The 110,953-nt window shown below is 67.5% G+C and carries 114 protein-coding genes, 1 tRNA gene and 1 pseudogene (2 of these 116 only partly in view); 56 read left to right on the forward strand and 60 right to left on the reverse strand.

Features of this window, described 5'->3' with window-relative positions; genetic code table 11:
• The 4 genes from VJ162_RS06930 to VJ162_RS06945 all read right to left on the reverse strand — a co-directional run.
• Positions 1-821 carry the 5' portion of a glycosyltransferase family 4 protein gene (locus VJ162_RS06930; RefSeq protein ID WP_324663289.1) on the reverse strand. 250 nt of this gene lie to the left of the window's left edge, so 821 of the gene's 1,071 nt are visible here — the first part of the coding sequence; it begins with the start codon at positions 819-821; its stop codon lies off the left edge, out of view.
• A 79-nt stretch (positions 822-900) separates the two neighbouring features.
• On the reverse strand, positions 901-1,278 hold the full coding sequence (locus VJ162_RS06935; RefSeq protein WP_324663291.1) for a 6-pyruvoyl trahydropterin synthase family protein: 378 nt from the start codon (positions 1,276-1,278) through the stop codon (positions 901-903).
• Between the two features lie 49 nt (positions 1,279-1,327).
• Positions 1,328-2,311, reverse strand: a complete 984-nt coding sequence (locus VJ162_RS06940) for an MDR/zinc-dependent alcohol dehydrogenase-like family protein (RefSeq protein ID WP_324663292.1) — start codon at positions 2,309-2,311, stop codon at positions 1,328-1,330.
• Positions 2,312-2,504: 193 nt separating this feature from the next.
• The gene (locus VJ162_RS06945) at positions 2,505-3,374 is read right to left on the reverse strand and encodes an alkaline phosphatase family protein (protein WP_407066841.1); all 870 of its coding nucleotides are present in this window, start codon (positions 3,372-3,374) and stop codon (positions 2,505-2,507) included.
• An 88-nt stretch (positions 3,375-3,462) separates the two neighbouring features.
• On the opposite strand from VJ162_RS06945, the gene VJ162_RS06950 reads away from it, so the two are divergent.
• The 3 genes from VJ162_RS06950 to VJ162_RS06960 all read left to right on the forward strand — a co-directional run bounded on the left by VJ162_RS06950 (position 3,463) and on the right by VJ162_RS06960 (position 6,782).
• Positions 3,463-5,442 carry an aldo/keto reductase gene (locus VJ162_RS06950; protein ID WP_324663295.1) on the forward strand — a complete coding sequence of 660 codons (1,980 nt, stop codon included), beginning with the start codon at positions 3,463-3,465 and terminating at the stop codon, positions 5,440-5,442.
• A gap of 41 nt (positions 5,443-5,483) precedes the next feature.
• Positions 5,484-5,867 (forward strand): DUF7475 family protein, encoded by a 384-nt coding sequence (locus VJ162_RS06955; protein ID WP_324663296.1) that lies wholly within the window; start codon positions 5,484-5,486, stop codon positions 5,865-5,867.
• Positions 5,868-6,014: 147 nt separating this feature from the next.
• A complete protein-coding gene (locus VJ162_RS06960) occupies positions 6,015-6,782 on the forward strand; it encodes a CDP-alcohol phosphatidyltransferase family protein (protein ID WP_324663297.1) in 768 nt (255 codons plus the stop codon).
• A gap of 91 nt (positions 6,783-6,873) precedes the next feature.
• Here the strand turns inward: VJ162_RS06960 and VJ162_RS06965 are convergent, their stop codons facing one another.
• Positions 6,874-7,155, reverse strand: a complete 282-nt coding sequence (locus VJ162_RS06965; RefSeq protein WP_324663298.1) for a type II toxin-antitoxin system RelE family toxin — start codon at positions 7,153-7,155, stop codon at positions 6,874-6,876.
• The gene (locus VJ162_RS06970; RefSeq protein WP_324663300.1) at positions 7,148-7,435 is read right to left on the reverse strand and encodes a ribbon-helix-helix domain-containing protein; all 288 of its coding nucleotides are present in this window, start codon (positions 7,433-7,435) and stop codon (positions 7,148-7,150) included. Before VJ162_RS06970 ends, VJ162_RS06965 begins: the two co-directional genes overlap by 8 nt.
• A 130-nt stretch (positions 7,436-7,565) precedes the next feature.
• On the opposite strand from VJ162_RS06970, the gene VJ162_RS06975 reads away from it, so the two are divergent.
• The 14 genes from VJ162_RS06975 to VJ162_RS07040 all read left to right on the forward strand — a co-directional run bounded on the left by VJ162_RS06975 (position 7,566) and on the right by VJ162_RS07040 (position 21,630).
• Positions 7,566-8,033 (forward strand): metal-dependent hydrolase, encoded by a 468-nt coding sequence (locus tag VJ162_RS06975; RefSeq protein WP_324663301.1) that lies wholly within the window; start codon positions 7,566-7,568, stop codon positions 8,031-8,033.
• Positions 8,034-8,270: 237 nt separating this feature from the next.
• Positions 8,271-10,490, forward strand: a complete 2,220-nt coding sequence (locus tag VJ162_RS06980) for a type II/IV secretion system ATPase subunit (RefSeq protein ID WP_324663303.1) — start codon at positions 8,271-8,273, stop codon at positions 10,488-10,490.
• On the forward strand, positions 10,480-12,369 hold the full coding sequence (locus VJ162_RS06985; protein ID WP_324663305.1) for a type II secretion system F family protein: 1,890 nt from the start codon (positions 10,480-10,482) through the stop codon (positions 12,367-12,369). Before VJ162_RS06980 ends, VJ162_RS06985 begins: the two co-directional genes overlap by 11 nt.
• Positions 12,366-13,079, forward strand: coding sequence for a DUF7289 family protein (locus tag VJ162_RS06990; protein WP_324663307.1), 714 nt, complete (start codon positions 12,366-12,368; stop codon positions 13,077-13,079). The genes VJ162_RS06985 and VJ162_RS06990 overlap by 4 nt, the downstream gene beginning before the upstream one ends.
• Positions 13,072-13,518 carry a DUF7266 family protein gene (locus tag VJ162_RS06995; RefSeq protein ID WP_324663308.1) on the forward strand — a complete coding sequence of 149 codons (447 nt, stop codon included), beginning with the start codon at positions 13,072-13,074 and terminating at the stop codon, positions 13,516-13,518. The genes VJ162_RS06990 and VJ162_RS06995 overlap by 8 nt, the downstream gene beginning before the upstream one ends.
• Positions 13,515-14,195: a DUF7263 family protein gene (locus VJ162_RS07000; RefSeq protein ID WP_324663310.1), complete on the forward strand. Its 681-nt coding sequence runs from the start codon at positions 13,515-13,517 to the stop codon at positions 14,193-14,195. Before VJ162_RS06995 ends, VJ162_RS07000 begins: the two co-directional genes overlap by 4 nt.
• Positions 14,188-14,592, forward strand: coding sequence for a DUF7262 family protein (locus VJ162_RS07005; RefSeq protein ID WP_324663311.1), 405 nt, complete (start codon positions 14,188-14,190; stop codon positions 14,590-14,592). The genes VJ162_RS07000 and VJ162_RS07005 overlap by 8 nt, the downstream gene beginning before the upstream one ends.
• Positions 14,589-15,137 (forward strand): DUF7261 family protein, encoded by a 549-nt coding sequence (locus VJ162_RS07010; RefSeq protein WP_324663312.1) that lies wholly within the window; start codon positions 14,589-14,591, stop codon positions 15,135-15,137. The genes VJ162_RS07005 and VJ162_RS07010 overlap by 4 nt, the downstream gene beginning before the upstream one ends.
• Before the next feature lie 207 nt (positions 15,138-15,344).
• The gene (locus VJ162_RS07015; RefSeq protein WP_324663313.1) at positions 15,345-16,448 is read left to right on the forward strand and encodes an inositol monophosphatase family protein; all 1,104 of its coding nucleotides are present in this window, start codon (positions 15,345-15,347) and stop codon (positions 16,446-16,448) included.
• A gap of 435 nt (positions 16,449-16,883) precedes the next feature.
• Entirely contained in the window at positions 16,884-17,939 is a 1,056-nt protein-coding gene (locus VJ162_RS07020; protein ID WP_407066842.1) for an extracellular solute-binding protein, read from the forward strand.
• Positions 17,940-17,942: 3 nt separating this feature from the next.
• Positions 17,943-18,866, forward strand: a complete 924-nt coding sequence (locus tag VJ162_RS07025) for an ABC transporter permease (RefSeq protein ID WP_324663316.1) — start codon at positions 17,943-17,945, stop codon at positions 18,864-18,866.
• A complete protein-coding gene (locus VJ162_RS07030; RefSeq protein WP_324663317.1) occupies positions 18,866-19,699 on the forward strand; it encodes an ABC transporter permease in 834 nt (277 codons plus the stop codon). Before VJ162_RS07025 ends, VJ162_RS07030 begins: the two co-directional genes overlap by 1 nt.
• A 3-nt stretch (positions 19,700-19,702) precedes the next feature.
• Positions 19,703-20,719: an ABC transporter ATP-binding protein gene (locus VJ162_RS07035; RefSeq protein WP_324663318.1), complete on the forward strand. Its 1,017-nt coding sequence runs from the start codon at positions 19,703-19,705 to the stop codon at positions 20,717-20,719.
• Positions 20,716-21,630, forward strand: coding sequence for a metallophosphoesterase family protein (locus VJ162_RS07040; protein WP_324663319.1), 915 nt, complete (start codon positions 20,716-20,718; stop codon positions 21,628-21,630). Before VJ162_RS07035 ends, VJ162_RS07040 begins: the two co-directional genes overlap by 4 nt.
• A 69-nt stretch (positions 21,631-21,699) precedes the next feature.
• Here VJ162_RS07040 and VJ162_RS07045 read toward each other — a convergent pair whose 3' ends face one another.
• Genes VJ162_RS07045 through VJ162_RS07060 form a run of 4 tightly spaced genes read right to left on the reverse strand, consistent with a single transcriptional unit; the run spans position 21,700 to position 24,204 of the window.
• Entirely contained in the window at positions 21,700-22,497 is a 798-nt protein-coding gene (locus VJ162_RS07045) for an HpcH/HpaI aldolase family protein (protein ID WP_324663320.1), read from the reverse strand.
• Positions 22,498-22,554: 57 nt separating this feature from the next.
• Positions 22,555-22,944, reverse strand: coding sequence for a secondary thiamine-phosphate synthase enzyme YjbQ (locus VJ162_RS07050; protein ID WP_324663321.1), 390 nt, complete (start codon positions 22,942-22,944; stop codon positions 22,555-22,557).
• 43 nt (positions 22,945-22,987) lie between these two features.
• Positions 22,988-24,001 carry a hypothetical protein gene (locus tag VJ162_RS07055; protein WP_324663322.1) on the reverse strand — a complete coding sequence of 338 codons (1,014 nt, stop codon included), beginning with the start codon at positions 23,999-24,001 and terminating at the stop codon, positions 22,988-22,990.
• Positions 23,998-24,204, reverse strand: a complete 207-nt coding sequence (locus VJ162_RS07060; RefSeq protein WP_324663323.1) for a hypothetical protein — start codon at positions 24,202-24,204, stop codon at positions 23,998-24,000. Before VJ162_RS07060 ends, VJ162_RS07055 begins: the two co-directional genes overlap by 4 nt.
• 404 nt (positions 24,205-24,608) lie before the next feature.
• Here VJ162_RS07060 and VJ162_RS07065 point away from each other — a divergent pair, with 404 nt between their 5' ends.
• The 4 genes from VJ162_RS07065 to VJ162_RS07080 all read left to right on the forward strand — a co-directional run bounded on the left by VJ162_RS07065 (position 24,609) and on the right by VJ162_RS07080 (position 29,018).
• A complete protein-coding gene (locus tag VJ162_RS07065) occupies positions 24,609-25,424 on the forward strand; it encodes a helix-turn-helix transcriptional regulator (protein WP_324663324.1) in 816 nt (271 codons plus the stop codon).
• A gap of 312 nt (positions 25,425-25,736) precedes the next feature.
• Positions 25,737-25,970 (forward strand): helix-turn-helix domain-containing protein, encoded by a 234-nt coding sequence (locus tag VJ162_RS07070; protein ID WP_262175395.1) that lies wholly within the window; start codon positions 25,737-25,739, stop codon positions 25,968-25,970.
• 40 nt (positions 25,971-26,010) lie between these two features.
• The gene (locus VJ162_RS07075; RefSeq protein WP_324663325.1) at positions 26,011-27,414 is read left to right on the forward strand and encodes an arylsulfotransferase family protein; all 1,404 of its coding nucleotides are present in this window, start codon (positions 26,011-26,013) and stop codon (positions 27,412-27,414) included.
• Positions 27,411-29,018 (forward strand): hypothetical protein, encoded by a 1,608-nt coding sequence (locus tag VJ162_RS07080; RefSeq protein WP_324663326.1) that lies wholly within the window; start codon positions 27,411-27,413, stop codon positions 29,016-29,018. The genes VJ162_RS07075 and VJ162_RS07080 overlap by 4 nt, the downstream gene beginning before the upstream one ends.
• A 40-nt stretch (positions 29,019-29,058) precedes the next feature.
• Here VJ162_RS07080 and VJ162_RS07085 read toward each other — a convergent pair whose 3' ends face one another.
• From VJ162_RS07085 to VJ162_RS07110, 6 genes are all read right to left on the reverse strand, one after another.
• Positions 29,059-29,889 (reverse strand): phosphatase PAP2 family protein, encoded by an 831-nt coding sequence (locus tag VJ162_RS07085; RefSeq protein ID WP_324663327.1) that lies wholly within the window; start codon positions 29,887-29,889, stop codon positions 29,059-29,061.
• Positions 29,890-29,891: 2 nt separating this feature from the next.
• Entirely contained in the window at positions 29,892-31,595 is a 1,704-nt protein-coding gene (locus tag VJ162_RS07090; RefSeq protein ID WP_324663328.1) for an ABC transporter substrate-binding protein, read from the reverse strand.
• Between the two features lie 131 nt (positions 31,596-31,726).
• Entirely contained in the window at positions 31,727-32,905 is a 1,179-nt protein-coding gene (locus VJ162_RS07095) for a hypothetical protein (protein ID WP_324663329.1), read from the reverse strand.
• A gap of 32 nt (positions 32,906-32,937) precedes the next feature.
• Positions 32,938-33,483, reverse strand: a complete 546-nt coding sequence (locus VJ162_RS07100) for a hypothetical protein (RefSeq protein ID WP_324663330.1) — start codon at positions 33,481-33,483, stop codon at positions 32,938-32,940.
• Positions 33,480-34,244 (reverse strand): nucleotide-binding protein, encoded by a 765-nt coding sequence (locus VJ162_RS07105; protein WP_324663332.1) that lies wholly within the window; start codon positions 34,242-34,244, stop codon positions 33,480-33,482. The genes VJ162_RS07100 and VJ162_RS07105 overlap by 4 nt, the downstream gene beginning before the upstream one ends.
• A gap of 60 nt (positions 34,245-34,304) precedes the next feature.
• Complete coding sequence (locus VJ162_RS07110; RefSeq protein ID WP_324663334.1) at positions 34,305-35,780, reverse strand: cobyric acid synthase; 1,476 nt, start codon at positions 35,778-35,780, stop codon at positions 34,305-34,307.
• 75 nt (positions 35,781-35,855) lie between these two features.
• Here VJ162_RS07110 and VJ162_RS18480 point away from each other — a divergent pair.
• A pseudogene (locus tag VJ162_RS18480) lies at positions 35,856-36,153 on the forward strand (hypothetical protein).
• Here the strand turns inward: VJ162_RS18480 and VJ162_RS07125 are convergent.
• The 7 genes from VJ162_RS07125 to VJ162_RS07155 form a co-directional block, all read right to left on the reverse strand.
• On the reverse strand, positions 36,150-36,800 hold the full coding sequence (locus VJ162_RS07125) for a cob(I)yrinic acid a,c-diamide adenosyltransferase (RefSeq protein WP_324663338.1): 651 nt from the start codon (positions 36,798-36,800) through the stop codon (positions 36,150-36,152). The pseudogene VJ162_RS18480 and the gene VJ162_RS07125 overlap by 4 nt on opposite strands.
• A 9-nt stretch (positions 36,801-36,809) precedes the next feature.
• The gene (locus VJ162_RS07130) at positions 36,810-37,505 is read right to left on the reverse strand and encodes an adenosylcobinamide amidohydrolase (RefSeq protein WP_324663339.1); all 696 of its coding nucleotides are present in this window, start codon (positions 37,503-37,505) and stop codon (positions 36,810-36,812) included.
• On the reverse strand, positions 37,498-38,544 hold the full coding sequence (cobD, locus tag VJ162_RS07135) for a threonine-phosphate decarboxylase CobD (RefSeq protein ID WP_324663340.1): 1,047 nt from the start codon (positions 38,542-38,544) through the stop codon (positions 37,498-37,500). Before cobD ends, VJ162_RS07130 begins: the two co-directional genes overlap by 8 nt.
• A gap of 307 nt (positions 38,545-38,851) precedes the next feature.
• A complete protein-coding gene (locus VJ162_RS07140) occupies positions 38,852-39,391 on the reverse strand; it encodes an NTP transferase domain-containing protein (RefSeq protein WP_324663703.1) in 540 nt (179 codons plus the stop codon).
• Complete coding sequence (gene cobS / locus VJ162_RS07145; protein ID WP_324663341.1) at positions 39,391-40,161, reverse strand: adenosylcobinamide-GDP ribazoletransferase; 771 nt, start codon at positions 40,159-40,161, stop codon at positions 39,391-39,393. Before cobS ends, VJ162_RS07140 begins: the two co-directional genes overlap by 1 nt.
• The gene (locus VJ162_RS07150) at positions 40,152-41,090 is read right to left on the reverse strand and encodes a CobD/CbiB family cobalamin biosynthesis protein (RefSeq protein WP_324663342.1); all 939 of its coding nucleotides are present in this window, start codon (positions 41,088-41,090) and stop codon (positions 40,152-40,154) included. The genes cobS and VJ162_RS07150 overlap by 10 nt, the downstream gene beginning before the upstream one ends.
• Complete coding sequence (locus VJ162_RS07155; RefSeq protein WP_324663343.1) at positions 41,087-41,713, reverse strand: HAD family hydrolase; 627 nt, start codon at positions 41,711-41,713, stop codon at positions 41,087-41,089. The genes VJ162_RS07150 and VJ162_RS07155 overlap by 4 nt, the downstream gene beginning before the upstream one ends.
• Before the next feature lie 874 nt (positions 41,714-42,587).
• Between VJ162_RS07155 and VJ162_RS07160 the strand changes: the two genes are divergently transcribed.
• Positions 42,588-43,766, forward strand: a complete 1,179-nt coding sequence (locus tag VJ162_RS07160) for a carboxylate--amine ligase (protein WP_324663344.1) — start codon at positions 42,588-42,590, stop codon at positions 43,764-43,766.
• Positions 43,767-43,928: 162 nt separating this feature from the next.
• Here the strand turns inward: VJ162_RS07160 and VJ162_RS07165 are convergent.
• A tRNA-Tyr gene (locus tag VJ162_RS07165) sits at positions 43,929-44,002 on the reverse strand.
• A 123-nt stretch (positions 44,003-44,125) separates the two neighbouring features.
• Here VJ162_RS07165 and VJ162_RS07170 point away from each other — a divergent pair.
• From VJ162_RS07170 to ftsZ, 4 genes are all read left to right on the forward strand, one after another.
• A complete protein-coding gene (locus VJ162_RS07170) occupies positions 44,126-44,341 on the forward strand; it encodes a hypothetical protein (RefSeq protein ID WP_324663346.1) in 216 nt (71 codons plus the stop codon).
• A 72-nt stretch (positions 44,342-44,413) separates the two neighbouring features.
• Entirely contained in the window at positions 44,414-45,055 is a 642-nt protein-coding gene (locus VJ162_RS07175; protein WP_324663347.1) for a double zinc ribbon domain-containing protein, read from the forward strand.
• A 213-nt stretch (positions 45,056-45,268) separates the two neighbouring features.
• Positions 45,269-45,454 carry a ribbon-helix-helix domain-containing protein gene (locus VJ162_RS07180; protein ID WP_324663348.1) on the forward strand — a complete coding sequence of 62 codons (186 nt, stop codon included), beginning with the start codon at positions 45,269-45,271 and terminating at the stop codon, positions 45,452-45,454.
• 2 nt (positions 45,455-45,456) lie between these two features.
• Complete coding sequence (gene ftsZ / locus VJ162_RS07185; protein ID WP_324663349.1) at positions 45,457-46,674, forward strand: cell division protein FtsZ; 1,218 nt, start codon at positions 45,457-45,459, stop codon at positions 46,672-46,674.
• A 90-nt stretch (positions 46,675-46,764) separates the two neighbouring features.
• Here the strand turns inward: ftsZ and ncsA are convergent, their stop codons facing one another.
• The 4 genes from ncsA to VJ162_RS07205 form a co-directional block, all read right to left on the reverse strand.
• Complete coding sequence (gene ncsA, locus VJ162_RS07190) at positions 46,765-47,757, reverse strand: tRNA 2-thiolation protein NcsA (protein ID WP_324663350.1); 993 nt, start codon at positions 47,755-47,757, stop codon at positions 46,765-46,767.
• A gap of 45 nt (positions 47,758-47,802) precedes the next feature.
• Entirely contained in the window at positions 47,803-48,402 is a 600-nt protein-coding gene (locus VJ162_RS07195; protein ID WP_324663352.1) for a DUF7344 domain-containing protein, read from the reverse strand.
• Between the two features lie 64 nt (positions 48,403-48,466).
• Positions 48,467-50,281 (reverse strand): bacterio-opsin activator domain-containing protein, encoded by a 1,815-nt coding sequence (locus VJ162_RS07200; protein WP_324663353.1) that lies wholly within the window; start codon positions 50,279-50,281, stop codon positions 48,467-48,469.
• 60 nt (positions 50,282-50,341) lie between these two features.
• Complete coding sequence (locus VJ162_RS07205) at positions 50,342-51,139, reverse strand: alpha/beta hydrolase (RefSeq protein WP_324663354.1); 798 nt, start codon at positions 51,137-51,139, stop codon at positions 50,342-50,344.
• A 67-nt stretch (positions 51,140-51,206) separates the two neighbouring features.
• On the opposite strand from VJ162_RS07205, the gene VJ162_RS07210 reads away from it, so the two are divergent.
• Positions 51,207-51,857: a DUF7095 family protein gene (locus VJ162_RS07210; RefSeq protein WP_407066843.1), complete on the forward strand. Its 651-nt coding sequence runs from the start codon at positions 51,207-51,209 to the stop codon at positions 51,855-51,857.
• A 368-nt stretch (positions 51,858-52,225) separates the two neighbouring features.
• Complete coding sequence (locus VJ162_RS07215; RefSeq protein ID WP_324663356.1) at positions 52,226-52,981, forward strand: hypothetical protein; 756 nt, start codon at positions 52,226-52,228, stop codon at positions 52,979-52,981.
• Between the two features lie 27 nt (positions 52,982-53,008).
• Here the strand turns inward: VJ162_RS07215 and VJ162_RS07220 are convergent, their stop codons facing one another.
• The 5 genes from VJ162_RS07220 to VJ162_RS07240 form a co-directional block, all read right to left on the reverse strand.
• Positions 53,009-53,752 (reverse strand): class I SAM-dependent methyltransferase, encoded by a 744-nt coding sequence (locus VJ162_RS07220; RefSeq protein WP_324663704.1) that lies wholly within the window; start codon positions 53,750-53,752, stop codon positions 53,009-53,011.
• A gap of 90 nt (positions 53,753-53,842) precedes the next feature.
• Positions 53,843-54,676, reverse strand: coding sequence for a deoxyribonuclease IV (locus VJ162_RS07225; RefSeq protein ID WP_324663357.1), 834 nt, complete (start codon positions 54,674-54,676; stop codon positions 53,843-53,845).
• A 48-nt stretch (positions 54,677-54,724) separates the two neighbouring features.
• The gene (locus VJ162_RS07230; protein ID WP_324663358.1) at positions 54,725-54,997 is read right to left on the reverse strand and encodes a hypothetical protein; all 273 of its coding nucleotides are present in this window, start codon (positions 54,995-54,997) and stop codon (positions 54,725-54,727) included.
• A 67-nt stretch (positions 54,998-55,064) separates the two neighbouring features.
• A complete protein-coding gene (locus VJ162_RS07235) occupies positions 55,065-55,859 on the reverse strand; it encodes a lipoate--protein ligase family protein (protein ID WP_324663359.1) in 795 nt (264 codons plus the stop codon).
• Between the two features lie 55 nt (positions 55,860-55,914).
• Positions 55,915-56,586: a helix-turn-helix domain-containing protein gene (locus tag VJ162_RS07240; protein WP_324663360.1), complete on the reverse strand. Its 672-nt coding sequence runs from the start codon at positions 56,584-56,586 to the stop codon at positions 55,915-55,917.
• 82 nt (positions 56,587-56,668) lie between these two features.
• Here VJ162_RS07240 and VJ162_RS07245 point away from each other — a divergent pair, with 82 nt between their 5' ends.
• Complete coding sequence (locus VJ162_RS07245; protein WP_324663362.1) at positions 56,669-58,309, forward strand: NADH-quinone oxidoreductase subunit D; 1,641 nt, start codon at positions 56,669-56,671, stop codon at positions 58,307-58,309.
• A 3-nt stretch (positions 58,310-58,312) separates the two neighbouring features.
• Here VJ162_RS07245 and VJ162_RS07250 read toward each other — a convergent pair whose 3' ends face one another.
• Genes VJ162_RS07250 through VJ162_RS07265 form a run of 4 tightly spaced genes read right to left on the reverse strand, consistent with a single transcriptional unit; the run spans position 58,313 to position 62,253 of the window.
• Positions 58,313-58,843, reverse strand: a complete 531-nt coding sequence (locus tag VJ162_RS07250) for a hypothetical protein (RefSeq protein WP_324663364.1) — start codon at positions 58,841-58,843, stop codon at positions 58,313-58,315.
• Positions 58,843-60,531: a b(o/a)3-type cytochrome-c oxidase subunit 1 gene (locus VJ162_RS07255; RefSeq protein ID WP_324663365.1), complete on the reverse strand. Its 1,689-nt coding sequence runs from the start codon at positions 60,529-60,531 to the stop codon at positions 58,843-58,845. Before VJ162_RS07255 ends, VJ162_RS07250 begins: the two co-directional genes overlap by 1 nt.
• Positions 60,531-61,064, reverse strand: a complete 534-nt coding sequence (locus VJ162_RS07260; protein WP_324663367.1) for a cytochrome c oxidase subunit II — start codon at positions 61,062-61,064, stop codon at positions 60,531-60,533. The genes VJ162_RS07255 and VJ162_RS07260 overlap by 1 nt, the downstream gene beginning before the upstream one ends.
• Positions 61,065-61,068: 4 nt before the next feature.
• Entirely contained in the window at positions 61,069-62,253 is a 1,185-nt protein-coding gene (locus tag VJ162_RS07265) for a halocyanin domain-containing protein (protein WP_324663368.1), read from the reverse strand.
• 157 nt (positions 62,254-62,410) lie between these two features.
• Between VJ162_RS07265 and VJ162_RS07270 the strand changes: the two genes are divergently transcribed.
• The 11 genes from VJ162_RS07270 (at position 62,411) to VJ162_RS07320 (ending at position 75,851) form a co-directional block, all read left to right on the forward strand.
• A complete protein-coding gene (locus VJ162_RS07270) occupies positions 62,411-62,587 on the forward strand; it encodes a hypothetical protein (protein WP_324663370.1) in 177 nt (58 codons plus the stop codon).
• Position 62,588: 1 nt separating this feature from the next.
• A complete protein-coding gene (locus VJ162_RS07275) occupies positions 62,589-63,362 on the forward strand; it encodes a sulfite exporter TauE/SafE family protein (RefSeq protein ID WP_324663371.1) in 774 nt (257 codons plus the stop codon).
• Positions 63,359-65,740 carry a heavy metal translocating P-type ATPase gene (locus tag VJ162_RS07280; RefSeq protein WP_324663372.1) on the forward strand — a complete coding sequence of 794 codons (2,382 nt, stop codon included), beginning with the start codon at positions 63,359-63,361 and terminating at the stop codon, positions 65,738-65,740. Before VJ162_RS07275 ends, VJ162_RS07280 begins: the two co-directional genes overlap by 4 nt.
• 272 nt (positions 65,741-66,012) lie before the next feature.
• Positions 66,013-66,537, forward strand: coding sequence for a peptide-methionine (S)-S-oxide reductase MsrA (msrA, locus tag VJ162_RS07285; RefSeq protein WP_324663373.1), 525 nt, complete (start codon positions 66,013-66,015; stop codon positions 66,535-66,537).
• Positions 66,534-66,947 carry an acyl-CoA thioesterase gene (locus tag VJ162_RS07290; protein ID WP_324663375.1) on the forward strand — a complete coding sequence of 138 codons (414 nt, stop codon included), beginning with the start codon at positions 66,534-66,536 and terminating at the stop codon, positions 66,945-66,947. The genes msrA and VJ162_RS07290 overlap by 4 nt, the downstream gene beginning before the upstream one ends.
• A gap of 154 nt (positions 66,948-67,101) precedes the next feature.
• Complete coding sequence (locus VJ162_RS07295) at positions 67,102-67,566, forward strand: Lrp/AsnC family transcriptional regulator (RefSeq protein ID WP_324663376.1); 465 nt, start codon at positions 67,102-67,104, stop codon at positions 67,564-67,566.
• 253 nt (positions 67,567-67,819) lie between these two features.
• A complete protein-coding gene (locus VJ162_RS07300) occupies positions 67,820-69,298 on the forward strand; it encodes a proton-conducting transporter transmembrane domain-containing protein (protein ID WP_324663377.1) in 1,479 nt (492 codons plus the stop codon).
• Entirely contained in the window at positions 69,288-71,648 is a 2,361-nt protein-coding gene (locus VJ162_RS07305; RefSeq protein WP_324663378.1) for a DUF2309 domain-containing protein, read from the forward strand. The genes VJ162_RS07300 and VJ162_RS07305 overlap by 11 nt, the downstream gene beginning before the upstream one ends.
• A 152-nt stretch (positions 71,649-71,800) precedes the next feature.
• Positions 71,801-72,709 (forward strand): serine/threonine-protein kinase RIO2, encoded by a 909-nt coding sequence (locus tag VJ162_RS07310; protein ID WP_324663379.1) that lies wholly within the window; start codon positions 71,801-71,803, stop codon positions 72,707-72,709.
• A gap of 501 nt (positions 72,710-73,210) precedes the next feature.
• Positions 73,211-75,256: a histidine kinase N-terminal 7TM domain-containing protein gene (locus VJ162_RS07315; protein WP_324663380.1), complete on the forward strand. Its 2,046-nt coding sequence runs from the start codon at positions 73,211-73,213 to the stop codon at positions 75,254-75,256.
• Between the two features lie 166 nt (positions 75,257-75,422).
• Positions 75,423-75,851, forward strand: a complete 429-nt coding sequence (locus tag VJ162_RS07320; RefSeq protein WP_324663381.1) for a cupredoxin domain-containing protein — start codon at positions 75,423-75,425, stop codon at positions 75,849-75,851.
• Here VJ162_RS07320 and VJ162_RS07325 read toward each other — a convergent pair.
• From VJ162_RS07325 to VJ162_RS07335, 3 genes are all read right to left on the reverse strand, one after another.
• Positions 75,848-76,762: an NAD-dependent epimerase/dehydratase family protein gene (locus tag VJ162_RS07325; RefSeq protein ID WP_324663382.1), complete on the reverse strand. Its 915-nt coding sequence runs from the start codon at positions 76,760-76,762 to the stop codon at positions 75,848-75,850. The genes VJ162_RS07320 and VJ162_RS07325 overlap by 4 nt on opposite strands.
• A gap of 87 nt (positions 76,763-76,849) precedes the next feature.
• Positions 76,850-77,842: a transcription initiation factor IIB gene (locus tag VJ162_RS07330; protein ID WP_324663383.1), complete on the reverse strand. Its 993-nt coding sequence runs from the start codon at positions 77,840-77,842 to the stop codon at positions 76,850-76,852.
• 105 nt (positions 77,843-77,947) lie between these two features.
• Positions 77,948-78,733 carry a helix-turn-helix domain-containing protein gene (locus VJ162_RS07335; RefSeq protein WP_324663385.1) on the reverse strand — a complete coding sequence of 262 codons (786 nt, stop codon included), beginning with the start codon at positions 78,731-78,733 and terminating at the stop codon, positions 77,948-77,950.
• 92 nt (positions 78,734-78,825) lie between these two features.
• On the opposite strand from VJ162_RS07335, the gene VJ162_RS07340 reads away from it, so the two are divergent.
• Positions 78,826-79,167 carry a hypothetical protein gene (locus VJ162_RS07340; protein ID WP_324663386.1) on the forward strand — a complete coding sequence of 114 codons (342 nt, stop codon included), beginning with the start codon at positions 78,826-78,828 and terminating at the stop codon, positions 79,165-79,167.
• 82 nt (positions 79,168-79,249) lie between these two features.
• Here the strand turns inward: VJ162_RS07340 and VJ162_RS07345 are convergent, their stop codons facing one another.
• Positions 79,250-80,206, reverse strand: a complete 957-nt coding sequence (locus tag VJ162_RS07345; RefSeq protein ID WP_324663387.1) for a C-terminal binding protein — start codon at positions 80,204-80,206, stop codon at positions 79,250-79,252.
• 250 nt (positions 80,207-80,456) lie between these two features.
• Between VJ162_RS07345 and VJ162_RS07350 the strand changes: the two genes are divergently transcribed.
• Positions 80,457-81,047, forward strand: coding sequence for a 50S ribosomal protein L15e (locus VJ162_RS07350; protein WP_324663388.1), 591 nt, complete (start codon positions 80,457-80,459; stop codon positions 81,045-81,047).
• Between the two features lie 185 nt (positions 81,048-81,232).
• Complete coding sequence (locus VJ162_RS07355) at positions 81,233-81,364, forward strand: hypothetical protein (protein WP_324663389.1); 132 nt, start codon at positions 81,233-81,235, stop codon at positions 81,362-81,364.
• Between the two features lie 172 nt (positions 81,365-81,536).
• Here the strand turns inward: VJ162_RS07355 and VJ162_RS07360 are convergent, their stop codons facing one another.
• From VJ162_RS07360 to VJ162_RS07375, 4 genes are all read right to left on the reverse strand, one after another.
• Positions 81,537-82,559 carry a Brp/Blh family beta-carotene 15,15'-dioxygenase gene (locus VJ162_RS07360; protein WP_407066839.1) on the reverse strand — a complete coding sequence of 341 codons (1,023 nt, stop codon included), beginning with the start codon at positions 82,557-82,559 and terminating at the stop codon, positions 81,537-81,539.
• Positions 82,556-83,332, reverse strand: a complete 777-nt coding sequence (locus VJ162_RS07365; protein ID WP_324663390.1) for a lycopene cyclase domain-containing protein — start codon at positions 83,330-83,332, stop codon at positions 82,556-82,558. Before VJ162_RS07365 ends, VJ162_RS07360 begins: the two co-directional genes overlap by 4 nt.
• 16 nt (positions 83,333-83,348) lie before the next feature.
• Positions 83,349-84,320, reverse strand: coding sequence for a phytoene/squalene synthase family protein (locus tag VJ162_RS07370; protein ID WP_324663391.1), 972 nt, complete (start codon positions 84,318-84,320; stop codon positions 83,349-83,351).
• Between the two features lie 237 nt (positions 84,321-84,557).
• Entirely contained in the window at positions 84,558-86,129 is a 1,572-nt protein-coding gene (locus VJ162_RS07375; protein ID WP_324663392.1) for a bacterio-opsin activator domain-containing protein, read from the reverse strand.
• A 129-nt stretch (positions 86,130-86,258) separates the two neighbouring features.
• Here VJ162_RS07375 and VJ162_RS07380 point away from each other — a divergent pair, with 129 nt between their 5' ends.
• On the forward strand, positions 86,259-86,531 hold the full coding sequence (locus tag VJ162_RS07380) for a DUF7562 family protein (protein ID WP_324663393.1): 273 nt from the start codon (positions 86,259-86,261) through the stop codon (positions 86,529-86,531).
• Between the two features lie 306 nt (positions 86,532-86,837).
• Here VJ162_RS07380 and VJ162_RS07385 read toward each other — a convergent pair whose 3' ends face one another.
• Entirely contained in the window at positions 86,838-87,266 is a 429-nt protein-coding gene (locus VJ162_RS07385; RefSeq protein ID WP_324663395.1) for a low molecular weight phosphatase family protein, read from the reverse strand.
• 77 nt (positions 87,267-87,343) lie between these two features.
• Positions 87,344-87,733, reverse strand: a complete 390-nt coding sequence (locus VJ162_RS07390; protein WP_324663396.1) for an ArsR/SmtB family transcription factor — start codon at positions 87,731-87,733, stop codon at positions 87,344-87,346.
• Between the two features lie 376 nt (positions 87,734-88,109).
• Between VJ162_RS07390 and arsD the strand changes: the two genes are divergently transcribed.
• The 9 genes from arsD to VJ162_RS07435 all read left to right on the forward strand — a co-directional run bounded on the left by arsD (position 88,110) and on the right by VJ162_RS07435 (position 97,922).
• Positions 88,110-88,436, forward strand: a complete 327-nt coding sequence (gene arsD / locus VJ162_RS07395; RefSeq protein ID WP_324663398.1) for an arsenite efflux transporter metallochaperone ArsD — start codon at positions 88,110-88,112, stop codon at positions 88,434-88,436.
• 3 nt (positions 88,437-88,439) lie between these two features.
• Complete coding sequence (gene arsA / locus VJ162_RS07400; RefSeq protein ID WP_324663400.1) at positions 88,440-90,365, forward strand: arsenical pump-driving ATPase; 1,926 nt, start codon at positions 88,440-88,442, stop codon at positions 90,363-90,365.
• Positions 90,362-90,730 (forward strand): halo-CC-star protein HcsL, encoded by a 369-nt coding sequence (gene hcsL, locus VJ162_RS07405; protein ID WP_324663401.1) that lies wholly within the window; start codon positions 90,362-90,364, stop codon positions 90,728-90,730. Before arsA ends, hcsL begins: the two co-directional genes overlap by 4 nt.
• Positions 90,721-90,909 (forward strand): halo-CC-star protein HcsS, encoded by a 189-nt coding sequence (hcsS, locus tag VJ162_RS07410; RefSeq protein WP_324663402.1) that lies wholly within the window; start codon positions 90,721-90,723, stop codon positions 90,907-90,909. The genes hcsL and hcsS overlap by 10 nt, the downstream gene beginning before the upstream one ends.
• A gap of 150 nt (positions 90,910-91,059) precedes the next feature.
• Positions 91,060-92,139: a substrate-binding domain-containing protein gene (locus VJ162_RS07415; protein ID WP_324663403.1), complete on the forward strand. Its 1,080-nt coding sequence runs from the start codon at positions 91,060-91,062 to the stop codon at positions 92,137-92,139.
• A gap of 51 nt (positions 92,140-92,190) precedes the next feature.
• Positions 92,191-93,312, forward strand: a complete 1,122-nt coding sequence (gene pstC / locus VJ162_RS07420; protein WP_324663404.1) for a phosphate ABC transporter permease subunit PstC — start codon at positions 92,191-92,193, stop codon at positions 93,310-93,312.
• Positions 93,309-95,957 (forward strand): phosphate ABC transporter permease PstA, encoded by a 2,649-nt coding sequence (gene pstA, locus VJ162_RS07425; RefSeq protein ID WP_324663405.1) that lies wholly within the window; start codon positions 93,309-93,311, stop codon positions 95,955-95,957. The genes pstC and pstA overlap by 4 nt, the downstream gene beginning before the upstream one ends.
• Positions 95,950-96,882 carry a phosphate ABC transporter ATP-binding protein PstB gene (gene pstB, locus VJ162_RS07430; RefSeq protein ID WP_324663406.1) on the forward strand — a complete coding sequence of 311 codons (933 nt, stop codon included), beginning with the start codon at positions 95,950-95,952 and terminating at the stop codon, positions 96,880-96,882. The genes pstA and pstB overlap by 8 nt, the downstream gene beginning before the upstream one ends.
• 2 nt (positions 96,883-96,884) lie before the next feature.
• The gene (locus VJ162_RS07435; protein WP_324663407.1) at positions 96,885-97,922 is read left to right on the forward strand and encodes a phosphate uptake regulator PhoU; all 1,038 of its coding nucleotides are present in this window, start codon (positions 96,885-96,887) and stop codon (positions 97,920-97,922) included.
• Between the two features lie 2 nt (positions 97,923-97,924).
• On the opposite strand, the gene hypF is transcribed toward VJ162_RS07435, so the two are convergent.
• From hypF to VJ162_RS07495, 12 genes are all read right to left on the reverse strand, one after another.
• Entirely contained in the window at positions 97,925-100,213 is a 2,289-nt protein-coding gene (gene hypF / locus VJ162_RS07440) for a carbamoyltransferase HypF (RefSeq protein ID WP_324663408.1), read from the reverse strand.
• A 2-nt stretch (positions 100,214-100,215) separates the two neighbouring features.
• Positions 100,216-101,022, reverse strand: a complete 807-nt coding sequence (gene hypB / locus VJ162_RS07445) for a hydrogenase nickel incorporation protein HypB (RefSeq protein WP_324663409.1) — start codon at positions 101,020-101,022, stop codon at positions 100,216-100,218.
• Positions 101,019-101,417, reverse strand: a complete 399-nt coding sequence (locus VJ162_RS07450; RefSeq protein WP_324663410.1) for a hydrogenase maturation nickel metallochaperone HypA/HybF — start codon at positions 101,415-101,417, stop codon at positions 101,019-101,021. Before VJ162_RS07450 ends, hypB begins: the two co-directional genes overlap by 4 nt.
• 2 nt (positions 101,418-101,419) lie before the next feature.
• Positions 101,420-102,451 (reverse strand): hydrogenase expression/formation protein HypE, encoded by a 1,032-nt coding sequence (hypE, locus tag VJ162_RS07455; protein WP_324663412.1) that lies wholly within the window; start codon positions 102,449-102,451, stop codon positions 101,420-101,422.
• Entirely contained in the window at positions 102,448-103,563 is a 1,116-nt protein-coding gene (gene hypD, locus VJ162_RS07460; RefSeq protein WP_324663414.1) for a hydrogenase formation protein HypD, read from the reverse strand. Before hypD ends, hypE begins: the two co-directional genes overlap by 4 nt.
• Positions 103,553-103,873, reverse strand: a complete 321-nt coding sequence (locus VJ162_RS07465) for a HypC/HybG/HupF family hydrogenase formation chaperone (protein ID WP_324663415.1) — start codon at positions 103,871-103,873, stop codon at positions 103,553-103,555. The genes hypD and VJ162_RS07465 overlap by 11 nt, the downstream gene beginning before the upstream one ends.
• Positions 103,873-104,046, reverse strand: a complete 174-nt coding sequence (locus VJ162_RS07470) for a hypothetical protein (protein WP_324663416.1) — start codon at positions 104,044-104,046, stop codon at positions 103,873-103,875. Before VJ162_RS07470 ends, VJ162_RS07465 begins: the two co-directional genes overlap by 1 nt.
• Positions 104,043-104,519 carry a hydrogenase maturation protease gene (locus VJ162_RS07475; protein ID WP_324663417.1) on the reverse strand — a complete coding sequence of 159 codons (477 nt, stop codon included), beginning with the start codon at positions 104,517-104,519 and terminating at the stop codon, positions 104,043-104,045. Before VJ162_RS07475 ends, VJ162_RS07470 begins: the two co-directional genes overlap by 4 nt.
• Entirely contained in the window at positions 104,503-105,336 is an 834-nt protein-coding gene (locus tag VJ162_RS07480) for a cytochrome b/b6 domain-containing protein (RefSeq protein ID WP_324663419.1), read from the reverse strand. Before VJ162_RS07480 ends, VJ162_RS07475 begins: the two co-directional genes overlap by 17 nt.
• Positions 105,333-106,898 carry a nickel-dependent hydrogenase large subunit gene (locus tag VJ162_RS07485; protein WP_324663420.1) on the reverse strand — a complete coding sequence of 522 codons (1,566 nt, stop codon included), beginning with the start codon at positions 106,896-106,898 and terminating at the stop codon, positions 105,333-105,335. The genes VJ162_RS07480 and VJ162_RS07485 overlap by 4 nt, the downstream gene beginning before the upstream one ends.
• Positions 106,899-106,901: 3 nt before the next feature.
• A complete protein-coding gene (locus VJ162_RS07490) occupies positions 106,902-108,143 on the reverse strand; it encodes a hydrogenase small subunit (protein WP_324663421.1) in 1,242 nt (413 codons plus the stop codon).
• A 199-nt stretch (positions 108,144-108,342) separates the two neighbouring features.
• A complete protein-coding gene (locus tag VJ162_RS07495; RefSeq protein WP_324663422.1) occupies positions 108,343-108,915 on the reverse strand; it encodes a hypothetical protein in 573 nt (190 codons plus the stop codon).
• A gap of 90 nt (positions 108,916-109,005) precedes the next feature.
• Between VJ162_RS07495 and VJ162_RS07500 the strand changes: the two genes are divergently transcribed.
• On the forward strand, positions 109,006-110,322 hold the full coding sequence (locus VJ162_RS07500) for a ribonuclease R family protein (RefSeq protein ID WP_324663423.1): 1,317 nt from the start codon (positions 109,006-109,008) through the stop codon (positions 110,320-110,322).
• A gap of 3 nt (positions 110,323-110,325) precedes the next feature.
• On the opposite strand, the gene VJ162_RS07505 is transcribed toward VJ162_RS07500, so the two are convergent.
• Entirely contained in the window at positions 110,326-110,670 is a 345-nt protein-coding gene (locus tag VJ162_RS07505; protein ID WP_324663424.1) for a winged helix-turn-helix transcriptional regulator, read from the reverse strand.
• 81 nt (positions 110,671-110,751) lie between these two features.
• Here VJ162_RS07505 and VJ162_RS07510 point away from each other — a divergent pair, with 81 nt between their 5' ends.
• On the forward strand, positions 110,752-110,953 hold the 5' portion of the coding sequence (locus VJ162_RS07510) for an ABC transporter ATP-binding protein (RefSeq protein WP_324663425.1). 536 nt of this gene lie beyond the right edge of the window; the window shows 202 of its 738 coding nt (coding positions 1-202); the start codon lies at positions 110,752-110,754; its stop codon lies off the right edge, out of view.

The raw sequence follows: 110,953 nt of genomic DNA on the forward strand, positions 1-110,953 counted from the left end.
AGCGCGGCCAGCCCGAAACTCATCCCCTCCAGATAGACGATACCGAACCCCTCGTACCGGGACGGAACCGCGATGGCGTGGCCGTCTTCGAGGGTCGAAGCCAGCGCGTCGTCGGACAGGCGGCCGACAAAGGCCACGCGGTCGTCGAGCCCCGCTTCGTGCACCCGCGACCGGACCGACTGGGCGTACCGCTCGTCGACCGGCCGGCCCACGACCGTGAGTTCGGCCTCGGCGTCGGCGGCCGCGAGCCCGTCGACGAGCGTGTCCAGCCCTTTTCTGCGCTCGATGTTGCCGACGAAGACCAGCCGGAGCGGCCCCGCATGCGCCCGCGAGTCGATTCGCGTCGGGTCGATATCGGGGTCGAAGCGGTCGCCGGCCGGCGGCGCCACGACGGTCGACGCGGCGTCGGCGCCGAGGTCGGTCACAGCGGACCGGGTGGCCGTGCTGTTGCAGACGACGCCGTCGACGGTGTCGAGGTACCGACGTTCGACAGCCCCGTAGACCGGGCTGAGTGGCCGCGGTTCGCTCGCCCGCAGGTGGTGGACGACGCTGACGACCGGATAGGAGAGGTGGCGGTTCGTCCGGACGAGCGACGGGTGGGCCAGTTCGTCCTGAAGCATCACGTCCACGTCCACGTCGAGCCGCCGGCGGAGGGCGCGCGAACCGTTGTCGAGCAGCCCCCGGCCGTAGTCACGCCAGGGGAGTTCGACCACCTCGACGGTGTCCCCGGCCCGGCGCAGCCCAGCCACGAGCTGTCGGTCGTAGCGAAACCCACCGGAGCGGTCCGTGAGGCTCCCGTACAGCGTCAGCCCGACTCTCATACGGTTTTGGGTGGCGATTTGTCGGTACCCACCGACCCGGGAGGCGGTGCTGTCCGGACCCCATCTACACGACGCCGTATCATACGACAGCGTCGTAGCTCGCGGCGGCCTCGTCGTCCTCCCAGACGGTCACCGCGAGTTCGGTGACGGTGTCGTCGGTGACGGCCTCGGTCACGCGTTCGAAGATGACGCGGGCGAACCGCTCGACGCTCGGGTTGTGCGCCTCGAACTCCGGAAGGTCGTTGAGCATCGCGTCGCGATAGCGCGCCTCGATAGCCGACAGCGCCGCCTCCGCATCGTCGATGTCGACGAGGTAGTCGTACTCGTTGAGCTCCGGCCCGCGAAAGCACAGTTCCACCTCGTAGTGGTGTGAGTGTGGCTCCCCCTCGGGGCCGGGGTCCGGGACGGTGAGGTAGTGCTGTGCGACGAAGTCGGTCAGCACTGTGGTCGAATACATGGGCGGAGTGACGGGCGCTTACCACCTAAATCCGGAGGATGTGGCGGCTTCAGTCGTACGTAAGCGTCACCTGGACGGCGTCGTCGGGCCGTTCGTCGAGCAGTCGGTACGCCTCCGTGGCTCGGGAAACGTCGAACGTGTGGGTGTGCAGCGCCGAGAGGTCGGTCTCGGCCAGCCAGGCACGCACCGCGTCGAGGCGACGGTCCTTGTCCCAGCGGTCGGCGTGGTCGGGGTCGATGCGGCTCACCTGACTGGAACGGATGCGGATGTGGCTCCGGTGGTAGGCGTCGCCAAGGCCGAGGCTGACGTCTTTCGTCCCGTACCACGAGCCGACCAGAACCTGGCCCGCATAGCCCGTCACGTCGATGGCGTCATCGAGCGCCGTCGGGTTGCCCGACAGTTCGACGGCCATGTCGACCTCGTCCACCTCGTCGAGGTCGTCCGGGGCGAGCGCGCGGTCGGCACCGAGCGACCGCGAGAGGTCCCGCCGGGTGCCACAGGGGTCGACAGCGACGAGACACGACAGCGGGAACTCGGCGAGCAGGGCGGTCGTCAACAGTCCGACCGGCCCCTGACCGAACACCGCGACGCGGGCGCCAAAGCGCGGGCGGCCGTCCATCACGAAGTTCGCGGCCGCCTCGGCGTTGGGGATGAACACCGCCTGCTCGGGCGGGAGCGTCGTCGGGACGAGCGTCTCCGGGTCGGCGAGAAAGTGACTCTCGTGGGGGTTAAACGCGAAGACGCGCCGGTCGAGCCACGCGTCGTCGACGCCCGCCCCCACGTCGGTGACGCGGCCGACGGCGGCGTAGCCGTACTGCAGCGGGTACGAGAAGGTTCCTTCGAGGGCATCTATCGTCTCGTCGGTCGGTAGCTCCGACGAGACGTCGCCTCGGTACACCAGCAGCTCTGTCCCGGGGCTGATACCCGACCGCTCGGTCCGGACGCGGACCTGTCCGGGGCCGGGGTCGGAGATAGGTTGCTCACGGACCGCCACCGATTCGTCGCCGGTGAAGTATAGCGCCTGGCCGGTCATGTCTCTGTTCGGGGTTGCCGTGGTAGCTGGACCCCGATGCCCGCTGGCAGGGGGCCGACACGGTGACCGTCTTGTCGCCGCTGGGAACGCACGTCCCAGATGCGGGGCTAGTCGAACAAAAAGGTACGCTCGGTATGCCGGGACAGCGGCCGCGGCGAGCGCATCGGTCGGGCAGCCACACCGACGAGGACCGTCACAGATACCCCAGCGCGTCGAGCCGGTCGCGGTCGGAGTCGGCGCCGTACACCCGCGAGACGGGCAGTGTCTCGGGCGGTTCGAGCGACGGCGTCCGACTCATGCGGTCGACACCGGTCGTCTCGGCCCATGGAACGGCCAGCAGCGCCGAGACGGGCGTCTGCATCGGGTGGCCGTACAGCCCCCACTCGCCGAAGAGATTGCCGTGGTCGGCCGTGACGGCGACGCGACCGTCGACGTTGTCACACAGGACGGCAACCTCGTCGAGGACGTACCGGAGGTTCGCCTCGTAGGCCGTCCAGACGCGCGCTGTCGTCAGTTCCCCCTGTCGCAACGACACCCACGGGTTCGCGGTGTTGCTGTGACTGCCGGTGCGGGCGATGCCGTCGTCGCCGTCTATCGGGTCGGGGACGAACGGGTGGTGGGGTTGCATGTAGTGGACGACCAGCCGCTCGGGGTCGCGCTGGCGGCCCGCGGCGATGGCGCGGTCGGTGACCGCCGCCGCCGGCACGGTCCCCAGATCGTCGTCCCAGGCGTACTTCCAGACCTCGTCCAGCGCGGCGAAGGCCTCGGCGTCCAGATACCGGTCGGTCCAGGTGTTGCCGGTGACCATCACCGTCCGTCGGGTCTCCGGGCGGTCGGGAAAGGTGTTTTCGAGCCACTCGGAGGAGGAGCTTCCGACCGAGAGGACGGTCTCGACGGCGTCGAGGAAGTCGGTCTCGGGGGCGACCGACCGGAGCAGGTCGGCCCGGCAGGCGTCGAGCACCACGAGTACGTCCCATTCGCGGTCGAAGACGTTCGTGCCGTAGTCGAGTCGCCGGCCGACCGCCTGGAGCAGACGCAAGTAGGCCGTCCCGAGCCGGCCCATCCCCGGTTCTCTCACAGTCGCCGTTGGGTACACACCGGAAAAGTTCCATCGGCGAGGGAGCTATGTACGTTCCGCCCCCTGTTCCCGTGTGCACTGTCTGTTCGTCGGCGCCGGCGCGATAGCGGCGGAGTACGCGGCCGGGCTCGCGGGGAGTCCGCTTTCGCTTGCGGGCGTCTGTGACCTCAACGGGGCTCGGGCCGCGACACTCGCCGAGGCCCACGACTGCCCCGCTTTTACCGACCTCGATGCCGCGTTGGCCGCCAGCGAGGCGCCCCTGGTCGTGAATCTGACGAGTCACGCCGCCCACGCACCGGTGACCCGCACAGCGCTGGAGGCGGGTCGGCACGTCTACTCCCAGAAGCCGCTGGCCCTTTCGTCCGACACCGCCGGCGAGTTGCTCGCGCTGGCCAGCGAGCGGGACCTCGCACTGGGCTGTGCGCCAGGCACGCCGCAGGCCCCCACCCAGCGCCGGGCGGCCCGGCTGCTCGCCGACGGACGGCTCGGCCCCGTTCGGCTCGGCTACGCCCACGCCCACGTCGGCCGGGTCACCGACTGGCACGACCGCCCCGACTCCTTTCTCGATATCGGACCGCTGTACGACGGCGGCGTCTACCCACTGGCACTGCTGGTCGCCTGGTTCGGCCCGGTCGAACGGGTCCGCGTCGCCGACGCGCTCGACCCCTGGCCGGACCGGGAGCCACAGCGACCGTCGGTGCCGAGCCACGTCGAGGCGACACTGTCCTTTGCCGCCGGGCCGGTCGTCCGGCTGACCGCGAGCTTCTACGCGCCCCACCGCAGCCGGGAGTTCTACGGGCTGGAACTCCACGGTGACGACGGCTCGCTCTATCTCGAAGGGACCGGCGCGATGAACGACAGCCCCGACGCGCTCCGGTTCGGTCGGGTCGGCCGGGAGTACACCGATGTCCCCGCACAGACACCGACCCGTCCCTACAGATACGTCGACGCCGTCGAAGCGCTGGCAGCGAGCGTCAGGGCAGGCAGCCCCTCGCGGGCGACCGGGAAACGGGGCGCCCACGTCGTCGCCGTCTGCAACGCCGTCGAGCAGGCCGCCGAGACGGGCGGGCCAGTCAGCGTCGACGACTTCGGAGCGACGAGCGACCCGGTGTCGGCACCGGTCGTTCGGCCGGCGTCGGGAGACACACGGGCGGTGACGGCCGGCCCGAAATCACTGCGTCTGCCGCCTATCGGCTTTGGCTGTTCGCGCTACCGCGACGGCGAGTACGTCGACCGGGAGGGCTCTATCGCGGCGGCGCTGGACGCGGGCTATCGCCTGCTCGACAGCGCCGAGCTGTACGGGAACGAACACCGCATCGGCGACCTGCTGGCCGCCCCGGGGACCGCCGACCGGGAGGGGCTGTTCGTCCTCGGGAAACCCTGGCGCACGAACCACCGGCGAGCGCACATGCTGGCGGCGGCGCGGGGAAGCCTGGCGGAGCTGGGGCTCGACGCCTTCGATTGCTACGCCCTGCACTGGCCCGACACGTGGGCCCACCGCGGACCGCTAGAGCGACTGGCGGAGAAACCCGTCGACCGCCAGGAGGCCCTGACCTTCCCCGAGGGCGACGGCGGCGATATCGAGACGGCCGACATCCCCCTGGAAGAGGCGTGGGCGAACCTCGAAAGGGTTCACGACCGGGGACTGACCCGCACGCTCGGGGCCTGCAACGTCTCGCGGGCGCAACTGGCGACGATTCTGGAGACTGGAACGGTACGCCCGGCGCTCGTACAGGTCGAGCGCCACCCGTACCTGCCACAGTCGGACCTCGTCGCCTTCTGTCACGACCGGGGTATCCGGGTCGTCGCCCACTCGCCGCTGTCGGCGCCCGGACTGCTAGAGGAGCCGGTACTGGCCGATATCGCCGACACACACGACATCTCGCCGGCCGGGGTCGTCCTCGCGTGGAACGCGACACGGGGAGTGGTTCCCATCCCGTCGAGCACGACGAGCGACCACGTCATTTCGAACCTCGCCGCCGCCGGCGAGCGGCTCTCGGCCGAGGAGCTCGCCCGCGTCGACGCGCTCCGGGACCCGAACTTCGAGCGGTGAGTCGGCCCCAGTATTATAGTCGAGAGGGTCCACGATAACGTATGGCAACGGCCGACTCCCGGGGACTGTCCGTCGATGTAACGTCTTTGACCGGGCGACACTGGCTCGGCATCGTCGCCGCCGTCGTGTCGGCCGCGGTCCACCTCCTGTTGGGCGTCCGGATGCTCCCGTCGGCGATGGGTATCAGCTTCGTCCTCGCCGGCCTTGGCTTTCTGGGCGGCGTCGCTCTCGTCCTGCTTGACTACCGGCGACGGGCAGTGTACGCCGTCGGCATCCCCTTTACGCTCGTCCAGATACTGCTGTGGTACTACCTCAACTTCGTCTCGCTCGGGAAGTCCTTCCCGGCCGACGTGGGGACGCTGGGCGCCGTCGACAAGCTCGCACAGGTGGTGCTGGTGGGCGTCCTGATCGCGCTGTTGCGGTGACAGTGCGGGTGAAACCAACTGGTTTGGGCGTCCGATTAAGCGATGGCGGCCACAAGATGCGTTCGAATGCAGACATGAACGCGACGACCGGCGGTCGGCAGACGCCGGCGGCCACAAAACTACGGCGGGACGAGCCGGGAGGCCTCGATGGCCGGCCGACGGGGTGACCGGTCGACAGTTGTCGGCCTCCGGATCGGCCTTCCGGTGGTGGGCGCGCTCTGTCTGGCCGCCGCAGTCGGCATCGCGTTCCCGTCCGACGAGATGACCCGCTGGAGGGTCACCCCGGCGGCCGTCGCGGGGCTGTCCTGGGCCGGGCAGTTCTGGTTCGCCGGCCGCGGTCTCGACCTGAACCGGATAGTGGGCTCGCCCTACCGGCACATGTTCGGGCTCGCGAACGCCCTCACGCTGCTCCGGGGCGGGCTCTACGCCGTCGTCGCCGGCTTCGTCGTCGTCCCCGCATCGACGACGCTCGCCTGGGTGCCGGCAGCGTGTTACGGCGTCGGCGTCGCCCTAGACAAACTCGACGGCGTCGTCGCCCGCTCGGTCGGCGAGGAGACCGACCTCGGCGAGCGCCTGGACATGGCCGTCGACACCTTCGGGTTCGTCGTGGCCCCCCTCGTTGCGGTCCTGTGGAACCAACTCCCCGTCTGGTACCTCGCCCTCTCGGCCGCCCGGTACGTCTATCTGGCCGGTATCCGCTACCGACGACACCGCGGCCGGCCGATATACGACAGCCCCGACAGCGACCTCGGGAAGTACCTCGCCGGCGTCCAGATGACGTTCATCACCGTCGCACTCGTTCCAGCCGTGCCGAGCGGCCTCGTCTTCGCCGTCGCGCCCGCCGTCCTCGCTCCGTCGCTCGCGGTGTTTGTGCGGGACTTTCTGTACGTGAGCGGGCGGTTGCCACGCGCGTAGTTCCCGGACAGGAGTGATATCAGTCGTTGTGAGTGCAGTTTTGTATTCATCAACGGGGGAGAGATGGCTACTCGGTAAGCCTGCGAACTGTTCAGTCGTCATCACTCCGATAGGCATCACCACCGTGTTTGCGAATCCGGAAAACGTAGAGAATCTTGTCGGTGCGGTCGATACGGCACCCGAGTCGAAACGGGCCAACACGGAGTTTCTCGTGTGGTGCACCTTGGAGCGGCTCGAGATGGTCGGGTGGGTCACGCCACTCGTCAGTAACGATCTCGTCTAGTTTGCTGACGATACGGTCACGTGCATACTCATCCAATCCGTCGAAATCTCGCCGTGCTGTCTCGGTGAGTTGCCAGTCCCATTCACTCATCGCTGTCGCGTGTTGTCTCGTCAAGCCCGTATTCAGCCTTCACCTCATCGCTACTGTGAGTGCGACCTTCACGAATTTCTACCTCACCTGCGAGTATTGCTTTCAGGTCTGCACGGTTGAATTCAGGGTGCTTGAGCGCGTCTCGGAGTACGGCTCGGATGTATTCACTCCGACTGTTGAATCCGTGGTCTTCCCACGTCGCATCGACATCTTCCAAGAACGTTTCTGTTATCCGGATATTGACCGTCGTTTTCTCAGGTGGGGACTCTGCTTCTGTCATGCTTTGTGTTGAATCTGTGTATACAAAATCATTACGTTGGCCGATGTGTTCCCTGTTCTGACCACTACGACTGTGCGTAGATTCGCTGTATTCACAACAGCTGATATACCACGGCCCCGTAACGAACGCCATGCTCTTCCCGACCCACCTGCTCGCGGCGGCGGTGGGAGGCAGGGTATCGCGGCTGTCGCCGCTGTGGCTGGTGGTCGGGACGGCGCTCCCGGACGTGGTCGACAAGCCCCTGGCGATGGTCGGGCTGGTTGACCTCTACCACTCCGTCGGCCACTCGGCGCTTCTGGCCGTCGTCGCGATACCGGTCGCGCTGGCCGGGCGAGCGGGGCTCGCGCTGGCGGTCGGCTGGGCCCTGCATCTCCTCCTCGATGCCGTCCACGTCGTCCTCAACGGGCGGCCGGCCGACGCCGTCTTTCTCGTCTGGCCGCTTGCCGTCCCGACCGAGCCCCTCGCGCTCCCTCCGAGGTCGTTCATCGCCTACTACCTCGGGTCGCCGTCGTTCTATCTCGAAGCGGCGTTCTGGCTCGCCGTGGCCGGGGCCGTCCTCGTCGGGCGGCAAAGCGGGAAGTCACCACGCCGCGAGTGAGGCCGGTAACGCTGTCGTGCCACACGGCAGCTATAGCGCCACAGTGACTGGGGGCGCCATCACCCGATGGACCACCGCTTGGCCGACCTGCCCGATGCGCTGGTGCAACTCGACGCCACCGCGATGGAGCGTACCGTCGCGTCTCTTCGGCACGCCGCTGAGCGCCCGTCGGCAGCCCCTTTATTCTCGGTCTTCTAAGTGAAAATTTAAATACGGAAAGTGAGCCAAACACAGTACATGAGTGGGCAAGCGACTGGGGACCGGCGGCCGACCGTTCCCGCACCAGTCCCGCCGGACGACCCCGACGCGTGGTACGCACCCGACGTGCGCGAACAGAGCGAGGTGTACCCGGGCGTCGTCGTGACCGTCCGCCAGGCCGACGGGTTCCGGTACGAGGTCCGCGAGCCGGTGCTCTCGCCGAGCGACCGGGACGCGCTCGCGACCGTCGAGTCTCACTTCGACAGCGCCAACATCGAGCGACCCCGCACTCGCGAGGGCGCCGTCGAACGGATGGCCGGCGGGTTCGACCCGAAACACCGGCGGGTCATCGACCGGCTCGTCGACTGCTCGCCCGCGGCCCGCCGCCGCGTCGCCTACCACGCGCTGTGCTCGCTGGCCTGTCTGGGCGAGCTGACCCCCTACGCGCTGGACGACCGCATCGACGTCGCCGACGTGACCGAGGACAGCGTCGTCGTCCACACCGAGGACTACGCCCCGGCAGCCACGGAGCTCGAAGACCCGGAGTACATCGAGCGCTTTGCCAGCGAGCGCGTCGAGCGCCACACCGTCACCTTCCAGGGGTTCGAGATACCGGTCATCGTCTACCGCGAGCACCTGCTGGGCAGTGACCCGTTCACGACGAAGTACGCCGTCCGCGAACCGGACCTGCTTCCCGGCGACGAGGAGCTCATCGCGGCCTGCAAGGAACGGGTGTGGGAGACCAGCGTCGAGGGGGTCGTCGATGACCGCGTCGCCTTCGTCCGGGAGCGGGCCGCATCGCTGCTCGCCCGCCAGCTCACGGTCCGCAACACCACCGAGTGGGTCGACGCGGCGGCCTATCGGGTCCGGTCCGCGCTCGCGGAGCTCGACCTCGCCGTGCCGCCGCTCGACCAGCGCTTCGCCGACGACCGGCTCGATGACCTGCTGTACTACGTGCTCCGGGACCTCGTCGGCTACGGCAAGCTCACCGTCCCGATTCGTGACCACACGCTCGAAGACATCGAGGCCAACCGCGTCGGCGAGCGCGTGAAGGTGTTGCCGCGAGCGGACCTGGGCCACGACGGACGGGTCCCGACGAACCTCTCCTTCGAGGACGAATCCGCCTTCGTCAACGTCGTCACCCAGCTGGCCGCCGACGACGGGACCGAGCTCAACGCCTCCAATCCCAGCGCGAAGGTCAACATCGACCCCGAGGGCGAGGGCGTCCACGACGCCGAGGAGACCATCCGCTGTGCGGTCGCCCTGCCCACCATCAGCGAGGACGGCCCGCATATCTCCATCCGCAAGCAGTCGGCCGACGCCATGACGCCCGTCGACCTCGTGCAACAGGAGTCGATACCGACGGAGCTGGTCGCGCTACTCTGGCTGCTGTACGAGTCCCACGGCGTCGTCCTCTTCTCGGGCCCGACCGGGGCCGGCAAGACGACGCTCATGAACGCCCATATGCCGTTCATCCCGTATCGGGACCGCCCCATCAGCATCGACGAGGGGTCCCGGGAGGTACAGATTCCACACGAAACGGGCGTCTCGCTCACCACGCGGGACCACGAGCGCGACCATCGGCGGGTGACGATGGCCGACCTCATGACCCAATGTAACTACCTCAACCCCGACGTCGAGGTCATCGCCGAGATAAACACGCAGGCCTCCTTCGAGACCTTCGCCGAGACGCTGAACACGGGCCACGGGGTGCTCGGAACGACCCACGCCGGGGACATCGAGACGCTCGTCAACCGGATCATCGAGAAGGGGGTCCCGACCTATCTGCTGACCGAAATCGACATCGTCGTCTTCCCGCGCCACGTCGGCGGGGAGCGCTACGTCGGCGAGGCCGTCGAGTTCCTCGACGAGCCGATCGACAGTGACCGCTGTGGCACCATCGAGAAAGACGGGGAGACGATTCACTACAACACGCTCTGCCGGCGCCGTCCCGACGGGTCGTTCGAGCTCGGGTACGACCACCCGCAGCTGGGCGACAACCGTCGTCGCGTCGGGACCGGGATGTTCGACCGCCTGTCGACGCTCCGGGACGAGCCGGTCGGGACTGTCGAGGAGACGTTCCACCGCCGCCACCGGTACGTCAAGTATCTCGTCAGAGAGGGGCTCACGGACTTCGAGGAGCTGTTCGGCGTCCTGGCCGACCTAGAGACCAACGAGGCCGCGACGGTCGAGCGGCTCCGCCGCCGGGCCGGCGAGCCGGACCCGGTGCATCTGGAGGTGGAGACGGATGACGACTGAGCGGCGGAGCCTCGGGCTGATCGACCGCGGGCTCTATGCCCTCTTTGCCCACCACACGGACGACGAGCGCCACACCACGACCAGGGAGCGCTACCGGGCGGCCCACCCGGACACCGGGTTCGGACTGTATCTCGCGCGGGTGTACGGGCTGGCGTGGCTCGTGTTTGTCGTCGCGAACCTGGCGACCGGTGCGCTGGCGCTGTCGCTGCCCGCGAGTACGTTCGACCGCCTCGTCACGGTGGTGAGCCAGAGCGTGCCGGTCCTCAACCGGCTGGCGTTACCCCCCGTCTCACGGCCGCTCGTCGCGCTCGCGGTGGCGCTCGGGGCTGGCATCGGCTCGCGCTGGCTCGTCCTCTCGCTTGGCAACCGCTACCTCGCGTGGGTCGCCCGGGCCCGCGCGGCCGACATCGCCACGACGCTGCCCGGCGCCGTCAGATACCTCCGCGTGCTCGCGTCGGGGACCCACGACCGAACCGAGATGCTTCGGGCCGTCGCTCAGCAGGAGGCCTACGGGGAGACGGCCGTTGAGTTTCGCCGGGTGCTCAACCGGGGGACCCTGACCGGGAGCCTCGACGTTGGCCTCGAACAGATAGCCAGTGAGACCCCCTCCAGGGACCTGCTGGCGCCGTTCCTGCTGAAGTTTCGCGAGCACGCAAACCAGAGCGCCGACGCGCTTGAAGGGTACCTGGAGATGGAGGGGCGGCTACTCTCACACGAACAGAGCCGCCGCCACGAGCGGGCGACGGGCTATCTGGAACTGCTGGCGGAGCTGTTCGTCGTCTTGCTGGTGGTCCCGGCGCTTGTCGTCCTCATCATCACGGTGATGAGCGTGCTCGCGCCGCGGCTCTCGGCGCCCGTCGCGACACCGCTTGGTTCGGTCGCTGTTCGCTCGGTCGTCGTCTACGGCAGCGCCGCGTTCGTGCTGGCGACCGGGGTCGTCGCCGCCGTCGTCGTCACGAGCCTGCGGCCGCGGAACACCGCCGCACCGAGTTACGGACTGCCCGGGAGCGTCGTCGGCGTCCTCCGGACGACCACGTCGAACCCCGCCAGTGCGCTGGCGATGTGTCTGCCGGTGGGGGTGGCACTCGCCGTCGGGCTCTGGTGGCTGGGCTACCGACCCGTCAACGTCGTCTTGCTGTCGTATGCCGGTGTCAGTCTGCCGGTCGGGCTCGTGGCCCTGAGACGGGCACGCCGCGACGACGCGAAAGACCGGGAGATCCAGGACTTCGTCCACGCCGTCGCCGGTCACGTCGCACTCGGGCGCCCGTTCCCCGAAGCCGTTCACCGGGTCGCCGAGGAGGTACAGCTTGGCGCGCTGGCGGAAGACGTCGAGGCCCTGGCGTTCACTCTCTCGCTCGCCGACAGCCCCAGCGACGCCGCCGACGACCGGCGGGCGGCAGCCCTAGACCAGTTCGTCGACCGCGTCGGGACGCCAATGGCCGAACAGACCATCGGGCTGGTCGTCGGGGCGCTCGACGCCGGAAGTGATGCGGAAGACGTGTTCGAAACGCTACAGACGGAGATAGGCCGGCTCTATCACCAGCGGAAATCGCTCCGGTCGGCCCTGCTCGTCTACGTCGCCGTCGGCTGGACCACCGCCCTGCTGGTGGTCGGCATCACCGTCGCGATGAACGTCTACGTGCTCTCGGAGTTCGCCCAGCTCTCGACGGTGGCAAGCAGCCAGACCGTCGCGTTCGACCCGACAGCCATCGACCCGTCCAGAGAGCGGTATCGGTTTTACGTCGTGACGCAGGCGACGATGCTTGCCTCGGGGTGGTTCGCCGGCACCGCGAGCCGGGGGTTCTACGAAGCGTTGCTACACTCGGGCTCGCTGGTGTTTGCCGCCTACGCCATCTACGCGGGGGTGGGGCTGCTGTGAGGGGACAGTCACACGTCGTCGGTATCGTCCTCCTGCTGGGTATCACCACCGTCGCGCTGGGCGGGCTGACGACGGTGGTCGGCGGCATAATTGATGGCCAGACGGCGACGGCCGACGAGCGCCGGGTCGCGACCGCCCTCGACAGGGAGTTTCGCCCCGTCGAGCGGACCGGGCCAAACCGCGTAGACGTGCGGTTCAGCGAGGGCCGACTGACCACGGTGGACCGGGAGCTTCGGGTGTTGAACGCCAGCGGCGTCCAGCGGGAAGTCGACATCGGCGGGCTCGTCTACACGTCGGGGGCGAACCGCGTCAGTTTCGTCAGCGGTGCCGTCGTTCGGGGGAAACCCGGCAAGGCGTGGCTGGTTCGGGGGCCGCCGGTGACGGTAACTCGGGACAACGACACCGTACTCGTCGGCGCGGTCACACTGGGGGAGCGCGGCGTGGCGGTCGGTGGGAGCGGGGGTGTCACCGCCCGGCTGCGGACTAACGTCACCCACGACCGGACGGCACTCCCGCGGGCCGACTACCGTGTCGCCATCGAGACGGCGACGCCCGACGCGCTCGCCAGGCACCTGCGCGAGCGGGACCTGACGACAGCTAGGCGAGACATCGACGGCGACGGCGTGCCAAGCGTCGTCGCGAGCGTCGAGGGAACACAGGAGCTACAGCTGGTCGTCCACCGGACGAACACGGAGGTGGCCGGTGGATAACCGCGGACTCAGTACGGTCGTCGAGAAGCTGCTCGCGCTCTCTGTCGTGGTGTTGTACACCACGCTGTTGACGACGGTGCTGTACGGTGGCTCGATCCCGGACTATCAGGGGGAAGTGGGGGCACAGCTGGGCGAACGCACGCTTGCCGAGGCGACCGCCGAAATCGAGCGGACGATTCCGCCAGACGGGCAGAGAGTGACTGCCAGCCGCCGGGTCGATATCCCGGCGACCATCGACGGGGCCGGCTATCGCATCCGGGCCAACGGTACCCACCTGCTGCTTTCTCATCCCGACGAGGCGGTCGGCGGCCGGGCGCGACCGGTACTGCCCGACCGGGTCAGCAACGTCACGGGAGCGTGGGAGAGCGGCGCCGATACGGTGGTCACCGTCGAGGGGTCGCGGGGGAACGTGACTGTCAGACTGGAGGGGCGTGGATGATACGCGTTCCCGCGGTCCGAGCCCAGACGACGCTGCCCGCCGTCGCCGTGGCGCTGGTGGTGCTGACGCTGGTGACCGCGCTCGCGCTCGGGCTGGCCGATTCGGCTATCGCGAGCGCCGACCGGACACCCGAAGAGCGCAGAGTCGCCGCGGCCACGGCCGAGCGGCTCGTCGCCGCGGACGGTCCCGTCGCCGACCGGGCGAACGTCCTGAACGGGACGCGAGTCGACGGCTTCGACGCGGCGACACTCCGCGAGACGGCGCCGGCGACTGCGGGCTATGCCGTCACGGTCCGACTCGGCGACGAAACCGTGGCGACGACCGGCGACGCGGGGCGGGGCACGACGGTTCGCCGGCTCGTCCTCGTCGAGCGAACGGAGACGCGGAGCGTCGACCCCGAGCGCAGGCGGGTCACGCTACCACGCCGGGCCACGAGCGCGACAGTGCGGTTCTCGCCGGACAACGGGACGGCGGTCCGGACGGTGCGGGTCAACGGGCAGGTCCGCCTGCACAACGACACCGGACTCCGGGGCAGCTTCGAGGTTGACCTGACGCCGTACCGAACCACGCGCATCGAGTTCCAGACACCCGGCCGGATTACGGCCGGCTCCGTACAGATAGCCTACGAGACGCCGCGGACGACGAAGACGACGCTCTCGGTGATGGTCGATGCCTAGAGCGCAACTCCCGCTGTCGCTCGTCGAGGTGGCGCTGGGTGCGACGCTGATTCTGGGCGTCACGCTGGGCTTTGCGCTGGCGACGCCGGCCCCGGACACGCGGGGCCCGCAGCTGTCGGCCTACGCGGAGGACACGGCGACGATCCTCCAGACCGACCCGGCCAGACACAACGGGACGACCCGGCTGGGGGAGGTCGTCAGCAGCGAGCGGGCGTTCGACCGCGAGCGCGGGGAGCTGGAGCGACGCGTCGAGCGCATCCTCCCGGCGAACGTGCTGTTCAACGTCCGGACGCCCCACGGTTCGGTCGGGACGCCGGTGCCGCGCCGGACGACGACGGGGACGGCAACGGTGCCGACGAGCGCGGGGTCGGTCCGAATCGAGGTGTGGTACGCATGAGAGACGTCGTAGCACCGGTCTCCGGAGGCGAACGCGGCCAGCTGGTCCTCGTCGCCGCGGTGCTGGTCGCCGTCGCGCTCGCGCCGGTGGTGCTCGCCTATCTCCAGCTCGGCTACCATGACGACGTCCGGGCGGCGGGCGCCGTCGACGACCCGACGGGAGACACCGTCCGCGTCCTCGACCGCGCCGTCACGCGGGAGAGCGACTCCGTGCCCCGAACGTACGCGTGGGCCGAGCGGAGTGGGGCGGTGACGGCGCTTCGGGACGGCCTCGAACCGGTGCGCTCGCGGCTCCGGACAGCCGAGATGGCCCGTGGCACCGTCACAGAGATACGCTACAACGCGACGGCGGCCCGGGCCTGGCAGTCGGCGAACTGCCCGGAGGGGCCGGGCCGTGAGTTCGGGGTCTGTCGCACGGACCGAGGCGTCGTCGTCCAAGAGCGCGTCGGCCGAACGCACGTACTGGCGGTCGGGTTCGACGTGACCACGACGAGCGAGGAGCGTCAGACGGCGGTGACGGTGGTGGTCGAGACCGTCGGCGGGTGAGTCGGTCGTACCCACGACCGGGAACCGACGCACAAGCCGCCATCACGGATCGAGGGTGTGGTTCCCCATGAGACAAAGTGCCGGTTTCACGGGATGAAGTAGGGAAGGTGCTGTATACACCTACCCACAAATAGAGGTTATATGATATGAAGCCAATAAAATATGTCTAAGTACCTTCATGTCATTTATAGTAGTATTTGAGGTCGCATGTCACGGCATGACAATACCGATGTTGAGGACGGTACTGTGATAGAGCAGGCACGGCGTCAGTTTCTCAAGTTGACCGGGGCGGGAATCGCACTCGGTACGGTTGGTACCACTAACGTTCTGGGACAAGTAGGCGATGGAGATGACGCATCGGACGTTAATATCGAAGACCTCGAAGGGCAACTGCCGATAAATGACAGGTACCTGACTATCGCCGTTCTGGCGACGGCGAAAGCGGCACAGCTCCATCAGAACTACTTCGGCGAGCTCGGTGATGCCCAAGAGAAGGACCCACAGAACCTGCTTACGGAGGTCGATACGATCGCCGAAGAGCTGATAATCGAGACGATACAGGAGGAACTCGGCGATGACTTCGAAGAGGAGAACCACGCGATTTACGGCGAAGAAACGGGTGGCGACCTCGAAGGGGATTTCGAGTACCTCTGGATTGTCGACCCACTCGATGGGACGACAAATTACGTCAAAGGGATTCCCCACTTCGCCGTCAACCTCGCCGTCGCAACCCTCGAGGACGGTGAACTCGACCAACTCCATGCCGGCGTGACATACTACTCGCTCCGGGACGAGGTGTGGATCGCTGCCCAGGGCGAGGGGGCCTATAAGTTTGAGAGCGACGGCTACGACCTCGTCGCCGAAGATTCGGAACCGACGGAGCTCTCGGTGACCGACACCGAAGATATCGGAGAGTCGTTCAATAGCGTCGGTATCTATCTCAAAGAGACCGCAGATGACTTCTCGTACCTCGGGCTCTTCCGATACCTGTTCTCGTTCTCCCAGGGGACGCGGTTGCTCGGGGCAGCCGCGCCGGACATCGCCTTTGTCGCTGATGGCACGTTCGATACGGCGTCGATGAAAGACCTCAAGCCAGTCGACGTCGCCCCCGGTGTCCTGTTGGTCCGCGAGGCGGGCGGGAGGGTGACGGATTTCGAGCAGAGTGAAGACATAAACGACGTGCTCGAAGGGAGTATCGTCGCCACGAACGACAGTCTGCACGGTGAGTTCTTTGCACTCCTAGAGGATTCCGGGGAGGACTGGCTCACAGCCCCCATTGATACACTGGAATCCGGTTCCGACGACAGTTGATGTGACCCGTCTCGGGGCTCGGCCCCGAGACATTCGATCCACGGGGCTTGGAGAGGTCACTGGAGCAGAGTCAAACTGCGTTCGGCCACGTTGGTGTCAGACTGCGGGATACGGACCCATACGTTCGACGGTCACTTACGGCGAGCCGACCGGGGTTCGACATGACCACGACGAGCGAGCGGGGCGAGACGACGGTGGTGGGCACAGAGGAGAGAACCGCGCGATTCGGACTTCCGGGGGCAGCTATGACGCGGATATATACACTACAGAGACATATATGACAGTCTGACTTAGGATATAGAAGTAATATAACAGCTTATACTTTTCAGATGACGCCTTGTGCGTGTCATGGAAGACAAGCGTATCTCCCGGCGAAACGCGCTGACAGGGTCGGCCGCCGCCGTCGCCACAGCGCTGGCGGGCTGTTCAAGTATCATGGGCGGGGACGGGCAGAGCGATGGGGAGACCTACGAAGTCGGGTACGGCGAGTCACAGACGACGGTCAACTCCGCGAACTTCCCGACCGACGAGAAGCTGTACGTTTACGCCGTTCAGTCGGGCTGGATGAACTGGCCATCGGTGATGCAGGCGTTCAAAGAGCAGTACGGCGTCGAACTGAACGACGACGACCGCTCCTCCGGGGAGGCCCTGCAGGACGCTCGCTCGAACGCACAGAACCCGACGCATTCCGCGTTCAACGGCGGGTACAGCTACGCGATTCAGGCGATGCGGGACGGGCTCACCCAGGCGTACAAGCCGGCCAACTGGGACAAGGTTCCCGAAAACGCCAAGACCGACAACGGCCACTGTACCGGGACCCGGAAGGTGACGACAGCGCTGACCTACCGGAAAGACATCTACGACGAGCGCGGCCTCGACGAGCCGGAGACGTGGGAGGACCTGCTTCACCCCGATATCATGCAGGACCTCGCGCTACAGACGCCACAGGCGGCCGTCGGCCTCGCGGCGGCGCTGTCTATCAACAACGCTCGGGGCGGGAGTCTCGACGACGTCCAGCCGGTTATCGACTACTACAACCGGATCCAGGAGGGCGGCGCCGAATACACAGACAACTTCCTCGCGCAGTTCACGCGAGGGGAGTACTCGTCGTTCATCCGGTACGACTACTCCGGGCTCGACCTGAAGTACAACAACGACGACGTGGCCGAGGAGAACGTCGGCGTGGCGCTTCTCAGCGGCGAGAACGGGAACAAGGGCGCGTTCAACGCCCTCTATGGCTACGCGATGCTCGCGAACGCGCCGAACCCCGAGGCTGTCAAACTGTTCATGGATTACGTGCTCTCGATAGAGGGCCAGCAGCACTTCCTCGACGCCTACGCTCGGCCGATTCGCGCATCGGAGATGGAGATGCCCGACGAGTTCCCCGACCAGAGCACGTACGACCGCACGGAGTTTACCGTCGACCAGACCGAGCTGAACGACAAGCAGGAGGGCATCATCCAGGACATCACCCGCGGTGCCGGTCTCTGAGCGATGGCAGTCGAGACTGAGACGACCGACCGCAAGCCCTGGGGGCGTGTCTGGTCGGGGGCCCAGTCACTCGTACGACCCACGACCGAGCGACAGCGAGAGCGCCGGCGTATCGTCGCGCTCTGTCTGCCCTTTCTCGTGTTGCTGTTCGTGTCAGGACTCGTCCCGCTGGTTGAGATGCTTCGGATGAGCGTCTCCGAGATGCGACTCGCGACGGAGGGGTTTACTCTCGAACACTACGAGATGCTGGTCACCGACCCGTACTATCGGACGATCGCGTTCAACACCCTCTGGTTCGCCGTGGCGACGACGGTGGCCTCGATTGCCGTTGCGATTCCGGTCGCTCACGCGTTAGAGAAGTACGAGCTACCCGGGAAATCGGTGCTACTGACTGTCCTCTCGTTCCCGAACAGCCTGCCCGGTATCGTCGCGGCGTTTATGATCATCGTGTTGCTTGGGAACACGGGCATCATCACCAACCTCTTTGCGGTACTGTCGGGACGGTCGGCGATTGACCTGGCAACGGCGACGAGCGTTATCGGTCTGTTCTTCGCGTACCTTTATTCTATGATTCCGCGCGCGTTACTCCTGTTGCGCGGGACCTACGCCGAGGTGAACACCGACGCCGAGGAGGCCGCTCGGAGCCTCGGTGCAACGCCGTTCGAGACGTTCCGGTACGTGACCTTCCAGCAGATCAAACCCGGTGTCGTCGGGGCGTTCATCCTCGTGTTCCGGACGGCGCTGGCCATCTTCGGGACGATTCTGATTCTGAAGAGCCTCCTCGTCTGGACGCTCCAGATAGACCGTGAGATAGCACAGGGGTTCAACATCGCGGGCGCGTCGGCGATGGCGACGGTCTGGTTCGTCTGTGTGTTTGGCTTTACCCTGCTCTCGCTGCGCTATACGAGCGCCGAGGTGAGCATCTGATGGCGGGCCGATTCGCCAGCGGGAGTCTGTCCGCTCGGTTCGGTCGCCCCGTCGTGGTGCTCGTGCTCGGACTGACCCTGCTGTTTCTCACGTTGCCGGTCGTACTCACGTTCGTCAGTTCGTTCGCGACCCAGTGGGTCGGGCCGCTCCCGAGCGGACCGCCGACGCTCACCCACTGGCGGGACGTGATCGTTGGCACCGGTGTCGGGGCGGACGTGTCCGTGGGCTCCTCGCTGGCCTACAGCGCGGGGCTCGCACTGGCTGGGGTGGTCATCAATCTGGTCGTGGGTGTGCCTATCGCCTACGCCGTCGCCCGATACGACTTCGTCGGCCGGGACTGGGTGAACGTCTTCGCGATCCTCCCGTTAGCGCCGGGGATCATTCTCGGCATCGCGTTCCTTCGCTCGTATCCGAGCATCTCGTCGTCCGGCATCGCGCTCGTCATCGGCTACTCGCTGCTGAAAGCGCCGTACATGGTCATGGCCGTACAGTCGAGTTTCCAGTCGATGGACCTCCAGCAGTTAGAGGAGAGCGCACGCGCACTCGGTGCGTCCTGGCCGCGGACGTTCCTTACTGTCATCGTCCCGAACGCGAAAGCCGGTATCGTCGCCGGCTCCATAATTTCGTGGACGCTCGCCGCGGCGGAGTTCAACTTCTCCTATATCGTCTACTCGCGTGGAACACCACCGCTCTCTATTTTCCTGTTCAACAACATCACCAACGCCTCGTTCCTGAACGCGTCCGCGGCGGTCTCGGTGTTTTTCCTGTTGATCGCCCTCGTGACTATCTCGCTCCAGATAGTCGGGAACCGCGGCATGATCCGGAGGACCTGATCAATGACAACTGTCTCACTGCAACACCTCACGAAACGCTACGACGAAACGCTCGCCGTCGACGACGTCTCGTTGACGATAGACGACGGTGAACGGATGGGCGTCGTCGGTCCGTCCGGCTGTGGGAAGACGACGCTACTCCGGCTCATCGCTGGCTTCGAAACTGCGACCGAGGGGACGATACAGTACGACGGCGACGACGTCACACACGTCCCACCGGAGGACCGGAACGTCGGCCTCGTCTTCCAGTCCTACGCCCTGTTCAACAACATGAGCGTCCTGCAAAACGTCACCTTCGGGCCGAAGATGCACGGGGTCGGCGAGGCAGAGCGCCGGGACCGCGCCCGCGAGCTCCTCGAGATGCTCGATATCGGAGAGCTGGCTGACCGCGACCCGCAGACGCTCTCGGGCGGCCAACAGCAGCGTGTCGGGCTGGCGCGGGCACTCGCCATCGAGCCGCGTCTCCTCCTGCTCGACGAGCCGATGACCGGTCTGGACGCGAAACTGAAACAGACCCTCCGGACCGAACTCGGCGCGTTGTTGGACGACCTCGGCGTGACGACGCTGTATGTCACACACGACCAGGAACAGGCGATGGAGATGTGTGACCGACTCGTCGTGATGAACGACGGCGACGTCGAACAGATCGGCACGCCGACAGCGGTGTACGAACGGCCCGCAAACGAGTTCGTCGCGGACTTCGTCGGGACCTCGAACCGGATTCCCGCGACGGTCCGGGACGGGACGCTCGATCTCGGCCACGCACGCCTCGACGCGCCGGATGGGACGCCGGACGGCAACGTCACAGTGGTCGCCCGCCCCGAAGCGTTCGCGCTCGATGGGGGACCGGTCGAGGCGACGATAGAGAACCGCTTCTACGTCGGCGAACACGTCCGGGCGATAGCCCGAACGCCGGACGGACAGGAGCTGACGCTTCGGTTCGACCCCGGGCAGGCTCCCGAAAAGAGCCAAGTGTCCCTTTCCGTCGACCGCGACCGCCTCCACGTCCTCTCCCAGTGACCGACCACACCACCGCCGGACCGCTGCTCGCTCAGCTGGCCCGCCCACGGACGGAGACACGCCACCGCCTCGCCGTCATCGCTGACCCCCACGTGACTGACGGTACCGGGACGTGGAAGGTCGCCCACCGGAGCGAGGCGCGATTCGAACGTGCCCTCAAACACGCCAACAGCTGTGATATGGCCGTCCTCCTCGGCGACCTCACCGGGGACGGTCGGGCTGACAGTTTCGAGACTGTCGAGAGCGGCCTCTCAGAGCTGGACGTGCCGTGGATCGCCGTTCCGGGGAACCACGACGTTCCGAAGGCGTTCGACGGCCACGAGGGACGACCGGTATCGGCCTTCGAAGAACGCTATACGCCCGGACTCCCGTTCACCTGGGACGTCGGCCGGGTGACCCTCGTCGGCATCGATACGGCGACAGACGAGACCGAAGCGCTCCGAGAGACGTGGGGCGGTCGGGTGGGCCCAGTCACCCGCCGGTGGCTCAGCGACACGCTTCCGGGGCTCGAACATCCTGTCGTCGTGATGCATCACAACCTCGGCTCGCTGCCGGAGAACCCCGGCGGGAAATGGGCGAACTTCCCGGTCGACGACGCGAGAGAGACGAGAGAGATACTGGCCACAAACGACGTGGCGCTCGTCCTGAGTGGCCACCATCACGTGCCCGCCGTCCTCGACCACCGGGGCCCAGAGGAGGTGGTCGCGCCGGCGGTTTGCTCATACCCGCAGGCGATGCTGGATATCCGGATCGGGCCAAGTGGAACCGACGTTCGACTCGTCCCACTGGCCAATGCGACAGAGACTGCTGAGGCTCGTCGACACGCCCAGCGGGGCAAGCCACTGGCAGTTGGGCTCCTGGACTCGATCGACCGTCGGCTCGGCGATCTGCCGCTCGAAACAGCCCGATGAGCGGTGCCCGGGACGACTGCGCCCAGCCACCGACGGGGTGGGTAACAGGCACTCGTCAAACGCCTGCGCTCACGTCGAGCGCTCGCCCTCGAAGGCGTCGAGCCAGCCGCCGATAGCCTGCTGGAGCGCCCCGGTCGTGCTGCCGAGGTGGAGAATCTGGTAGCCCTCGGCCGCCTTCTCGTTGACGTCGTCCATCCCGAAGCCGAGGCCGCCGACGGGGACGCCCGCGTCGACAGCGGCCGAACGGACCGTCTCGACGGCCTCTTCGACCGCCGGGTGGTCGAGTTCGCCCGGGTGGCCAAGCGACACCGACAGGTCGAACGGACCGATGAAGACAAACCCCAGTTCGGGGACATCGAGAATCTCGTCGATGGCCGCGACGGCGTCGCCGGTCTCTATCGTCGCGCCGACGAGCGTCTGTTCGTCCTCCCGCTCGACGTAGTCCTCCGCGAGCCCCCAGCGCCTGGCCCGCGGGGCGGCGAGGCCGCGGTCGCCCGGCCCGCCGTCGTACCGGAATCGCGCCGAGCGGACCGCCCGTCGGACCTCCGCGGCGCCCTCGACGCGCGGGAGAAAGACGTTTCTGGCACCCAGGTCCAGCGCCTTCCGGACGAGCGTCGGGTCCGTGTCCGGGAGCCGGACGAGCGGGTCGATGCCCGTCCGTTCGGCCGCAAGCAGCAGGTGTTCGAGACTGGTCGCGTGCCAGGGGTCCGGCCCGCCGTGTTCGAGGTCCAGCCACACGAAATCAAGCCCGAGTTCGCCACAGAACTCCATGACCGTCGGACTGTACGTGCTGTCGAGAAGTCCCAGGGCCACGTCGCCCTCGTGCAGCGTGGCTGGGAGCTCGTTAGTCGGCCGTGAAGGTGCCATAGCACAAATGTCACGCGTTTAATAAATAAGTGTAGGGGAGGGGAGCGGACGCAGTAGCTACGACGTGCAGGTTACCGTCACCGAACGCGTCCGCGGACCGTCGCAGTCGACTAGCAACACAGACTGCCAGGTCCCGAGCGCCAGCGTACCGTCCCTGACCGGCACCGAGACGCTCTCATCGAGCAGCAGGGCTCTGAGATGGGAGTCGGCGTTGCCGTCGAGTGCGTCGTGGGCGTAGCCGTCCTCGTCTGGGACGATAGCCCCGAGGAACGTCTCGATGTCGCCGAGCAGCCGTTGTTCGGCCTCGTTGACGACGACGCCGGCGGTCGTGTGCTGTACGAAGACGGTACAGAGCCCCCGTTCGAGATCGGCCGGGACCGCCGCCTCGACCTCGGCGGTGATGTCGACGATGTCGCGGCGGTCGGTCGTCTCCACTTGGATAGGCATACGCGTGCGTTCGGGCGACGGGGATAAGACTCCCCCCGGTGGGCTATCGCTGTGACTCCCTGAGAATCAGCGGACCGATGGCCAGCGTCCGTTTCGCGACCGTCAGGATGCGGAGCAGATAGGCGACAAAGAGCAGGAAGGGAGTGAGCGTAAACGCGAAGGCGGCCCCGACGAGCCAGGTGAGGTTGTCGACGCCGAGCGTGTGACCGGTGACGGTCGTCGCGTCGACGGAGACCATCATGACGCCGGCGACGACCAGAGCGGGAACGGCGGTGTAAAGCGTCAGCTGCGAGAACGTGATGAGCTCCCACTGGAAGTACAGCGTCTTGATGTGTTCGCGTGCGGGACCGAACATCGCGAGGACCGTCTTCAGCTCCTGGAGACGCTCCCGGTCGGTCCCGTCCAAGGCGTCGGCGTGTGCGTTGCTGATGCGGTCGACCTGGTAGAGCTTCCAGCTGTAGTTGAAGTTCAGCGCGGCAGACAGCACGTCGAACGTCCCGAAGGACGCCCCCTCCAGCTGGGCGGACACTTCCATGGCGTTCCTGATGACGCTCTCGGTGAACTCCTCGGCCTCCGTGCGGAGCTGTTCGTCGCCGTTATCGAGGAGCCCCTCGCGGAGCCGGCGGGTTCGCTCTGCCGTCAGGTCGACGATACTGCGGAGAAACGCCGAGGGGTCGGCAGGGGTCGTGCCGCCGAGGAGCTCGTCGGTGTACTCCCGGAAATCGAGGGTGTCGCTCATCCGCCGGCGCTGGTCCCCGAGCGGGCCGTCCTCCTGGGAGATGACGAGCTGGCCGATGGAGACGACGAGCGTCGAGCCGGTGACGATAGCGGTAATCATCGCGGAAAACAGCGTATCTATCACGTCACCGGACCGGATCACTGTGGCGAAGGCCGGGGGGAGTACTGTCACGGCCACCGAGAAGGCGACGAAGACGACGACGACGAGGACGGCAGTGAAGACGAGTCGGTTGAGTTCGAGCAACACACGGAGCCGAAGCCCGGGTGCGTCCGCCCGCCCGCGCATCGTGTTTGCCGTCCCGATGTCGTCGTCGCTCATGCCGACGGCGTCCCGGACCGTGGCCGCTTGAGCACGAGGTACTTCGTCCCGCCACCCTCGTAGCTGATAGTCCCGACGAACTCCCACCCCGCCGCCCCGAGTTCGTTGAGCCGGGCTTTCGGGTCCACGGCTTCCTTTTTCGTCGCGTCTCGGTCGGGCCGAAGCGTCTCGTACTCCCACTCGGTGGGGGGCGTTCCTGTCATACGTTCAATGATACTCGCCTACAGTAAAAGGGCTGTGTCGTCGGCCGTTCCGGCGCGACACAGTGTCGATAGCGAGCGATAGAGGGCGGCGGGGACGACGACGTAGCCCCACCACGAGCCGCCTCCGCGAGGACGACAGCGTGGAAAGCGCCACCACGGCGAGAACGCCAGCCGGAGCCGGCACCCCGGTCGCGCGCAGGCGGAATCGCACTCGAGCCGTCCGGACCGAGACCGATCAGTATTACCGCGCTGTCTCACGGTAAGCACCCGCTTGCGCCGGTAGCAGACGGCTACCCACCGGGAGCCGGTTAGGCACGGCTGGGGGAAGACTCCACGGTGTGTGACAGTCATACACACAACCGAGACACTAACAACTCTGGCTCCCGAATGGGGGGGCAACAGCGATGCAACAGGACCAGGCGGTGTACGGGGACATCCAGTTTCTCACCGGCTCACCACACCGCCGGGCCGTCCTCTCTGCGCTCTGTGATGAGCCGGCCCGCCCCCACGAACTCTGTTCGGACATCGACGTCACGCGGACGACGATTCAGCGCATCCTCGCCGGCTTTCGCGAGCGCCAGTGGGTCGTCAAACACGACGGGGACTACCGGCCGACAGTGATCGGGCGGCGGGTCTGCAAGCAGTACAGCACGCTCCACGAGGAGGTCACGCGGGCCCGTCGCTTTGGCCCCCTGGCGGCGCATCTGGGACCGAACGCCGACGACCTGCCGGTGGCGGCACTGGAGACTGGCCGACTCACGGTCAGCCAGGAGGGGAGCCCGCTGGCCGCTCTCAGCCGGTTCACCGAGTGGCTGGGTGCGGTCGAAGGGGACATGCGTGCCGTCTCGCCCGTCGTTGCCCGGCCGTTCAACGATATCGGCGCCGAACTGCTGAGCGGGGACACGCGAATCGAGTTCGTCATCGACTCGACGGTGCTGGAGCAGTCGAAAGCCAACTACGAGGCGGACCTGGAGCTTGGCGCGGACCACGACCAGATGACGATACACGTCCACGAGGACCCTCTCTCTCTCGGGGTCGCCGTCGACGACGAGCGCTGCTGTGTGGTCGCCTACGACGACGGCAACAACCTCAAGGCGATACTCGAAGCCGGCCGAGGGGAGCTCTACGACTGGGCGACGGAGGTGTTCGAGCGCCACCGCGAGCGCTCGATACCGCTTGACAGGCTGTACGACGCGGAAAACACAGTTGGGGACCGCTAGACGGGCAGCGCGCCGGCGCGCTGCCGGTGGAGGGCCGAAGCGACCGGCATCGGAATCAGGGTTGTCTCCCCAGTGGGACACTCCGGTGGTAGCAGCCTATACTTACCCGCCGACAGATGTTACAGGGGCTGTAACATTCCAGGGCCGTCTTCGACAGTATATCCCATGATATCAGGGATTATTACCGCACTGCTGTGGCTTCGAGACGGCCTGACGGGGACACGCGTTGTCTCACTGAATGGTCGTATGTAACCGGACATTACCCGAGACCGCCGGACGAAAACTAAGTACCCGGCTCCCCTCAGGTCCGGTATGTCACCGCCCGGGCGGGAAGTCCAGTACACGGAATCGGACGTCATCGAGGTGTTCAGGGACCGGGGCGACTACGCCGAGCCGCTGACCGCCAAGGAGATCGCGGACCGGCTGGGGTGTTCCCGGCGGACGGCGCTGAACAAGCTCCACGACCTCGAAGCGGAGACGGACATCACCAGCAAGAAAGTGGGCGGGCGCTCGCGGGTGTGGTGGATTCCGGTCCGGACCGACTGACGATGGCCGGACGACGGGGGCGCCCGGCGCCGCGACCGCCATGAGTTCCGGAACGCGGTTTTCGGGACGCCGACTCAGAGTCGCGTTTGCGCTTGTGTCGCTGCTGTGTGTGGCGGCCCTCGTCGGCGGCTACGCGACCGCCGAGGCCGACGCGTCACTGGCCGGCAGCGACTCGGCCGGCGAGGCGGGGTCGGACAACGACACGAACGAGCGTGTCGTTCCGCCACGGGACAACGTCACCGTCGTCGCGACCGACTCGACGGCGTTTATCACCGACGAGGGCGACGGTCCGCGAAAGCGGGCGGAGCTGGTCGCCTTCGCCCCGAACGGGAGCGTCTACTACCGCAACGAGAGCCACACGCGCTACTGGGACGTAGACCCGGTCGCAGGGACGGCGGCGACCGTCGAATACGTCTACGCCGACCATCTCGCGCCCGAGGACTGTCACTCCGGGAGCGTCTGTACCCGCAACGGCATCGAGCGAGTGAACCTGACCACCGGCAACGTGACCCACGTCTACGCGCGCATCACGCCGGGGAAACACTCGACGCGGTGGCACGACGCCGACCGTATCGGCGAGGACCGCCTTCTCGTGGCCGACATCGCCCGGGACCGCGCGTTCGTCGTCAACACCACTACCGAGCAGATCACGTGGTCCTGGGACGCCCAGACCGACTTCGAGACGGAAAGCGGCGGGCCCTACCCGGAGGACTGGACCCACATCAACGACGTCGAGTCCGTCGAACTCGACGGCCGGGAGACGGTGATGGTGAGCGTGCGCAACCACGACCAGGTGGTCTTCATCGACACCGAGACCGGGCTGCGGGAAAACTGGACCTTGGGCAGCGACGGCGACCACGACACGCTGTACGAACAGCACAACCCCGATTTCATCCCCGAAGAGCGGGGCGGGCCGGCCGTCCTCGTCGCCGACTCGGAGAACGGCCGCGTCGTCGAGTACCAGCGAGCGAACGGCTCCTGGGAGCAGTCCTGGGAGTGGCGCGACCAGCGGTTGACGTGGGTCCGGGACGCCGACCGGCTCCCCAACGGCCACACGCTCGTCACCGACTCGAACGGCGACCGCGTGCTGGAACTCGACGCGAACGGCAGCGTCGTCTGGTCGAGTACCGTCGGCTTCCCCTACGAGTCCGAGCGCCTGGGTACCGGCGACGAGAGCGCGGGCGGGGAGAGTGCGGCGGCGCTGGGGCTCCCGGGCCGGACGCCGTCGGCGGAGAACCGCTCGGCAGTGAGCGACGCGGCGGCGCTGCTGCCAAAGCCGGTCGTTAACGGCATCGCCTACCTGCTGCCGGGGTGGGTCGGCCCGGTCGAAGCGCTGGCCGCAGCGGGGCTGGTCGTCGTCCTCCCGGTCTGGGCCGTCGTCGAGTGGCGTCGGCGCGCCTTCGAAGTGCATTTGCGGTGGCCGGTCCAGATACGCAATAGATGAGCGGCTCGCACGTCGACGGCGGAGTTCGAGCTGGCGTTCGGGCGCGGCTACCGGCGTCGCCCGTCGACAGCGACGACGCCCGGTGGCTCGGCTGGCCACTGGCCGTCGGGCTGGCCGTCGTGGCCATCTATCTCGCGACGAACGACTACCCGGCATACGGCGCCGGACTGTACGTGGAGACGGCCGACGCCGTCCGGGCGAACGGGTACGCGCTGGCGGCGACGGTGCCACACTACGGCCCGGAGGGGGTCCCCTTCGCGTACCCCCCGCTCGTGTTCTACGCCCTCGCCGTGTTGCGGGACCTCGGCGCCGGGGCGTTCGCGACGGCGCTGTATCTCCCGCCGCTGGTGACCGTCGCGGCGCTCGTGCCGACGTATCTGCTCGGCCGCGACATCGTGGGCGACCGCCGGGCCGGCACCGCCGCGGCACTGTTGGTCGTCCTGAACCCACAGGTCCTGGAGTGGCACATCAGCGCCGGTGGCCTCGTCCGTGCCCCCGCCTTCGTCTTCGCGCTGTGGGGGAGCTACGCGGCGCTTCGCATCTTCCGCGACGGGGCCCGCGAGTGGGTCCTCCCGGGGCTGCTCTCGGTGGCGCTGGTCGCACACACGCACCCGACCTACACCATCTTCACCGTGGCCACCTACCTCGTCTTCTGGGCCGGCTACGACCGCTCGCCGGGCGGGCTGGTCCGGGGCGCAGTCGTCGGGCTCGGCGCGCTCGCGCTGGCGGTGCCGTGGCTGGCGACCGTGGTGGGCCACCACGGCGTCTCGGTCTTTTCGGGCGCCGCGGGCACGCACGGCGGGCTGTTCGGGGTGGTCTACCGACTGCGCGAGTGGGGCCCGACCGGGGCCGTCGTCCCGATGGCGGCCGCCGTCGGGCTGCTGGGGACGCGACACCGGGTGCTCGGTGCCTGGACCGCCGCCGTCTGGCTCCTCTTTGCCCAGCCCCGCTTTGCCTACGCGGTCGGGGCCATCGCGGTAGTCGCCGCGGTGGTCGAACTCGCCGAACGGGGGCACGCAGACGGCGTCGCGGCGCTCGCCTCGCGGGCGTTCGGGGACGCCGCGTCGGCGACACGGAGTCGGCCCGACATCGCGGTTACCCCGGTAGTGGTCGCCGCGCTCGTCGTCCTCTCGCTGGTCGGCCTGGGGAGTCTCGGCGCCGAGTTCGCGGGGTCGGACGGGACGACCCCCGAGTTCGTCGACGACGCGGACGTCGACGCGATGGCGTGGGCCGGCGAGGAGACCGACCCCGACGCGACGTTCGTCGTCTTCGGCGACGCCGCCGAGTGGTTCCCAGTCTACACCGACCGGACCATCCTCCTCTCCCCCTGGGGCGCCGAGTGGCGGGGGCCCGACACCTACGGAACGCATCTCGACGCCTTCGTCAACGGGTCGAACTGCGAGACCCACAGCTGTGTCGAGACAGAGATGACGGCGGTCGACGCCGACCCCGACTACGTCTACCTGCCCAGAGGCGAGTACACGGTCCGGGGCGACTACGAGCGCGCTAGCGACACGCTAGCGGCGTCGTTCGCCGAAAGCCCACAGTACGAGCGGGCCTTCCAGAACGACGGCGTGGTCGTGTTCCGCCGGGTCGAGCAGTAGGGGCTTTCTGACTGTTCGCAGCGACAGCTGAAACGAATAATCAGCGCCAGCGACCGTACAGCGACCGGCAGCGGCCGACGAGCGACGCGACACGGTCCGACGAGACCAGCCACACGCTGCACGCCGCGAGCACGGCCCCCGCGACCACGTCGGTCGCCCAGTGGATACCCAGTACCATCGTCGAGAGGACGATGCTCACCGCGAGGACGATGGCGACCGGCGTCCACTTGGGGAAGATTGCGTGGTCCCGTATCGCAAGCAGGGCAACGGTCACCGAAAGCGACGTGTGCAGGGACGGGAAGACGTTCGTGTTGGCGTTTACCTCGCTTGTCAGCAGCTGGAACCGCGGGAGCGTATCGAACAGGAGCGGCTCGACCAGCGCCGGCATGTAGTTGCGCGGCCCGTAGGCGATAAAGAGCAGGTAACAGCACATCCCGACGGTGTAGTTGATGGCGTAGGCGAAGGCGGTGTGTCGGAGGTGCCGTCGCTCGGCGGCGAGCATCGCCGCAAGCAGCGGGAAGACCAGCAGGAACGCGTAGCCGTAGACGTAGACGTAACCGAAATACAGCGTCAGCCAGCCGGGCGCCAGCGACTGTATCGTCGCGACGGCAGTCCCTTCCAGCGAGTAGATGAACCGGGTGATGTTAGTCCCGATAATCCAGGAGACGTCGACGCCGACGTTGCGGACGAGGCTGTTTATCACCAACACGGCCACGAGAAAGCCGATGGGTTTGACAGCCATGCGAACCCGGTCTGGCAGGTCAGTAGCGGCGGCTCGGAGCCGGTCCGGACCGACGACGACCGACAGCGAGACCGTAAGCATGAGCGAAAGCACCGTGACAACCTCCAGGAAAACGGCGACGACACCCATTGTCAGGACTGGAGCAGGCGGCCCTGTTCATTGTATCGGTAGCCCGCGGCGCGAAACGCCTTGTGGGCCCGCTCCGTGTCGACGGTCCCCTCGGTGCCGAGGAAGTCGACGACCGGGTCCGACGGGTCCCAGGCGAGGTCAGAGGGCAGCCACGAGGTGCCCGCCAGCGGGCTGACCGCCGGGTCGACGTAGCCGTCGAACACCGACTCCGACAGCGCCTCCCGGTCGACCAGCCGGGCCATCGTGTTCCGGAACCGCGGGTTCGTCAGCGGCGACCGGCGGGTGTTGACCCCGACGAAGTAAAACGCCCCGCTGCGGTCGATGTTCACCGAGACGTCGTCGTCGCGGCCGATTCTGGACGTGAGGTTCGGCCCCACGCCCAGCGCGGTCACGTCGGCCTCACCCTCGGCGACGAGGTTGACAGCGGAGGAATCGGAGCCGACAAAGCGGAGTTCGAACTCCTCGAATGCCAGACCGTCCGAGAGCGCGCTCGGGAGCCCCGTCTCCTCGGCCGTCTCCAGGAAGTGGTCGTCGAAGCGTTCGAGCACCAGGGTCTGTCCCTGTGACACCGACGTGAACTCGAGGGGGCCGCTCCCGACCGGCGGGACGTTCGAACTCACGAGCGCGTCGGTGGTCGTCACGCCGACGTTGACGCCGCTTACGGTCGCCCTGTCGGTGCGGTCGCGCCAGACGTGCCGGGGCAACACCGGGACAGTGAGGACCCGCCGGGCGGTCTGTCGGCTGCAGTCGGCAAACTGTAACCGAAGCGTTACGTCGTCGACGGCGGTCGCGCTCTCGACGAGCGACGAGCGACCCCGGTAGCGAAACGTCGGGACCGTCTCGGAGAGCGACTCCAGTGAGGTGTCCCGCAACAGCCGATAGGTGAAGGCGGCGTCGGACGCGGTCAGCCGCTGGCCGTCGTGCCAGGTGAGGTCCTCGCGCAGCGTCACCTCGAGTTCGAGCGGGTCCTCGCCGGTCCACTCCCAGTTCGTCGCGGCCCACGGGTAGAGTGTGCCTCGGTAGCGGTAGGCCAGCGAGTCATACAGCAGGTCCGTGATGTCCGAGGGGCCGCGGTAGCTCGCCATGAGCGGGTTGAGGTTCGCCATCGGCCGGTCGTCGGGCGTGGTCGCGCGGAGGCGGGTCGCGGACTCCGCCGTGCGGTTTAGCCCAAGCAGATTCACCGGCGACGGGTCGAACACACCGTTCCACCCGGTGAACCGGTCGGTGCGTGCGGCCCGGATAACGTTCGGAAAGCCCAAGACAAGGAAGGGACACACCTGTACGAGCCGTCGCTGGATGCGCGTGACCGTCTCGGTCCGCTGGGTGCCGGTCTCCCGGCGCTGTCGCTCCAGCAGGTCGTCCATCAGGAGGTTCGTGTAGCCAAAGGGGTTCTGCAGCCCGGACTCGACCGAGTACGTGGAGTGCAACAGCGAGTAGAACGCGTCCGGGTCGTCGAACGTTCCCGGGAACTGGCCGACAAACAGGTCGAACTCGTGGTTGACGAGCGCCTGCCGGTAGAGCTCCTCGGCGGTGATAGGCTGGATACTGGCCTGGATGCCGGCGGCTTCGAGCCAGGCCGACAGCTGGCGGGCGATGGCGATAGCGTACGGGTCCTGGTCGACCGGCAGCGTCTTTATCGAGAGCGAGACGGTCGTCGGTTGGCTCCGGCCGACAAGGGCTCGTACCCGGCTGAGGCAGCCACTCATCGCGGCGAGTCCCCCGGTGAGACCTGCCAGAGCGGACCGACGGGTGATCCCAACATCACCACCGGCACAGGAAGCCATTACTGTAGCTGTTCACCTCATGATATAACAGCCCTGTGTTTGCGGACGGGTGGTCACAGAAACCCAAAGAGCGGCGCGAACAGTCCCCAGAGCCACACAGCGACACCGGCGAGTGTGAACACCGAGCGTCGGTCGCCCCCGCCCACCGCCAGCGCCCCGAGGGCGGCCGTCATGAGCAGTCGGTGCTGCAGTATCCGGTCCGGGGGGACAAGCCCCAGCATGGCGAACTCCAGTGCAAAGCCAAGCGCGAGCCCGATGGCAGCCGCCGAGGCCGCAAGCCACCCGGGCAGGTCGGCGGCGTACCAGGCCACAGCGACCGGGAGTCCGACGGCGAGACACGGGTACAACAGTACCACGAACAGCTTCGGCGTGACCAGCGGGACGGCGTCTTCGAGCCCGATACCGAGGGCGCGAACCGCCAGCGGAATCCCGGCCGCCAGCCCGAACACGACCAGCGCCTGGTCGCGGGTGCCGGGCTGGGAGAGGAGCTCGTCGATACCCGCCCAGTCCTTCCGGGTCGTGATGCCGACGAGCGCGGGGAGCAACGTGCTCACGACGACGACGATGCCGCGGTCGAGCCCCCTGGCGTTTCGCTCGTGGCGACGCTCAACTGCCTCGACGTCGCTGTCCTGGAGCTCCGTCTCAAGCATGTCGGCGGTCCCCCGGATGTCGGTGACGGTGTGACGCAGGCGAAACCAGTCCCAGTACTCCGAGTGGGCCTGTAGCGCGGTCCAGGAAGAGTCGTCCGAGGGCGCAAAGGCCCGGACGTGGTGGCGCGAGCCGAGATACGTCCCGACGTGGAGCTGGTATGCCTGTTCGAGCCACTGGCCCTCGCCGGCCCCGGTCTCGACGTAGGTGTATCGGACCGAGCCGTGGGCGTGTTGCCAGCTCGACACCGAGTTCGTCTGGGCGAGGTTTATCTGTGCGCCCAGGGGCTGTCTGGTCGGTTTCGTCCGGTCCCAGCCGTCCTCGACGTTCTCGCCCAGAATCGCCCGTGCGGTCTCCGGGTCCTCGGTGATGATGGCGTTGATGACGAGCGTCCGGTCCTCGAAGCTCGCAGAGCGACTGGTGTAGGGCCACAGCTGGTCACCGGACGCGTCGACCTCGATGATAGTCTGTGAGCCGTCGGCCTGCTGGCCCCGGTCCTGTGCGTGGCCGACAGCCGGTGCCGAGAGCGCCAGGACGGTCGCGAGCGCGAGCGCAGCGAGCAAAGCGGCGAGGGAACGCCCCATTGGTTAGCAGCTACTACAGGGCACGGCGTTAATTACGTATCGCTCAACCCCCACTCGGTCGCGCGCTGTCTCGCTTCCTCCCTAGCTTGTTCCCGGATGGCGGCTATCTTCTCCTCGTCTTCGAGGAACGCCTCGACCGCACTGTGGTCGCCCGCCCCGTCGCTCCCCTGGGCCGTCGACCGCTGGGGCGGCGCGCCACGGCGGGTGCTGTCGGCCAGCGCGGGGTCGCCGGCCAGCCGCTCGGCGGGCATCCCCGGCGGCACGCGGAGCTCCTCGACCTCGTGGACCGACGCGAGGTCGGCCGCGTCGAGTTCGAAGACCGACACGTGGTACGGCCCGGGAACCGCGAGGTCGGCCAGCGCCGGCGGACCGCCCCGTCCGGTCCCGGTGTGGTAAGCGACCACCGGCACGCCGTCGGCGAACGTGACGACGCCCCGGCCGTCGGCGTCAAGCAACAGCGAGTCCTGTGGCTCGAACACCGCGTAGCCGGTCACCTCGCGGTCTAGCACCTCCGCCAGCGGCTCGCGAGGGTCCGTCACCACGCGTGACTTCCGGAGCCGGCCCCGCGGGAGCCTCATGGTGGCTCCGGGATGACCGCGCTGCGGAACCGGTCGGCGACTTCGCCCGACTCGCCGTCCCGGACAGCGAGCGAATCGGCGGCCCGTCGGTAGGCCGCCGCGGCCTCGCAGTCGGGGGCGTGGGCCAGCAGCGGCCGTCCGGCCCGGCGGGCCTCGCGTGCGCGTTCGCTTTCCGGGACGGCCCCGAGCGTCGGCCCCTCGAAGTAGCGCTCGGTCTTCTCGGCGACGCGCTCGATACCGTCCTCCCGGACCTTGTTGAAGAGGAGCCCCGCAACGGCTGTGTCGTAGGAGGTCGCGTACTCCTGTACCTTCAGGCCGTCCGAGATGGCGGGGATGGTCGGCTGGAGGACGACAACCGCACGGTCGGCCATCACTACGGGGAGTACGGCGGCCCGGCTGTCGAGCGCCGGGGGGGAGTCGAGCAGGATGACATCCGTGTCGGCGGCCAGCCGCGCGACGACGTCTCGCAGCCGCGCCGGGTCGGCGTCCCGGAAGCCGTCAAGGCTCGTGCCACACGGGACCACCGTCATCCCAAACCGCTCGTACGTCGCCGCCTCGACCGCCGCCGAGTCCGCGAGTACGTCGTGCAGCGTCGTCTCCGCGTCCGAGAGCCCGGCGTGAAAGAGCAGGTTCGCCATCCCGGTGTCGGCGTCGACCACGGTGACGTCGTAGCGCTCGGCCAGGGCCATCCCCAGCGCGACCGTGCTGGTGGTCTTGCCCGTCCCACCCTTGCCGCTGGCGACGGCGAACACTTCGACCATTACCGGTAGTGGCCCGCCGATACCATATAAAGTTCCGGGCTACAGGCGCGAAAACAACGGCTACCAGTCGACCGGAAGCGGCTCCGAATCGACGTGTTCGCGGACCAGCGCGGCGGCCCGGTCGTACGGGTCCGCCCGGTCGCCGCTGTCCACCGGTAGCCGCTCGACGGCGGCCGCCTCGAACGTATTTCTCACGAAGGCATCTACGGCTGTCCGGTTCGTAAAGAGGTCGTGGAGGTAGGTGCCGAGCACGCGACCGGTCGCCGCGCCGGCGGCGTCGAAGGGCCGTGCGACGTCGCCGGTCGGCTCCGACTCGCCCATGTGTATCTCGTATCCCGAAACCGTTCCGCTGGCGCCCGAGAGCGGCCCGACGCCGTCGAGCCGTCGGCGGACGTGGTCGACGGTCTTCTCGGCCGAGAAGACCGTCCGGACCGGGAGCAGCCCCAGCCCCTCGACCCGCTCTCGCTCGTCTGTGCCTTCGAGAGACGCGTTCGTTATCTCCTCGCCGAGCATCTGATACCCGCCACAGAGCCCGACTACGGGCCCGTCGAACGCGCGGAGCCGCTCGCCGAAGCCGGTCTCGCGCAGCGCTAGCAGGTCGTCGACGGTGTTCTTGCTGCCCGGCAGTACCACGGCGTCGGCATCGGCCAGCGAAGCCGAGGGCGGGACGTAGGCGACCCTGACCCCGGGTTCGGCGGCGAGGGGCTGGAGGTCGGTGAAATTCGAGATACGCGGGAGCCGCGGGACCGCGACGGTGACGCTGCGCTCGTCCGGCACACCGTCGTCCCCGCCGCGAACGGCCCGCTCGCCGACCGGCGGGAGCGCGACGCTGTCCTCCTCGGGGAGCCCCGGGTCGTCGTAGGGGAGCACACCCAGCACCGGAACGCCCGTTCGCTCCTCGAACGCGTCGAGACCGGGGTCGAGCAGCGACTGGTCGCCGCGGAACTTCGTGACGACGCAACCGACGATTCGCTCGCGGATGTCCTCGGGCACGAGTTCCAGCGTCCCGACGAGCGAGGCGAAGACGCCGCCCCGTTCGATGTCCGCGACGAGGAGGATATCGGCGTCGGCAAAGCGGGCGGTCTCGACGTTCGCCAGGTCGCGGTGGTGGAGGTTTATCTCGGCGATAGACCCGGCGCCCTCGGCGACGACGATGTCGTGGTCGGCGGCGAGTCGCTCGTGAGCGGCTTCGGCGGCTCCCAGCGCGTCGTCCCAGTGTTCCTCGTAGTAGCTCCCGGCAGCGTAGTTGCCGACGGCTGTCCCGTTGACGACCAGCTGTGACTCGCCGCCGCCCCGGGGCTTGAGCAGGACGGGGTTGTGGTCGGTCGATGGCCCGACCCGGGCCGCGCGGGCCTGGACGTACTGGGATACCCCGATTTCGCCGCCGGGGGTCGCCCGGGCGTTGTTGCTCATGTTCTGGGCCTTAAACGGCGCGACCGACACGCCGCGGTCGGCGAGGAGTCGGCAGATTCCGGCCGCTACTGTGCTCTTTCCCACGTGTGAAGCAGTCCCGGCGACCAGTATCGTTGCCGCCATCTATCCTCACTGGGAGCGCCGTCGATATGAGTGATTCGACGGCGGCTTTTTGCCGGCGGGCCGTCTGGCCGGCGTATGGACGAGGAACCGCTCCGTGACCTGCACGACCATCTGGCGGCGACCGGCGAGCGGCCAGTCGAACGCACAGCCAGCCGGTGGCTCGGCGAGGCCGAGGCCATCGCCGACGACATCGCCGACGGGAGCATGGACGCGTCGACGCGACGGGAGCATGGACGCGTCGACGCGACGGGAGCGGCTGAGGAAAGTCAAGCACCTGCTGGGGAACGTCGAGTCGACCGGCGACGAGGCCGCCGACGAACACGTCGCGGCCGCGACGGCGATTGTCGCGGAGCTGCTACCCGACGAGAGCTAGTACTCGGTGCCCTTCCGCGCCGGGTGGCCGGCGTCGAGAGGGTGTTTGACCTTCCCGACCTCGGTGACGAGGTCGGCGTGCTCGAAGACGTAGTCGGGGGCGTCGTGCCCGCCGGTGAGGACGAGTTCCACGTCGTCGGGTTTCGCCTCGATGAGTTCGACCACGTCCTCGGGGTCGACCAGCCCGCGGTTCGCGGCGTACAGTATCTCGTCGACGACGAGCATGTTGACGCCAGCCTCGGGCGGCCCGTCGGCGTCGAGCGGGTCGGCCAGACCCGCCTCGGCGCTTGCGGCCAGTATCTCGTGGGCCCGTTCGAGTGCCCCCTTCGCGCGGGCCGTGTGTTCGTCGTCGTCGCTGCCGTCCATGAAGCCGTGCCAGCCGTAGTGGCCGGCGTTCTCGTAGGAAAAGCCCGGCAGCGCGGCGATGGCGTTGTACTCGCCGCGGACGTCCTCGACCGTCCCGGTACCGCCTTTCATGAACTGCAGGAGGTGGACGCGGTAGCCGTGACCGACCGCGCGGGTCGCCATGCCCAGCGCCGCCGTCGTCTTCCCCTTCCCGTCGCCCCACCAGACCTGTACGAGACCGAACTCCTCGGGCGCGCTCGGCTCGATTGGCTCCGCGGTCGGGCCGGCAGTGTTGTCGCTCATGGGGAGAGATTAGGGAGCACGAACATCGCTCTGGCGGTCGGTGACGACGCCGTACTCCGCGTCGGCCGGCGCGGGCGGCCCGTCGTCGTATCGCGAGCGGAGACTGGCCACGACGGCGTCGCGAACGCAGGCCCGCGCGGCTACCCCCACCTCGGTCGCGCTGCCCGCGAACTCGGCCCGCTCGGCGCTGGGGTTGGTGCCGACGACGACGGCGTCCGAGGTGGTGCCCGGCGCGTCGGCGACCGAACACAGCGTCGCCGCCTTCGCCTCGACGGCGGTCGCGAGCAGGGTCGCGAGCGCGCCGTCGGAGAGCGCCCGGTCGACGCCGACGAGGAGGTTGACCGTGCCGGGTCGCCAGCCGGAATCGGCGTCCGTCTCGTCTGCGCTTGCCGCCTCGTCGCCCACCGGCAACACCGCCGGGTTCGAGAGCCCGGCCGTCGAAAGCACCGTCACCGGCCCGCTCGTGGCGACCCGGGCGTGGACCATCTCGACGCCGGTAAGCAGCGTCGGGCCGACCGGAAAGCCGGCGGCGGCGAGTCGCTCCTCGCGATAGGCGTCGAGGTCGATCCGGTCGAAGCCGGTCGGGACGGTGACGTTGTAGGCCGCCTCCGCCTCGACGTAGCCGCCGTCCCACGCCGTCGAGAGCCAGCGGGCCCCCGCCTGTCGGAGCTGGGCGACGCCGTCCCGGCGGGTCGTCTCAAACATCCAGCGCCGCAAGCAGCCGGTCGTTTTCGTCCGGCAACCGGACGGCCACGCGGACGTGGCTATCGAGGCGGCGGAAGGTTCTGGCGTCCCGCAGCGCGATGCCCCGCCCACGAGCCGTCGCGAGCAGGTCCTCAACTCCGGCCGCGCCGGCGTCGAACGAGAGGAAGGGGGCGTCCGACGGGAGCACGTCGAATCGGGTTTCGAGTCGGTCACGCATGCGCTCGCGCTCGCTTGCGACCCGCTCGCGGGTCTCGGCGACGAACTGTCCGGCCCCGTAGCAGTGCGTGCCGACGGCGGCCGCCGCCGCGCTCATCGACCAGGCCCGCCGGGCGGTCGCGAGGCGGTCGAGCGCGTCGCCGGTCCCGACGGCGTATCCCATCCGGACTCCCGGCAGGCCGAACAGCTTCGTGAGCGAGCGGGCGACGACGACGCCCGGACGGCCCGCGAGCGACGGCTGGTCGGTAAAGCCGAGGAACGCCTCGTCGACGAGCAGCGTCGTCCCGGCCTCGCGGCAGCGGGCGGCAAATTCGCGGAGCGCGTCGCCGTCGTAGCACTCCCCCGTGGGGTTGTTGGGGTTGCAGACGACAGCCATCGCGTGGTCGGTGGGGTCGGCCGCCAGTATCTCGTCGTGGTCGACAAACGTCGGGTCGCCGCCCTGCAGGTGGACCTCGCGTGCGTACTCGCCGAAGCTCGGCACCGGGACGAGCACCGACTCGCCCGGTCGGACGGTCGTCTGAATCGCCAGCCGGATGGCTTCGAGCCCGCCCGCGGTTGGGACGACCTGTCCCGGGTCGCAGCCGACGAACTCGGCCGCGGCCGCACGAAAGTCGGGATAGCCGTCGTTCGGATAGGAGCGTGCCGCGTCGAATGCCTTCTTGAACACTTCCCGCGTGCCCGGCGGAACCAGCGGGTTCGTGTTCGCGCTGAAATCCAGCAAGTCGGGGTCGTCGCTACTGCCGTGGGGGACGCGCCCGTCCGCCCCGATGTGGGGGTCCGTCCCGCCGGCGGCACGCAGCGCCGCGACGCTGTCGGGGTCCATAGCAGCGACGAGGGGTGGCGGCGTGGAGAAGCTTTCGTGCGACACGGCAAGCTGAAACCCGGATACGAACAGCCAGAAAGCCTCACCCATGCCGGCTGGTCAACTGGCTACGGGTGGGACTGAAAGGGGCGTTGTCGGCGCTTCGCGCCGACTGCTCGGGAGACCTCCGGTCTCCCGGCGGCCTGCTACACGAAGGCGGGCGACGTAAGCACCACAGCCGAAGGCGAGGAGCGCAACGAGTCCCCCGAGTGTAGCAGGCCGGGGCTTTCTGGCTCTCAAACCTGCAACCACGGACGGAGGTGTAACATTACAAAAACTCCGCAGCTACCCGAGCGTCGGCGAGCGTGTTCACGTTGACCGCCACCCGGAAATCGTCGGTGAGCCACACGTCCTCGCCCGTCTCGCCGACGACGTTCACGCCGGTCGGCGCGACCTCGCGGCCCTCGCGCTCGAACGTGGTGTCGTCGCTGACGCCCAGCGCGCGCTTGCGGGCGGCCGGGACGAGCACCGACAGCGAGCCGCCGTCGTGGGCGTCGAGCGCGCGGTCGAGTACCGCGCCGTCGAGCAGCGGGAGGTCGGCGGCGACGGTGAGAACCGGCGTCGACACTCGCCCGTCGGCCAGCGCCGCGTCGAGGTCCGCGACGTACCCCTCGCCGGGCGTCTCGATACAGGGGCCGTCGAGGTGAGCCCGCGTCTCGGGCGCGGCGGGCGAGGTGACCGCGTAGGCGGTGTCGATACTGCTCCTGGCGAGTGCGTCGAGGACGCGGTCGACCATCGGGACCCCGCCGACACGGAACAGGGGTTTCTCCGCGTCGGTGTCGAGGCGCGTCCCGCGGCCGCCACACATCACCAGAGCGTCCACACCGACCCTCCCAGGAGGTGCCACGCGGCGACCGCGCCGTGTAGCGCTGCGACGCGGGCGAGTTCGTTCGTCGCGCCGAAGACGTCGCCACCGACGCCCCCGATCGCCCGCCGTGCCCACCGGCGGACCAGTAGCGCCAGGGCGAGGGCGGCGGCGAGGGCGACGGCGGTGACCGGGACGACGACGGCAGCTATCGGGAGGACCGCGGCGAGCGCGACCAGCAAATCGGCGGGACCGTTCCCGTCGAGTATCGTCGAACCGAAGCCCTCGTGGCTCGGCTCGCCCAGACAGGCCAGCGTCGCCATCGCGGCTTTCGCGCCGACCTCGCTCGCGACCACGGCGGCGACGGCGACGAGGAGCGGTAAGGTCGTCGCCGCCAGCAGGCCGAGCGCGAGCACAGCGAGGACAGTCCCGAGTGCCAGCACCGCACCGACGCCGACGGTCGTGTCCCGCATCACCTCGCGGCGCTCTGCCGGGGTGCCATGGACCGCCGCGGCGTCGCCCAGGTCTGCCAGCCCGTCGGCGTGGTTGACGCCGGTAACGATGACCACCGCGGCGAGAGCGGCGGCGGCGACGACGGGCCCGGGCAGGCGGCCGACCGCCAGAAACGGCAGCGCCACGAGCGCGCCGACGACATAGCCCGCGAGCGGGAACGCCGCCGGGGTCGCGGTAAAGGCCGCCCAGGCGTCCTCGTCGTGGCCGACGGGGAGCCGCGAAAGGAAACCGAGGGCGCCACGGAGCGCACTCAGAACCACAGTGTCACCTCCCCGAACGCGGCCAGGGCCAGGCCGGCGAGCGCGTAGCTGAGGACGCCCGCGACGGCCACGGCGCGGAGTCCGCGATGGGCGTCGGTCGCGTCCGGCAGGCCGGCCTCGGGATTGAGGACGTAGACGCCGGGTTTCTCCAGACGAACGGCCAACCCGGCGGCGGCGACGCCCATCGGCCATCCGGAGTTCGGCGAGGGGACACTGTCGAGCCACTCTCGCGTACGCGCGAGCGAACGTGGGTCCGCAAGCGCGAGCGCGAGCGCGAGCGCGCTTAGACGGGCCGGGAGCCACATCACGGCGTCGTCGAGGACGGCGGCGGGAGTGCCGACCCGCTTGTCGGGATAGCCAAGCATCGAGTCCATGGTGTTGACGGCCTTGACCCACGCCGCCGCCGCGGCCGCGAGGGGAAGCGGGTCGCGCCCGACGAGGGCGGCGACCGCCGCGGCGAGGACAAAGGCCGACAGCGGCGCGACCAGCCCGTCGGCCAAGTTCTCGGCGGCGCTCTCGACGGCCGCGCTGCGGAGCTGGCCGGGCGAGAGCGCGCTCGCGTCCCGCCCGGCGAGGGCGAGCAGCCCGTCGCGGGCCGCGTCGGGGTCGCTCTCGGAGTCGGCGACGACAGACCCGGCCGCGGCGAGCAGCCGCCGGAGGCTGGTCGAGAGGAACAGGACCAGCCCCGAAAGGGCGGCCCCGACGAGTGCCGACTGAGCCCCCGCGAGGGTGACGGCGGCCGCGGCGGCGCCCGCCACGGCGAGCGGGAGCGCGAGCGCGCCGAGCGCGCCCACGGCGAGCGGTCGGGCCCACTCGCGGTCAAGCGGCGCGACCAGCCGGCCAAACCAGGCGACGGGGTGGAACCGAGTCGGGGGTTCGCCGACGAGCGCTTCGAGGGCCCCCGCGACGAGGACCGGGACCGGCGTCACAGCCGACCCTCCCGGAGCTGCGCCGCGACAGTCGGGAGTGACGTGTCCGCGAGCAGGACCGACCGCGCGCCCGCCCGGTCCGCGCCGCCGTCGGTACGGGCGTCGTCGCCGACGTGGACCAGCGCCGAGAGGGGCGTATCGAGCGCGTCGGCCGTCGTCTCGAAGATTCGTGGGTGGGGCTTGCGCCAGCCCGCGCCCACGCTCGTCACGACAGCGTCGAGCGCGTCGCCGGCGAGGTCGGTACGAGCGAGCGTCCGCTCAACTAGACCCGGGACGCTGCAGTTCGAGCAGACCGCGACCGGGGCGCGGTCGGCCGCCGCGGCGAGCGCGTCCCGAGCGCCGTCGCGTCGGGCCACCGGCCCGTCGAAGGCGGCCAGGACGGCCTCGCGAGCGGTCGCTGCTGTGATCTCGACGCCGCGGCTGGCCAGGGCGAGCCGGACGTGTTCGTCCAGCGGTGCCTCCCGCCCGCGGTCGTACTCGCGGTGGGACGAGCGGTAGGCGGCCTCCCAGTCGTCGGGGACGCCGACCCCGCGCTCGGCGAGGCTGTCGGCCACGGCGTGCCAGGGCTCGTCGGGCCGGTCGGCCGCGACGAGCGTCCCGAACAGGTCGAACGAAACTGCCACGTCCGTGTGGTTACTGCAATCGCACTTGAACTGTGTGGTCACACCGGGGCGTCAGACGCCCGTCACCCATATACAGCAATTATTACATATCCTACCGGAAAAACTGTTAGCTTTCGTATATAGGTGGCGTCGTATACAGTTAGATTTCGTATGTTAATCGCTGTACTCCACCGGCCCAGTATAGACAGCAAGTCGAATCGTCTCCGCTTTTCGATACCGTAAATTCGGACGGAATAATGCTTCGTATACGTATAGGTCTGAGATCCGTGCCACGAGGCTGTCCAGACACTCCCCCGCCGGGTGGTGTGGAAAAATGGGCGAAGCCCGATAGCGAGGTGGACGTGCCAGTGTGGACGCCGACGGCTACTCGACCCATTCCGCACGGCGGATATCGTATCCGCCACAGTCCGGACAGGTGTGGTGCTGGAGGTCGAACGACGCCTCACATTTTAGACAGATGTACGGACATCCCGTGGGTTCCCCGAGGTGGGAAACGCTGCGTGCTTTGTCGAAGACTCCCATCGGCGACCACATGCGGTAGTCGGGCCATACGACCAAAAAGAGGGCAGATAGTTTATGCCAGTTTCAGCCGTCGCCGTCTTGCGGTTTGCTCGGGTGGCGCTCACAATCGTTCGGCCGACCGTCACTGCCGACAGACGGGCCGCCCGAGCCGTGGTCCCGCCGCGAGTGAGCGGCTGTCCCACACCCCACCGGCGGTACGTCAGATATGAGAGCTATTCGGGGCCGGATAACGCGCGGGCGCGACCAGATGGCCGAAGCCGAGCCAACCGCCGATCCGCGTAACACCGTACTACCGTCGATACGCTGTCCATACTGATACGATTAGTCGAGAGACGCTCCCGGAAGGGGGAACATGACCGCCGCGCTCATTCCGACTGGGTACGAAACGCAGGGCTACACGTGCGTTCGGTCCCTGTCACGCCACGGTATCGACACTATCATCGCGTCGGAGAAACCGAAGGTCCCGGCGGGCAAATCCCGGTACTGCACCGAAGCGCTCTCGGTCAGTGACCCGCGGCGGGACCTGCTCGCGTACCGGGACGACCTGCTCGAAATCGCTCGTCGGCCGGCGGTAACAACCGTGGTTCCGATCCGGCCGGACGGGGCCTATCTCCTCTCGCGTTATCGGGAGCAGTTCGGGGACGTGACTGACCTTTTCGTACCTCAGTTCGAACAGTTCCACACGGTTGCCGACAGACTACGACTCGTCGAGGCGGCCGAGAACGCGGGCGTCCCGGTCCCGACGACGGCCATGCTCGGCGACGTCGAGGAGTGGTCCGGCGAACAGATAGTCAAGTCGCGGTACAACGTTCTCGCCGAGGGCGTCCTCGCGGGCAGGGCTCCCGGGGATATGGCGGTCGAGAAGTCCCTGACACATCTCGCCGCCGGCGAGGCCCCCGACCCCGAGGCGCTGACGGCGACGATGGGCCACGAACCCATCGTCCAGGAGTATATCCCGTCGACGGCGGAGTACATGATCGGGGCCCTGTACGACCACGGCGAGCCGCTGGCGATGTTCCAGCACCGCCAGATTCGGGGCGACACGTACGCCGGCGGCGGCGGGGTCTACCGCGAGTCCGTCGCGATTCCCGAACTGGCAACGGTCGCGCGGGCGCTGCTCGACGAGCTCGACTGGCACGGACTGGCCTGCATCGAGTACATGCGCCACGAGGAGACGGGGGAGTTCTACCTCACCGAGATCAATCCCCGGATGTGGCAGTCGCTCCCGTCGACTGTCCGGGCCGGCGCCGACTTCCCGCTGTACTACTGGCTCGCCGCGGGCGGCCGGCAAGAGGAGATAGACTGCGACTACGAACTCGGCGTCGGGACGCATTCGCTCCACGGGGAGCTCCGGCACCTCCTGAGTATCGTCCGGTCCGACTCGTCGGTCGTGGCGAAACCACCCGTCACACGGCGGGCGCGGGAGATACTCGTCTCCTGCCTGCGCGAGCCCAACTTCGATTACCTCGCGCTCGACGACCCCGGGCCGTTCGTCCAGGGCCTCAGGAACGAACTGTCGAGACTCCGATGACGACAGCCCGGTCAGAGGGCACGCGTGACCGCTGAGTCCAAACTCCAGAGAGACACATCGCTCGAAGACGAGGCGCGAATCGAGTTGAACACTGTGAGACGGTCGCTCACGAGGCGGGGACAAGTCGATCTGCAATCAACTACGATTCGGCTGAAAACCAAGTCCGCCCTCCCCGATTTGAACGGGGGACAAGTCGATCTACAGTCGACTGCTCTACCAGTCTGAGCTAAGGGCGGTCTGCAGTCGAAAATACCCCGCCGTCCGGACTTAAGGGTTGTTATTCGCAGAAGGTTCGCGGTCCCGTGACATATGTGCGTTCGCACACAATATGTAAATCGGAGGTGAGCGTAGGGTGGGGTGTGCTTGGAGACTGTGACTACTGTGGTGACCCGCTCACCAGCGAGCTCCAGTCGGTGACCTGTGACCACTGCGGGGAAGGGTTCCACGTCGAGTGCGCCCGCGACGCGGGCGAGTTCTCGGTCACGGTCGAGTCGAAGCTTCTCAGCTCGAACAGCTACCGGATCGACTGCCCGTTCTGTGACCTCTCCTGGAGCGCCGGCTACGACCCGCGCTGACGCCGAGCCGACAGGCGTCAGACACAGCGGGAAGATTGAAATACCCGGGAGACGACCTGTAAGACGAGTCGGATGAGCAAGATAACCTTCCGCGCTGACGACGACCTCGTCGACCGCCTCGAGGAGTTCGACGCCTCGAAGAGCCAGGTCATGCGCGAGGCGCTCCGAGCGTATCTCGACGACGAGGCCGAGTCGACGTCGGACGCGGACGGGCCGGTGACAGACACCGAGAGCATCGACGCGCTCATCGCCGACCGCGTCGATGCGCTCATCGCCGACCGGCTGGGGCCACAGACGGCGAGAGGTCAGCCGCGGGACGTGAATGTAAACATCACCCTCGACGCCGGTAGCGGGACTGTAACCCGGGAACAGACCGGTAGCGGGCGTGCGTCGGACACGGGTGATGAGGGTGAGACGGCGGGTGTATCACACGAGTCCGAGAGTCGTAAGACAGCAGCCGACAGCCGTGAAAACGCGGCGACGAGCCATGAGAAGACGGGGTCGGAGACCGAGTCCGCGTGCGCCCAGTGTGGCGAGAACCTGGCTCCCTCCCACGTTTACTGCCCGAACTGCGGAGAGAAGGCGTCCCGGCGCGTGTTCTGTGACTGTGGCGACGAGATCCGCTCGGACTGGGGCTTCTGTCCGGGCTGTGGGCGACGGACCCCCGCAGCGGACGTGCTCGACCAGTCCAGAAGCGGCGCAAACAGGGAGTAGCACCGTCTTACTGACGTAAACGCACCGTTGTCATACACTCGGCGGAAGTTTTATTATCCCATAGTCTGTGGTACATCTTGCGTAAGACGGTCGTCTTACACAGCCGGGGTCGCGGCGGCATACCGGCCGCCGTCGGGCGATTTCGCTGTGTAAACAGACGTGCGGGCCGTAAACACGGCCCGTTTGGATCGTCTTACCCAAAGGGAAACAACCATGGAGCGTGTGACACTACGGATTCCGAAGCAGCAGATCGAAGAGGTCGAACAGATGGTCGAGACGGGGGAGTACCCCAACCGGAGCGAGGCGATCCGGTCGGCCGTCCGGGAGATGCTGTCCGAGCAGGAGGGCTCGGAACGCAGCTCCGAGAAAAACGAAAAGCGAACCTGGGCGAGGGTGTGACGATGCAGGATATCGTCAACGAAGCCCTGGAACGCGACGAACAGGAACAGCAGAAGCTGTCCGACGAGAACATCGACGGCTTCGGTGACCCCCGAATCGTCATCGTCGGCTGCGGTGGCGCCGGCAACAACACCGTCAACCGCCTGTACAACATCGGCGTCGAGGGCGCCGACACCGTGGCCATCAACACGGACAAACAGCATCTCAAGATGATAGAAGCCGACACGAAGATACTGGTCGGCAAGTCCCTCACCAACGGTCTGGGCGCGGGCGGCGACCCCTCGATGGGCGAGCGCGCGACCGAGATGGCACAGGGAACGATCAAGGAGGTGCTGGGCGATGCTGACCTGGTCTTCGTCACCGCGGGCATGGGTGGCGGGACCGGGACCGGCGCCGCGCCGGTCGTCTCGAAGATAGCCAAAGAGCAGGGCGCCATCGTCGTCGGCATGGTGTCGACGCCGTTCAACGTCGAGCGCGCCCGCACGGTGAAAGCCGAGGAGGGCCTGGAGAAGCTCCGCAACGAGGCCGACTCCATCATCGTGCTTGACAACAACCGGCTGCTTGACTACGTCCCGAACCTGCCCATCGGCAAGGCCTTCTCGGTGATGGACCAGATCATCGCCGAGACGGTCAAGGGCATCTCGGAGACCATCACCCAGCCGAGCCTCATCAACCTCGACTACGCCGACATGACTAGCATCATGAACCAGGGCGGCGTCGCGGTGATGCTGGTCGGCGAGACCCAGGACAAAAACAAGACCGAGGAAGTTGTCAAGGACGCGATGAACCACCCCCTGCTGGACGTGGACTACCGCGGCGCGAGCGGCGGGCTCGTCCACATCACCGGCGGTCCGGACCTCACGCTGAAGGAGGCAGAGGGCATCGCACAGAACATCACCGAGCGACTGGAGGCCAACGCCAACGTCATCTGGGGCGCCCGCATCCAGGAGGAGTACAAGGGCAAGGTCCGCGTCATGGCCATCATGACCGGCGTCCAGTCCGCACAGGTGCTTGGCCCGTCCACCCAGAAGCAGGCCAACAAGTCCCGCGAGGCAATCGAGGAGGTCGGCGACGACACCTCCTTCGACGCCTCCGAGAACTTCGAGGAGGCCAACGCCGGCGGCGCCGGGGGCAGCAGTGCCGGCTACGGCGAGACCGACGGCGGCCGCACGCCGAAAGAGAAGAACAACGGTCTCGACGTCATCCGGACGAACGAGTAGTCCCGACCCCGTTCTCCGTTTTCCAGCCGGTCCAGCGGTGCCGCTGTCGGACGGCTTGCCCCGTTCGCAGGCTGTTTGGCGGCGGGGGGCTCAGACTGCTTCGAGCGCCGCAATCAGGTTGCACTTCCGACAGATATCGCGAGCGGTGGGCGCACCGCAGTTGTCACACTCGCCGAAGTCTTTCTCACTGTCCTCGCCGCCGAAAGCGTCGGCCGCCAGCGCGGCGAGTTTCTCGTAGCCGGCCATGATGGAGTGGCGCGTACCGGGGTGGTTCTCCTCCAGTCCGAGCATGAGCTCCTGAATCTCGCCGCGGTAGGCCTCCGAGGCGTGGGGACACTCGGTGATGTGGGCCGGGAGGTCACGGAAGCGGGCGTAGAGTGCGATCTCTTTCTCGGGCACGTCACGCAGGGGCTTTGCTCTGGGGACGTGGTGGTCCTGGGGCTCGCGGGTCCGGTCGATGGGCGCGTCGCCGCCCTCGAAGGGACCCAGCGAGGCGTCGAAGTGTTTGGCTATCTGGTCGACGTCGCCCTCCAGGAAGTTCATCAGCGCCGTCTCGGCCTCGTCGTCCAGGTTGTGGCCGGTCAGCAGTTTGTCCGCCTCAAGCTCCTCGGCGTACCGCGAGAGGACGTCCCGACGGAAGACGCCACAGTAGGCACAGGCGGCCATCCCCTCGGGGTCGTCCTCGACGACATCGTCCATCTGGACGCCAAACTCCGACTCGTAGGAGACGACCTCGTGACGGATACCCAGCTCGTCGGTGAGTTCCTCGCACGCGTCGATACTCTTGTCGCGGTACCCCTCTATCCCCTCGTGGATGGAGAGTGCGACGAGTTCGATTCGGGGGTCCCGCTCGAAGACGTCGTGGAGGATGTGGGTGAGGACGACGCTGTCCTTGCCGCCCGAGAGCCCGATGACCCACGTCTCCGGGTCCTCGGGCGTCGCGTCGTCGGGGACGAGGCCGTCCTCGCGTACCCGCCGGCGCAGCCGCTTCTCGACGGCCCGACAGAGGTGGTCCTCACAGAGATAGAGGCCGGAGTAGGCCGCGTGCAACACCGCGTCGGACCCGCACTTGTCACACTCCATTAGGTAGGGGTACGTCCGGGTCGCCCTGAGGGTTTCGTCTCGCGCCTACAGCACCGTCGCCGTCTCGGACGTCCGTCGCACCGTTCCACCCTCGGGTTCGTACGCGAGCAGGTCGACCGCGGCCAGTTTGGGGAGGTCGGCGTGGTGGAGCGCGATAGCGAGGTCACTGGGCGTCGCGTCTGTCGCGTCGGTACCCACCAGTCGGTCGGCGAGCCGGGACAGCGACAGCGATTCCGTCTCGTCGACGATCGAGACCAGCGGGTACCGGTGTGAACGACCGAGCACCGCTGCAGCGGCCGCCCAGGTCGGGTGGTCCGGCTCGTCCAGCGGCGGGAACTGGACCTCGAAGCGATCCAGCGTCGTCGGCACGTACCGGACGAGCCCGCCGGGAGTGCAGGTGACCAGCCCCGCGTCAGCCAACCGTGGCAGGTGGCGGTGTTCGAACTGTCGGCGATACTGCCGTCGGTCGGCAGTGGTCACGGCCGAGCGCGCACAGCCACGCTCCGCCGCCGCGAGGGCGACCGCCAGGTCCCGGACGGTCGCCGGGCCGCCGCTGAGATGGCTGAGGAGTTCCCTCGCCCGTCGGTCGGCCAGCGTGGCGGACAGCCGGTGGCGGTCGGGACGAGAGCGCTGTAGGGTTTTCATTGGTTCCAGTACAGCCGCTCGGTGGATACGTCTCATGCCGGAAATCTGTGATGTCATAGCCAGGTCACTCGAAGACGGCATCGAGGAGCTTCGCCTCGGCCGCCCGGAGATGCTGGTGGAACGTGGAAGAACTCACGCCGAGCCGGTCGGCCACCGCCGGCCCGGAGCTCTCGCGGGGCCAGCTGAAATAGCCCATGAAGTACGCCGCGTCCAGCGCCGCCCGCTGGCGATCGGTCAGCGAGTCGGGGAACCGCGAGTCGAGTGAGCGGGTCGGCCGAGTCGTCTGTCGGCGGCGGAGCATCTCCATGTCGGGCTCGATGCTCGTGATTCGGTCGACTGCCCCGGAGACGTCCCCCTCGGCCGGGAAGTAGACGGTCACCGTCGTGCTGTCGCCGGTGATAGTCACGTTCGAGACGGAGCCACCGAGGCTCGCGACCGTCGAGAGGACCGGTGGGTCGACCAGTTTCAGTTCGAGTTCGCAGCCGTCGCTGGTCTCCCTGAGCACGGTGATGTCGTCGACACACCGGAGCGACGCCGTCTCCGTGAGTGTCTCTATCGCCTCGGGGCCGACATCAGTCGCCGTACAGTACACCAGAAACTCCCCGTCACCGAGCGACAGCGTACTGTCGAACTCGAACGAGCCGCTGACCGCCGCCGGCATACCGGTTCGGGAACCGGTGCCGTCGAGACGGAACGACAGTTCCACGACCTCGTCGGAGAGTAGCGCCTGCTTGCGCTCGACGGCGGCGATGGCGTGGCCGACTATCTCGCCGATACCCGCGAGCACCTCGCGCTCGGCCGCGCCGAAGGCACCGACCCGCTCGGAGTAGATACCGAGCACGCCGTACAGGGTCGACTCGAAGACAATCGGGATGACGGCCATCGAGCGGTAGCCGTAGTCGTCGGCCAGGTCCAGCCAGGGCTCGAAATCGGGGTCCGCGTAGACGTCCCGCGAAAGCTGCATCGCCTGTGTCCTGACCGCTCGGCCGGCGGGGCCCCGTCCGTTTGGCTCCCCCGGGTTCGAAGTGAGGTCAGCGTCGACCAGATAACCGTCACAGCCGTGTTCCGCTCGCGGAACGAGGTCGAGCGTGCACGGGTCTGTGGTTGCGATCCACGCGAACCGATAGGAGTCGGACGCGCTCAGTTGCTCACAGGTCGTCGCCTCGATCTCGGGCCGGGTCGACTGGTCGATGACGGCGTCGGTGAGCTGGCGAACGACGGCGTTGAGGGTGTTCAGCACGTCCATGTTGTCACGCTGGCTTTCGAGGAGCCGCTCGCGGTGTTTCCGGGCGGTGATATCCTGGAGGTAGCCACGGACCAACGCACGGCCGCCCTGGGAGATGGCTTCCCCCGAGACCTGTACCCAGCGGGTCTCGCCGGCCGCCGTCTGCAGACGAAGCTCCACGCTGTAGGGGGCGCCCGTCTCGACGCAGGTCTCGAACTGCTTTCGAATCGTCGGCCGGTCCTCGGGATGGAAAAAGTCCAGCGCCGACTCCAGCTCCGGTTCGTACCCGCTGTCGACGCCGTGAATCCGGCGAGCGCCGTCGGTCCAGAACAGCTCGCCGTCGTCGATGTCGTACTCCCAGGCGCCGACATCGCCCAGCCGCTCGGCGTCGGTCAACAGCTCCCTGAGCCGCCGCTGGTCCGGCAAGTCACCAGCAGCCGGGAGCCACCAGACGCGGGCGCCCGCGCCGACCTTCTTCGTTCGGAGCTCCCCGGCGTCTACGAGCTGTCGCAGGCGTTTGTGGGTGGCGCGGCGACCGCAGTCCAGTTCCGCAGCGACCTCCGGCGTGGTCCGTGGTGCCGTCGGCTCGTCGCTGTCGGTGAACACCCGCAGCGTCTTGGCGTATATGTCGTCGAGCGCCGGACGATATTCCATATAGTGTCAATATCGCTATATTATATAACCATTCCGCCGGTGGAACCGGCCACCCGAGGGCTACGTGGCCTCCCGGGACCCGCTATCCAAGAGTCCGGCAGGCCCCGCTTGGAGACTGTCGAGGACCGTTTCGGTGAGCGTCTCCCTGGCGGGCGAGGAGAACAGTTCGTGGCCGCCGTCGTACAGCCGGATGCGGTCGGCGGGCAGTCGGTGACCCACCGCCCGCGGGTCGACAATGGCGTCGGTGAGCGTACAGAGAGCCGCGGCGTCCTTGCGGGCCGGCGGGAGCCGTCGCTGTGCGCGGTCGACGGTCCGGAGGAAGGCGGGCGAGGCGGCCGTCGGGCCCTCCTCGACCTGCCGGTCGGTCGCCAGTTCGCCCAGTGCCTCGGCCCCGAGGTCGTCAAACGGGAGAAGCGGCGTCGATATCGGCAGGGACGTGAGCGCCCGGAAGACGGCGTCGGGCAGCGGGAAGTCGCTGCCCCACCACGGGCTGAGATAGACGCGGTTGCCCGCGCCGCCGGCGTCAAGGTGGGCAGTCGCCAGCCCGCCGGCGCTGTGGCCCAGGAGGTCAAAGCGGCCGAGGTCGGCCGCGTAGCGCTCCAGTGGCGCGACCCATTCGCGCTCGACATCGGTGATGTGTGTCGGCAGTTCGGCGACGTGGACGCGGTACCGCTCGGCGAGGCGGTCGACGAACCACTGGACGTTGTCGTGCCGACAGCGGTTCCCCCAGCCCAGCACGAACAGGCAGTCCCGCACGTCACCAGCGTCCCGACCGTCGTCGTACACCCGAATCTGCATATCCTGGCTTGGCCGGACGGGCTGAAAACTCCACTCCCCGCGGTCGCCGTCGTCGGGCACCAGTAGCCCACCGGAACCGCGGAGAGTCAGCGTTTTGCCCGCCGGCCCGCTATCCCGGGTAATGAGTATGGACCGTTCGGCCGCCGTCGCCCGCGTCGAGGAGATAGTCGAGACGGTCGAGTCCGAAACCATGCCGGTGCCGGTCCGGGAGGTGTGGGTGTACGGCGACGTGGCGCTGGGGCTTGACCCCATCGAGCGTCTGGACGTCTACGTCACCAAGGACATCCTGTTCAAGGACGCCCCCGACCGCAGCGAGGAGTTCCGGGCCAGCCACGGCGTCGACGGCGTCGGAAAGACAGTGCGGGCCGAGTGGGCCGACGAGTACCCCGACTATCTCCGGGCCAACGCCAGCGGCCACGCCGCCCCCGAGAAGTGTCTGGCCGCCCACCTCCTGCCCGACGACGCCGACGAGCCCATCCACCTGGAAGTGTGTAACGCCTCCTTCGACGACAACGTCACCCAGCGGCTGAAAGGCGCGATGGCCCGCGGGGACTACGAGCAGATTCTGGACCCCCGCGGCGCGTGTCTGTGGGTGGACGGGACACGCTCCGAGGACGCGTTTCAGAAGCTCCATGACGGCGAGTTCGTCCTGCCGACGCTGTCGGGGGCCCTGGAGATGCTGGGGATGGACGCCGACGAGGCCGACGAGGCGGCCGACGCCGTGCGGGCGTACCGGGAGCGACAGGAGGGGGCGACGGTTCGCGGGGACGTGGTGTAGGAGACACCGAGCGAAGCGAGGTGTCTCCGAACAGGCGAGCGGCGAAGCCGCGAGCAAGCGGGGTGCGAGCGAAGCGAGGTGTCTCCGAACAGGCGAGCGGCGAAGCCGCGAGCAAGCGGGGTGCGAGCGAAGCGAGGTGTCTCCGAACAGGCGAGCGGCGAAGCCGCGAGCAAAGCGAAACGGCGACCAGCGGGAGCCGTGGAGCAAAGCGTGAACCGCGGCGCAGTAGCAGGGACGAACGAACTACGGCAAAGCGAAGCGGGGGCGAACCGACCCGCGGCGCAGGCGACACCAGCGAGCGACGTGAACACTCAAGCCGTCGTTTGAGCCACTACAAGAGCTTTATCTGAACCACATCACGTCCCGGTATGGAACGCACACGACGCGACGCCCTCCGGCTCGCCGGCGTGTCGGTAGCAGCGCTGGCCGCCGGCTGTCTCGACGACGCGGACACCCCGGCCGGCACGCCCACGGACCGGCCGACCGAAACGTCCACCGACCGGCCGACCGAGACCCCGCCCACGAACGGGCAGCTCCCCCCGGACCTGGAACGGGTCGACGAGCCGCCCTACGATATCACCGTTCCCGAGTGTGGCGATATCAGCTCCGACGGCGGTGGGAGAGACCCGCTGTATCTCTGTGCGAACATGGCGACGGAGCCGTCGCTGTCGTTCGAACAGGCACATACCAGGGGGAGTGTCCTGGCCGACGCGGGGCTCGAACTGTCCGACGACAGCAGCGGCGACGAACTGTTCGCGACGCTCCTGACCGAGGCGTCCGACCTGGACAGGGTCGACAGCGAGGCCGACGGCGAGACCGCACAGCTAATTCGAGAGACGGACGTCGACAGCCACGCCGTCCTCGTCGTCCAGACCGGCTGGGGGTCGGGGTCGGTGTATCCCCACCTCAAGCGCGTCGAGGCGACCGGCGACGGCGTCCACGCCTTCGGCTGTCACAGCGACCCCTGTATCGTGACCGACGACTTCACCTCGCGGACGACTGCCGTCCGCTTCGAGCGTCCCGAGACCCTGGAGACGGGGGTGGTCAGTCTGACCGTCGCCCCGGACGAACGCTGGAACGTCGCCGCCGGCGAGGGCGTCGTGTCGGTTCCCGGGGCGGAGTGAGCGCTGTCGCCGGCCGCTCCCAGTCGGCTACACCCGACCGACGGTGACGAAGAACGGGACCGTCTCCCGGCGCTCGTAGTCGTCGGTCTGCATCTGTGTCACGACCGCCCGACCCATCTCGCGCCACTGCTCGCGCAGGGCGTCGTACTCCTCGGGCGTGGCCTCGCCGTCGAGGATGGTCTCGCGGTCGGCCGCCAGCCCCTCGCCGGTGGCCTTCTGCCGGGCCTCGCGGACGGCCCGCGTTCCGTACGGCGGCTCGACGGTGAGTTCCTGGTCGTACCGTCGGGTCGAGACGACCTCGAGGCCGGCCGCCTCGAAGACAGCCGCGGCGTCGGCGCCCATTTCTACGTCAGTGTCAACCCCGTCGAGGAAGAGCTCGCGGGCGCGCCGGGCCAGCCGGGGCTCGCTGTCGACGGTAGAGCGGACCGTGACCGCGCCGTTGTTGGGCTCGACGGCCGCGACGCGGTCGCGGGCCACGCGAGCGAACTCGCTGACGGCGGCGACCGGGTCGGAGAGGTTGATGAGCAGCGCCTGACACACCACCAGATCGAACGTATCGTCGGCAAAGGGGAGCCGCGTCGCGTCGCCCCTGACGGTCGGCCCCGGGACCGACGACAGGAGTTCGGCGTCGGCGTCAAGTCCCACCACGTCGCCGTCGCTCTCCTCTCGGAGCACGCGCGTGAGTTCGCCGGTGCCACAGCCGGCGTCGAGAATCCGGTCGCACCCGCCGATGTCGAGGTCCGACAGGGCCGTACGGGAGTCGGCCCACATCCCCGAGCGGGTGGTCTCCAGGTAGTCCGCGGAGAAACGTCGCACGCGAGAACGCAGTCGGGACAGCAGCAAAAAGTCCGCGGTCGCCGGTCAGTCGGCGCGCAGCTCGCGCACCCGCTCGATGTTCCAGGCGAAGCTCTTGCCGTCCTCGGTCGGGGTTTCGAGGACGAACGGCACGTCCGCGACGGCGTCGTGGTTGACGAACGCCTCCATGCCCGCTTTGCCGATCTCGCCCTCGCCGATGTGGGCGTGTTCGTCCTTGTTGGTCCCGCAGGCGTGTTTGGAGTCGTTGAGGTGGATACAGGCCAGGTCCTCGAACCCGACCACATCGTCGAACTCGGCGAACGTCTCGTCGACCTCCTCCGGCGTCGAGAGGTCATAGCCCGCCGCGAACATGTGGGCGGTGTCCAGACAGAACTCGATGTCCAGACTGGTCCGTTCCCGAACCGTCGCCAGGTGTTCGAACTGGCCGCCCAGTTTCGTCCCGCTGCCGGCGTCGGACTCGATGAGGACGGTGACGCCGTCGGGCACGTCCAGCTCGTCCAGCACGCTCGCGGCGTTGTCGAGCCCGCCGTCGACGCCGGCGCCGGTGTGGGCGCCCAGGTGAACGTTGACGTACTCGATGCCCAGTTTGTCGGCGGCGTCGACCTCTTTCTGCATCGAGTCGAGTGACTTCTCCCGGAGGTCGTCCTTTGGCGTACAGAGGTTCACGAGATAGGAGGAGTGGATAACCCACGGGCCGACGCCGTTGTCCTCGCTCAGCTCGCGGAACTTCGCGGCCTCGTCGTCCTCGATGTTGGGGTCCTGCCAGACCTGCGGGGAGTGGGAGAATATCTGGCCGCAGTTGCCGCCGTACTCGACCTGCTCGTCGACGGCGTTGTAGGCGCCGCCGGCGATAGAGGTGTGTGCACCGACTCGTACCATGGACAGCGGTGAGGGACGCCGGATAAAAGGGGTTCCGAAGTTCCGAGGTCACCCCCACAGCGACGGGACCCCATCGAGGAGCGACGCCACGAGATAGAGACCCAGCGCGGCGAAACAGACACCAAGAACCGTCCCGACGATGTTGAGCGCACCGACTATCGCCGACAGACCAGCGAGGAACAACACGACGCCGACGCCGGCAAGCAGTATCGTGCCGACCGCACCCAGAATGGCATCCTGGGTCGCTTCGTGGACGATACGGTACAGTTCGGCCTCGGAGAGGGCCGGCGCGCTGTCGGACTCGTCGTCTGGGGAGGGCATGTCCGGTCAGTTGCGGCCGGTCGATAAAAGTGACAGTGATAGCGCGACCGGGCTACAACCCGCTCGGTCAGGGCGTCCGTCGAACCCACTCGTCGGTGGCGTACTTCGACTCCGCGCGCTCGCGTGCGCGGGCCCGCTCGTCGTCCGTCCAGTCACCCTCGTCGGCGCCGGCCCACTCGGCCAGCGTCTCGCGGAGCGTCGCAACGAGCTTCTCGCGGTCGACATCGACATACTCGTCTATCGCGCCCACACGCTCGCGGAAGGCGTCCGGGTCCGGTTTGGCCGTGAAACAGCCGCAGTGACGGTCGGGTCGGAGCGACACCGACAGCGAGCCGTGCTGGACGACGGCGTCCTTCCGACGGTACTGGGCGTTGCCGCCGAGCTTGCGGCCGTCCGGGCCGACGATGTCGTGGGCGGGATGTAGCGCCCGCAGGTAGCAGGCCGGCTGGTGGACGGCCTCGCGTTCCGCGTCGACGAAACTCGCGTCGACGCCGATACCCTCGAAAGCATCCAGTATCGGCTCACAGAACAGCTCGTAACATTCCATCAGGTCGCCCGGGACCGCGTCGGCCGGCGCGACGATGCTGTAGGAGAGGTCGGCGTAGCGGTCGTGGTAGATGGCGCCGCCACCGGTCGGCCGGCGCGTGACGTCGATACCCTCGCGCTCGCAGTAGTCCCAGTCGACGGTGTCGGGGTCCTGGTTGTACCCCAGCGAGAGCACGTCGGGCCAGGTGTAGACGCGGACGGTGGCCGGGCCGCCCGCCGCCGCCGTCTCGGCGGCAATCTCTTCCAGTGCCATCGTCATCGGGCCGCTGTCGGTGGCTTCGCCGATGACCCGCCAGTCCAGCTCCGCGAGTGTCATTGGCGCCGGTACGGGGCCGCGGGGATTAGCCGTTGTGAATGTCGGCGCGACTGTCTCATCCCGGACCGTCGCCGTCGACGAGCCGTCCCATCACCCGGGCCTCGGCCTTCCGGAGGTGTTCGGCGGCGGTACCGGGCGAGCACCCCAGGGCCTCGGCCACGTCGGCGGTCGACCCCTCGCGGGGTTCGTCGTAGTAGCCACAGTCGACGGCGGCGGCGACGGCCTCAAACTGCCGGTCGGTCAGGGCCGCCGTCGGCTCGAAGCGGTGGTTCACGTACTCGCCGACCTCGCGGACGTCGACGCCGATACCCTCGGGGACGGCCTCGACGGCACGCTGGACGGTCTCCCCCGGGCCGACGAGCGTGAGCTCCATCGTCCCGTCGGCCCGGAACGCAACCGGCGAGACGCCAACCAGCCCGGCGGCGGTGACCGCGTCGACGATACTCTGGCCCGTCTCGGAGAACCGGTCCCGGACGTAGAGGTAGAACGTGTCGTCCGGACACCTCGATATCTCGTATTCGATGACGTAGTCGGTCGCCTCCAGGGCCTCCCGATAGGGGGCAATCGGGTGGCCGTCGACGTAGAACAGCATCGTGTGGATGTCGGCCTCGATGTTGTTCCCCCGGAGCAGGTAGCTCGCCTCGTAGCCGTCGTGGTCGACGACGAACTGGTGCATCGGGTTGCGCGCCTCGGGCGGCAGCGACAGCGAGAGCCTAACGTACTTCACACCAGCCATGGGGCCGCCGAATATAAATGCGCCTCGCCGCTGGGGCACCACGGCGAGGGCGACAGGGAGCGACACCGCAGGTATGTCCGACGCCGTCGCTAGACCGGCCGAAGCGACCGCCGACCTCGTCGAACCGATTCGCGAACGCGTCGTCCGGGCGGAGACCCACGAGAACGCGCCGGCAGTCGTGATTCGCGCCGACGAGGTCCAGGCGGTCCTCTCGACGCTCAAAGCCGAGGTGGGGCTGGACCACTGTGCCTGTGTCACCGCCCAGGAGTACGCCGACCGCTTCGAGACCATCTACCACCTGCGAAGCTACGATGACCCGACCCGGGAGCTGTCGGTCGTGGTTCCCACTGCCCACGACGACCCCCACAGCGAGTCGGCGGCCCCCGTCTACCGGACCGCCGGGTGGCACGAACGGGAGGCCTACGACCTACTGGGCATCAGCTACGACGACCATCCGGACCTCCGCCGGATTCTGCTGCCCGAGACCTGGCAGGGCCACCCGCTGCGCCGGGCGTACGACCGAAGCCAGCCCCAGATTGTTACCTTCCGCGAGCACCGGCAGCTGCTCGAAGACGAACGCACCGGTCCGGACACGATACACATCAACGTCGGGCCACACCACCCCTCGACACACGGCGTGCTCCACCTGAACGCCGAACTCGACGGCGAGCAGGTGGCCGGCGTCGACCCCGATATCGGCTACATTCACCGCTGCGAGGAGCAGCTGTGTCAGAAAGGCACATACCGCCACCAGATCATGCCCTACCCCGACCGCTGGGACTGGAGCGGCGCCGGGCTGTTGAACGAGTGGGCCTACGCGCGAACGGCGGAAGCCCTCGCCGACATCGAAGTGCCCGACTACGCCCAGGTCATCCGGACGATGTGTGGCGAACTCGCTCGCATCCTCTCGCATATGCTCGCCGTCGCTACCTACGCCCTAGACGTGGTCGGGGAGTTCACTGCCGTCTTCCAGTGGGGCATCCGGGACAGAGAGATAGTCCAGAACATCCTGGAAGAGCTGACCGGCCAGCGGCTCATGTTCAACTACCTCCGGCTGGGCGGTGTCGCGTGGGACCTCCCTGAGCCCCGCGAGCCCTTCTTCGAGACGGTCGAGGCGTTCCTCGACGGGCTCCCCCGCAAGCTCGCCGAGTACCACGACACGCTCACCGGCAACGAGATCCTCCAGCTCCGGACCGTCGACACCGGATATCTCGACCCCGAAACCGCGAAGGCCTACGGCTGTACCGGTCCCGTCGCGCGGGCCTCCGGCGTCGACTACGACCTCCGCCGTGACGACCCGTATGGCTACTACGACGAACTCGACTGGTCGGTCGTCACGGAGGACGGCGGCGATAACTTCGCTCGCCTGCTGGTCCGGCTGCGCGAGGTCGAGGAGTCGGCGAAAATCATCAGGCAGTGTGTCGACCTGCTCCGGGAGTGGCCTGAAGACGACCGCGAGATTCAGGCCAACGTTCCCCGAACGCTGCGGCCCGACCCGGACACGGAAATCTATCGGGCGGTCGAAGCCGCCAAAGGGGAACTGGGGATTTACATCCGTTCCGACGGCACCGAGACGCCCGCCCGGTTCAAGATTCGGGGCCCCTCCTTCTCCCACGTCCAGGCGCTCCCGGCGATGGCCGAAGGCGAGTACGTCGCCGACCTCGTGGCGACGTTGGGGAGCCTAGACACCATCATGGGCGAGGTCGACCGGTAGCGCCTAGAGGTCGCCCAGGTCGACGGTGTAGCCGCGGGGCGTCGGCGTGTCGTTGCCCGGCGCCGCGACGACGGTCACGGTGAGCGTGTCCGGCCGGTCGCCGGCGGGGAGCTCCCAGGCGCCGGTGACCAGCCCGTCCTCGCCGGTGTCGAGCGTGCCGGTCGTCGCTCCCGACCCCTCGACGGTGCGGCCCTCGCGGGTGGTGACCGCTCCGAGCCGAAGTTCGTAGCCGTCGATGGGGTCGGTGACCGCCACGGTGAGGACGAACTGCGTCGCGTTGTCGTCGTCGGTGAGCGTCGCCCCGTCGACCCGCTCGGTGGCCGCGGTCCCGGAGAGTATCTCGTCGCCGACGGTCGCGCCGTCGACCTCGGCAGCCGGGGTCGGCGTCGCCGCGGCCCCCTGTCCACCGCCGCCCACGTAGTGGGCGATGAGGCCGCCGAAGGTCACCACCTCGATGGCGATGGGGATGGCGATGGCGAGCACGATGAGCACCCGGACCATGCTCACCTCCGGCGGGTCGACGTCGTCGAACATCAGACCGGGATGGGCGGGCTACCCGGTACGGTGATGCCGCCGGAGACCATGCTCCAGAGCGGCGGCCCGTAGGCGATGACGATGAGCACCAGGGCGATGGCAGTCCAGAGCTTGTAGTTGTCGAGTATGCGCGGGCTGTGGTCCGCACCCGAGAGCGGGTCGGGGATCGAACCATTGACCGAGAGGGTCCCGCCCCGGTGGGCGAGCCAGGTCTCGGCCATCACGAACAGGAACATCGCCGCGCCGACAAACAGCAGCGTGCCGCCGATGGCGATCTGGATGCGCATCTCGCTCATGCTCCCGGCGACGCCGCTGAAGGCGAACTCGTCGTAGGTCGGCTCGGCGGTCCGGCGGGGGACGCCCGCCAGCCCGGCCCGGTGCATCGCGTTGGACATCAGCGCCATGCCGATGAACCAGACGTACGGCTGGGCGACCGCGACCGACCGTCGCTTGAGCTGCTTGCCGGTTATCTGGGGGACCAGCCAGTAGCTGATGGCCATCGCCGTCAGGGCAAAGGCCGTCCCCACGGTGAGGTGGAAGTGACCGGGCACCCACAGCGTGTTGTGGATGAGGTAGTTGATGTTCATCCCGGCGTTTATCATCCCGCTGAATCCGCCGGCGGCGAACATCAGGCCGGCCAGCATACAGCCGGTGAAAGCCGGGTTGTCCCACGGCAGCTCACGGATCCAGCTGACGTATCCCGTCGCGCCGCGCTGTCGTGCGGCGTGTTCGACGCTGGCGACGACGGTAAAGGCCGTCAACAGCGACGGCAACAGCAGGAACATCGTGTTCGTCATCGCGATTGCCTTGAACCCTTCCGGGATGCCGGGGTCGACGTACTGGTGGTGGAACCCGACCGGCGTCGACAGCAACAGGAACAGGACGAAAACGACGCGGGCGAGCGGGTCGCTGAACAGCCGCCCGCCGGCCAGTTTCGGCAGGATGGTGTACCACACCAGATAGGCGGGCATCAGCCAGAAGTACACCACGGGGTGGCCGAAGTACCAGAACAGCGTCCTGGTCAGCAGTGGGTCGACCTGACTGATGAGCCCCAGCGACCACGGGATGAGGAAGGCGACCACCTCGACGGCGACGCCGATGGTACTGACGTACCACATCAGCATCGTCGTCACGACCATGAACACCTGCAGCGGGATGCGCTCGTCGGGGTTCTCGGAGCGCCAGTCCCACAGCGACTTGAAGTAGGCGCCGCCGGCGACCCACGAGCCGACGATGAGCAGGGCCGCCCCGACGTAGAAGAACGGGTGCGCCTGCATCGGCGCGTAGAAGGTAAAGAGCACGTCCGCGCTCAGCTCCTGGCCGAGGATCGAGGGCGCGCCCATGATCCCACCGAGGATGGCGACGGCGGCAAGCACCGTTCCAAACAGCATCAGCCAGAACGCGCCCCAGGCGATTCGCTGGGGGAGCTCACGGTCCAGATTCTTGGTCACCGCCCAGCTAAAGAGCCCGGCGATGAAGAAGGTCGTAAACACCAGCGCCAGCAGGACGCCGTGTCCCGTCAGGAGGGTGTAGTAGTCCGCGGAACTGATGAGCCCCTGGAAGACGCCGGTCCGGTGCAGCGCCTGGACGATGCCAAAGAGCGCGCCGATACCGAGCGCGACAAAGGAGACGATGAACTGGCTACGAACTAGTTTCGACGTCTTGGGGTAGCTATCGACGAAGACCATCAGTTTTGCACCTCCGTGTCATTGTACGTGTACTCGGACTGGGACACCACCTCGATGGACCCGCCCATCTCGTGGTGGGCTGCCCCGCAGTACTCGTGACAGACCAGCCCGTACGTACCGGGGTCGTCGAATCGGGCAGTGACTTCGGACACCTGCCCGGGGATGACCATCGTGTTGATGTTCGTCTCGACGATGGAGAACCCGTGGGTCACGTCCGCGCTGGTCACACGGAAGGTGACCCGCGTGTCCGCGGGGACGCGTATCGGGTTATCACCGGTCCCTGGGTCGAACTGGAACTGCTGGGCCACCACGTAGACGACGTAGTGGCTGTCGTTCTGTTTGACGACGCCGGGGTCGTCGAACCCGGTCCCAGTATTGCCTTGCTGGACCGCCTGCGGATCTATCTCGCCGCCCGAGTCGTCGACCATCTGGACGCCAGCACTAACAGTCCCGTAGCTGACGGTGGCGATGAAGCCGACGATGAGCAGGAGCGCTGCGCCAAGCCAGACCTTCTCGAAGTTGTGAACCTGCATTGTATCACCCGATCACCGAGACGCGGCCGAGGAACTCCACGAAGTACATGAACACCCACAGCAGGGCGATGAGGACGAAGTAGAACGCGATGAGCGATGCCGTCCCCGTCGGGTCGAACTCGTCGTGGCCGACCTCGACGTCCGGCTCCGTCGCCGGTGCCTCCTCGACCGGCGTCGGGCCGCTCGCCAGTTCGAGGTCCGAGCCGGACGGCTCCGGCGGTCGCTCGCGGTAGCGCCGACGCATCACCGCGGCCAACAGCAGCGGCGAGAAGAAGGCCGCAAGCACCGAGCCCGCCAGCAGCCACCCCGGCCCCGACATCGAGATGTCGGTGCCGCCCTCGCCGCCGGCCCCGCCCTCCAGCGGGCCGCCGACCACGACGGCGCCTTTCATCCCGAGGCTCTCGTGGGGTGTACAGACGTACTTGTAGATGCCGTACTCCTCGAAGGTGTGGCTGTAGGTCGTCCCCTCCGCGGCGACCGGGTCACCCGAGTCCAGCGGTCCGTCGCCGTCCGAGACGACGTTGTGCCCGCTGCCCTCACCGGTCCACGTCCAGGTGACCTCGGTGCCGGGTGTGACCCGGACCGCCGGGGGGTCGAAGGCGAACGCGCCGTTGTTCCCCTCCGCGCCGACCGCTATCTCGACGCTGTCGGAACCGGTCTGGTCGACGGTGTTCCCGTCGTAGTTCGAGACGCCGTCGAAGAACCCCTCGTAGTCGGGGTCGGCCGGCGGTCCCTCCGGGCCGGGCGTTCCGGGTCTGACCACGACGGCGCCTTTCATCCCGAGGCTCTCGTGGGGCGTACAGACGTACTTGTAGATGCCCTCGCTCTCGAAGGTGTGGCTGTAAGTCGTCCCTTCCTCGGCGACCGCCTCACCCGAGTCCAGGGGCCCGTCGCCGTCGGAAACGACGTTGTGGGCCTGACCCTGGCCGGTCCAGGTCCAGACGACCTCGGTGCCGGGATTGACCCGGACCGCCGGGGGGTCGAAGGCGTAGTTCCCGCTGTTCCCCTCCGCGCCGACCGCTATCTCGACCGTGTCCTGGCCGCGCTTGTCGACGGTCCCGTCGAAGTTCGAGACGTCGTCGAACCAGCCGCCGTAGTCCGGCTCGCTCTGTGCGCTCGCGGTCCCGGCCACGCCGAGAGCCGCTGCCCCGGCGGTCGCCGACAGGAACTGCCGCCGTCCGACGGTCATCGGCCACCTCCCGGTGTGCTGGTCGTCCACGCGCTACCGCTACTGAACGATACCATACTGGACCGGTTTCACCCTAATCAAAAAAAGGGATTACGGCATTCCTGCGTTGTTGGAATACGCCAACCGTTTTTATATAGCGTCCGCATAACCCTCTGTCATGTCATCATCCAGCCCGCGACTCGTGACGCTGCTTGCACTGCTGGGACTGGCACCAGTCGCCTACTACATCCTCGGGACCGGCCGGAACATCGTCGCCCTCTCGCTGGTCAGCGTCGTCATCATTGCGGCGAGCCTCTTCCTGATGACCGGCGACCACGAGGGCCAGGCCGCCTGAGATGGCGCTCGGGACCGGCGGGCTGTCGGCGGGCGAGACCACCGGACTCGCCGCGATGGTCGGCCTCGGGCTCGTCGGGAGCGTCCACTGTCTCGGGATGTGTGGGCCGCTCGTGACGACCTACGCCGACCGGCTCGACGACGGCGGCCCGCTGTCGCTGTCGGAGATACGCCAGCAGGCCCTGTTCAACGTCGGTCGCACCGCGAGCTACACGCTGCTTGGCGGCCTGTTCGGCGCTGTGGGCGCGCTGGTCTACGATGTGGCGGCGCTCGCCCGGGTCGGGACCGTCGTCCGGGGCGGGGTCGGTGTCGTCGTCGGTCTCGCCATTCTGGCCATCGGGCTGGGCTACCTGACCCGGGGTCGGGCCGTCGACCTCGCCAGGGGGCTCCCCGTCGTCGGCGCCTGGTTCGAGCGGGTCTCGTCGGCGCTTGTCGCGCGCCTCGACCGGCTGGTCGACGGGCCGGGGATGGTCGCGCTGGGCGCGATACACGGGTTGCTCCCCTGTCCGCTGTTGTACCCGGCTTTCCTCTATGCCGCGGCCACCGGCTCGGCGGTGACCGGCGCCGCCTCGCTGGCGGCGCTGGGAGTCGGGACCATCCCGTTAGTGTTCGCTTACGGCACCGCCTTCGGCACGCTCTCGCCCGGGCGGCGCGAGTCCCTGCACCGCGTCCTCGGGGCCCTGTTTGTCGTACTCGCGCTGGTACCGCTCGCGAACGGTCTGGCGGCCTTCGGCGTCGCCGCCCCGAAACCGCCGCTGCCGATGCCCTGGACATGACCGACTGCACTCTCTGTGGCCTGGCGACCGACGACCCCGTCACCGACAGCGACGTGGCCGGCGACTTCTGCTGTCGGGGCTGTCTGGAGGTCGCTCGCACCCTGGACGAGCCCGGCGACACCGACCCGGACGCCGTCGAGACCGCGGACCCCGACGACGCCGAGGGCGAGACGGCCTTTTGCTCGGTGTCCGGGATGCACTGTGCGACCTGCGAACTGTTCCTCGAACGGCAGGCGACGTCCCAGGAAGGTATCGCCGGCGCATCGGCCAGCTACGCGACGGGGACGATGAAAGTCACCTACGACCCAGCCCGGATAGACGCCGACGCGCTGCCCGACCGGCTCTCCGGCGCGGGCTACGAGGTCTCCCGGCGCGAGCCGGGCGAGGAGGACGACAACGAGCAGGTCGGGCGGCTGCTCGTCGGCGGCTTTTTCGGGATGATGACGATGCTGTGGTACGTCCTCTTTCTCTATCCGTCGTATCTCGGGGTTGACCTCGGCCTGGTCGACCTCAACGGGGCCGCCGGCTCGTACCTGCTCTGGAACACCGCCGTCATGACCGGTGTCGTGGTCGGCTACACCGGCTGGCCGCTGTTGCGGGGCGCGGTGGTGAGTCTGCGAACCCGCCGGCCAAACATGGACCTGCTGGTGGCGATGGCCACGACGACCGCGTTCGTCTACAGCGTCGTCGCGGTGGTCCTGGGTCGGACGGAGGTGTACTTCGACGTGGCGACAGTCATCGTGCTGGCCGTCTCCGTCGGCGACTACTACCGCGACCGGGTCCGCCGGGCCGCCGCGGGGCGGCTGACGGACCTGACCAGCCAGCGGGCCGAACAGGCCCGCCGGCGGACCGGCTCCGGCACCGAGACGGTCGGCGTCGACGCGCTCGCGCCGGACGACGAGGTGGTCGTCAGAGCCGGCGAGCGCATCCCCGTCGACGGGCACGTCCTCGAAGGGACCGCCGGCGTCGACGAGTCGCTGGTGACCGGCGAGTCCCTGCCGGTCCGGAAGACCTCGGGCGACGAGGTGGTCGGCGGCGCCATGGTGACCGAGGGGGGACTCGTGGTCCGGGTCGGCCCCGAGGCCGAGAGCACCGTCTCCCGGCTCACGGAGCTGCTCTGGAGCGTCCAGAGCGAGCGCGGGGGCGTCCAGCGACTCGTCGACCGCATCGCGGCCGTCTTCGTCCCGCTGGTGGTCGGGCTGGCCGTCCTCGCGGGGGCCGGTCACCTGCTCGGCGGGGCGGCCCCGACCGACGCCCTGCTGACAGGGCTTGCGGTGCTGGTGGTCTCCTGTCCCTGCGCGCTCGGCCTGGCGACGCCGCTGGCGACGGCCGCCGGGGTCCGGGCGGCACTGGACGAAGGCGTCGTCGTCACCGACGGGTCGGCCTTCGAGACCGCCACCGAGGTCGACGTGGTCGCGTTCGACAAGACCGGGACGCTCACCACCGGCGAGATGCGGCTGGTCGAGCGGCCCGACGACGGGGGCCTGTGGCGGGCCGCGGCCCTCGAACAGTTCGCCGACCACCCGCTTGCCGGCGCGATTACCGACGCCGCGCAGGCGGCCGATGCCGTCGTGGAAGACGTCGAACACCACCCCGGCCGGGGCGTGAGCGGTGTCGTCAAAGCGGGCGGGCAGGCGGCCGGCGAGCGCGTCGTCGTCGGGACGCCCGCGCTGCTTGCCGACGAGGGGCTCGCGGTGCCGGACGAACTGGCCGACCGCTGCGAGCGCGCCCGCGCGGACGGGCAGATTCCCGCGCTCGTGGGCTGGGACGGCCGCGCCCGAGACATCGTCGTCGGCGGCGACCAGCCCCGCGAGGGGTGGGAGAGCGTCGCCGAAGCGCTCGCGCCCCGCGAGGTCGTCGTCATCACCGGCGACGGCCCGGCCGCGGCCGCACCGTTCGAGCGCCACGACGCGGTCGATGAGGTGTTCGCCGGCGTCCCGCCGGACGCGAAGGCCGAGGTGGTCGAGCGACTCAAATCCCGAGGCACCGTCGCGATGGTCGGCGACGGCACCAACGACGCGCCGGCGCTGGGGACCGCCGACCTGGGCATCTCGCTGTCCTCGGGCACCGCGCTGGCCGCCGACGCCGCCGACGCGGTGGTGACCACGGACGACCTCGGGGCGGTGCCCCGGGTGTTCGACCTGACCCGCCGGACCCGCCGGCGCATCCGCCAGAACCTCGCGTGGGCGTTCTGCTACAACGCCGTGGCGCTGCCCCTGGCGCTCGCCGGCCTGTTGAACCCGCTGTTTGCCGCGCTGGCGATGACTGTCTCCAGCCTGCTCGTCGTGGCCAACTCCGCTCGGTCGCTCGGTGACGGCGACGCCGTCACGACCGAACAGGGAGCCACAGCGCCCGCAACGCCGGCGGCCGGGGACTGAGCGGGTCGTGTCTAGTTAAGAGAAATGGATGCTCACAGCCAGAAAGCCCCACCCAAGCCGGTTGACCAACCGGCTACGGGAGGGACTGAAAGGGGCGGCTGGCTCCGGGAAGACGGCCGATGCAAGGACCGCAACGTAGTGAGGACCGTAGCGAGGCCCTCGACCGGAGCCAGCCGGGGCTTTCTGGCTGTTTGCAGTCCATCTCCCGTAACTAAAGACGGCAGACTGAACGCGTCCGGTCGCTTTTGTACGTCCCACGCCTACTGGGAGTGATGACCGAGCAAGCGACGTTCGCGGGCGGGTGTTTCTGGTGTACCGAGTCCGTCTTCAAACAGGTCGAGGGCGTCGAGGCGGTGATCTCGGGCTACGCCGGCGGCCACGCCGAGAACCCGAGCTACGAGGCCGTCTGCCGCGAGGAGACGGGCCACGCCGAGTGCGTCCAGCTGACCTACGACCCGGAGGTAGTGAGCTACGAGGAGCTGCTGGGAGTGTTCTTCACGACGCACACGCCGACGACGCTGAACCGGGAAGGCAACGACGTGGGGACCCAGTATCGCTCGGCGGTGTTCTATCACGACGACGAGCAACGCGAGACCGTCGAGGCGTTCATCGAGGACATCGGGCCGGCCTACGACGACGACATCGTCACCGAGGTCGAGCCCCTGGAGACGTTCTACCCCGCCGAGGAGTACCATCAGGACTACTTCGAGAAGAACCCCAACCAGTCTTACTGCCAGATGACCATCCCGCCCAAGCTCGACAAGCTCCGGGCGAAACACGCCGAGTTGCTGGCATGAGCTTCGAGACCGAGGTGGACCTGCGCTTTGACGACTTAGACACCTACGGCCACGTCAACAACGTCCGGTACGGCACGTATCTGGAGGAGGCCCGCATCGACTACCTCGCCGAGGTCGTCGGCGACGGCAGCCGGGCGTTTCTCGCGGACAGCGACGACGGCATCGTCATCAAGACACTCGACATCGAGTTCGAGCGGCCGGTCCGAAGCGCCGACAGCGTCACCGTCGGCGTTCAGGTGCCCCGGCTGGGCACGACAAGTTTCCCCTTCGAGTACGAAATCCGGGACGGCGATGCGGTCGCGGCGACCGGCGAGACGACCGTCGTGACCTACGACCGTGCGGCCGGCGAACCCCAGCCCATCCCCGAGTCCTGGCGCGACGCCATCAGCGAGTTCGAGTTCGGGCAGTAGCGGGTTCTATCGCCGATGTTACCTGTATCTGAGCAACTGCAACGGTGAACAGCCAGAAAGCCCCGACTGGCTGTCTACAGTCCAGTTCGCACAGCTCGAAATTGCTAGCTCGGCAGGCGAAGTTCCTTTGGCAGCGACACCTGTAGGAGAGGGTATGGGAGACGACGCTATCGACGATGTCGACGAGGCAATTCTCCACGCCCTCCAGGAGGACGCGCGAAACCTCTCCTCGGGCGACATCGCCGAGCGAACCGGCACGTCGGGGAGTACGGTCCGGAAACGGATACAGCGACTGGAGGGCGACGAGGTCATCAAGGGGTACAGCGCCGAGATAGACTACCAGCAGTCGGGCTACCCCCTGCGGATGCTGCTGTTCTGTACCGCGCCGATTCCCGACCGGGGCGAGCAGATTCCGGCCATCCTCGACATCGACGGCGTCGTCTCGGTCCAGGAGCTTGTCACCGGCGAGCAGAACCTCCTGGTGACGGCCGTCGGGGAGACGGACAGCGACATCACACCGGTCGCCCAGGAGCTGCTCGACATGGGGCTGAAAGTCGTCGACGAGGTGCTCGTCCGGAGCCACGAGACGACGCCCTTCGGCGGGTTCGCGGGCGAGTAGGGTCGCCGTGGGAGCGGCGAAACACCGACACGCGTCGTGGGCAAAAACGCCGCGTAGTAGCGCGAACACCGACGGTTTCGCCGAGACCGGTGACGTCCAGCGCCGGAAGACCATAATGTTCTATGATCTCCCTATAGGCGAACAAACTGGTAATATAGAAGGATTTAATAACCAGACCGTTCGCTATGTGGGTGAGAAAGCGGTCGGTTCGGGCAGGGGACTCCTCGAACTAGACCGGTCACCGAACACAACGATGGGAGACGAGACACAGCGTACGACGGTCGGAGCGCTTCCGAGCGGTATCGGGCAGCAAGCACTGGGCACACCGAAAGTCCTGACGCGGGCCGTCTGGCTGCTGTGGGGCCTGAGTCTGCTCGCGCTGGTGGCCCACACCGTAGCCGGCTGGGCCCCTGCGTTCGGCGACCTGATCGCCATCGACGGGCTGACCGTCCTGATGTGGACGGTCGTCACGTTCTTCTCGGGCATCGTCCACAGCTACTCCCGGCGCTACATGGCCGGCAGCGCCCACCAGACGCGGTTTTTCGCCGCCGTGTTCGGGTTCACCGTCGTGGTGATGGCGCTGGTCGCGGCCAACCACGTCGCCCTGTTCGGGCTCCTGTGGCTGGCCATGGGGCTGGTGATGGCACAGCTCATCGGCGTCATCAGCGGGTGGAAACAGGCGGGAGCGGCGGCGGCGGTCGCCCGCAAGTACTTCCTCGCGAGCAGCGCGCTGCTGGGCGTTGCCCTGACGGCGCTGTGGTGGGCGACCGACGCGACGACGATATCGGGTATCGACGCGGCGTCGAACACGCTCGGCGGGCCGGTGTGGCTCGTCGCCGCCGGGGCGCTCGTGCTCGCGGCAATGATACAGTCCGCGCTCATCCCGTTCCAGGGCTGGCTGCTCTCCTCGATGACCGCGCCGACGCCGGCGTCGGCGCTGATGCACGCCGGCTTCGTCAACGCCGGCGGCGTCCTGCTGACCCGCTTTGCCCCGGTCATCACCGTCGATTCGGGGCTCATGCTCGTGATTGTCGCCGTGGGCGCGGCCAGCGCTCTCGGCGGGAAGCTCCTGAAGATGGTCCAGACGGACGTCAAGAGCAAACTGGGCTGCTCGACGGTCGGCCAGATGGGCTTTATGATAATGCAGGCCGGCCTCGGCTTCTTCGGAGCCGCCATCACCCACCTCATCCTGCACGGCTGTTACAAGGCCTACCAGTTCCTCTCCGCCGGCGACGCCGTCGAACACACCAGCCCAACCGGCGAGATCGGCATGCGCGAGAGCCTCGGCGGCATCGCCGTGACGCTGCTGACCGCGCTGGCCGGCGGCCTGCTGTTCGCGGCGCTGACCGGGAAAGGCGCAAAAGTCGACAGCGGCCTCCTCCTTACCTTCTTCGTCGTATTTACCACGCTGCACGCGGCTCGCAACGCGGTCACCCACACCGAGTTGCCGCCGCGGGCCCGCTACGGGGCCGTCCCGCTTGTCTTCTTCCCGGCCCTGGTCCTCTATGCCATGGTCTATGAGGGCATCTCGGGGCTCCTGTCGGTGAGCACGGCGACGACCGAACTGACCCTGGTCCACGTCGCCGTCGCCGTCTTCTTCGTCGGCGTCTACCTCGCCATCGAGACCGGCGTCCACAGACACAGCCGGCGCCTCTACGTGGCGCTTTTGAACGCCAGCCAGCCGCCGACCGACACGCTGGTGACCGACACGGGGGAGTACAATGAGTACTGAGCGAGCGATTCGCGACAGCATCGACGACGCGGCCGAGACGGTCGGCTCGGTCTGGCCGGTCCACTCGTTCGTGACGGCCAACCCCCTCTCGGGGTTCGAGGACAAGCCCTTCGCCGAGGCGGTCACGGAGGCCGCCGATATTCTCGGCGGGCGTGGCTACCCCAGCCCGGAGACGTTCCGGAAAGCACTGGAGCGCGAGCAGATAGACCGCGACACCCTCGACGCCGAACTCGCCGCGGCCGGTTACGACGCCGACCCCGAGGCGTTGCTTTCCCGCATGGACACCGCAGTCGAGACGGACGAACAGGACCACGACGCCATCGAAGACCGCGTCGACCACGTGCTGACGAAGTGGCTCTCGTCGTTTCTCGACGAGGGACGGGCCCACTGGTCGCTGCCAGATCGGGACCTCGGGTTCTACGGCGTCTTCCGCACGTTCGCCGCCCACGACAGCCAGATACCCGACACGGGCATCGTCGCCGACCTGCCGACGACGCCGACCGAGACAGTCAAGACCGTGCTCGACCCCTACCCGACGGAACAGTGGCCGGCTATCTTCGAGGAACAGCTGACCGCGCTCCCGGGCTGGACCGGGTTCATCAAACAGCGGGCCGACGACGGCGGCCAGTGGCAGTCACGATATCCGATAACGCTCACTGGCTATCTCGCCGCGCGGCTGGCGCTGCTCGACGCCCTCGATGCCGACCTCACGCCCGCCGAGGACCCCGACGGCGACACACACGAGGTCGACCAGCTCAGCGAGGCCTTCCTGACGGCGTGGGAGTCGACCTACCGCGAGGAGCTGGTCGGGAGTATCACGGCCGAGAGCGAGTCGCTGGCCGAGCGCGAGCCGTCGGGCCGTCCGGACGCCCAGCTCGTCTTCTGTATCGACACACGCTCTGAGGTCCTCCGTCGCCACCTCGAAGACGCCGGCGACTACGAGACCCACGGCTACGCCGGTTTCTTCGGCATCCCGATGGAGTACAGGGGGTACGACGCGGAGGTCTCGGTCACGGCGTGTCCGCCCATCGCGACCGCACAGCACCGCATCACCGACGAACCGGTCGACGCGGAGACGGAGACCGAGTACGACTATCTGACGGGCATCCGCGAGGCCGCGGCCGAGATAGTCGAGTCCATCGAGACCAACGCCGCCACCGCCTACGGCTTCGTCGAGAGCGCCGGCAGCGGCTACGGGCTCGCACTGGCGAGCCGCACGCTGGTCCCCGGACGCGTCCACGACTTCCTCGACAGCGTCGGCGACACGGTGCCCGACGAACACGACTTCTGTCGCCCGTCGCTCGACGACCTCACGCTCGGTGAGAAGGTCGGCTACGCCGAGACCGCCTTCGACCTGATGGGGTGGGACCACTTCGCCCGCCTCGTCGTCTTCACCGGCCACGCGAGCCAGACCGCGAACAACCCGTTCGATTCGAGCCTGGACTGTGGGGCCTGTGCCGGCAACCCCGGCGGCCCGAGCGCCCGCGTGCTGGCGGCCATCTGCAACGAGGACGCCGTGCAGGCCGAGCTCCGCGAGCGCGGCTTCGATATCCCCGACGACACCGTCTTCCTCGCCGGCCAGCACAACACCACGACCGACGAGGTCGACCTGTACGACGGCGGCGTACCCGAGAGCCACCAGGCGGACCTCAAGCGGCTCCGCGCCGACCTCGAAACCGCCCGCGAGGGGGCGACCAGCGAGCGGACCGCGTCGGCGGGCGACGCCGCCCGCGAGACCGAGCGCAAGGCGGCCGACTGGGCCGAGACCCGCCCCGAGTGGGGGCTGGCCGGCAACGCCGGCTTCGTCGTCGGCCCGAGCGAACTGGCCGCCGGGCTCGACCTCGACGGCCGTGCCTTCCTGCACTCCTACGACTGGACGACCGACCCCGACGGCGACGCCCTGGCGGCGATCATGACCGCGCCGATGGTCGTCACCCAGTGGATAAACAACCAGTACTACTTCTCGACGGTCGACACCGCCGTCTACGGCAGCGGCTCGAAGATAACGCACAACCCCGTCGGCAACGTCGGCGTCTACCAGGGCAACGGCGGCGACCTGATGACCGGGCTCCCGCTGCAGTCGCTCATGGCGGCCGACGACGAGCCCTACCACCAGCCCCTTCGCCTCTCGACAGTCATCCACGCCCCCGTCGACACCGTCACCGACATCCTCGCCGACAACGGGGACGTGGCCCAACTGCTCGATAACGGCTGGCTCTCCCTGACCGTCGTCGACCCCACGCAGGACCACACCGCCTTCCACTACGCCGGCGAGCTGTCGTGGACGCCGGTAACGGGAGATGGAGCAGTCGTCGACAGCGGGGCGTCGCCCGCGACCGGCGACGACTGAGACGACCGGCCGCTCAAACTGACACGTCGACTCCCCTGGGTCGGTGTCAGTGAAACCAGTCGTCGCTGGATTCTGTATAGCCAGATGGAGTTTATCGAGGGGGCGCCGCCGACGCGTCGAACTTTTAGGTACCGGACGTCTAGGCGTCGCTAATGGTCCAGAACGTGGTCTCGGTGATGGGCGAGCTGGAGCCGGAGGATTTCCACCTTCTCTCGGGGGTCGAACAGGGGATGCGCTTCTCGGAGTATGTCAACCGAGAGAAGCTCACCGACTTCTCCCGGCTGAGCGAGGAGAACGTCGACTACCGGCTGGACCGGTGTGAGGACCGCGGGCTGGTAGAGCGCAAGACTATCCAGTACGAGGGGTTCAAGCTCACCTTCGAGGGGTACGACGCGCTCGCCCTGCACACCTTCGTCGAGCGGGACACCCTGGAAGGGTTCGGTGCCCCGCTGGGCGTCGGCAAGGAGAGCGACGTCTACGAGGTCCAGTCGTACAAACCGCTGGCGCTCAAGTACCACCGCGAGGGGTACACGAACTTCCGGGAAGTCATGAAAGAGCGGGAGTACACGGCCGACCGCGACCACGTCTCCTGGCTCTACACCGCCCGGAAGGCCGCCGAGCGGGAGTACGACGCCCTCGAAACGCTGTATCCGGAGGTCTCGGTCCCCCAGCCCATCGACACGAACCGCCACGCCATCGTCATGGAGAAAGTCGACGGCGTCGAGCTGTCCCGGACCGGCCTCGAACCCGAGCAGGTCGTCCCCGTGCTGGACCTCGTCTTAGACGAGATGCAGACGGCCTACGACGCCGGCTTCGTCCACGCGGACATGAGCGAGTACAACGTCTTCGTCACGACACAGGGGGTCGTCGTCTTCGACTGGCCCCAGGCCGTGCCGACCGACCACGAGAACAGCGAGGCGCTGCTGGCGCGTGACGTCGAGAACATCGTGAACTACTTCGGGCGGAAATACCCCGCACACGTCGACGAGGTCGACACCGACGCCCTGGCGGGTGCGCTGACCGACGGCAGCTTCGAGACGGTGTCGGCATACACCGTCTGAGACCCCTCGACGCCGTTTTTCGCCGATAGCGACACTGTCGAGCGTTCGCTGTCGCCTCCGTAAATCATGGCTCGCTATATCAAATCGACTTGGTCGTGTGGTCAAGGCCGGTTTCTGGTCGAACCGCACCGGCGGAGGAGCACACTGACCGGGAAAGAGCCCGGGCCAGATGACCGTGATGGAGTCACAGCGGTGCTGGCCGCGGAACGGTTTTGCTCCCGATCTATGTCCACTCAGACGGTATCGACGGCTTACATGTCCCGATCGTCTGAGCCAGTTATCTGGTTTGATAATTTCTCTGTGACACAAGTGCGACAAGTGACACACCTGCGAACCCGTGCTATCAGTACCCACGAAACGTTGTTTTAGTCGGCTGGAGACAGTTGAGAGAGCCAGCTCACTTTTTACCGTCTCGTAGGTCGAGTTGCCGACCCACCGTTCGAATATCATCAATGAAAACAAAGCGAAGTCATACATCGGATAACATAACTACTCCTAAGTATGGAACTAGCACCCGGGGTACTAACATGGTCTTTACTGGCCGTTGCCGGCATCAATTTAGCGATCAGTGTGATCGCTGTTCGTCGTAAGGAGGTCCGAGGTGCGGTCCCGTTCGCTGTGATAATGGTTTTCGTCTCGTTGTACTCAGTCGGTACCGCCGTTCGGGCGGCAAGTCTGACTCTTTCGTCTTACCGGGTCGGAACCATCATCAAATACGCCGGTATTCTCGGTCTCGGGCCGGCGCAGTTGTGGTTCGGGCTCACGTACACCGGCCGGAACTCGCTACTTGATAGCCGCCGCTGGGCGGCGTTACTCGTCTTGCCACTCGGGGTTTTCGCGCTTGTTCTGACCGCCCCGGCACACGATTTGCTATGGAACGTGGAGGGGTTCGTTACAGCGGCCCCGGCCGCGGCAGTGGCCCGGGAGGGGAGCCCAGTACTGTGGCTTACGTTCATATACCACTTCGCCTTGGCAGTTGCAACCTACATACTCATCGCGCTGGTTGGGATCAACCGGGGTGGGAAGTACCGGACCCAGGTCATACTGATGTTGATCGGGGGAATCACACCGACCATTGGGGCTGTAGCGCTCCTGTCCAGCCGCAACCTTACGGCGGCCTGGGACCCGACAGCGTTTGCATTTACGATTACCGGAGTCGTATTCGCAGTCGCGCTCTTTCGTTACAACTTCCTCGATCTGATCCCCGTAGCGAGGCATACCCTCATCGACGAGATGACCGACCCGGTCTTCGTCGTCGGTCCTGACGGGCGGATCGTCGATGTGAACGAGGCTGGAAGAGAAATTCTCGGCGGGCAAGAGACCGATCCGATCGAGCGAGAGGCCGCCGCTCTGCTCCCCGCTTACGACTCGTTGGAGAGCGACAGTGACGGATACAACTCAGTAGTGGAGGTTGAGACAGACGGTGAGGTGCAGTTCTTCGATGCGAAGAAGACAACCCTGACCGACAGGATGGGGACGACAATCGGGTCGTTGTTCATCTACCGTGACGTGACTGAACGACACAGCATCGAAAGGCGATACAAACGCCTTATTGAGCGGTCTGCCCACACAGTGTCTGTCATCGACAAGAGCGGAACGATAACCTACGTCAGTCAATCAGTCGAAGAGGCACTTGGTTACGAGCCTACCGAACTAGTGGGCGAAAACCTCACGAAACGCATTCACCCTGAGGATCGGGAGGAAATCATTTCAGAGCTGTCGAAGTACGGCGAAGAGTACGGGTACAGCAGCACGTACAAAGCGCGGTTCCGCAACGCCGACGGTGAATGGCGGATCATGGAGGCCCGAGCGAGGAATCTGCTTGACGATCCGTTCGTCGAGGGAATCGTTCTGAACTCACACGATATAACTGAAAAACAACAGCAAAAGCGAAAGCTCGAGCGACAGAACCAGCGTCTCGACAAGTTTGCCAGTATCGTCTCGCACGATCTTCGGAATCCGCTGACTGTCGCTGTTGGTCACCTCGAGCTCCTCGAATCGGAGGTCACTGATGAACACGATGGCTCCATCGAAACGGTCCAACGCCAGCTCGACAGGATGGAAGATATTATCGACGACTCGCTCACACTGGCTCGCTCCGGTGAGACAGTCACCGAGACCAGCGAGACCGATCTCGAGGCTATCGCCCGCGATGCCTGGAAAAACGTGGACACTGGGGAAGCAACTCTTGTGGTCGAAGAGACGCTGCACCTGCAAAGTGACTCCGGTCGGCTCCTCAACGTATTTGAGAACCTGTTTCGGAACAGTGTTGAGCACAACGAGTCGACCGATCTAACCGTCGAGGTTGGCTCGATGTCCGGGAGTTCCGGGTTCTACATCGAAGACACCGGTGTCGGTATCCCCGCGGATGCGCGTGAACAGGTGTTCGAGGAGGGGTACAGCACCAATAAAGACGGAACCGGTTTTGGTCTCGCCATCGTCAGAGACATCGTACAAGCCCACGGCTGGGAACTGTCTGTAACCGATGGAGCGGAGGGCGGAGCGCGATTCGAGGTCGAGCTGGCGGAGCGCCGAGAGCTCATGTGAGTCCGGTTCGAGGAGTACGTGCTGTGGGGGAAAACGAAAGCACGCCGCCACTGGGGTTGTATCAATCAGTGCGGCTGCAAACGCCGTGGAGGTGATTTATCGGTGGCTCACACCCTACAGCGAACGAAACCGCGTGACGTAAGTGTCGAAAGACAAAGACGGAGGTATGGACCGACGGACCGTACTACGGATGGGCGGCCTGGCACTGACCGGAACGCTCGCGGGCTGTGGCGGGTCGGGATCGGACGACACACCGGCCGGGGCGGAGACGGACAACCTGGTCGATATGACCGACGACCTCAACTTCGAGCCGGCGGAGATAACCGTCAGCGTCGGTGAGACCGTCACCTGGACGACTACCGGCTCGGTCCCACACAGCGTCACCGCCTACGAGGAGCAACTGCCCGACGGGGCGGCGTATTTCGCCTCCGGCGGGTTCGACAGCGAGTCGGCCGCCCGTGAGGCCTACCCCAGCGAGGGGAGCGTCGCCTCCGAGGAGAGCTACGAACACACCTTCGAGACGGCCGGCGAGTTCGCCTACTTCTGTATCCCCCACGAGTCGGGGATGAAAGGGACCGTCATCGTCGAGGGCTAGTTCAGGTAGTCGTGCAGTCCGTCCGCGAGCGAAATCGTGGGCTCGAAGCCGAGCCCCTCGCGGGCCTTGCTGATGTCGGCGGCCGAGTGGCGGATATCGCCGTCGCGGGCGTCGACGTGCGTTATCTCGGCAGTGGGGGCGACCTCGTCTCTGATTAGCTCCGCGAGCTGTCGGACCGAGGTTCGCGTGCCGGTACCGACGTTGAACGCCTCGCCGGTCGCGTCGGTGGTGGCGGCGAGGCAGTTCGCCTGGACCACGTCGGCGACGTTGACGAAGTCGCGGGTCTGCTCGCCGTCGCCGTGGACGGTCAGCGGGCCGCCGTCGCGGGCCTGCTCGGTGAAGGCCTTGATGACGCCGGCGTAGTCGCCGCCGGACTGACGCGGCCCGTAGATGTTGAAATAGCGCAGCGCGACCGTCGGGAGGTCATAGAGGTCGGCGTACAACCGGCAGTAGTGGTCGCTGGTGAGCTTCTCCAGACCGTAGGGCGAGGCGGGCGCTTTCGATTCACCCTCGGTAATCGGGAGCGTCTCGGGCGCGCCGTAGATGGCGGCACTGGAGGCAAAGACGACGCGGGCGTCCTGCCGGCGGGCCGCCTCCAGAATCGCCAGGGTCCCGTTGGCGTTGACCGCGTTGCTCGTCGTCGGGTCCTCGACGGAGCGGGCGACGCTGACGATGGCCGCCTGGTGGAAGACGATATCGACGCCGTCCATGGCCTCGGAGCGGGCCGCGTCGTCGCGGATATCGCCCTCGATGACCGTGGCGGCGTCGGGGACGTTCGCCCGCCGGCCGCTGGAGAAGTTGTCGAGGATCCGGACCTCGTTGTCGGGGAGGTGGGCATCGGCGATGTGACTCCCGACGAAGCCAGCACCACCGGTGACGAGAACCGTCTTGCCGGTCACAGTAGCCGTCATACCCGGGAGTGGGCGGGGCGAGGATAAATAGGTCCGGTCGGTCGAACAATTAAGTAGCTTGAGCGGTGCAACCCCGTTTATCGGCTCTCAGGCGCTCGCGTTGGAACCGCTCGTCGCGGTTGTGTCGCGGGCGGACTCGGCTTCGAGCAGTTCGCGGTAGCGGTCGCGGATGGTGACCGTGCTCACGTCGGTGGCCTCGCTCACCGTCTCCTGGGTGAGCTCCTCGTTGACCAGCAGACCGGCGGCGTAGATCGCCGCGGCGGCCAGGCCGACGGGGCTCTTGCCGCTGTGGACGTTCGCGGCCTTGCCCGTCTCGATGAGCTCGCGGGCCCGCCGTACCAGCTCGTCGCTGGCGTCGACCTCCGAGGCGAACTTGGTGAGGTAGTCGGCCGGGTCCGGCGGGCCGATCTCCAGGGCGAGCTCGCGGTTGATGTAGCGGTAGGCCCGCGTGAACTCCTGTTCGTCGACGCGGCTCACGAGCACCATGTCGTCGATGGTCTGGGGGAGGTTCGCCTGCCGGATGGCGGCGTACAGCGCGGCGGTGGCGATGCCCTCGATGGAGCGGCCCGGGAGCAGTCCCTCGTCCAGCGCGCGCCGGTAGACGACGCTTGCGGTCTCGCGGGCGCTCTCGGGGACGCCCAGGGCGGAGCCCATCCGGTCTATCTCGCCCAGCGCCTGCTTGAGGTTGCGCTCGCTGTGGTCGCGGGTGCGAAAGCGCTCGTTCCACGTGCGCAGGCGCTGCATCTTCTCGCGCTGGCTCGCCGACAGGGCGTTGCCGTTTGCGTCCTTGTCCTGCCAGCCGATGTTGGTCGAGAGCCCCTCGTCGTGCATCATCTTGGTCGTGGGGGCGCCGACGCGGGACTTCTGGTCGCGCTCTGCCGAGTCGAACGCGCGCCACTCGGGCCCGTGGTCTATCTCGTCTTCCGCGACGACGAGCCCGCAGTCCCCACAGACTGTCTCGCCGCGAGAGGCGTCAGTGGTGAGGGAGCCGCCACAGTCCGGACAGCGATGCTCGTCAGCGACCGCTTCCTCCTCGTCGGTGTCGCGCTCGTGGGCGTCGTAGGTGCTGAGTGTAGTCATGGGGTGTATACTGCGAGCGTGGACCGCTGCTCGCGTGCGTGTTCATACGGACACGCCCATCGGGTATCAGGACTCGGTTGGCATATGCCGAATACTGAAACCGGGTCACACGCTGGAGCGGCCGACCCGGAGCCGGCTCCCCTCGGCGACGGCCTCGTCGGCCTCCACAGGGCCCATCGAGCGGGTGACAAAGGAGCGGACGATCCACGACTCGGCGCGCTGGAGGCGGTACTGCAGCGTCGACCGCGAAACGTCGAGCCGCTCGGCGAGGTCCGAAAGCGAGACGTCCCGCGGGGTGCGGTAGTAGCCGTAGTCGACGGCGGCCTCGACGGCGGCCTGCTGTTCCGGTGGGAGCTCGGCGAGCGTGACGGCCTCGTCGGCCCAGTAGGCGGGTTCGCCGAGCTGGCGGAACTCGACGGTGAGCCCGGGGCGAAGCTCCGCTTCGAGGGCCGAAAAGAGGTCGTCGATGCCCTCGTCCGAACAGAGGAGGAGCCGCCACTCACAGCGGCTCCCCCGGCGCTCGGTCTCGACGAGGACCCCCTGGCCGACGTGTTCGATGGCGAGGCGGGGGATAGAGTGGCAGTCGCCGGCCTCAGACCGGTAGCTGTACACCGTTCGGCGGCCCGACTCGCGCGAGATGACCTCGTAGTACCAGTCGGTCACGCAGTCGCGGGTCCCGATACACTCCGTACACTGGACCGGGCTCTCGTAGACGTCGTCCAGCTGTTTCAGCGCCGACTCGGGACCGGCGACCCGTTCGAGGCGCCACATCCCCGACTCGGTCACGTTACAGGCGATAGACCGGGAGTGGGTCTCGGGATGGTCGATGAACACGTCCATCAGTGGGTCCACGTTCCGGTCGTAGTCAATGGTGAAGATGAACTCGCGCACAGCCGTGGTACGCGGGGGAGCTGCTTATATCCCCGGAAAATTTCGGCATACGCCGAACGTCCAGTGATACTCGTAACGCCCGTTCGTCCGCTATGTCGTGTCAGTCGTCAGAGCGCAGCGACCGTGTCGCGGGGGACCGGCCGGCCCACGACTGGCGGCCGACGGTCGTCCACGGCGCCGCTGCGTGGCTGCTGGTCGGGCTTGCCGCCGCGGTCGTACAGAGCGGGCCGGTCGCACTCGGTGTCACCGTCGCCGGCGTGTTCGTCGCGCCGGTGCTCCCGGTCGCGCTGTACTGTGACTACCGCCAGGCGAGAGCGGCCGGTTCGTGTGACCCGGGTATCGCAGCGTACTGCAGAAACCTCGGCCGCGACGTGTTGACGACGCTCCTCGCGCGGGAACCACTGGGGAGCGGGCGGACGCGGTTCGACTGTTAGTTTTCGAGTCCCGGGCCGAGAACGCGCTACGACAGCCGCCGGACCAGGGCCTCCGCGCCGCTCCGGCCTGTCGCTCTCGGTACTACAGCCAGTCGGTGTCGGGGTCGATGTAGTTCGGCGGCGTCTCGCCGGCCAGTCCGGCCCGGACGTTCTCGGCGACGGTGGCGTTGAGGTCGTCGCGGGCCTCCTCGGAGTACCACGCGGCGTGGGGCGTGACGACGCAGTTGTCCAGTCCCACCAGCGGGTGGTCCGGCTCGGGGGGCTCCGTCCGGAGCACGTCGAGACCGGCGGCGGCGATGGTCCCCTCACGTAGCGCCGCGGCCAGCGCGTCCTCGTTGATGAGCGCGCCGCGACCGGTGTTGACGAGGACGCCCTCCTCGTCCATCGCAGCGAGCGCGTCGGCATCGACCATCCCGCGGGTCTCGTCGGTCACCGGCGCGTGCAGGGAGACGTGGTCGGCCCGGGCGTATAGCTCGTCGAGTTCCACCTTCTCCACGTCGGCCTCGGCCATCTCGTCGGCGTCGACGTATGGGTCGTAGGCCACTACGTCGACGTCGAAGCCACGCAGCTGTTCGCGGACCCGACGGGCGATGGGGCCAAAAGAGGCCAGACCGATGGTCCCGCCCTGCAGGCGGTGAACCTCCCGACCCCGCTCCCAGCCCCAGCCTCCGGCCCGGGTGTCGCGGTCGTAGGCGGCGACGCCGCGGACGCAGTCGAGCAGGAGCGCAACGGTGTGGGTCGCGACTTCGTCGGTGCAGTAGTCGGGCGCGTTGGTGACGGCGACGCCGTGCTCGGCGGCCGCTGCCACGTCGATGTTGTCGATGCCGACACCGGCCCGGGCGACCACCTGCAGGTCGTCGAGGGCCTCGAACTCCGGGCTCCCCACCGGGGTGTTCACGTCGACGACGAGCCCGGTAACACCGTCGGCGGCGTCCACCAGCGTCCGCTCGCCGTCGGCGACGACGACCTCGGCGTCGAGGCGGTCACGGAGCGTGGCGACATCTATCATCGGGTCATCACTGGCGACGACACAGTCCATGTCTGAACACAGTGGGGCTACGAATATAAGTTCCAGAGCGGGTTCTCAGCGGTCGGGAACGAGGCATGCACAGCCGTCCCACGGTCGCTCGGCTTCGAACCGTTTAAGGCCGCGACTGTGGAACTGTCGGCAACTCGCTGGACGACGGGCACCAGCGGGCACCTGCGTGTGCAGGTCGGGATGTGAGTCGCCGACGCGACCGTCAGTCGCCGACGCGACTTGAACCACGCAACGCCCGTGGTGAAACACTATGGCACGAAGCGCATACTCGTACATCCGAGACGCATGGCAGACCCCCAAGGAGGGGAAACTGGCTGAACTGCAGTGGCAGCGCCAACAGGAGTGGCGCGACGAGGGCTCGGTCGTCCGCGTCGAGCGCCCGACCCGACTGGACAAGGCCCGCTCGCAGGGGTACAAGGCAAAACAGGGCGTCGTCGTGGCCCGCGTCTCAGTCCGCAAGGGCAGCGCGCGCAAGCAGCGACACAAGGCCGGCCGGCGCTCGAAGCGCCAGGGCGTCACCCGCATCACCCGCCGGAAGAACCTCCAGCGCGTCGCCGAGGAACGCGCCGCGCGGGTCTACCCGAACCTCCGGGTGCTGAACAGCTACTCCGTCGGCCAGGACGGCCGACAGAAGTGGCACGAAATCATCCTCGTGGACCCCGAGCACCCGGCCATCCAGAACGACGACGACCTCAACTGGATCTGCGAACCGGACCAGGCCGACCGCGTCTTCCGCGGTCTGACCGGTGCCGGCCGACGCAACCGCGGGCTGGGCGGCAAGGGCAAGGGCGCAGAGAAGACCCGACCCTCGATCCGCTCGAACAGCGGCAAAGGCAAGTAAGGCGAGGCGTCGAAGAACGGAGAAAACGGTGAGAGCGAGGCACGAAGCGCCTCGAAGTGAGCCGTGGGACACCCCAGCTGTTCTTTCGCGGTTTCATCGCGGCTATATAGCGCTTCCGTGAGTTACAGGAACAAATATGACAGACATATAATAGGTTTAATATACGCAGGTTCCAAGGTGGATGTATGACGAAAGAAAACCGCGCGACCGACAGAGCGTGCCCGGAGTGTGAGAACAACCCGATCATCGAAGCTGGCGACAGCGCCTTCTGTGATATCTGCAACCGCTATATGGAGACGACGAAGCTTGTCAGCTGATTCGCGCAACTGACGGTCCGGGAGAGCACGCTCCGTTTTTCCGTCTACTGTCGTATTACCGAGACGTTCGCGCTACGTTTCTGTGCGGTCCGGTCGGACTACGCCCAGACGCTTTGCTCCTGTGCGGCCTGCCGGCTACGCCCAGACGCTTTGCTCCTGTGCGGCCTGCCGGCTACGCCCAGACGCTTTGCTCCCCGTCCATTATCGTCACGACGACCACGTGCGGGAGGGTGACGACGGCGATAAAGACCAGATACAGCCCGACCCACTCGGGGACGGTCTCGGGGGGGTTCGGGACGGCCAGTGCGAGGCCGCCCAGCAGGGCCAGCGAGACGAGCGTCAGCGGGAGTGCGTCGCGGGCAAAGCGGGCGAAGGCCGCGCTCGCGTCCCGTTCGCGGAGGGCGGCCATTGCGTCGTTGTCGACGAGCAGCAGGCGGGCGATGTGACGCAGCGAGTGCCACAGACAGAAGTAGACGCCGATGGCGAGCACCGGCGGGACGACGGCGAAGTAGGCGACGAGCCCGAGCGTCTCGGCGGCGTCGAGGCGCCAGGGACCGTGGTCAGTGGCGCGAGCGTACCCCAGCGCGAGCGTCGCGAGGACGAGGGCCCCGTAGGCGAGACCCAGGCCCAGGCGAACGTCCGGACGGAAGGCGGGCGACAGCGCCGCCGCGGTGCCGGGGGCAAAGCGGCCAACGAGCGTCACCGCGACCCGCCGGTACCACTCGGGGAAAGCGAGCAGGGGGACGAGCATCGGGAGACCGCCGCGGACGACGACGGTCCCGAGGCGCTGGATGGGCGACCGGAGGTGGTCGGCGTCGGCAAGCGCAACGAGCGCGTAGAGGTCCCCCTGTCCCCAGTGGAACCACGTGACGAGGATGAACAGGGCGAAAGCGGCAGCGGGCGCGAAGAACCAGCCGACGGCGTAGGCGCCGCCGACGGCGACATAGAGAGCGACGACTCCAGCGATAGCTCGCAGGTCGGGTCGCCGGCCCCGGGTCCGGGCGACAGCGAGGTGGTCGACGGCCCCGTGGGGCAGCCCCAAAAGCAGGGCGCTGGCGACAAGCGGCGCGTACTGGAGGACGGGAGCGAGTCGGAGGCCGGCGAGAAACGGTACGGCGGCGACGGCGATGCCGACCCACCCGGGGACGAACGCCAGCGGCCGGACCGTCTCGCGGGCGGTCTGAGCTGTCGTCACGAGTCACGGCCCCCAAACAGCATGGCGAGGGGGCGGCGGTGCTCGGCCGCCCGCACCCGGTCGACGAGCCAGACGTACAGCACGAGCCCCTGGACGACAAACAGCGAGGTCAGCAGGAAGAACACGGCCTCCTCTATCGGGAGCCCGAGCAGGGGGACCACGGCCCCGGTGGTGTACCGCTCCGACAGCGTCCAGAGCCCGACCTCGATGGCGGCCCGGTCGACGACCCAGAGATACAGCGTCGGCACGAGCGTCCCGGCCAGGACGGTGCGCCACTCCGAGAGTAAAAACGGCCAGCCGAAGGCCCACTGGATGGCCAGGATAGGGGCGCTCCACACCAGCAGCGAGCCGAGGTACAGACCGCTGTCCGAACCGAGCAAGGCGAGCCCGGCGGCGGCGACCACGCCGGCCCCGAGCAGCCCCAGCGCCCGCTCTGGCAGCGGAACCGACAGCGGCCGCGCCGTCTCGACCGGAAACCGGGCGGCCCACAGCGCCACCAGCAGCGGCTGGAAGAGGAAAAACAGATACTCGCCGAGCGGGACGGCGCGAAAGCGCACGAGAACCGCGCCGTCGCCGTACCACCAGACGCCCCGGGTGATGAGATAGCTGTCCCAGGGCGTCGTATACACCAGCGCCAGCCCAGCGAGCACCAGCGTCCCCGCGAGCACGTCGCGCCGGGTCCCGAGACGGTAGCGGGCCAGGAAGGCCAGCGCGGCGACGACCGGCAGGATGGCTACGGCGTGGAAGACGAGGTAGTCGAACCCGGCGGTCATCGCCGCTGGGGACCCATCAGCCCCGCCACGTGGGCTGGCCGTGGCTGGTTCGCCCGGTGGCTGTCGGGCTTGGACTGCCCTCCGAGACGGCGCTGACGGCGTAGAAGGTCGCCTCGGGGTCGCCGTTGCGCCGCCAGTGCCACCAGGTCCGGACGAGGAGCCAGAGCCGGCGGCGCCGGGTCAGTTCCGGCGTCTCCGTGAGCACGTCGTAGCCCCGCGAACGGATGAGCCGGTGGTGTTCGGCGTACAGCACCGCCGAAAGCAGGACGGCGAACTGACAGTCCTCGGGCAGATAGCGGATGCCGGCAACCCCCTCCCGGTACAGGTCTTCAGTCCGGGCCAGTTCCTCCTGCATCACCGCGCGGAAGCCGTCGTCGACCTCGGCGTCGGCCAATTGTGCCTCGGTGACGCCGTGGCGCTGTAAGGTCTCCTGTGGGAGATACACCCGACCGTAGTCGTGGATATCCTCGCGGACGTCACGGAGAAAGTTCGAGAGCTGGAACGCTTCGGCGAGCGCCTGAGCGTGGGGAAGCGCGGTGTCGGCCTGTGGCGGGTCCATCACCATCGTCATCATGTTGCCGACGGCGACGGCGGAGCCACGCATGTACTCGCGGAGGTCCTCGAAGGTCTCGTAGCGGGCCTGAGCGATGTCCATCTCCATCCCGTCGACGAAGACGTTCACCTCCTCGTCCGGAATGTTGTGTTTCTCGCGTAGCTCCTGGAACGCCGCGAGCACTTCGCCGTCCGGCATGTCGCCGGGGTCGCGGTTGCCCAGTGCAGCCTCGCGGATCTCCTCTAGCCGCTCGTGCTGGACAGTCGGCGGCGGCCCATCGGGCTGGTCGACGACCTCGTCGGCGACCCGGAAGAAGGCGTACATCACGTACGTCGGGTGGCGAATCCGCTCGGGGAGGAGACGCGTCGCGAGGTGGAACGTCCGACCGGTCTGCTGTTGAATCGACTTGCTGGTGCGGATATTGTCAGATTGCATTATCTCGACGTGGTGGGCTGGTTGTTCGGCGCTCCGTGGCTGTCACGCCGTCCCGAGGCGCGGATGGCGTGTGGAGACGAGCGCGAGCGGGCTGCCCGCAGAGAGGATGACCGCGGCTCGCTCGTGGGACCCGATTGACGCATCGTATGTCCAATATTAGGGCAGGACAGGTTTAAATCACCTGCCAAACTGGTCGGATGGCACTGCATGGCCGACCCGACTCCCCCGCCGACGGCGTCACCACGTCTCGAAGATTGCTTCGAGCAGTTTCCGCTCGCCGGCCCGGAGATGCTGATGGAAGGTCGAGGGGCAGATACCCATCGAGTCGGCCAGTTCCTCGCCGGAGACGTCCCGCGGCCAGTCGAAAAACCCCCCGAGATACCCCTTCCGGAGCGCCGTGAGCTGCCGGTTCGTCAGGCGCTCTTCGAGGTCGCCGAGAAACGCCTGGCGGGAGACCGGCGGCTCGTCGCGTTCCCGGACCGAGAGGAGGTCGGTTCCCGGGTAGTGGTCCCGCACCTGTTCGACGATACTGCGGGTCTCCGTCGTCGAGGGAAGCATGACGGTGAGTCGGGCGTGCTCGGGCGTGACCTCGATGTCGCGCGTCTCGGCCCCGCGGTCGGCGAGCAGCGAGACGACCGGCGGGTCCGAGACAGTGAACTCAAACAGCGCCATCGACTCGGTGGTCGAGACGTGTGTGACGGCGCTGACAGCCGGGTGGTCGGCGGCGACGGCACACACCGTCGAGGGGTCGTCGCTCTCGACCAGGAAGAACATCACCGTCTCCTCGTCGCCGACGACGCTCCCACCGTACTCCAGCCGACAGCCCAGTTCGCGGGCCAGCGAGACGAAAAAGACGTCGTCGTCTTGGATCTGGAGTTCGAGCTCGGTGACGTTGTCGGCGGTCAGCAGCCGGCTGGTCTCGGTGGCGTCGATGGCGGTGGCGACGGCCTGTCCCACGGCGCCGAGTACGGCCCGCTCCCGGGGGTCGAACACGTCGTCGCCGTCGGCGTACACCGTCAGGACGCCGTACAGCGACTCGCCGGCGACCAGCGGCACCGCGGCGAGGCTCTGGGCGTCGGTCAGGGCGGCGTGGTCCGAGCCGACATCGCCCGTGAACTGAATCTCCTCGGTCCGCGCGGCGACGGCTACGGGGTCGTCCGCGTCCAGGGGGATGGCCAGATCAGTCTGGCGGTCGACCGACAGCGCCGCCGGCCGGAGCGTCTCGTCCCGCAGGTCGAACTCCCCGACCCAGACGAAGCGATAGGAGTCGACGGTCGCGAGCCGGTTGACGACCGTCCGCTGGATGTCGGCCCGCGAGTCCGCGCTCATGATATCGTCCATCACGGCGGTGATGAGCCCCTCGACGCGGTCGACGAGATGGCGGAGGTTCGAGCGCTCCGCCTTGAGCTGCTCGCTTCGCCGCTCGGCGGCCAGCTCCGCCAGTTTCCGCTGTGTGATGTCGATGTGTGCGACGACCGCGCTGCCCTCCTCCTCGGGTGGCAGCGGCGCGACCCGCATCAGGAACCACTGTTTCTCGTCCGGCGAGTGACAGGGATACTCCAGCGTGAACAGCTCGCGTTCGCCGGCGATGACTGACTCGATACCCTCGACGGCCCGGCTGGCGTACTCGTCGGCGTCGACGTCGGTCGTCCCGAAGTAGTTGACCCCCTGCATCTCCCCCTCGTCGGCGCTGGCGAACTCCCGCCAGGCGCGGTTCGTAAAGAGAATCGTCCCCTCGTCGTCGAGGACGGCGATATTGATAGGGAGCGTATCGAGCGTCGAGTGGACGAGCGTCTGAGGTGATTGCATGGTCGGCTTTCTGGCCTGTAACAGCCGATGTACAGGGTAGTGCTGCCTATCTGATAAACGTGTGGCTGCCCCAGCGAGTCGCTTGCCCGCTCGGAAAACGATTTATCCTGTCAGCCGCTACCACTGTGTATGTTCGGGTCCCGGCACGGCGGGGAGACGGTGACCTGCATCGCCTGCGGAGAGGAGTGTGCCCGGTCAGACGCCCGCGAATACGACAAGCACGGCGACCGCTGGGACCGGCAGGACAAGTCCTTCGAGTATCTCTGCAAGGCGTGTTTCACGGAGACCTGTCGCCAGCCGCGGGACGGGCTGGAGGCGACGCTGGCGGCGGCCGAGGCCGGCGAGACCGACCGCGAGACCTTCCTGCGGCAGTTCCACGAACTCACTGACGACCGGCAGTAAACCGGGCCGGCGCCGTCCCAAGGGCCGGAGGCGGAGATTCGACGGCGCTCCCGTCCGAACCTGAGAGCGGTGGGACTGTGCCGAGACGGGGCTTTGGCACCGATTGAACGGTTCTGCTACCGACGTTCGCCTCGACGATAGTTATAACATAAACCCAATATCGAGATATAAAATAACCGCGTTCCGGGTGCTCCCCGTTGTGCCCCGTCTTAGAACGGTGTCGCGACGGTTTGTCAGCGACGCTCTCCGGTGTTAGACCCTGCCAGACGAGAAACGTCCGCCACACCGCCGCTACAGCGCGTGGATTCAGCTGTCGGGGTAGAACTCGTCGAACAGGTCCGAGACGCGTCCGGCGATATCGTCCCGGATCTCGCGGACCCGCTCCATGTCCTGCCCGTCGGGGTCGTCAAGCGCCCAGTCGCGGACGTCGACGGTACTCGCGTCGAGTTCCAGGGTCGAACAGCCCATCGTCGCGACCACGTCACAGGATTCGAGTTCCTCGGTCGAGACTTCCCGGGGCGTCCGGTCCGAGAGGTCGATATCGAGTTCCCGCATGACGGTGATTACCTCATCGTGAACGTGGTCGGCGGGCCGTGTGCCGCCGGTCAGTATCTCGACGCGATCTTCGAGACCGCGCCGCTCCCGCTCGCGCTCGGCGAACGCCGTCGACATCTGGCTCCGTCCGGCGTTCTGTACACAGACGAATCCAAACGTCGTTGTCGAGTCGTCGGACATGGCTACTCAATTCGGCGTCCCGGTCATGAGTTCTCGTATTTGGACTACGTTGGCCGCTATATTTCTATATAGTTCGCTCAGCGTCGAGACCCGTCAAGCGCGACGAGCAGTGCGTTCGCCCGTGCGGTCGTCCGATATTTCCGCCACTTCCCGTCTTTCCGTCGGGTCAACAGTCCGGCGTCGGTGAGCTGGGAGAGCGCGTGACTGATGGCGCTGTCGCTGACATCTAACAGCGGTGAGAACTCACAGACACAGAGTTCGTCGTCAGCGACGTGCAGAATACGGACGATTTTGTATCGCGTCTCGTTGGCGAGGGCGGACAACACGCCCACGTCCGCGTCGAGGTCGGGTCCGCCCGCGGCCGCGTCGAGTTCTTCCAGCTCGGCGAGCCGTTCGGCCACCGCCCCCTCGCCACAGCTGCCGCGTTCGTCGGAGAGATACCGCTCTAACCGCTCGGTCGATGACATACAGACAGATTGAGTGGATAGTAAAGTAAGTGTTGTGCAGCGAGTGTCTCCAAACGCGGTATTTGGAACACATACAATTTAGCGTATTCTAAAGCTATCTCGACAACAATTCAAGCGAAGAGCCTGACAGTCCGCTCGGAGCGACGGACAGGCTCGGTTTTGGCGCACGTAGAACGGCGCTAACGCCGCTTTCTGGCGCCCCATGCTGGGTTTTCGAGCTTCAGCGGCCAGTTGTGGACAGCCGACGAGTTGCGTGTCCGACCGAAGAGTTGAAGTACATATGAACAGACGCTAAACTGAAGTCAGTGGAAGTATAGCGAATATGCGAGCCACAATCCGGCCGAACCGGCCGTTCGGTTGAGCGAATATTAGAACTATGACTGAACTCACCCTGTACGAAGAGGCGATGTGTTGTTCCACCGGCGTCTGTGGACCGGACCCGGACGACGAACTCGTCGAGGTCAGCGCGGCTCTCGACCAGCTCGAAGACGAGTTCGACGTCGACGTGACACGTGCGAACATGCAGCACAACATCGACCAGTTCCTGAACACCCAGCGCATCTACGACATGGTCCAGGAGAACGGACCGTCGGTACTCCCGATCACCGTCGTCGACGGTGACATCGTCGCGAAGTCGGAGTATCTCGACTACAACGAGCTCGTCAGCGAAGTGAGCGACCCAGAGACGACCCCCCAAGTCTGAACGATGAGTGCACAAACCGGAGCCAGAGAGATCGTCGAACCGAGCGGCGGAGACACCGAGTTCGTCTTCTTCAGCGGGAAAGGCGGCGTCGGCAAGAGCACCGTCAGCTGTGCCACGGCCACGTGGCTGGCCGACAACGACTACGAGACGCTGCTTGTGACCACCGACCCGGCACCGAACCTCTCGGACATCTTCGAGCAGGACATCGGCCACGAGGTGACCGAAATCGACGACATCGACAACCTCTCGGCCATCGAAATCGACCCCGACACGGCGGCCGAGGAGTACCGCCAGGAGACCATCGAGCCGATGCGGGAACTGCTCGACGACGAGCAGCTCGAAACCATCGAGGAACAGCTCAACAGCCCGTGTGTAGATGAGATAGCCGCCTTCGACAACTTCGTCGACTTCATGCAGAGCCCGGAGTACGACGTGGTCGTCTTCGACACCGCGCCGACCGGCCACACTATCCGGCTGATGGAGCTGCCGTCCGACTGGAACGCCGAGCTGGAGAAGGGCGGCTCGACCTGTATCGGCCCCGCTGCCTCGATGGAGGACAAGAAGGCCCAGTACGAACGGGCCATCGACACGCTACAGGACGACGAGCAGACGACCTTCGCCTTTGTGGGCAAGCCAGAGGACTCCTCGCTCGACGAGATCGAGCGCAGCGCCTCGGACCTCGCTGAACTAGGTATCGAGTCACAGCTGCTCGTCGTCAACGGCTACCTCCCCGAGTCGGTCTGTGAGGACCCCTTCTTCGAGGGGAAACGCGAGGACGAACAGGCGGTCATCGAGCGCGCCAGCGAGGAGTTCGACGCCGACGCCACGGCGACCTATCCGCTCCAGCCCGGCGAAATCGCCGGCCTCGACCTGCTCGCTGACGTCGGTGGCGTCATCTACGACGGCGAGGAAGCAACCGTCGAAGTCGGCTCGGCCACCGACGTCGACACCGACCAGTCGGTCGACGTCGAGGCGCTGGCCGACCCCGAGGCGGTCACAGAGCAGTTGACGCCCGGCGAGGACACCCGGTATCTGTTCTTCACCGGGAAAGGCGGCGTCGGCAAGAGCACCGTCGCCGCGACATCGGCGACGAAGCTCGCCGAAGCCGGCTACGAGACCCTCGTCGTCACGACCGACCCGGCTGCCCACCTCGAAGACATCTTCGGCGAGCCGGTCGGGCACGAGCCCACGTCGGTGAGTCAGGCGAACCTCGACGCGGCCCGCATCGACCAAGAGAAAGCCCTCGAAGAGTACCGCGAGCAGGTCCTGACCCACGTGCGGGAGATGTATGCGGACAAGGAGGACACCGAACTGAACGTCGAGGCGGCCATCGCCAACGTCGAGGAGGAGCTGGAGTCGCCGTGTGCCGAGGAGATGGCCGCCTTAGAGAAGTTCGTGAGCTACTTCCAAGAGGACGGCTACGACATCGTCGTCTTCGACACCGCGCCGACCGGTCACACGCTCCGGCTGCTCGAACTGCCTTCCGACTGGAAGGGATTCATGGACCTCGGCTCGCTGACGAAGGGGGCCGCACCCGCGAAGGGCGACCAGTACGACGAGGTCATCGAGACGATGCAGGACCCCGAGCGCAGTTCCTTCGCCTTTGTCATGTATCCGGAGTTCACGCCGATGATGGAGGCCTATCGCGCGGCCGAGGACCTCAAAGACCAGGTCGGCATCGAGACGGCCTTCGTCGTCGCGAACTACCTGCTGCCCGAGGCGTACGGCGACAACGCGTTCTTCGCGAACCGGCGGGCCCAGCAGGAGAAGTATCTCGGCGAGATCAAGGACCGCTTCGAGACGCCGATGATGTGTGCGCCGCTTCGCCGTGACGAGCCAGTCGGACTGGACGAACTGCGCGCGTTCGGCGACGAGATTACCGGACTTTCGGATCTGAAAAAGCGGGAAGAGGAGGTGACCATCTCATGAGCGAAATCCAATCCAGTGAGGCGGCAGTCGAGGAGCAACTCCGAACGTTCATGGAGACGTTGACCGATTCCGAGACCTATCAGGAGTTCGTCGAGGCCAGTGAGGCACTCGAAGCAGACTCGGAGGCGTCGGCGCTAGTCCGGGAGTTCCAGCAGAAGCAACAGCGGATGCAACGGGGCGGCTTCGACCAGTCGGTCATGAGCGAACTTCAGGATCTCCAGTCGGAGATGGACGACAACGAGACGATCCAGCGCCACCGCGAGGCACAGAAAGCGCTCGTCGAACTCCTCCAGGAGACAAACGACGTGATAAGCGAGCAGATCGGTCGGGAGTTCGCCCAGTCGATGGGGGGTGGGTGCTGTTGAGCACCACTGACGAGGACGTGCTGGCGGCCGCCGAAGCGCTCGGCGAGGAACTGGCGGCGATGGAGTCCGAGGCGACCGACTTCGAGTTCGAGACGGTACTGATGCAGTGCAACGAAGCCATCAGCGAGGAGACCGGGATACAGTACGGTGACGCCTGCGGCGCCGGCGGGAGCTGTTGAGACGGCCTGCTGTCGCGTTCCGTCATAGTGCCGGCCGGCTCTATCCGCATATATAGTTAACAATAGCGGAAAGTCCCATATAGAGTCGGACTGTCATCGGTATATCCCTATTATAAATCGCTTTAGTAACACCTCGCCTTCGCTCAGGTGATGACGCAGGACCCACAGCGGCTCTCTGACAGCATTTCACGACGAAAGTTCATCGCGGCGGCCGGCGTCGCCGGGGCCGGTGCAGTGGCCGGCTGTTCGACCGGTGAGAGCTCGGGTGAGGGGACACCCTCGGGCGCGACCAGTGCGCTGCAGTCCGGCGGTTCCTCGACGGTGTATCCCATCATGAACTCGGCGGCGTCGTACTGGAGCGCCAACCGACCCGCCAGCGACACCGAGTACTGGCCCCACGGCGAGTACGACATCGACACGGAGAAGAACCTCGCCGATTACTGGGCCGGCCTCTACGGCTTCGAGGCCAAGGACGGCGGCGACCCGCCCTTCGAGTTCACCGTCGGCCTCTCCCACTCCGGCACCGGCGTCGAGAAGGTGATGAACGGCCAGCACGACATCGGCAACTCCAGCGGGAACGTCGAGGACGAGCTCCCCGACCGTGACTCCTACGACCAGTTCGTCGACCACGTGGTCGGCGTCGACGGCCAGCCGCTCGTGGTCTCCCAGGAGATCGCCGACTCCGGCGTCTCCCAGATAACGGGCCAGCAGCTCAAGGATCTCTACAAGGGCCGCATCACCAACTGGAGCGAACTCGGCGGTCCGGACCGCGAGGTGCAGGTCCTCGCCCGCGTCAAGGGCTCGGGTACCCGGACTTCCTTCGTCTCGAACGTCTTTGGCAACCCCGAGGAAGACACCACGGTCGCCAACCGCTACGGCCAGAACCAGCGCCTCGCCGAGGCCATCGCACAGGCCGACAACGCCATCAGCTACCTCGCGCTCGCGTTCATCAACACGGACGGCCTGGCCCCCATCGCCCTGGAGTGGGAGGGGACGACCTACGCCTACCAGGACGACCAGAACGGGCTGGACTCGACGGAGTATCCGCTCTCGCGTGACCTGCACTGTTACACCTGGGAGGGTACCTCGAAGAAGGAAGCCGCAGTCATCAACATGGTCCTCAACGACTTCGGCCAGGACACCTTCGTCGGGCCGAACAACTACTTCAAGCTCGGCTCGCGCCGCCAGCAGGAAGAGCTCGACAAGCTCCCCGACCAGACCCCGGTCTAACGCCGCGAGCACTGTCGTGTGGCCGCTGCCACTTGCTTTTCATACAACTACATGATACAAGACGTAGGAGAAAACGTTCGAGAGACACTGCTGGGACGGGACACGACCGAGGGGGCGCCAGTAGCCGTCGGCGCGTCGGCGACACTGCTCGTCGCGACTATCGTCGCCTTTCTGGCGTGGCCGGCCCTCGCGCTCCCGATGGTCGGGGCGTTCTGCTTTGTGACCGCGCTGGGCTGGCTCCGGTTCCAGGCCGAGATCGCTCGCTTCCTGACGCTGGTCGCGACGCTGCTGACGGTGTTGACGGTCGCGTTCATCACTGTCTTCCTGTTTCTGAGCGCGCTGCCGGCCGTTCGGGAACACGGACTGGGACTGCTGTTGATTCCCATCCAGAACGGGGACCCCCGGTGGTTCTTCTGGCTGGAGACGGTGTTGCCGGCCGACACCACCTACTGGAACCCCTCCTCGGGGGCGTACTCGCTGATACCGATGATATGGGCGACGGCCGTCGTCACCGTCATCGCCGGCGCCGTCGCCGGGCCGCTCGGCCTCTTTGGCGCGCTGTTCATCGCCGAGGTCGCAAGCGACGGAGTTCGGGAGCTCGTAAAGCCCGGCGTGGAGGTGCTTGCCGGTATCCCCTCCATCGTCTATGGCTTCATCGGCTTCCAGGTGCTGAACGGCTTCATCCAGACGGCCTTCCTGGACGACGGTGCGAGCTTCCTCATCGCGGGGCTCGTCGTCGGCGTGATGGCCCTCCCGACCGTGGTCTCGGTCGGGGAGGACGCTCTCTCCAGCGTGCCCGACTCGATGGGTGATGGCTCTATCGCGATGGGCGCGACCAGCTGGCAGACGATGCAGAGCATCTCCATCCCGGCGGCCTTCTCGGGCATCTCGGCGGGGCTCATCCTCGGGCTGGGGCGGGCCATCGGCGAGACGATGGCCGTCGCCGCCATCATGGCGTCGGGGACGCAGTTCGCGAACCCGCTTTTCGACGTCTTCGACGCCAACGCGACGCTCACGAGTCTCATCGCGACCCAGTACGGCAGCGCCTCCGAGAGCACCCAGACCGTGCTCTTCGTCGCCGGCGTCATGCTGTTCGTCATCGTCGCCGGGATGAGCGTCATCTCGCTGACGATCGAGCGCCGCATGAAAGCCAAACTCCGGGGGCAAACATGAGCGAGGCCTACGAAACTCAGAACAGCCTGGTCAACACCGAGTCGAGCGGGTACGACCGGGCCCTCGACGGGACTATCGCCCTTGGCATCGTCGGCTTCCTCCTCGGACTGTTGACGCTGATAGACCTCGTCCCGCTCGCCAGCCGCGGCGCGGCGCTGGCCGAGACGCTCGCGACACTGCTTGTCGTCGCCGCCGGCGGTGTCGGGTTGGTCGGCCTGTCGTCGTGGGCGAACGTCACCCCCATCGAGTCACAGCGCGTACGCGGAGTCGCGAGCGGGCTGCTCGTCGCCCTGCTGGGCCTGACGGTGGCCGCCTACGTCGTCCCGGTCACCCTCGCGACCCTGCTCGGCGGGCTCTTGCTCGTCGAGGCCGTCGCCGTGGCCACGGCCGGCGTCGTCTCGAACCTCGGCCTCGTCGACACCGAGCCGAACACGAGCGCCGGCCTGCTTGCCGGTCTGGCCTTTGGCACCTTCGGGCTGGTGCTCGGGGCGGTCCTGGGCGGGACGCTCGTCGGCTTCGGCGGCGTCCTGTGGGCGCTCACGGCGCTGCTCGCCGGCGTCGGGCTGTTCGCGCTGGCGATTCTCCCGCGCGAAGACCTCGGCTCGACGCTCCCCGCCACCGTCGTCGTCGGGGCGCTTGGCGCCACTGTCGCCACCGCGACCATCGGGGTCGGCTGGCAGTGGAACCCCGCGGCGGTCTCGGGCGGGTTCACCGGCGGGGCCGTCATCCCCGTGTTCCTCCTCTTTGGGACCATCGTCGCCTCGTGGTCGGCCGCGAAGTGCCGGGCCGGCTTCGGCGCCCGCGGTCGGGAGTACGGGGCCTTCCTCGTCATCAACCTCAACGCCATCCTGATGGTGGCCATCATGGCGACCATCGTCGTGTTCGTCACCATCAAGGGCGTCGGCTTCGCCTTCCACGGCGCGACTATCGGCGCGCTGTCGGGGCTCGTGTTGCTCTCGCCGGTCCTCGTTCTCGCCGTGCGGACGGCACGCACGCCCGCCGGCGGCGAGGACTGGCACACCGGTGCGCGACAGCTGTTCCGCCTGCTTCCCCTCGCCGTGGTCGGCTCGGTCGCGGCGCTGCTCGCGACCGTGCTCGCCACCGGCGAGGCGCTGGACTACGCCTACACCTACACTGTCTTGCAGAACCGTGAGTCGGTCGTCCTCGACACCCAGATAGCCGTCACGCCCGATACGACCGTCGGCTCGCTGGTGCTCGTACTCCCGGCACTCCTGCTCTTTACCTACTTCTTCCGGCAGTACGGCTCGCTGCGTGACGTGGGGAGCGAGTTCGAGCGCGCCGAAGCGGTCCGCCGCCGGCTCCCGCTGGCTATCGCGGCCGTCGTGGCCCTGACGGTGCTCCTCGTCGTGACCGGCCCGTCACCCGGCGGCCTCCCGGTGGGGCTGGTCGTCGGCCTCGCCGCCGTCAGTTCCGGGTCGGCCGTCGCCGTCGGGCTCGCGGCCCTGCCACTGGCCGGGCTCCTGGTCGGTGACGGGCCGCTCGCCGAGCGGGCAATCGACCGCGCGAGGCTGTTTACCCTCTCCGTCTTCGGCGGGCTCGCTCTGCTCGCAGCAGTCACGGTGTTGCAGGGGCCCGCGATGGTCGCCCCCGCAGTGCTCGGGCGCGGCATCGTCCCGCTCGCGGCACTCGTCGGGGCCGTCGCCACCGGGGCGACGGCGGGACTGCTCGCGTCCGCGAAACGCGGCACCGACGAGCCACTCACCCGCCGGCTGCTGGGCGAGGAACTCGCACTGAGCCTCGCGGCGACGGCCGGCTACCTCGCCTTGCTCGGTGGCCACGTCGCGCTGACGAAGCAGGACTTCTCGCTCGGAATCGCCATCGCCAACGCCGGCTCGCTGTCGCTGCCGATGGCGATGGAGCCCTACATCCCGCTGGGGGCCGAACCGGGCGGTATATTCCCGGCCATCGTCGGGACGGTGTGGCTCGTCGTCGGCGCCACGATGTTCGCGGTGCCGCTGGGCGTCGGCGCGGCCGTCTTCCTCACCGAGTACGCCGAACAGGGCCGCCTGACGGCGGTCGTCGAGGTGGCGACCAACGCGCTCTGGTCCACGCCGAGTATCGTCTTCGGCCTGTTCGGTGCGACCTTCCTCATCCCCCGCATCGGCGGCGACGAGTCGCTGCTTGCGGGGATGCTCGTGTTGGGCTTTATGCTCTTGCCGCTGGTGCTTATCACCTCGCGGGAGGCTATCAAGTCCGTCCCCGACGAGTACCGCGACGCCAGCGCCGCGCTGGGTGTCAGCCAGTGGGAGACGATTCGAAGCGTCGTCCTGCCGGCGGCGATGCCCGGCGTCATCACCGGGGTCATCCTCGGCGTCGGTCGCATCGCCGGCGAGACGGCCCCGCTGATTCTGGTGCTCGGTTCCACGCTGAACTCGACGGCGGCCGTCGAGGTGCTGAACGGGTTCCAGTTCACCACCACGCCCCCGTTCGTCGCCAACGAGGCGCTGCTGTCGGCGTCGGCGTCGCTGCCCACGCAGGTGTGGGCGGTCATCGCGGCCGGTGTCAGCGGCTCCCCCTCGATGGGGTGGGCGACGGCGTTCATCCTGCTTGCCGTCGTACTGACCTTCTATGCCGTCGGTATCACCGCGCGAACCTACTTCCGGAGGAAGCTGAACTATGAGTAACGCAATCAACGACGACGACCAGGAGGAACAGACCGCCGCGGGCGGCGTCGACATCGACGCCGGCAGCGTCACGACCAGCGGTGAGAGCGAGGAGGAGGTCCGCGAGGAGTGGACTGACTATCGCTTCGACGGCGAGACGAAGCTCTCCGTGCGCGACCTCGATGTCTGGTACGGCGACGACCACGCGCTGAAGGGCGTCTCGATGGACATCCCCGAAAACAGCGTCACCGCCCTCATCGGACCCTCCGGCTGTGGGAAGTCGACGTTCCTGCGGTGTCTCAACCGCATGAACGACCGCATCAAGTCGGCCCGCATCGACGGCTCCGTCGAACTGGAGGGGACCGAGATATACGACGCCAACGCCAACCTCGTCGAGCTGCGCAAACGCATCGGGATGGTGTTCCAGTCGCCCAACCCCTTCCCCAAGTCCATCCGGGAGAACATCTCCTACGGCCCGCGGAAACACGGCGACATCGAGAAGGGGCTGCTCGCGCGACTGTTCGGCCGGGACGACACCGAGCAGGAGGCCGAACTCGTCGAGCGCTGTCTGAAGCAGGCGGCGCTGTGGGACGAGGTAGAAAACCGACTGGACGACAACGCCCTGGGGCTGTCGGGCGGCCAGCAACAGCGGCTCTGTATCGCCCGCTGTCTGGCCGTCGACCCCGAAGTCATCCTGATGGATGAACCGGCCTCGGCGCTTGACCCCATCGCCACCTCGAAGATAGAGGACCTCGTCGAGACCCTCTCGGAGGAGTACACGGTCGTCATCGTCACCCACAACATGCAACAGGCCGCCCGCATCTCCGACCAGACCGCCGTCTTCCTCACGGGCGGGGAGCTGGTGGAGTTCGACGACACCGACAAAATCTTCGAGAACCCCGAGAGCCAGCGCGTCGAGGACTACATCACCGGCAAGTTCGGGTAAGGATGGAGACCCGCAAGATTCAGCAGGTCGGCGGCGGCACCTACACCGTCTCCCTACCAAAAGAGTGGGCCGACAAAGCCGATATCGAACCCGGCGCGGCCGTCGCCCTGCATACCCACATCGACGGGACACTCGTCGTCCAGACCGGGCCCGAGAGCGGCGAGAGCACCACGCCGCTGTCGCTGTCCGTCGGCGACGCCGACCCCGAGTGTCTGGCTCACACGCTCCGGGCCGCCTACGCCGCCGGCATCGACGCGGTCGAACTGTCCGCCAGAGCGGCGTTCACCGATGACCAGCGCCGGAAAGTCGAGCGTATCACCCGCGACCTGACCGGGGTCACCGTCACCGAATCCGACCCCGAGCGGATGCGGGTCCGCTCGCTGCTCGACGCCGACGAGGTCTCTATCCCGCAGTCGGTCCGACAGCTGCAGTTCACCGCGCTGTCGGCCCACCGGGACGCGACGGCCGCCGTGACCGGCCCCACGACCGTCGAAGACCCCGACGTGCGCGACGACCAGGCCGACCGGCTGTACTCCATGGTCGACCGGTACTTCCAGCAGGGGCTTGACTCGCTGTCGGTGATGGACGCGCTGGGACTGACCCAACCGGCCCTGTTCGTCCACTGGGTCACCGCCCGCGAACTCGAACGGGTCGCCGACCACGCCCAGCGCATCGCCGTCGTCGCGAACCGCCTCGACACGCCCGCCGATGGCGAGCTGGCCGAGGCGTTCGACGAGCTGGCCGACCGGAGTCGAACCGTCGTTCGCGAGGCGGTCGGCGGCATCGTCGACGGCGCCGACGCCACGGCGGTCCAGACGGTGTTTGGCGACTGTGACCGCCTCCGGGCGGACCTCGACGCGCTGGACCGGCGGCTGTTCGAGACGGACGACGCCCCGTATCGTCTCACAAACGCCGTCGACGCGCTCGGCCGGACCACGGACAGCGCCGAGAGCATCGCCACGCTCGCGCTGCGGTCGCTACTGCGGGAACGGACCGCCGCCGACGGGCCACTGACCGTCGGCGACGGGGTCGACACCTGAGCCTATCGGGCGGACCGCGCCGCGGCGACGATAGCCTGCCCGTACGCGATGCCCCCATCGCCGGGCGGGACGGCGTCGGGCGTGAGGTACGTGTGTCCCGCGTCCGTGACGACTTCACGAAGGTGACGGGAGATAGCGTCGTTGTACGCGACGCCGCCGGTGAACCCGACCCTCGACACGCCACGGTCCTCGGCGGCCGCCACCGCGAGCGTACCGAGCCCGCGGGCCAGGGCGGCCTGTGCCGTCGCCGCCACGTCGGCCGCCGACCGGTCCGACAGCAGCTCGGCGAGCGCCGAGACCAGTGCCTGCGTATCGACGACGCGGCGGCCGTCGCTGGTTCGGTACGGAACGTCTATCGGCTGGGCGGTGCCGTCCGCGGCGAGCGCTTCGAGGCGCTGGGCGGGCTCGCCTTCGTAGGTCCGCCTGTCGCAGGCCCCGACCAGCGCACTCACCGCGTCGAGCACCCGACCCGCGCTCGTGGACGTTGGCGCGTTGACCGCTTTCTCGGCCTGCTGGCGGACTATCTCGGCCTCCGCCCGTGAGTCGACGGCCCCGGTCTCGACCAGTCGGTCGTCGACGAGTTCGGGGGTATCGAGCAGCCCGGCCAGCACGCGCGCCGGGTACTCGATGGCCGCCGTCCCGCCCGGGAGCGAGAACGGGGCCAGCCCGCCGACCCGCTCGAACGCCGAGTACCGCACGTCGAGCACCTCGCCACCCCAGACGGTCCCGTCCGGGCCGTAGCCGGTGCCGTCCGCGGTCACGACGACCGCCCGCTCGACGCCGTGTTCGGCACACAGCCCGGCCGCGTGTGCGTGGTGGTGCTGGACGGCGACCGGACCGTCCAGCCCGTCGTCCACGTACCGCTCGGCCTCGGCGGTCGTCAGGAAGTCGGGGTGTCGGTCGCAGGCGACTATCCGGGGGTCGATGTCGGTGAGAGTACACAGGTGCTCGACCGCGTCGCGGTGAAACGAGCGGGCGGCCGGGCCGTCGACATCGCCGAGGTGCTGGGAGAGGACCACCCCGTCGCCGGTCGCGATGGCGACCGTCGCGTCCCGCTCGGGTCCCAGCGCCAGTACGGGCGGGGCCTCGTCGGCCGCCGGGTTCGGGAGGGTCGCGGGCGTCCAGCCCCGGGAGCGGCGAACGAACCGCCGGTCCCCGTCGACGAGCCGGACCACGCTGTCGTCACACCGGGCGACTATCTCGCGGTCGTGGCCGAGGACGCCGTCGATCACCCCGTCGAGCCGCGACCACACCGCCTCGGCCGTCGTACACATCGGTTCCCCGGGCCGGTTCGCGCTGGTCATCACGAGCGGCCCGGAGACGTGGTCGAACAGAAGGTGATGGAGGCCGGCGTAGGGCAACATCACGCCGAGCGTCTCCAGCCCCGGCGCGACCGCGTCGAGCCACGGCGCCTCGACGGCCTGCTCGACCAGGACGATGGGGCGACGGATGTCGGTGAGCGCGTCGGCTTCGGCGTCGTCGACCCGCGCGAACTCCCGGAGGCTGTCGAGGCCCGGCGCCATGCACGCGAACGGTTTGGCGGGCCGCCCGGTGCGTTCCCGGAGCGACGCGACGACCGCCGGGTCAGTCGCGTCACAGACGAGGTGGAACCCGCCGATGCCTTTGACGGCAATAATTTCGCCGTCCGCCAGTTCGCTCCCGGCCCGCCGGAGCGCGTCGCCGCCGGTCGTCGCCGGACTACCCCCGACCTCGTACCGGAGCGTCGGCCCGCAGTCGGGGCAGGCGGTGGTCTGTGCGTGGTAGCGCCGGTCGGTCGGCGTCTCGTAGCGCTCGCGACACGCCCCACACAGCGGGAACTCGGCCATCGACGTGCGGCTCCGGTCGTAGGGAAGCTCCCGGACGGCGGTAAACCGCGGGCCGCAGTCGACACAGGCCGTCGCCCAGTAGCCGTGATATGGCGAGTCCGGGTCCCGGACGTCGTCGAGACACGCGTCACAGATGCCCGTGTCCGGCGGGACGGGCACGTCGACCGCGCCGCCCGCGTCGGCGTCAGAGTCGCGAATCTCGAAGGCGTCGGCCCCGCGTGGCTCGCCCCACTCGACCGCCACCGACTCGACGCTCGCGAGCGGCGGCGGGTCGTCCCGCACGGCCGAGACAACGCGCTCGACCGCAGCCCAGGGCCCCTCGAAGGCGGCTTCGACGGTCCCGCCCGCGTTGCGGACGTAGCCCGTCACGCCGGCCTCGACCGCCGTGCGGTAGACGAACGGCCGGAAGCCGACCCCCTGGACGGTCCCGGAGACGCGGGCCGTCGCTCGGACACGGTCTCCCATCGTCAGTCGTGCGCGTGGCCGTGAGCGTGTCCGTCGGCCCGGACGCCGGCCAGGAAATCCGCGAGGTCGTCGACGCCCTCGTCGTCCCGGGCGTTCGTCCGGAACACGTCCATACCGGGCGCGACCTCACTCACGTCGGCCGCCATCCGGTCGATGTCGGCGCCCACAGCCTCAGCGATGTCGGCCTTGTTGACGACCGCGGCATCACAGGCCTCGAACAGCAGCGGGTGTTTGCGCACCACGTCGTCGCCTTCGGTGGTGCTCACGACGAGGACCCGCGCCTGCGCGCCAAGCGGGAAGTCGGCCGGACAGACCATGTTCCCGACGTTCTCTACGTACAGCCGGTCCAGTTCGTCGAGGTCGAACTCGTCGACGGCCTCGCCCAACAGCCCGGGGTCGAGGTGACACTCCTTCCCGGTCGTGACGTTCGCGACCGAGACGCCGAGTTCGCGAAACCGGCTCGCGTCGTCGTCGCCGGCCACGTCGCCGACGACGACGCCGATGGACTCGTCGTCGGGCGCGCGCTCGATGAGCCGCTCTACGAGCGTGGTCTTGCCGCTGCCGGTCGCGCCCAGGAACTCGACGACGGCGACGCCGTGGTCGTGGACGACGCGCTCGTGGAGCGCCCGCGCCCGCTCGCGGAACTGCGCGAGCACGTCGTCGGCGGTGTCCGCGTCGGCCGAATCGCCGTGGTCGTGCCCGAAGCGGTGGGCGCGGGCCGTCGGCGAGCGCCGTGACTGCCCGAACAGGGCCGCCAGTAACCGGTCGATTGGCGTCCGATGCGTCCGTATCGCTGTGGGTGCTGTCATGGTGAGTCCTCCGCTGTAGCGGTCGCGTCAGCGTCGTCCGGAACGGTGACGGCGGTCAGGTGACACTCCTTGCCGCGGACGAACTCGGTCCGCGCGCCACACGCCGGACAGCGGGCCGTCGGCACGACGGCCGCGGTTCCCTCGAATTCGGGCGGCTCGCCCTCCCAACCGCAGTCACAGGCGGCCCGCGGGGCGACGGTCTCGATGTCGACTGTGGCGTCCGCCGCAACCGTCGCCTCCGCGACCGTTTCGAGGCAGAGCCGCAACTGGTCGGGGTTGACGTGGGTCGCCGCGCCGAGTTCGACCGTCACGGCGTCGACACGCTCGGCGTCGTGTTCGGCCGCGACCTCGCCGGCCCGGTCGAGCAGTGCCCGTGCGACGCTGAGTTCGTGCATGCTCAACAGATCCGCGGGAGCTGTTCGCCCTCCGGTTCGCTCAGGTAGCGCCGGCCGAACCCGGTGTCGAGGACGACCCGGCCGGCGTTGTCCTCGGTTACCTCGCCGATGACGGCGGCGTCGGCCCCCATCTGCGTCGTTCGGATGGCCTCGACGACGGCGTCGGCGTCGGCCGCATCGACCCCGAAGACAACCTTCCCCTCGTTGGCCACGTCGAAGGGGTCGATGCCAAGCAGTTCGCCGGCCGCCGCGACCGAGTCCCGGACCGGGATCGCCGTCTCGTCGACCGTCGCGCCGACGCCGGCCTTCCGGACCATCTCGTTGAGCGCGGTCGCGAGCCCGCCCCGCGTCGGGTCTTTCATCGCGGTGACGGTCCCCGCGTCGAGGGCGGCGGCGACGGCGTCGTTGACCGGCGCCACGTCGCTTTCGAGGTCGCCGTCGATGTCGAACCCCTCGCGCTCGGCCAGTAGCGTGATACCGTGGTCGCCGACCGGCCCCGAGAGGACGAGCGCATCGCCCGGCGAGATCCCGGCGTCGGGGACGTGCTCTCCCCGCGGGACGACGCCGACCCCGGTCGTGTTGATGACGATACCGTCGATTTCGCCGCTGCCCATCACCTTCGTGTCGCCGGTCGTGACGGCACAGCCGGCTTCCTCGCAGGCGGCCTCCATCGAGTCGAGGATTCCCTCCAGCAGGTCGACGGACGTGCCCGCCTCGACGACGAGCGAGCAGGTGAGCGCGAGCGGCTCGGTCGCGCCCATGACGGCGAGGTCGTTGACCGTCCCCGCGACGGCCAGCCGGCCGATGTCGCCGCCCGGGAAGGAAAGCGGCGAGACGACGTGGCTGTCGGTCGTGACGACCACCGACCGGTCGCCGAGTTCGTGGACGGCCCCGTCGTCGAGCGCACCGAGGCCGACTGCGAGGTCCCCGTCAGCGTCGCCGCCAAATCGGGAGAGGACGCTCTCTTCGAGGAACTCACGGGTCTTCCCGGTGCCCGAGCCGTGGGCGACCGTCACAGTCTCGCCGTCGCTCATAGGTCCGGTTGCCCCCCGTACTCGTGGGCTATCTTGCAGGTGCCCTCGTCGGAGACCATACACGCCCCGACCGGGTTCGACGGCGTACACTCCTCGCCGAAGAGCTCACACCCCTCGGGCGAGGCCGTCCCGGCCATGATGTCGCCACAGATACAGTCCTCGGTGAGCGGGTCGCCCGCGCCGTCGACGGGCTCCACGTCGAACTGCCGGCGGGCGCTGTGGGCCGCATACTCCTCGCTCAGGACGAAGTTGGCGTCGGGGATGTCCGCGATGCCGCGCCACTCGCCGGTCGTGCGCTCGAACACCTCGTCGATGGCGCCCATCGCCGCCTCGTTGCCCGCCCGCGAGACGCCGCGCGGGTAGGCGTTTTCGAGCCCGCTCTCGCCCGCCTCGACGAACTCGAGGATGGCCCGGACGCCGTAGAGCACGTCGACCGGCTCGAAGCCGCCGACGACCACCGGGAGGTCGTACTCCTCGACGAACTCCTCGAAGAGGCCGTACCCGGTGATGGTCGCGGCGTGGCCGGCTGCGAGAAAGGCGTCGACGTCGGTGTCGGGCATCTCCGCGACGACCTCCATCGCCGGCGGGACGTACTTGTGTGCCGAGAGGACGTAGAAGTTCTCGGGCGGGTCGGCCTGCAGGACGGCCGCCGTCGGCGCGGCCGTGGTCTCGAAGCCGGTCGCGAAGAAGACCACGTCCCCGTCGGTCTCCTCGGCGAGATCGACCGCCTCGCTGGCGCTGTAGACGACCTCGACCGGGGCGCCCTCGGACTTTGCGTCCGCGAGGCTCTTGACGGTGCCCGGCACGCGGAACATGTCGCCGTAGGTCGCGACGGTCTTGCCGTCTTCCGCAAGCGCCACCGCCTCGTCGACCTCTGGCATGTTCGTCACGCAGACCGGACAGCCCGGCCCCATCGTCACCGAGAGGTCGTCGGGGAGCATGCTCCGCAGCCCGAACTTGGCGATGACCTGCTCGTGGCTCCCACAGACGTGCATTATCTCTATGGGCTCGCCGATTCGCTCCATCCGGGCGGCGATGTCGTCGGCGAGTTCCTCTGCCACCTCCGGGTCGCGGAACTTCAGCTCCTCAGCGCCCGCACCGTCAGTCGTCATCGCTCTCACCCGGGGCCTTGGCGTCCGGTTCGTCGCCGAGGTCGATGTCCGCGCCGCGTGGCGCGCCGATCTCGTCGAGCGCCTCGTCGACGTCGTCGCCGAACAGCGACTCGTAGATGGCCATCGTCTCCTCGACCTCGCGGTCTGGAATCTTCCGGATGGCGAAGCCGGCGTGGTTGAGGATGTGGTCGCCGACCTCGACGGCGTCGCCGACCACGTCCAGGCGGACCCGTCGCTCGACGCCCCAGAAGTCGGCGACGGCCTCGTGGCCGTCTATCTCCGTGACCTCGCCGGGCACGCCGAGACACATCAGGAGTCACCCCCGTCAAGACCCGCCTGGGTACCGACGAGTTCCGGGTCACCCGAGAGCAGCCGGTCGGGCCGGAAATGCCCCTTGACGTGGTGCCCGTCGGCCTCGTGGTCGTCGATGGCTTCCTTGTCTATCTGTTCCTCGCAGTCGGTGCAGTACCAGTTTCCGTTCATACTGACGTGAGTCGGGTTTCGATGCGCGAGACGAGGTCGGGCAGCGCCGCCGCGACCGTCTCGGACAGTTCGGCACTCGGTTCGAGCCGCTCGGGGACGACGCCGACGAGCACGACCTCCTCGGGGAGGTCGTAGGCGGCGTCGCCGACAGCGAGCGCGTCGCTGAAGCTGAAATCGTGCATCGTGACCTCCGGGGCTTCCTCGGGGCCGTCGCCGAGGCGGAACTCGCGGATGGTTCCCGGCTCCTCATCGAGGGCCAGCGCGTCGACGACGACGGCCCGGTCGGCCCCGCTCATCGCCTCCAGAGCCAGAAACGCGGTCGTTCCGGCGTGGGTGGCGGTCACGCCGCCGGGGAGCGTGCGGTCCTGCAGGCGCTCGACGGCGTGGTAGCCGACGCCGTCGTCGCCCATGACCATGCTCCCGACGCCGACGACGGCCTGTTCGACGGCGACCGCCTCACCGCTCGTCGTCATCGTCCTCCCCGAGAACGTAGGCGTCCATGTCGCCAAACACCATCGACCGGAGCGTCTCCCGGTTGCTCGGCAGGACGGCGAAGTAGACGTGGCCGACGACCATGGCGACGACGAGGAAGAACGTCAGCAGGTGTATCTGTTTCAGGAGGACGATGTTCAGCCACCCGTCCAGAAAGCCAAGCAGGTCGACCCACCAGACCGGGTCCGTCCGCATCTCCCGGTACATGCCGAAGCCGGTCAGTGCGAGCACGCCGAACAGGATCGACACCCACCAGAAGAACGTCTTCTGCATCGGGTGGTAGGCGACCCAGTCACCGTCTTCCTCGTCGTATGCCTGGCGCGCCTCGTGGTAGCCCGGGATGTAGGACTTCAGGCCGACGAAGGCCTGGCCGACCCGCAGGGCCACGCGGATGTCGGAGAGTTCGGCCAGCTGGCGGTGGCCGTCGACGTAGACGTGATACATCGGGAACAGGACGAAAAGAAACGCCATGAGCAGGATGCCGGCCCACATGTGCATCCCGAACGCGAGGTAGTAGCCGTCCCAGGGGACGACGTTGAGCGGGCCGTAGGTCCCCGTCCAGATGGCGTAGCCGGTCCCCATCAGGACGAACATCAACAGCGCCTGGGTCCAGTGGGAGATTCGCGCCCCGAGGCCGTGGCGCTCGACGGTCACCCGGCCTTTCAGCGCCTGCACCCGGCTGTATCGGTCGTCGGCGTCCTCCGGCGGCGCGAGCACCGAGTTGACGAACGAGACCAGCCGCTGGCGCGGGCCGGTCGCCTCGTCGCCGGCCCCCGGGCCGGACTCCGAGGCCGTCATGGGTCGTCGACCTCCTCGCCGGCGATGGGCGTGTCGCTGGCGGCCCCGATGGCGCTGCCCGGCGACGCCGGCGTGATCTCTTCTGTGTAGCTTTCCTCGGGGCTCTCGACGTGGACCGCACAGGCCAGACACGGGTCGAACGACCGGACCGTCCGCATCACGTTGATGGGGTTTTCCACGTCGTCGACGGCCATCCCCTCGACGGCCGTCTCGAAGATGCTCGGCGTCCCCGACTCGTCCCGCGGGCCGAGGTTCCACAGCGTCGGCGTGATTATCTGGTAGTTGGTGATGGTGCCGTCCTCGACTTTCACCCAGTGAGAGAGCGCGCCGCGGGAGGCCTCCCAGAGGCCGACGCCCTCGCCGCTGAAGTCGTCGCTCCAGCCGTTGTTGACCGTCCCGTTCGGGTCGATGTCGTCGAGAACGTCCAGAATCTGGTCGCGGAGGAGGAGCGACTCCTGGGCGCGGGCGATGAGCCGGTTGAGCGTGCTGCTTTTGGTCGGGTCACCCCCCAGGTTCGCCCGGAGGTCAAAGGGGTCCCGGTCCGAGACGATCAGCCGCGCGAGCGAGCCCGTCTCCATGTTCATCCCGTCGTACCGCGGGGCCTTCCCCCAGGAGTAGGCGCCCTCTTTCTCGGGCTCGGGCTTGGGCGGAGACTCCTCCATCGGCGGCCCGCCCGAGTCGTCCGTGTACCACGAGTGGGCAGTACTCTCGGTGATGGCCGCCTGTATCTCCTCGTCGCTGGGGTGGGAGAGCTCGCCGTCGACGTAGACGCCCGACGGGACCTGGTCCTCGCCGTTCTCGTCGGGATAGATGCCGTTGCAGTAGTACCGGCCGGGCCCGACCCCGAAGTCGTCGGCGCCGGCCTCCTTGGCGGCGAGGAGGATGGATACGATGTCGTGGAGCCCCTCGCCCAGCGAGGCGTCGAACTCGTCGTTGCGGACGTTCTCGATGACCTCCGGCACCGCGTCGGTCGGGCCGAGCCAGTCGCTGACGAACTCGACCTGGTCGCGTATCTGCTGGAGTTTCTCGATAGTGGGGTTCGAGGACATCCCGCCCGGCGCGTACGTGAGCGGGTGGGGCGCCTTCCCGCCGAACTCGGCAAAGCCCTGAAGCAGTTTCCGCTGGGCCTCCAGGGCGGCCGTGTACCCCTCGCCCTCCATGGGGTCGATGCGGGTCAGCCCCGTGTCGGCGACGGCGTCGCTGTAGTCCGGCCCGACGAGGGCGAACATGTGGACCGCGTGGTTCCACAGGGTCGCCATGCGTTCGAGCAGGTTCCGCATCTTCCGTGCGGTCTCGGGAATGCCGTCGAAGACGCCGGCGTTTCTGGCGGCGTTCTCGATGGCCAGCAGCGACGTCTGGCGGTGGACGCTGAAACAGACGCCACAGACGCGCTGTGTGAACACCGGCGCGTCCGACGGCGGCCGGTTCAACACGACAAGCTCCATGCCCCGGAACATGTCCATGTGGCTTTTCGCCTCGGTCACCTCGCCGTTCTCGACGTTGAGCGTCGTGCTGTGGTGACCTTCGATACGGGTCGTCGGGTCGATTTCTATTTCGGGCATCGGTCAGTCCTCCGTGTCCTCCGAGTTGCAGCCACAGCCGCTGCCACAGCCACACCCGTCCGTCCTGGGCGGCTGGTCGTTCTCCGCCGCGCCTTCGGCCGGTGGCTCGTCGGTGTCGCCGTACCCCATCCCTTTCCGGGCGGCGTGGGCCCCGATGCCCGCGACCGTCGCGCCGACGGCGGCCTTGCCGGCCGTTTCGATGTCGGTCATCAGCAGGCCCTGTTGCTCGATGGGTTCGTAGAACGGCGTCATGTTGTCCCAAAAGCCCGGTTCCATACAGCCGATACACGGCGCGCCGACGTTCCGACAGACGCTGGTCCCGTCGTTCCAGAGGCGGACGGAGTCGTCACAGTGACAGTACGGCCCCTTGCAGCCGACGGTGTAGAGGCACTTCTCGGAGTCCTCGCCGACGTGGTCGACGAACTCGCCGCGGTCGAAGTAGCCACGGCGCGAACACTGGTCGTGGACGAGCGGCCCGTAGAACGCCTCGGGCCGGTTGAACTCGTCGAGCTCGGGGGTGTGTCCGTTCAGCAGCGTGGCGACGGTCAGCAGGACGTAATCGGGGTGTGTCATACAGCCCGGGACGTTGATGACCGGCAGCCCGGCCCCCGAGGTGAAGTCGGGGCCGAGGACGCCCTGATCGCCCTGCTGGTGGGTGTACTGGACGCCCTTCGCGCCGGTGACGTTCGTGTCTAGCCACGGGCCCTCCTCGGGGTCGTCCATGACGGCCGGCGCGCCGTTCTCGGCAGACTGCCAGCCGCCGTAGCAGGCACAGGTTCCGATACCCATGACGTACTCGGCCTCGGGTGCGAGCTCTTTCACCCAGTCGACGATGGGCTTGCGGCGCCCCCGCTCGTCCCGGCCGAACGTCGCCGCGGAGGGAATCTTCGTCGGAATCGCCCCCTCTATCATCAGGATGTCCGGCGAGTCGCTCATCGCGTCGATGGCCGCCTGCCCGGTTTCGGCCATCAGCTCTGGGTGGTAGGTCACGTCCAGTTTGAACTCGGAGACCGCCTCTTCGAGGCTCGGCGACGTCCCCTGCAGCGTGGACATCGTACACGCCGAACAGGTCTGTCCCTGCAGCCAGACGACCTCCTTCGAGCCGTTCGTCGCGCGGTTCAGCGCTGTCGCGACATCCGAACTGTACTGGGTAATGACAGAGCCAGCGGCGGCCGTTCCGACGAGCTGTAAGAAGTTCCGACGTGTCGTCCCTGACCCGTCTCCCGATACATCAGACTGAGCCATGTTCGGATGCTAACATGGTCAATTAATAAACCTAGTAACGAGTTCCGAGAAACTGAGAACGGTGCGGCGAAACAAAAATTATAAATATTTTTTCGACGGTATCGGCGGCGACATTGCCTAACGGGGCGGGCCGTATCATCGCGAACGGCGAAACACGCGTCACTGTCGCCCGGTGAAATCGGAGGGACGACGACCGCCGCTAGTCCGACGCCCGCTGGGTCGCCGTGTCCGGTCGCGTCCGTCTGCTCTTCCGGTAGACATCGCCGGATGACTCGCTCGTGGCGACGAACGTCCCCAGCGTCGCCCCGTAGATCGCGTGACCGACGTGAAACACCAGCGCGTCTTCGGACTGGAGTTCCCGCCCGAGGAGGCGGACGAAGACGACCCGGGAGCCAAACGCCGAGAGGGCGAGCGCGTACCCGAGCCCGCTCAGAACGCTCAGCCGTTCCCGCGCGACGGGGTCTGTCACGTCGGCGAAACTCGCCACCAGCCCGTAGACCGCACCGCCCGCGACCCCGTAGAGGAGATGCAAGAGCAGTCCCGGGAGAAAGTACTCCTCTACGTCGCCGCCGCCGACGTAGCGCCCCCAGAACTCGGCCGTCGGTGGCAGCGCCTTGAACGCCGGGATGCGATAGACGGTCATGGCGACCGTGGCGGCGAACCCCCCGACACAGCCCCGTGCGACGGACCGGAGCAGCCGTGAGCGCGACGGGACGCGGAACGTGTTCTCGGTCTGTCGGCTCGGTGACGGCGTTCGGTGACGGGCAGACATTGTTCTGAATTGATAGATGAGGGCAGGCCATTTCTATCTGCGGGTGGCCACCCCGACAGCCCTAACTACGCCGTGGGCGTAGCCGGTGGCATGACTACCGAGGACGCCCAAGCGGCGGCCGGCACCGCCGAGGGGCAAGGTCCCGTGGAAATCGACGAGGAGATGGCCCGCCACCTCGCGAACAAGCGCGAGGAGCTGTTCGAGAAGTTCGGCATCCGCGACGAGTTCCCGCCCGAGGTGCTCGAAGAGGCCAAAGAGCGGACACAGAACGTCCAGGCCGACATCGAGCAGGGAATCGACGAGCGCGAGGACCTCCGGGAGATGACCACCTGGACGACCGACCCCATCGACGCCCAGGACTTCGACGACGCCATCTCCGTCGAGGAGCGCGAGGAGGAGTACGTCCTCTGGGTCCACATCGCCGACGTGACCCACTACGTCAACCCGGAGACGGCGATGTGGGAAGAGGCCGTCGAGCGGGGCAACACCGTCTACCTCCCGGACTACACCATCCACATGCTCCCGCCGGTGCTGGCCGAGACGGTCTGCTCGCTTGTGCCAAACGAGGAGCGACTCGCCCACACCGTCGAGATGCACCTCGACAAGGAGAACCTGGGCTACGAGGAGATAGACATCTACAAGTCCGTCATCGAGAGCGACGCCCGGCTGACCTACACCGAGGCCGAACGCATCCTCGACGACCCCGACAGCGCCGACGACCTGCTCGAAGACACCAGCGTCGACCTCGCCGAGAAGACCGAACTCGTCTGGGAGCTGGCAGACCGGATGCACGAGCAGCGCAAGGAGGAGGGGTCGCTCGTCCTGAACCCGGCCCGCGACCGCGCCCACACCATCATCGAGGAGTGTATGCTGAAAGCGAACAAGGCGGTGACCCACGAGCTGATGTGGAACCGCGGGGTCGAGGCGATGTACCGCGTCCACCCCCAGCCCAGCCCCGACGAGTGGGACGAGGCCTTAGTCGAGATTCAGGAGCTAGACGGCGTCTCCATCCCGGGGTCGGCGTGGGACGACCCGCGCAAGGCCGTCAACGCCACCCTGGAGGAAGCGCCGGGGCGCCAGCTCGACAAGATCCAGTGGGCCGTGATGAAGGTGATGCCCCGCGCGAAGTACATGAACGACCCCTTCGGGGGCCACCACGCGCTGAACTTCGAGATATACGGCCACTTCACCTCCCCGATCCGGCGGCTCTCGGACCTCATCAACCACTGGATCGTCTACAGTAACGACGTGCCCGAGGACCTCATCGCGCTGTGTGACCGCGCCAGCGACCGCCAGAAGGACGCCGAGCAGTGCGAGCGGGAGTACAAGCAGTTCTTAGAGGAGGTCGGGCTGGACCCGTCGGCGGTGAACAACCGCGGCATCGAGGTCGTCGACGAGGACGACTAGACGCTACCGACTCTCCGCGAGATGCTCGCGGCTCCACTCCAGTAGCCCCTCGATGACGGGTTCGAGGTCCCGGCCGGCGGGGGTCAGCGAGTAGTTCACCCGCACGGGTTTGTCCTCGACCACGTCGCGGACGACCAGCCCGGCGTCCTGTAAGTCCTCCAGCGCATCCGACAGTACCTTATCCGAGATGCCGTCGATTCGGTCCTTCATGTCGTTAAACCCGAGTGGCTCCTCCGTGAGGAGAGCGTGAAGCAACACCGGGTGCCACTTCTTCCCGAGTATCGCGGTCGCCCGGCGGAGCCGCTCCCCCCGGGCGTGGACACCCGTCCGGTCCCCCTGCCCAGTCATGTTCTCGCGTTTCCGCCGGCGGATAATATAGCTACGGGCTGAGGGACAAACGCTTTGGCGCTTACGCCCCCCAGCCGAGACGTGACCCCTCCAACGCCCGCGATCCGAACGGACGGCCTGCGGAAACGGTACGGCGACGCCGTCGCGGTCGCCGGCCTCGACCTCCGCGTCGAGCGCGGCAGCGTCTTTGGCTTCCTGGGCCCCAACGGGGCGGGGAAAACCTCGACTATCCGCATCCTGACGACGCTGACCGAACCCACGGCCGGCACCGCACACGTCGCCG

This window comes from Haloarcula sediminis (assembly GCF_035656455.1).
GTDB classification, from domain to species: Archaea; Halobacteriota; Halobacteria; order Halobacteriales; family Haloarculaceae; genus Haloarcula; species Haloarcula sediminis.

Excerpts from the sequence above, each read along its gene's own strand:
- VJ162_RS06935 (WP_324663291.1), bottom strand. The coding sequence starts at position 1,278 with ATGTATTCGACCACAGTGCTGACCGACTTCGTCGCACAGCACTACCTC.
- VJ162_RS06940 (WP_324663292.1), bottom strand. The coding sequence starts at position 2,311 with ATGACCGGCCAGGCGCTATACTTCACCGGCGACGAATCGGTGGCGGTC.
- VJ162_RS06945 (WP_407066841.1), bottom strand. The coding sequence starts at position 3,374 with ATGGGCCGGCTCGGGACGGCCTACTTGCGTCTGCTCCAGGCGGTCGGC.
- VJ162_RS06955 (WP_324663296.1), top strand. The coding sequence starts at position 5,484 with ATGGCAACGGCCGACTCCCGGGGACTGTCCGTCGATGTAACGTCTTTG.
- VJ162_RS06960 (WP_324663297.1), top strand. The coding sequence starts at position 6,015 with ATGGCCGGCCGACGGGGTGACCGGTCGACAGTTGTCGGCCTCCGGATC.
- VJ162_RS06965 (WP_324663298.1), bottom strand. The coding sequence starts at position 7,155 with ATGAGTGAATGGGACTGGCAACTCACCGAGACAGCACGGCGAGATTTC.
- VJ162_RS06970 (WP_324663300.1), bottom strand. The coding sequence starts at position 7,435 with ATGACAGAAGCAGAGTCCCCACCTGAGAAAACGACGGTCAATATCCGG.
- VJ162_RS06975 (WP_324663301.1), top strand. The coding sequence starts at position 7,566 with ATGCTCTTCCCGACCCACCTGCTCGCGGCGGCGGTGGGAGGCAGGGTA.
- VJ162_RS06980 (WP_324663303.1), top strand. The coding sequence starts at position 8,271 with ATGAGTGGGCAAGCGACTGGGGACCGGCGGCCGACCGTTCCCGCACCA.
- VJ162_RS06985 (WP_324663305.1), top strand. The coding sequence starts at position 10,480 with ATGACGACTGAGCGGCGGAGCCTCGGGCTGATCGACCGCGGGCTCTAT.
- VJ162_RS07000 (WP_324663310.1), top strand. The coding sequence starts at position 13,515 with ATGATACGCGTTCCCGCGGTCCGAGCCCAGACGACGCTGCCCGCCGTC.
- VJ162_RS07005 (WP_324663311.1), top strand. The coding sequence starts at position 14,188 with ATGCCTAGAGCGCAACTCCCGCTGTCGCTCGTCGAGGTGGCGCTGGGT.
- VJ162_RS07010 (WP_324663312.1), top strand. The coding sequence starts at position 14,589 with ATGAGAGACGTCGTAGCACCGGTCTCCGGAGGCGAACGCGGCCAGCTG.
- VJ162_RS07015 (WP_324663313.1), top strand. The coding sequence starts at position 15,345 with ATGTCACGGCATGACAATACCGATGTTGAGGACGGTACTGTGATAGAG.
- VJ162_RS07020 (WP_407066842.1), top strand. The coding sequence starts at position 16,884 with ATGGGCGGGGACGGGCAGAGCGATGGGGAGACCTACGAAGTCGGGTAC.
- VJ162_RS07025 (WP_324663316.1), top strand. The coding sequence starts at position 17,943 with ATGGCAGTCGAGACTGAGACGACCGACCGCAAGCCCTGGGGGCGTGTC.
- VJ162_RS07030 (WP_324663317.1), top strand. The coding sequence starts at position 18,866 with ATGGCGGGCCGATTCGCCAGCGGGAGTCTGTCCGCTCGGTTCGGTCGC.
- VJ162_RS07035 (WP_324663318.1), top strand. The coding sequence starts at position 19,703 with ATGACAACTGTCTCACTGCAACACCTCACGAAACGCTACGACGAAACG.
- VJ162_RS07045 (WP_324663320.1), bottom strand. The coding sequence starts at position 22,497 with ATGGCACCTTCACGGCCGACTAACGAGCTCCCAGCCACGCTGCACGAG.
- VJ162_RS07050 (WP_324663321.1), bottom strand. The coding sequence starts at position 22,944 with ATGCCTATCCAAGTGGAGACGACCGACCGCCGCGACATCGTCGACATC.
- VJ162_RS07055 (WP_324663322.1), bottom strand. The coding sequence starts at position 24,001 with ATGAGCGACGACGACATCGGGACGGCAAACACGATGCGCGGGCGGGCG.
- VJ162_RS07060 (WP_324663323.1), bottom strand. The coding sequence starts at position 24,204 with ATGACAGGAACGCCCCCCACCGAGTGGGAGTACGAGACGCTTCGGCCC.
- VJ162_RS07065 (WP_324663324.1), top strand. The coding sequence starts at position 24,609 with ATGCAACAGGACCAGGCGGTGTACGGGGACATCCAGTTTCTCACCGGC.
- VJ162_RS07070 (WP_262175395.1), top strand. The coding sequence starts at position 25,737 with ATGTCACCGCCCGGGCGGGAAGTCCAGTACACGGAATCGGACGTCATC.
- VJ162_RS07075 (WP_324663325.1), top strand. The coding sequence starts at position 26,011 with ATGAGTTCCGGAACGCGGTTTTCGGGACGCCGACTCAGAGTCGCGTTT.
- VJ162_RS07080 (WP_324663326.1), top strand. The coding sequence starts at position 27,411 with ATGAGCGGCTCGCACGTCGACGGCGGAGTTCGAGCTGGCGTTCGGGCG.
- VJ162_RS07085 (WP_324663327.1), bottom strand. The coding sequence starts at position 29,889 with ATGGGTGTCGTCGCCGTTTTCCTGGAGGTTGTCACGGTGCTTTCGCTC.
- VJ162_RS07090 (WP_324663328.1), bottom strand. The coding sequence starts at position 31,595 with ATGAGTGGCTGCCTCAGCCGGGTACGAGCCCTTGTCGGCCGGAGCCAA.
- VJ162_RS07095 (WP_324663329.1), bottom strand. The coding sequence starts at position 32,905 with ATGGGGCGTTCCCTCGCCGCTTTGCTCGCTGCGCTCGCGCTCGCGACC.
- VJ162_RS07100 (WP_324663330.1), bottom strand. The coding sequence starts at position 33,483 with ATGAGGCTCCCGCGGGGCCGGCTCCGGAAGTCACGCGTGGTGACGGAC.
- VJ162_RS07105 (WP_324663332.1), bottom strand. The coding sequence starts at position 34,244 with ATGGTCGAAGTGTTCGCCGTCGCCAGCGGCAAGGGTGGGACGGGCAAG.
- VJ162_RS07110 (WP_324663334.1), bottom strand. The coding sequence starts at position 35,780 with ATGGCGGCAACGATACTGGTCGCCGGGACTGCTTCACACGTGGGAAAG.
- VJ162_RS07125 (WP_324663338.1), bottom strand. The coding sequence starts at position 36,800 with ATGAGCGACAACACTGCCGGCCCGACCGCGGAGCCAATCGAGCCGAGC.
- VJ162_RS07130 (WP_324663339.1), bottom strand. The coding sequence starts at position 37,505 with ATGTTTGAGACGACCCGCCGGGACGGCGTCGCCCAGCTCCGACAGGCG.
- cobD (WP_324663340.1), bottom strand. The coding sequence starts at position 38,544 with ATGGACCCCGACAGCGTCGCGGCGCTGCGTGCCGCCGGCGGGACGGAC.
- VJ162_RS07140 (WP_324663703.1), bottom strand. The coding sequence starts at position 39,391 with ATGTGTGGCGGCCGCGGGACGCGCCTCGACACCGACGCGGAGAAACCC.
- VJ162_RS07160 (WP_324663344.1), top strand. The coding sequence starts at position 42,588 with ATGACCGCCGCGCTCATTCCGACTGGGTACGAAACGCAGGGCTACACG.
- VJ162_RS07175 (WP_324663347.1), top strand. The coding sequence starts at position 44,414 with ATGAGCAAGATAACCTTCCGCGCTGACGACGACCTCGTCGACCGCCTC.
- VJ162_RS07180 (WP_324663348.1), top strand. The coding sequence starts at position 45,269 with ATGGAGCGTGTGACACTACGGATTCCGAAGCAGCAGATCGAAGAGGTC.
- ftsZ (WP_324663349.1), top strand. The coding sequence starts at position 45,457 with ATGCAGGATATCGTCAACGAAGCCCTGGAACGCGACGAACAGGAACAG.
- ncsA (WP_324663350.1), bottom strand. The coding sequence starts at position 47,757 with ATGGAGTGTGACAAGTGCGGGTCCGACGCGGTGTTGCACGCGGCCTAC.
- VJ162_RS07195 (WP_324663352.1), bottom strand. The coding sequence starts at position 48,402 with ATGAAAACCCTACAGCGCTCTCGTCCCGACCGCCACCGGCTGTCCGCC.
- VJ162_RS07200 (WP_324663353.1), bottom strand. The coding sequence starts at position 50,281 with ATGGAATATCGTCCGGCGCTCGACGACATATACGCCAAGACGCTGCGG.
- VJ162_RS07210 (WP_407066843.1), top strand. The coding sequence starts at position 51,207 with ATGGACCGTTCGGCCGCCGTCGCCCGCGTCGAGGAGATAGTCGAGACG.
- VJ162_RS07215 (WP_324663356.1), top strand. The coding sequence starts at position 52,226 with ATGGAACGCACACGACGCGACGCCCTCCGGCTCGCCGGCGTGTCGGTA.
- VJ162_RS07220 (WP_324663704.1), bottom strand. The coding sequence starts at position 53,752 with ATGTGGGCCGACTCCCGTACGGCCCTGTCGGACCTCGACATCGGCGGG.
- VJ162_RS07225 (WP_324663357.1), bottom strand. The coding sequence starts at position 54,676 with ATGGTACGAGTCGGTGCACACACCTCTATCGCCGGCGGCGCCTACAAC.
- VJ162_RS07230 (WP_324663358.1), bottom strand. The coding sequence starts at position 54,997 with ATGCCCTCCCCAGACGACGAGTCCGACAGCGCGCCGGCCCTCTCCGAG.
- VJ162_RS07235 (WP_324663359.1), bottom strand. The coding sequence starts at position 55,859 with ATGACACTCGCGGAGCTGGACTGGCGGGTCATCGGCGAAGCCACCGAC.
- VJ162_RS07245 (WP_324663362.1), top strand. The coding sequence starts at position 56,669 with ATGTCCGACGCCGTCGCTAGACCGGCCGAAGCGACCGCCGACCTCGTC.
- VJ162_RS07250 (WP_324663364.1), bottom strand. The coding sequence starts at position 58,843 with ATGTTCGACGACGTCGACCCGCCGGAGGTGAGCATGGTCCGGGTGCTC.
- VJ162_RS07255 (WP_324663365.1), bottom strand. The coding sequence starts at position 60,531 with ATGGTCTTCGTCGATAGCTACCCCAAGACGTCGAAACTAGTTCGTAGC.
- VJ162_RS07260 (WP_324663367.1), bottom strand. The coding sequence starts at position 61,064 with ATGCAGGTTCACAACTTCGAGAAGGTCTGGCTTGGCGCAGCGCTCCTG.
- VJ162_RS07265 (WP_324663368.1), bottom strand. The coding sequence starts at position 62,253 with ATGACCGTCGGACGGCGGCAGTTCCTGTCGGCGACCGCCGGGGCAGCG.
- VJ162_RS07270 (WP_324663370.1), top strand. The coding sequence starts at position 62,411 with ATGTCATCATCCAGCCCGCGACTCGTGACGCTGCTTGCACTGCTGGGA.
- VJ162_RS07275 (WP_324663371.1), top strand. The coding sequence starts at position 62,589 with ATGGCGCTCGGGACCGGCGGGCTGTCGGCGGGCGAGACCACCGGACTC.
- VJ162_RS07280 (WP_324663372.1), top strand. The coding sequence starts at position 63,359 with ATGACCGACTGCACTCTCTGTGGCCTGGCGACCGACGACCCCGTCACC.
- msrA (WP_324663373.1), top strand. The coding sequence starts at position 66,013 with ATGACCGAGCAAGCGACGTTCGCGGGCGGGTGTTTCTGGTGTACCGAG.
- VJ162_RS07290 (WP_324663375.1), top strand. The coding sequence starts at position 66,534 with ATGAGCTTCGAGACCGAGGTGGACCTGCGCTTTGACGACTTAGACACC.
- VJ162_RS07295 (WP_324663376.1), top strand. The coding sequence starts at position 67,102 with ATGGGAGACGACGCTATCGACGATGTCGACGAGGCAATTCTCCACGCC.
- VJ162_RS07300 (WP_324663377.1), top strand. The coding sequence starts at position 67,820 with ATGGGAGACGAGACACAGCGTACGACGGTCGGAGCGCTTCCGAGCGGT.
- VJ162_RS07305 (WP_324663378.1), top strand. The coding sequence starts at position 69,288 with ATGAGTACTGAGCGAGCGATTCGCGACAGCATCGACGACGCGGCCGAG.
- VJ162_RS07310 (WP_324663379.1), top strand. The coding sequence starts at position 71,801 with ATGGTCCAGAACGTGGTCTCGGTGATGGGCGAGCTGGAGCCGGAGGAT.
- VJ162_RS07315 (WP_324663380.1), top strand. The coding sequence starts at position 73,211 with ATGGAACTAGCACCCGGGGTACTAACATGGTCTTTACTGGCCGTTGCC.
- VJ162_RS07320 (WP_324663381.1), top strand. The coding sequence starts at position 75,423 with ATGGACCGACGGACCGTACTACGGATGGGCGGCCTGGCACTGACCGGA.
- VJ162_RS07325 (WP_324663382.1), bottom strand. The coding sequence starts at position 76,762 with ATGACGGCTACTGTGACCGGCAAGACGGTTCTCGTCACCGGTGGTGCT.
- VJ162_RS07330 (WP_324663383.1), bottom strand. The coding sequence starts at position 77,842 with ATGACTACACTCAGCACCTACGACGCCCACGAGCGCGACACCGACGAG.
- VJ162_RS07340 (WP_324663386.1), top strand. The coding sequence starts at position 78,826 with ATGTCGTGTCAGTCGTCAGAGCGCAGCGACCGTGTCGCGGGGGACCGG.
- VJ162_RS07345 (WP_324663387.1), bottom strand. The coding sequence starts at position 80,206 with ATGGACTGTGTCGTCGCCAGTGATGACCCGATGATAGATGTCGCCACG.
- VJ162_RS07350 (WP_324663388.1), top strand. The coding sequence starts at position 80,457 with ATGGCACGAAGCGCATACTCGTACATCCGAGACGCATGGCAGACCCCC.
- VJ162_RS07355 (WP_324663389.1), top strand. The coding sequence starts at position 81,233 with ATGACGAAAGAAAACCGCGCGACCGACAGAGCGTGCCCGGAGTGTGAG.
- VJ162_RS07365 (WP_324663390.1), bottom strand. The coding sequence starts at position 83,332 with ATGACCGCCGGGTTCGACTACCTCGTCTTCCACGCCGTAGCCATCCTG.
- VJ162_RS07370 (WP_324663391.1), bottom strand. The coding sequence starts at position 84,320 with ATGCAATCTGACAATATCCGCACCAGCAAGTCGATTCAACAGCAGACC.
- VJ162_RS07375 (WP_324663392.1), bottom strand. The coding sequence starts at position 86,129 with ATGCAATCACCTCAGACGCTCGTCCACTCGACGCTCGATACGCTCCCT.
- VJ162_RS07380 (WP_324663393.1), top strand. The coding sequence starts at position 86,259 with ATGTTCGGGTCCCGGCACGGCGGGGAGACGGTGACCTGCATCGCCTGC.
- VJ162_RS07385 (WP_324663395.1), bottom strand. The coding sequence starts at position 87,266 with ATGTCCGACGACTCGACAACGACGTTTGGATTCGTCTGTGTACAGAAC.
- VJ162_RS07390 (WP_324663396.1), bottom strand. The coding sequence starts at position 87,733 with ATGTCATCGACCGAGCGGTTAGAGCGGTATCTCTCCGACGAACGCGGC.
- arsD (WP_324663398.1), top strand. The coding sequence starts at position 88,110 with ATGACTGAACTCACCCTGTACGAAGAGGCGATGTGTTGTTCCACCGGC.
- arsA (WP_324663400.1), top strand. The coding sequence starts at position 88,440 with ATGAGTGCACAAACCGGAGCCAGAGAGATCGTCGAACCGAGCGGCGGA.
- hcsL (WP_324663401.1), top strand. The coding sequence starts at position 90,362 with ATGAGCGAAATCCAATCCAGTGAGGCGGCAGTCGAGGAGCAACTCCGA.
- VJ162_RS07415 (WP_324663403.1), top strand. The coding sequence starts at position 91,060 with ATGACGCAGGACCCACAGCGGCTCTCTGACAGCATTTCACGACGAAAG.
- pstC (WP_324663404.1), top strand. The coding sequence starts at position 92,191 with ATGATACAAGACGTAGGAGAAAACGTTCGAGAGACACTGCTGGGACGG.
- pstA (WP_324663405.1), top strand. The coding sequence starts at position 93,309 with ATGAGCGAGGCCTACGAAACTCAGAACAGCCTGGTCAACACCGAGTCG.
- pstB (WP_324663406.1), top strand. The coding sequence starts at position 95,950 with ATGAGTAACGCAATCAACGACGACGACCAGGAGGAACAGACCGCCGCG.
- VJ162_RS07435 (WP_324663407.1), top strand. The coding sequence starts at position 96,885 with ATGGAGACCCGCAAGATTCAGCAGGTCGGCGGCGGCACCTACACCGTC.
- hypF (WP_324663408.1), bottom strand. The coding sequence starts at position 100,213 with ATGGGAGACCGTGTCCGAGCGACGGCCCGCGTCTCCGGGACCGTCCAG.
- hypB (WP_324663409.1), bottom strand. The coding sequence starts at position 101,022 with ATGACAGCACCCACAGCGATACGGACGCATCGGACGCCAATCGACCGG.
- VJ162_RS07450 (WP_324663410.1), bottom strand. The coding sequence starts at position 101,417 with ATGCACGAACTCAGCGTCGCACGGGCACTGCTCGACCGGGCCGGCGAG.
- hypE (WP_324663412.1), bottom strand. The coding sequence starts at position 102,451 with ATGAGCGACGGCGAGACTGTGACGGTCGCCCACGGCTCGGGCACCGGG.
- hypD (WP_324663414.1), bottom strand. The coding sequence starts at position 103,563 with ATGACGACTGACGGTGCGGGCGCTGAGGAGCTGAAGTTCCGCGACCCG.
- VJ162_RS07465 (WP_324663415.1), bottom strand. The coding sequence starts at position 103,873 with ATGTGTCTCGGCGTGCCCGGCGAGGTCACGGAGATAGACGGCCACGAG.
- VJ162_RS07470 (WP_324663416.1), bottom strand. The coding sequence starts at position 104,046 with ATGAACGGAAACTGGTACTGCACCGACTGCGAGGAACAGATAGACAAG.
- VJ162_RS07475 (WP_324663417.1), bottom strand. The coding sequence starts at position 104,519 with ATGACGACGAGCGGTGAGGCGGTCGCCGTCGAACAGGCCGTCGTCGGC.
- VJ162_RS07480 (WP_324663419.1), bottom strand. The coding sequence starts at position 105,336 with ATGACGGCCTCGGAGTCCGGCCCGGGGGCCGGCGACGAGGCGACCGGC.
- VJ162_RS07485 (WP_324663420.1), bottom strand. The coding sequence starts at position 106,898 with ATGCCCGAAATAGAAATCGACCCGACGACCCGTATCGAAGGTCACCAC.
- VJ162_RS07490 (WP_324663421.1), bottom strand. The coding sequence starts at position 108,143 with ATGGCTCAGTCTGATGTATCGGGAGACGGGTCAGGGACGACACGTCGG.
- VJ162_RS07495 (WP_324663422.1), bottom strand. The coding sequence starts at position 108,915 with ATGTCTGCCCGTCACCGAACGCCGTCACCGAGCCGACAGACCGAGAAC.
- VJ162_RS07500 (WP_324663423.1), top strand. The coding sequence starts at position 109,006 with ATGACTACCGAGGACGCCCAAGCGGCGGCCGGCACCGCCGAGGGGCAA.
- VJ162_RS07505 (WP_324663424.1), bottom strand. The coding sequence starts at position 110,670 with ATGACTGGGCAGGGGGACCGGACGGGTGTCCACGCCCGGGGGGAGCGG.